This window comes from Pontibacter vulgaris, assembly GCF_022758145.1.
Lineage (GTDB): Bacteria > Bacteroidota > Bacteroidia > Cytophagales > Hymenobacteraceae > Pontibacter > Pontibacter vulgaris.
The window spans coordinates 230,687-324,177 of record NZ_JAJVDH010000006.1; the positions used below are offsets into that span (position 1 = coordinate 230,687).

Genomic DNA, 93,491 nt, shown 5'->3' on the forward strand with positions numbered 1-93,491 from the left:
CAGCTGCGTTTGGCAGGTCGAGTGAGTAGGCCAGGTTGTAATGAGCTGCTTCAGATACTTTGTTTACTAAGCTGGAAGGCGCTTCAAAAGTCGGCTCACCTGGCTTTTTCGTATCCTTAACTATTACTGTCTGTTGCTGTATGGTTTCACTTCCAGCAGCATCTGTGTAAATCCAGTTTATAGTATGAGTACCCTGTATAGTATAGGTCACCGGGTCTGTTGTTGTAGCAGAAATTACGCCATCGTTATCATCATTGGCGGTTGGTACCACTGCAACAGTAGCATTACATTCTCCCGATACAGTGGGCAGCGTAGCTATAGAAGGTATTGGCGCATCATTTACAGCAACTATTGTTACATTAACTGTCGCTATCTCTGAATCTGAAGAGCCGTTATTTACTTTATATGTGAATACATCAGTGCCATTTATGTTAGCTGTGGGCGTATAAGTAAAAGCACCGGTAGCAGCATCAGTTAAAGTAAGCGTGCCTTTTGTTGGTGCTGTAACTATAGCATAAGTAAGTGCATTACCGCTTTCGTCGCTACCTGCAAGTTTGCCTGTATAGGCTACATCTTCATTGGTAGTAATATCACCAGCCGTTGAAACTACTCGGGCAGAAGCAAGGTCCATGTTCTTAAGTGTGCCATGGTTTACGTTTGCAGTTGCGTCGTAAGCAATTGTACCTGTAGTTTCATCAAAACGCCAGTAGCCGGCAAGGCCAGCTTCGTTACCATTCAGGGTTGTAGCCCCAAGGCTTTTTATTTCCGCAACGGTTAAAGCCTTTTTCCAAAGCGATACGTTATCAATCTGGCCGTTAGCAAAACCACCATCTACGTTCATATAGGTACCAATACGAATTGGGGCACTGGATGCAGAAGATGTATAGTTTACAGTTCCGGAACCAACCAAAACACCGTTGGCATAGATTTCCATTTTGCGCTGGCCGCTCACATTGCGCCTAACAGCAGTAACATGTACCCATTCGCCTACTTTATAAGCATCCGTTGTTCCGACCCAGGTCCAGCCATAGCCATGCTTATCAATACCATAGGTGAATCTCCCATTTCCGGCTGTGAGCCAGTATTGCATATCACCTCCACCGGAAGGCCTGTTGAAAAGGCCTGCTTCAGCCATAGAATTAGCTTTAAACCACAGCGAAACTGTAAACTCAGTTTCTGAATTAAATTGGTTTGAAGCCTGAGAGGGAATTTCTACATAGTCGTTAACACCATCAAACTGGAGGCCATTACGATAGCCCGCAACAGGTAAGGGGTCGAATTCTACTTTACGGATTCGCTGATTATAAGCATCTGCAATGTAAAGACTGCCTGCCACATCAACACAAACCCCAAAAGCGCTGCTAAATTGTGCGCCGGTAGCCGCCCCCCCATCACCGCTATAACCAGAAGTTCCGTTACCTGCCACCGTGGTGATGACACCATTTGTTGAAACTTTCCTTATCCGGAAATTAGATTGATCAGCAATATAGAGATTGCCTGCCGCATCCACGGCTACATCAGTTGGGTAGCGAATTTGTGCGCTGGTAGCTGCCCCCCCATCTCCGCTATAACCAGAAGTTCCGTTACCTGCCACCGTGGTGATGATACCATTTGTTGAAACTTTCCTTATCCGGTTATCAGATTGATCAGCAATATAGAGATTGCCTGCCGCATCCACGGCTACACCTCTGGGTATAGTAAGCTTTGCGCTTGTAGCCGCCCCCCCATCACCGCTATAACCAGGAATTCCGCTACCGGCCACCGTGGTGATGATACCATTTGCTGCGACTCTTCTAACCCGGGAATTACCATAATCAGCAATGTAAAGGTTGCCTGCCGCATCCACGGCTACATCATACGGATCAATAAGCTTAGCACTTGTGGCTTGACCGCCATCCCCACTATACCCTTCCACTCCGGTACCTGCTACAGTAGTGATGGTACCATTTGCTGCTACTTTCCTGATCCGGTCATTACCATAATCAGCAATGTAAATATTACCTGCTGCATCCACAGCCACACCTGAAGGATTGCGAAGTTGAGCGCTGGTTGCAGCACCACCATCTCCGCCATAAGTTGCTACTCCCATTCCGGCAACAGTTGTGATGGTACCATCGACTGCAACTTTTCTGACCCGATGATTTAAATATTCAGCAATGTAAAGGTTGCCTGCCGCATCAGTAGCTACATTAAATGGATTATAGAGACGTGCGCTGATGGCAGCACCGCCATCCCCGCTATAACCATAAGTGCCGTTACCGGCTACAGTGGTGATGTTTTGAGCAGTAGCTGTAAAGGCCCACAAAACTGCTAATAAACTAAACAGCAGCTTAAGCCGTGAAGAAGGCAGCAATGCCCGCGGCTCTCCCCTTTCAGTCAAGGGGATAAAGACATGTTTCATAAATAGGGTGTAAAGGTTTGGCTATAAATTGAAATTTTGGTATTGATTACATCTGGGCTCCAACAATAATCTGGAGCAGTTTAATTTTCATCGATTTCGGTAGTAGCAAAGGGGACGCGTAGAAAAACAGTATAAATAACAAGCGAATATGCAAATACATACTACTTTAAACCAGCACGTTACAACAGCAAACTGATAACTAATAACAGTTCAGTTGTTATAAATAGCTCAAGTAAATTGTACTGATATGTATGTATAAAATCTTCCCGCAAGTTACAGGATGCAATAGTGACCTTCTTATAAAGAGTTGCACTGATTTGTCTTGTATTGAGAACGGAGACAAATTAAGATCATAAAACTGCTTTAAAATTGCACCCTGCAGGAATAAACAACAGCCTATAATTTACAATTTTAGTACAATCGTATTTTTCAACAACTCGATGGAGAATTAAGGGGAAACTGATCTAAGAATTGCAGCTGAAATACCCAGCATAATCAGTACTTAATGTGTTAAGCTCAATTCTATTATCTGCCAGATGATTACAATGAGAGATTAAACAGCGGCTTTGGAGGCTGCCAAGTACTCTTTGGGGCTGATGCCTTCCATCTTTTTAAATGCCTTGTAAAAACCGCTTCGGGAGGCAAAACCTGCCTGCAAGGCCAGCGCCTCCATGGTAAAGTTTTGTAAAAATTCTTCTTTTTCTAACTGGATTTTAAGGTAAGCAATGCGGTACTGATTGATAAAATCGTTGAAACTGGTTTTTGTGAACGTGCTTAGAGCTTGGGAAATTTTGTAAGCAGGTACACCCAGGTGCATAGCAATTGTATGCACCTTTAGTGTCTTCTCTTTAAAGCACTCTGTTTCCTGCACAAACTGTTCTACCTGCCGCAGCAGGGACTCTGAGTTAATGGCCTGTACATTTGTTTGCTCCTGTTTTTTAATGCGCAAAAGTGTTTCAGGCTTCATGTCCAGAAAAGATGCGATGCAGTCAAGCGGAAGCCGGTCGATAAAGCCAGGTTTGGATTTAACAAAATAATGATAGCGTTCGGTAGCATTGCCTACACGTACTATATGGGTACGCTCCTGCGCATCGCGGTAGTAATTTTCGTAAACCTGCCTGATTATATAATTCAGGTCGAAGAATTGTTTGTACCACCCCTGCAATATATCTGTGTGTACGCCCAGCACAAGTGTCGGTTCTACAGCAACTATAGCTTCGCGGGAGGGTTGTTCGCCATAGAGTCCCGACAAGGAACTGACGAATTCATTCTCGACCGAAATATAGGTGGTGATCTTTTTCTGTTTGTGAGTCGAATATGCCATTAGTGCGCCTTCACGTATAAAATACATATAGTTACACTTACCACCTTCGTAAAGCAGGTGCTGGCCTTCCTCTAACTCAATGGCGATGGCATGCTTGTAAAATTCTTCCTGCAATTCACCGCTCACCGGATACAGCATAGTCAGCAGTCCAAGAATATAGGCTATATCCTGAGGGTTTACTTGTTTGATTTGTAGAAGATTTTCACGCATTAGATGACCCGGGGCAGGATTATATTACAACTATAATATAAAAAATTAGATATGATTTTCAACCAATTACTGTAAATGCAAGATAAATAACATATTATATATGTTAATACTTTAGTCGCATTGCGAAATTAAGCTTTACAAACTAATTCCCAGCTTGTGCTTATTAACTTTTGCTTAATTTGTGTCTACCTCATGCAGCTACTTGCACAGCAGGTATAACACAGGAAAATTATGCTGAGTTAATCTTAATCAATGATTCGGTACACCTACAGAATATTAAAGAGCTTTTAAATCAGCTAAATCTCTGTCGAAAAATTTCGATAACTCCATCCTTTGGTCTACTGAAAGCCGCTCCAGGTAAAACTGGAGTGGCTTTTTTTATGTGCTTTGGAAACTAGTTAGTATTTCGATGCTTTTGATTTGGGCATTGACCAACGCAGAGATTTCCGTTGATACTGCTTTATAGAGATTTAACCGAGCCATGGTGGTAGAGTTTTTCCTCCAGTCTATCAAAACAAGTCGGTATGGCTCCTGGTAAATCATCCGCTTTAAAGGAAATCGTAATGTCTATAGCCACTTCCATTATGGCATGAATGATTTCCTTATTATAGGAGCCGTGATGGGGATTACTGCTCCATTATTAAAGGGGCTTGCTCATACGGCTGCATACTGTTCCTGATTGATAGTAGACAAAGCTTGTTCTGTTGTCACAATAGTGGCAAATTCCTTATGCAAGCTGGCCAGCGATATACGGTGAATGTCTTCAGATTTGTAATGCGAACCGTCCGGTCCGATCCTGTCGAAGGTAGCAGTGGCATCGGTCACCACAAAAGTTTCAAAACCTAAATTCCCTGCCATACGGGCCGTAGTAGAAACGCAATGATCGGTGATGAACCCCACAAGCAGCAGACTCGAAATTTCCTGCTCTCCCAGATACGCATGCAGATTAGTGCCGATGAAAGCGCTGTTAACCTGCTTCTGAAATAACGGCTCGCTCGCTTGTGGCTGTGCAATGTCCATGATGGCATTGCCCTCGTGCGTTGAGTGGAGCAAAGACGTAGCTTTAGTAGAGTTGTGCTTTACATGCATAACGGGCCATCCATTACTACGCCAGTGCTGGAGGAGCCTGGCTATGTTTTCTTCGGCTTGCGGATTGTTGCGGTTGCCGCCCCAGTAAGCCTCATCCTTAAAGGCCTGCTGCACATCGATCAACAGTAATGCTGTTAGGTTATTTTTCATAGTTTTAATTTTGTACTGTGCAAAAGTACCAGCCACCTGGGCTATCTTTGTAGTCCAGTTCTTATAAAGTAACTAGTCCAGTAAATGAACCTGCCCTATCTCCACGACATCGTTATAGACAAAGAAAAAGCCACGCCGGTTTACGTACAGCTCGCTCAAGGCCTGGCTTCGCTCATTAAGCAAGGCATTCTTAAACCTGGCCAAAAAATGCCTGGCTCACGCATACTGGCAGAGAAGCTGCACCTGAACCGCAACACGGTGGTCCTGGCTACCAATGAGTTGCAGGCAGAAGGCTGGTTAGAAGCCAGGGACAGAAAAGGCCTGTTTGTAAATAAGAATCTACCTGTTGTAAAGGGGAAGGGTAATACAGTAGCAACAGATACTTTTCCTGAAAGTACTGGCTTTCTGCTGGAGGCAAATCAGCTACTGGAAGCCCCGGAAGTGCACCACCTGCCGCTGGAGTTTAACGACGGCTCTCCCGACCCACGCCTAAGCCCATTACACGAACTAGGACGGGAATACCATCGGCTACTGAGAAAGACTAACCCCTTGCACTTGTTTAGCTATTCCCATGCCCAGGGCGATGTCTTGTTCCGGAAAATGCTGAGCCAGCAGCTCAACGAACACCGGGGCCTGAAAACATCACCTGACACTGTTTTTGTCACGCGTGGCAGTATCATGGGCATTCACCTGCTCTCACAGGTGTTAATCCAAAAAGGAGATAAGGTAGTTGTAGGAGAACTTAATTACCACACAGCTAACCTGAGTTTTGAGCAAGCCGGAGCTCAGCTGCTTAGGGTACCAGTAGATGAAAAGGGTATGGATATGCAAGCTTTGGAAAAGCTGCTTCGAAAGCATAAAGTAAGGATGCTTTACATCACATCCCACCACCATCATCCCACCACTGTCACATTAGCTCCTGAAAGAAGGTTCCACCTTTACGAACTTGCTAAACAATACCGCTTCTGTATCCTTGAGGATGACTATGATTTTGATTATCATTACGAGAATAAGCCGACGCTTCCCATTGCCAGCATGGATACGGAGGGCCTGGTAGTTTATATAGGCTCTTATTCCAAAATAATTTATCCCGGCATCCGGGTCGGGTTTATAGTGGCTCCACCAAATCTGATAGAGGAGTTAGTAAAATACCGCCGTATCACGGACAGACAGGGCGATCATTTAATTGAAAGGGCGATAGCTAACCTGATGCGCGAGGGGACCATGCAACGCTACCTGCGCAAGAGCAAGAACATCTACAAAAAGCGCAAAGAGCACTTCTGCCAGTTGCTCCGACAGGAATTCAGTTTGTACCTGGAATTCCAGGAGCCAGAAGGTGGCATGGCGGTGTGGGTCAAATTCAAGGAGGCGTATCCTTTGCCCGACGTGGCTGCCCGCTGCAAGGCAAAAGGGCTGCACCTCTCCAGCGGCCATGGTTACAATACGCCCAGTGGCAGCACAAATGCCTGCCGCATGGGTTTTGCCAGTATGAGTGAAGAAGAGATGCGTGCTACATGCGAAATACTTAGAACAGTGCTAGAGGATATGGGCCGTCGTTGAGATTCGTATCAATAAAACGACTTGTTCTAACTATTTAAATTATCCTAATCAATTCGTGTAACTCAGTTTACTCACTATGAAAGTATTTACTAAAGTACTACAGGTGCCCCAGTCCGAATCCAGGCAATTGCTATAAAGATTACTCTTTCTCAATATCAAAATAGTCACGTAAAGCTGCAAAATCAATGTGGATAAGGTTCGATAATTCCATCCTTTGGTCTACTAAAAAGCCACTTCAAGTAAAATGAAGCGGCTTTTTTGGTTCGATAATTTATCCCATTTGGTTCGTATTTTACAATATCATGCCTGATGATAGTTTAAGCTGTAACCAAAAGTATATGCACTGCAATGCAGCACTATCCATTAACTGTGCTTTTTTTCCATTGCAGAAACTTTGTGCTTCTTAAAAACTGTCGAGCCTTAATTTCTATATAATGGTAAGTATAATGAGCACTGATAATCGTTAAGCCGACAAAGCAAAACCCAAGCCTAAGTTTTACTGGAACGGATAGTGAGGTGATCTTAAATTCACTTTTAAGATAGGTCAGGGAAAACCAGAATACTAAGAACCAGAATCCGTGCATCATGTAAATGGAGTAAGATATATCTCCCAGGTAGCGCAGTGTTTTCCTCTCCAAAGCCCTTTTAACCAATCCGTTATTATAAGCAGCACAAAGTAACAGAAGTATAAACAACGTAATAAGAAGTATATCGCTCAGACCAAAATGAAAAGCCATTACAATCATCAGCGCTGAAATTAAAAAGCTGCTGTTTTTAGAAAGCCATACTTCCCCTACTTGATGCATAAAGACCTGGTAGACTATAGTCCCAAGTATAAACTCTGCCAGACATCTTACCCAGCCATAATCAAACGTTATATCTAAGTTGCCCCGAATCGAGAACATGCCGATAAGTACTGCACCTGATACAACCAGGGCTATACTTTTATAGGTAAGGTTACTCTTAAACACAAACGGAAGTATAAAACAAGCGCAAACATAAGCCCACCATTCTGCACCAATAGACCAGGAAACTATATTCCAGGAAAGGTAAACATGTTGATTCATGGCATTGATCAGAAGCAGGTTATCCAGAAGTGCTGGCCAAGCCAAAAATGTCTCCCAACTACCGTCAACAACAGCAGGAAATAAAAGAGGTACGATGATGGCGAGTGGGACTAATAACACAAGTATAAAAAGATGCAGCGGATAAATTCGGGTAAAGCGTGCCCATAAGAAGGTCTTGATCAGCTTAACTTTATCTGAAGAACTTGCAAATGTTGCACCGTACACATGGCTTATCACAAAACCACTGAGTAAGAAGAAAAAATCAACCCACAGATACCCTTTAGTAATAATGCCGGTTAGCTCATGTGGAATTAAAGGACCAAAATCCCTGTAAAAGAAAATCACATCCAGGTGAAACAGCATCACCCACAGGGCAGCTATACCACGCAAAGAGGTTAGGGATGTGATGTAGTTTTGTTGCTGCATCATCTGGTTTTGTAAAGTATAAAGTGCTGATTTTCCATACTTAATTTTTTAATTCCAACACCCACATCTGCATTGCCGGGATGGTAGCTTTTTCTGAGGTTTTTATTTTATCGTTGCTGATAATATTCACAGCTTCAGAGAAGTTGCTTGTCCTTTCAGCATACTTTTTAAAATCCAGTTCATGGGCTTTGCTATCCGTGTTCATCACGCACATTATAGTTTGATCATCGTCATAGCGGAAGTATACATATACTCCGTCAACCGGAACATAATGCATCATCTTCCCCGTCTTTATAGCCGATGAATTTTTCCTGAAATTGCCCAGCTTCTTGACCAGGTCCTGAATTTCGCGTTCATCCTTTGTTAGCCCTTTGCCGGTAAAGGCATTTTTAGCGTCGCCACTCCATCCACCCGGAAAATCTTTCCGCACCAACCCATCAAATGGGTTTGTAAAGCCTTTCATTAAAACTTCAGACCCATAGTATAACTGCGGAATGCCACGGTAGGTAAGCAGCCATTGGTAGCCTATCTTTTGTTTCTCCACATTTTCGCCAACTACAGAAAAAAACCTGGGTTCATCATGGTTATCCAGCAGCAGTACATTCTGCATCGGGTTCTTATTCAGGAAATCATTGCTGGCCGTATTGTAAAGCTTATTCACCCCGTTTGTCCAGCTGATAGGTTCTGTAAGCGCAGGTATTATACCATAATAGAGGCACTGAAAATCTACGGAAGACTGCAGGTTACTTTTATAAGGTAAGTCCAGATTATTCGCATTAAAGTATGCCTGGTTAGCTGTCCCGAATACCCTGGTTTCGCCAAACATGGTGATGTTGGGATATTCATCCATAATGGCTTTGTTGCATCGGTTGGCAAACTCCAGATCGCTGTAAGTATAAGTATCAATCCGGATACCGTCAATGCCAAACTCCTGTATGTACCAGATCATATTTTGTATGATAAAATTAGCCATGAACGGGTTGTTCTGGTTAATGTCAGGCATGCCATTATCAAACCAGCCATCACTCATCCTTTTTTTATCAGATGGAGCAGCATAGGGGTCAAACAAAGTCTGTTCCCGGTAAGTAGTCTGCGTAAAGCTAGGCCAGCGGTGCATCCAGTCGTTGGCAGGTGGGTCCAGTTCTAAAAAGTGCTGCAAACCTGTGTGGTTATATACCGCATCCATAACCAGCTTCATCCCATTTTTGTGCAGGGCATCACTTAGTTCCTTATACTTGGCAGCTCCACCAAAGCGTGGGTCTATTTTATAATGGTTGGTAATGGCATAGCCATGCTCCGTTCTGTCGGGGCGGTCGTTTTCCAAAACAGGCAGCAGCCACAAGGCCGATACACCCAGGCTTTTGAAGTAATCGATGTGATTGATGATACCCTGAAAATCGCCACCATGTCTGTAGTAAATAGAATCCCTGTTCAAAGACTGGTCGCGCATGCCGGGAATGCGGTCGTTGGAGGTATCTCCGTTACTGAACCTGTCTGTTATCAACAGGTCGATAAAATCGGATGAAGTAACTCCCTGAGCATACGCAGTACCGTTCCCCTCCCGCTTTTTATCCAGTCGCCACTTTATCTTGTGCGTTTTGCCCTTTCCCTTCAACTCTATAGTTACAACACCTGGTTTGGCTGTAGATGCAATGGAAATATCTACAGCAACATACCTGGCATTTTCGAACTGGTGCGTTTTAAGAATGGTAATGCCCGGATGAGAAATGCTTACTTTTTTACTCGCCAGTTCCTCATCTGTACTCCTGATCAGCAACTGGATCTGGTTCATCTTCATGCCTGTCCACCAGTTGGTTGGATATACTTCCGTAGCAGCCTGTGCGCTTACTGAGGATATCCCAAAAACAATTAGAAGAAGTAATAGCACTACCTTGCCATTTTTCATATAGGAATAATTTTTAGCCTTGAAAATTGAGATGAATATATTTTTGATCTTAAAAATTTAAAATCATCCTATACATAAAACAGGTTTCACGATACAAACAACATGACAGCCAGTTCATCCAACTTCTGACTAAAGTATTCTTTGTTATAAAGTGATTTAAATAAGATGAAAGTCATTATTTTGCATACACATCACGACACTCACTACCAACCTATGCCCCAGATTAAGACAGAGTTTTTTACACCTACCGGGGCCGTTAAACGCAACATGTATGTAGTCTATTGGGGAGGTTATGTAATGCTGTTCAGTTTTGTGCAGGGCTTTGCTTCAAGGGATATTCTGACAGCGTTTTATAATGAATTATTCAGCCTCCTGCCTAAAGTAATCTTTGTTCTGCTTGTAGTTGAGTGGCTGATGGATGCCATGTTCTTCAAAAACAAAATAGCAAGGTTTCTTATTATTTATACTTGTCTCCTGTTAGTTTTCGCTTTCCTTCAAAGGCTGATCGACAACCACATTATCTTAAGCTATTTCCTGACGTTTTGGGAAAAAGAACCCTTACTAAGCACTGCACCATACTTGTACAATATAATCAAACTGCAGTTTGTGGTTACTGTACCATTTTCCATTAAGCTCTTTTACAACTGGGCTAAAGAAAAGAACAAAACGCAGGCTATTCAGGCAGAAAAAATGGAGGCTGAGTTAAATTCCCTGCGTAACCAGTTTCATCCCCATTTTATGTTCAATGTGCTGAACAGTCTTTATTCCAGAATACTGGCCAAGTCGGATGATGCAGGTGATATGCTACTTCAGATTTCTTCGCTGCTGCGCTTTTCGGTGTATGAGGCAAATGACAAAACCATTTCGCTAGAAAAAGAGATTCGGTACATCAGCAATTATATTGCGTTGCAGCAGATGCGCTTCGATAACCGGCTTGAACTAAGTTTTACGGTAACAGGTGAAGTTGAAAACAGGAAGATAGAGCCTTTTCTGATGCTGCCCTTTATTGAAAACAGTTTTAAGCATTGCATGAACGATGAGCGAGAAAGCGGTTGGATCACCATCTATATTACTATAAAAGAGGATTGGCTTACCTTGAAATTAGAGAACAGTATCCCACAAAAAAAGGCTGTAGTTGATGCGCTGGAAGGACAAAGCGGATTTGGAATTATGAACGTAAAAAAACGGCTTGCCCTATTATACCCTGAAAATCATTACCTGCATGTCTCAGAACAGGAAGACAGTTATTTTATCTTTTTAAAAATAAAACTATATGCAGCCGCCTGAAGACATTAAGTGCATTATCATAGAAGATGAATTACCGGCAGCAAGCGTACTGCAAATGCACATTGCCCGGTTCCCTTTTCTTAAATTAAAAGATACTTTCAGCAGCTGTACAAAAGCTCTGTCAGTTCTAAATTCGGAAAAGGTTGACCTGATCTTTTTAGACATTAATTTACCTGGCGTGCCGGGTAACCAGTTTGCCAGTACAATCAAGGCTACCACAGGCATTATCTTCACGACCGCTTATAGCGACTATGCTGTTCAGGGATTTGAGTTAAATGCAGTAGATTATCTTCTTAAGCCTATCTCATTTGAACGATTTTCCAAAGCGATAAATCGTTACCTGACCCTGTACCAGCATAATAGCTCTGTTTTACCAGCTGTAGATAAAGTTGATGCAAGGCCATTCGTTTTCATCAAATGCGACCGTAAAATGGTGAAGATCTTCCTGGATGATATTTTATACCTGGAAGCACAACGGAACTGTTTATTGATCTATACAGAAAATGAAGTATACCGTTCTTACCAGGCCATTTCAGAAATGGAAGAAAAATTACCTGATACTTTGTTTGTACGGATGCACCGATCGTTCATCATCGCTTTAGATAAAGTAAAGGCCTACAACAACAGTTATGTAGTAATTCAGGATAAGCAAATACCTATTGGGAGAATGTATAGCGATGTTATTAATAGTACTCTGAAGGCAAATGTAAAATAAGTTGATCTCTCATCTTATGCTCAATAAACCTTTGCTGTAAAGGAGAAGTTAGTGATTTACGTATCCAGATAACTCTCCTTAAACAGCCAAATCCTTGTAGATAAGGTTCTATAATTCACTCCTTTGGACTACTGAAAAGGAAAAACCAATCATACTGATCGCTTTTCCCTTTTTCTTTTTCAGTTAAAAAAAACTGCACCAGGCTTGGAAAGGGCAAAAAAGCCGTTTACTCTTTAGGTTTGATCAACTAGTAATAGAGTTAATGTAAAAATGCCTCTCCATTTCTGGGGAGGCATTTGTTTTGATCCAGGGATAAAGCTGCCAGGCTGATGCTCTACAACTGAGTTGCGTTAAAAGTATCGCCTTGATTCACATCGCCTGTTTCGAAGCCTTTCCTGAACTAGCGGACTCTTTGGGCAGAAGTGCCGTGTGTGAAAGAGTCTGGCACTACTCTTCCGGTGGCTTGCTTTTGAAGACGGTCATCGCCGATGGCACTTGCTGCATTCAAGGCTTCCTCCAGGTCGCCGGGCTCCATAAATCCCATAGCTTTTTGGGTATGATTCGCCCATACGCCAGCATAGAAATCAGCCTGCAGCTTTATAGTTAGGCTCACTTACCACCTGCCCTGTTCACCTCATCAAGGTTCATACTTTTCTTGCCTGATTTAAACTCACTACCCTGGCTGAAGCTGTAACGAAGATTGATCTTAAAGCCCTGAGTCCCTCTATATTGGTCGGCTTTTATTTTATTCCCGTCTATGTTTATAGTTCCTGCCATTCTTTTAGTTTTGAAAATATCAGTTACACCTAAGCTTAAATCCAGTTTTCCATCCATAAAGGAGTGCTTCAGGCCAGCATCTATACCCCAATTGGCATTAATGCGGTATAAGCCGTATGCCATTGGCCCTTGGTAGCCAGCATTTACCTCTATCTTAACATCTTTTGGCATTTGAATGGAATGGTTTGACTGCAGCATGAAGGTTAATTGTTCATTTGCCTGCAACTGCCCCTCCAGTTCTTTTGTGAACTTCTGAAACAGACCTGTAGCGGTGTTGTTCATCTGCCATTTAGGAGAAACCTGCACCGGAACTATAAATGTTGCGTTAAAACTCTTCATATCCTCCACGTTCTGCTGCTGGAAATAAGTGGTTTTATCTGCTGCATTTTGCTGTGGTATTTCAGCTATAAAATCCTTCGTTACCGAATAGCCTACAACTACATTATAACGTTGGCTTATAGTTTGCGTCACATTAAAAGCGTTGGTGTATTGCGGCTTTAAGTATGGGTTGCCAACTACCCAGGAGTAAGGATCAATGTAAAATATGAAAGGGTTCAGGTCACTATATTGTGGACGGTTAACGCGGCGGCTGTAGGAATAGCTTACTTGGTAGTTATCATTTACCGAGTGCTGCACAAACAAGGTTGGGAACAGATTAAGGTAATTTTTTTCTGTTTTTTGCGCCATCGTAACGGAGTTACCTTCTGCAAACGTCTGCTCGGCACGGAGCCCTGCTTGTATACTAAGTTTACTACCAATGACAGTGGAGAAAGATGCGTAGCCTGCTAAAATGTTCTCTTTATAGATAAAGTGGTTGCTTCTCTTAGCATCCGGATGCATTTCACCATCCGTCTCTTCATAAAACTTCAGCTCATTATCAGAGATCACACGACTCGCTTTCGCACCTAGCTCCAGTTTGCCTGCCTTGCCTATAGCTTTAGAGAAGTCTGCTTTTGCCGCGTAGATGTCGTAGTTATTTGGGTTATCATACAGTAGCCTGCTAACCGATGCATCTGCAAGTTCTGCCAGGCTTTCTAAACGATTCACGAAAGTGGCATCGCTCTGGCTGTAGAGCCGCACATAGTCAAAGTCTGCAGAGAAAGTAGTACCCAGCGTATCCAGCTTGCCCAGGTAATGCAGGTTAATAGCGCTGTTTTGGTTATCAGATCTTCCATTGTTTAGCGCATTTATCAACAGATCGTTTTCCGGATTGCCGTCTGTTAGTTTTGCTAAGGTTTTGATCTGGTTTTTAGTATTGTAAACGGATATGTCGGCCAGAAAACCAATGCTGTGTTGCTGGTTAAGGTCAATGTCAGAGCCTAATCTAAGGGTGGAAACTGTTCTTGTTCCTTCCTCTCTCAGGTTTTGGTTAAGGCCACCATCCTGTTGGCCCTGGAAGGTGCGCTGCATTTTATTTATTCTTAAGGTAGCACGCTCGGCAAAATCAAAACCGGCAAAAGAATTCCATGGGCCTTTTTTATAGTTTACTTCTGCACCGGTTGTATAACCGTTTAGTTCATTGTATTGGTAACCCGCATGCAGACTGCCATTCAGTCCTATATCTTTATGCTTTTTCAGGTTAATGTTAATGATGCCTGACGCACCTTCTGCATCATACTTTGCCGACGGATTGGTGATGATCTCCAACTCTTTGATGTTGTCGCCGGACATGCTCTGCAGAAGATTCTGTAGCTCTTTTCCGTTAATCTGAACAAGTTTGTTATTGATCATAACTTTTACGCCTGCTTTGCCATTCAGCTTCAAGTCGCCATTCTGATCGATCCAGACACCCGGCGAATTTGATAATACTTCATAAGCAGAGCTTCCACCAGCAAGAGCAGTTCCTTCCACGTTTACCACCATTTTATCAGCATAAGCAACTATAGTTGGGCGCATGGCCTGTACTTCTACCACTTGCAATACCTGTGCATTCTCTTTTAAAGTCGTGCTTCCGAAGTCTTTTGTAAAGCTTTCGCCGGTAACTTCAAAAGGCTCAGAGTTTAGCTGCACGTACCCCAGAAAATTGAAACGCAGGAAGTATGTACCTTTAGCCGGCGACTTGATCTGGAACCTGCCCTCAGCATCTGCGGTAGTACCGTTAATGACCTTAGAGTTTGAAGCTTCTAAAAGCGCCACATTGGCAAAACCCACCGGCTGCCCCTGCTCGTCTTTAACAGCACCAGTTAAAAAACCGCTTACCTGTGCAATGCCCGCCTGTGGCAAAACAGTTATCAGTAACAGGATGATGATGTGTTGTAAATTTTTCATTTCATTAAGTTTTATTTGTCCCGAAATCAATTAATTGATTCAAAGATGTGGCATCAGATAAAGGATAGAAACCTGTTTCTTATGAAGCGGGATATGAGCCTAATGAAGTGGGATAATGGATAGTTGAATTGGAAAGCTTATGGGATGAAATAGTCGTTTATAGTAATGAAGTAGGCATTGCATGAACTATAGTAAGCTATCATACTAGATCACTTGCTTGTTTTTGAATTGCAAATAGATTTACTTCGATGTGAAGATTTAACCCCTCCCGCTAGCCAGATTGTGACCTTTTATAATGAGTAAGTTGCGCGTCAAGTATAAACCATTCCTGAAACAGGTTGCTATCGCTGCCCTGACGACAGTGCTTTTATACTATGCCTTAGTGTTTGTGCACCAAGGAACCATCTGGCTTTTTAATACAGGCATTCTGGTAGAACTGGTAGTTGCGTTTTTCTTTCTGCTGGCTATCTTCGTGTCGAACAGTTTTATTTCCAAAGCTTTTACTTCAGGATATTTCAGCCGTATTCCGGGTAGTTGGAAAGCGGTTTCAGAAGGTATTGCAGTAGTAGTCAGCAGCGTTACCCTTTGTTTCCTGCTTTACTATGTTCCTTACAGGCTCATCTACTATGCGGCTGATACAGAAATAGACCTGTTGCCCGAACGGGTTCGCCTGGCGTATGTTATCAGTAGTGTTGCAGCGCTTTTTTTCTACTATTTTGTAGAGCGCGAGCGTAATCTGAAGCAATTACAGGAAGAGCACTTACGCGCTGAGCAGTTGCAGAAAGAAAACTTCAGAGCACAGCTGGAGGCTTTGAAGAACCAGGTAAATCCGCACTTTCTTTTCAACAGCTTAAACGTGCTTAATTCACTTATTTATGTTGATCCGGACAAAGCTGCTACTTTTCTGAGCCAGCTGGCAGAAGTATACCGCGCACTGCTTGATAGTGGTGATAAACCGCTTGTACCGCTTGAAAAAGAAATGGAATTAGCTGACGCTTACATCTACCTTATGCAAACCCGCTTTGGCGAAAATGTGCAGTTCGAGGTAGTGATACCACCTGAATGCCTGCACCTACAATTACCCCCAACGTCGTTGCAGATGCTGCTTGAAAATGCCATCAAACACAATGGCTCTACTTCAAATAAACCATTGCACATCTCTGTGTATGTAAAAGATAATAAGCTGGTAGTTGAAAACAATCTTCAGCCACGCTTTGAGGAAGTTGCCTCTACCAAAGTAGGGCTGCAGAACATCAGCAGCAGGTATAAATATTTTACCGATGAGAAAGTGGAAGTGGAGCAAAATGAGCAGTCTTTTATGGTAGCTTTACCTTTACTTGATGTAGCCCCATATGAAAGTAGTTATAGTTGAAGATGAGCAACTGGCGGCCGATGCTTTGGCCGCTATCGTGAAAAGGCTTCGTCCGCATACAGAAGTTCTCTCCAAAATCGGATCGGTGGAAGAAGCGGTGCAATGGTTTACCCTGCACCAGGCACCGGACCTGATCTTCTGCGACATACACCTATCGGATGGCAACAGTTTTGAGATATTCAGGCAGGTAGCAATTAGCTGCCCTGTCATCTTCACGACTGCCTATAACCAATATGCCATAGAAGCATTTAAAGTAAATAGTATAGACTACCTGCTGAAACCTATTAAGGCAGAAGATGTAGCCCTTGCTCTGAAAAAGTATGAAAACCAGCAACGCCCTTTGCCGCTGCATGCAAATAATCTTCAACATCTCCTTCAATCTCAACAACAACTACAGCAGCAAGTAAAATCCAGGTTCCTGGTAAAGCAGGGTCAGGCCATAAAAACTATTCCCGTGGAAGAAGTGTCCTACTTCTGGGCAGAGGATGGAGTAGTGTTTCTTGTAACCAAACAAAATAAACGCTTTATCATTAATTATACCCTGGACCAGCTGGAAGAGCAACTTGATAGCGCTATCTTTTTCAGGGCAAACAGGCAGCTTACTGTACACATTAATGCTGTGCAGGAAGTACGCTCTTATTTCAAAGGCAGACTTTCAGTGTTGTTACACCCTTCCACTGAAAAAGATGTTATCATCAGCAGTAGCAAAGCTTCAGATTTTAAGGATTGGCTGGATATGTAGTTAATCTTATTCCTAAGGAACAGGATCACTGGAGGCAGCCGATATAACTAAAATCAGTGGATTATGACCTTTCAGTTCTTTTACAAAGCGCTTTAGTATTTCCTCACTAATAAAGCCGGCGTTCTCTTCCTACAATTCCGGACGCTTCTCTACACTATTGTTTTTTTACCACCTATAGCCAGCAGTATGCTTTTAAGTATAGGTACCCTGATTGCCTTTGTTTTCTTTTACTAGGTTTTTTTGCTCTGTTATACATCAGCTAAGGACTTTGAAACCAGATGTTTCCTAAAATACTTATACTACCTGTTGTTCCAGAGATTTGCGCTGGCCTCACACGAGTATGATTAGCAGTATGATTGTGAAGATCAATATGAAGCTAGTACTTCCTGTTTATATCACAGAAAATTTACCTCTCTTGCTCTGTAGAATTAAGCTCCCAACGTATAGCTTATATTCTGCACTAATTACACAGTCCTTAGTTTCCTGGCGTTAAGGCTTTTAAACTTTCTGGAAAAGTAAACCATAGAAAAAGCTGTTAGTAAAATACCGATTGCTGAAAGGCCTATTACACTGTTAGAAAAGAATGTTACCCAGTTTAATTGCACCTTAAATATCTCTTTGCTGAACAAAACTCCCACGCTGCCCACATACCCAAAAGAATCGGCCAGGTATATTAAAAACCCTACGTTGCCTGTATACTTAAAAGTAGAGATCAGCCGGTCGAAGAACACAGCATTAAAGGGAATATAAACCATGTATAAGCCAAGTCCTACCAACATCATCCACCAGATTGGTTCAATTGAACTTGTAGCAAAAAGCAAGGTGGAAACTCCGGCAATGATAAATCCGATCAGGATAAAAATGTGTGCGGTTTGCAGCGCTTTATAATTGTTTTTGATGAGCACCATACTGCCAATCAAAACAAGTATAATAAGGGTAATGGGAGTTTCTGTTTTCGAGAATATAGCAGGCTGATTAAAATAACCCAGCTCCTTCCACATTTCAGCACCAAAGTTATCGCGGATATCACGAAAGATGGTTGCAAAGCAGTAGATTAATACGCAAGCTGCAATACCGGCATAAAATTCTTTAACAAAACCTTTCCGATCTTCTTCGGTCATTGCTAGTCGTTCTGTTCTGAGCTGTACGTCTTCCTGACTGGGTGGCGGTATTTTCTCCATCAGAAAAACAAAAAGCAAGAGCGGCAGAGCAAAGACCAAACCGGTATAAAAAGGCACCCAAAATTCTGTTACGCTGAACTGCACCATCAGCCAGGCACCAACAGATTTTACAAAACCGGAAGCAAAGATAAAGCTCACTGCTAAGGTAGCTCCAATGAAATCGGTGCTGCGCCTGCCTTCTACGTATGAGAAAACCACTCCCCACAGCATGCCTAAAGGAAAACCGTTTATAAAAAGAAAAACAATGTTGTAAGGAGCCGGCACCAGCGCGAAAAACAACCAGCTTAACCAGGATATTCCGGTCAGGAGGAGAATCACGCTGCCCCTGCCCGTTCGTTTAAGTTCTGAGATATATTTGATGCCATAAAATTTTGCAAGTAAATAACCTAAAACCTGACTGATAACTAATAGTGTTTTATAGCTGTAACCGGCTACTTCAATTCCATCGAATGTGGCAACAGTAAAAGACTTTCTGAAGCCGAAGATCATAGTATAGGTTAGGAAAACCACAATAGCAGCATAGAGCCCAACTTTAACCTGGCTACTTTTCTTTTCAATTACTACTAACATACTTTATACCTTAATCCAAGAATTGCAAATCACTTAAGCTATTGAATATAGTTATTTGTGTATAAAGTATACTGCTTGAGTTGTGAATTATTTATGTTCTCATCGAAAAAGGCTTTCGCAGGTAACTATAGCAGCTTCACCTAAGGCTATATCACTTAGTATGTACTTCCTTAATGGCGAGCTGCTACTTAGCTTCCATCGATATTAGTTAAGCGAAAATTGCGCTTTTAACTTTTATAAGAATTAACTTCATTTGTATACACTCTAGCCTATAAACCATGAAACCAGCCATAACCAGCGTGTGCTTTACTTTCCTACTCCTACTAGCTCTAACAAAAAGCAGTTATGGACAAACAGAGAAAGCCGAGAAAGAAATTCATGCAATTATGCAGGAACATGCTGTTGTGGGGCTTTCAGTTGCTGTAGTTAAAAAAGGGGACATTATTTACAGCAAAGCTTTCGGCTTAAAAGATATAGAGACAAACAAGCCCCTTGCGCAAAATGATATTTTCAGGATTGCCTCTATATCAAAATCTTTCTCTGCAACAGCTATCATGCAGCTTGTGGAGGCGGGCAAACTATCATTGGAAGATGACTTCAGTAAGTTAGTAGGATTTAAGGTAAGAAATCCAAACTATCCAAACACGGCCATCACCTTGAAAATGGTGCTATCCCATACTTCAAGTATAAATGATAGCCAGGGATATTTCACACTTGACGCCATCAATCCTGCCAAAAACCCGGATTGGGCCAAATGCTACAATAACTACGAGCCAGGCAAGGGCTACGAGTATTGCAACCTGAATTTCAACATGGTGGGTACTATCATTGAAAAATTATCCGGAGAGCGATTCGACCAGTACATAAAACAGCACATTTTAACTCCCCTTAATCTTTACGGCGGGTATTGTGTAGATTCGTTAGACGCTGGCCGTTTCACAACTCTTTATGCTTACGATACTTTATCCGGCAAATTTATACGTTCTCCCTCCGCTTATAACCCCAGAAGAGATGAGATCAAGAGCTATGTCATGAGCTACAGTACGCCGGTTTTCTCACCTACAGGCGGTATGAAAATTTCTGCTCCCGACCTCGCAAAGTACATGACCATGCACATGCAGCACGGCAAGTATAAAAATACCAGAATTATCTCCCGTAAAAGCTCAAAGCTAATGCAAAAACCAATTGCCAAAAACGGTTATGGAATGGCCCTGACTACGGAAAAAGATTTAATTCCCGGCAAAATGTTAACCGGACACACTGGTACAGCCTATGGCCTTTACAGCGCCATGTTTTTCCACCCAAAAGAAAAGTTCGGCATTGTGGTTATTACAAACGGATGTAGCGAACCTGAGACTGATGAATTGAACAAAGTGATAGTCGCAACAATTAACAGCCTGTATCAGAACCTGGTAAAGTAATTCTGAGTGTAAATGCTGGGTGTAACATAATTCAGTGCCTATTTTATTTGCTGGTAACTTTATTTCATACTTTGATAAAACAGGATGCTGAGCAGTTACTTTTAATTAAAAAATTAATGACAGTAGAACCTTTAATTAAGCACGTTTCAGAAAATGTTCCTCTAAGTAATTGGGAAGCTGATTTGATCAGGCAATTGTTCGTCTTTACCAGGTTTCAAAAAAATACTGTTCTTGTAAAGGAAAATACTGTTACTCAGAAGCTTTATTTCTTAAATAAAGGCTTTATCAGGACATCGTGTTTAGAAAATGGGGAAGAAACTACAACACACATTGCAGGAAATAATACATTCATTACAGGTTTTAAGAGTTTTGCGACAGGTACAGTAGCAGAAGAAACTTTAAAGTGTGTAACGGATTGCGAGGTATTTTATATCACCAAAACAGATTATGACCTCCTCTACCAAAAGAGCGAGAACTGGCGAAGGTTCTGTAAAGGTGTTTATGAAAAGTATTTGATAATTACACAGCAACGCACAAAAGATATCCTCACTTTATCAGCTGAAAAGCACTATTTGAAATTAGTATCTGATCAGCCCGAACTGATACAGAATTTACCCATACAGCACATTGCTTCATACATTGGTATTAAACCTGAATCTCTCAGCAGAATCCGCAAAAAAATAAGTTCCTAACATTTATCAAGTATTTATTAAGCTGTAGCTATGAGTTTTGCATTGTAAAACTCATAGCTACTATGCAAAAAATAATACAACTAGCCGTTTACCCTTATGGAATGATAAATTGCTTTCTGATAAAGGGTGAGAAAAAGCATATTCTTGTAGATGCTGGTTTACCTGGCAGCGAAAAAACCATTCTGAAACAATTACAGAAGCTAGGTATAAAAAAGGAAGACATAGACCTTCTAATTATTACCCACGGGCACATCGACCATTTTGGTAGTGCAAAAGCTCTGAAAGATGAATTAAAAATACCTGTCCTGATGCACGAATTAGACTCCAGAGCATTAGAAACCGGCAAAAGCCTGAGAGAAACATTAAAGCCCAACAAAATATACTGGAACATCCTGAAAAGAAAATTGCTTAGAGATAAGGCCATACCCTGCACCCCTGATATTATTCTAAAAGGCGATGAAGAATTTAACTTAACAGAATGGGGAATTAACGGCAAAATAGCTCACACTCCGGGCCATACACCTGGTACACTTTCAATTGTTATGGATAGCGGAGATGCAATTATTATGGATCTGGCTTCGTCAGGTATACTTTTGGGAGGCATTGCCTTTCATTCAAGAATGAAACATCCACCATTTCACGATGATCTGGAACAGGTAAAGGCAAGTATAAACCGGGTTCTTTCCATGAATACTAACAGATTTTACCTTGGGCATGGTCATCCTGTAACAAGAGAATCATTGATTGTTTACAGAGATACTTTTTTATAGTAGATGGCAGGTATAAAGTTGAATGAATGCTGTTGCTTATTACTAGTTTTGTTTTCAGATAGTCAATTATAGTTAAAGGCAGATAGTCAATTATAGTTAAAGGATTAAGAGCTTGCTACCAACAGTATTACCCAAAACCAATTATTTCATACCATTTAATAATTCAGTTAAGCATTATCCGATACCTGAAAAATTCACTTATCCTTTTGATTATAAACCGCATCCGATCAGCCTGCTCGCCTCTGAAGAACTTAAAGGCTACCTCACAAATTACCAGGAATGGGACCACAACTTTGGCCTGACGCATGGTAAGGAAGGGAAAGTAATAGGAAAAATGTTTGGCGTCCTGGTAGTAAAAACCGAAGAAGATGAAATTGGCTACCTGGCAGCTTTTTCCGGGAAATTAGCCGGAGGCTATCACCATCCTTTCTTTGTACCGCCAGTATATGACGCACTGACAGAGGGCAGTTTTCTGAATGTAGGCATGCAGGAACTGACACGCATTAACCTTAAAATAAAAAGGTTAGAAGAATCAGGGAAAAAGGAGAATGCAGCGGAAATTGAAGATCTTCAGAAATTGCGAAAGCAAAACTCCATTGACCTGCAAGGCAAGCTATTTGACCGGTTTCATTTCCTGAATAAATCAGGCAGAGAGAAAAGTTTGCGCACCATCTTTCAGGGCAACTCCAATAGTAATCCTCCTGCAGGTGCCGGCGAATGCGCTGCGCCTAAACTTTTGCAATATGCTTTTCAAAATCAACTTAAACCTATAGCTATGGCAGAGTTCTGGTGGGGTTTATCACCTAAATCAGACTACTGGAAGCATGGCCATTTTTATCCTGCCTGTCGTGAAAAATGTGAGCCTATATTAACTTACATGCTTGAAGGTATAGAATTGGATGAAGCTGCGGGTTAGCCTGAGCTGAATAGCACTGCATATAGGTTTTAAAGATAAGGCCCTTTTGCCTTTACCCTTCCGCACTTCCTTAGTGATATTTAGGACTTTGCTTTTTAAACTATAGCCGACGAAGTTTTACAAAAAGCAACAGCCCAAGAATTATCAGAAGTATAAATTTGAATTGCCATCAAAGTATAAAAGCCGAAGCCACAGACAAGATGCTGTGGCTTCGGCTTTTATACTTTGAGGCTCCGTTTACTTAGTAAGGCATAAAATTTTTAATTGTCTGAGAGAAGAAGCAATTGCCTCCTTTCAGCGTTTGTAGCGCATCGCGTAGTTCTTCTGGTTCAGCACTTTTTAGCAAGTAACCGTGCACGCCTTCTTTCAACAGTTTTTCTACCAAAGACTCTTCGCCATACATAGATACGATCAGAATCTTTACTTCCGGGTACTTGCTTATTATGTAACGTGACGTTACAATACCGTCCATCTCAGGCATTTCCAAGTCCAGTATGATAATATCCGGCAAGGCAGATGCTTCTATTTTTTCGATCAGTTCAGCGCCATTACTGGCATCGGCAATTACAGTTATCTCCTTATACGCTTTCAATATTTCCAGCACACCTTTCCTGAAAAGTGTGTGATCATCGGCGATAGCGATTGTAAGTACCTGTAAATCCATAATATAGCTAATAAAACCGAAGTAAAGTTACAAAATTGAAACAGAAATAGCAGCTTTTGTTCCGGAATTTGGCGCCGAATAAAAGTTAAATTTTCCGTCCAATAATTCAATACGGGTTTGAAGGTTTAATAACCCTAACCCATGGTTATTGTTTACCTGCTGTAAAAGTGCCTGATAATCGAAGCCTACGCCATTATCCCTGTATTCTAATTGCAGATCAGAAACGGTAAAATCAAGGTTTACTGTTATTTCAGAGGCTTTGGCATGCTTCAGTGTATTGTTTAAGAGCTCCTGTACCACACGGTATAAAAACAACTCTATCTTAGAGTCTATCCGTTTATCGGTATCATTGCAGGTAAAGATCATCTGTACTCCCGAAGAAGACGGTATAGAACGTTTCATGGCTTCCAGCGCCAGGGGCAAGCCCATTTTCTCCAGCACCACAGGCATCAGGTCGTGCGATATATGGCGCACACTCCCGATCACCTCATTAAGTAATTCCTTCACCTGGTGGCCTGTTTCTTTATTTTCGGACTGGGCCGTAAGCTGGTGCACATTTAGTTTTACTAAGGCCAGCATGGCACCTACTTCATCATGAAGATCGCGGGCAACACGCCGGCGCTCCTCTTCCTGTGCCTGTATGGTAGCATCCAGCAACTGGCGTTGTTTGGCCTCCTGCAATACCCGCAAATGTTCCTGGTGTTGCAGCATGCGGCGCTGGTACTGAAATACAAATGCAATTATACTTACTGCCAAAACCAGCAATACAGGAGTAATAATAATAACTGGCTTCAGGATCTCTAACATGACGTTGCCCTTTTTAGGATGAGTATTAAAGCAGTATAATAAAGTATATTGAGAACCAGTGTTATAGCAATACAAATGCGCGCGGCATCATAAGAAGCAGCAAGGGCCTGGTTGAACATGGCATAAGACATAGTTGTGCCTGCTTTGAGAATCAGGAGGCTACAGCTGAGTAAAAAAACAGGGTCATGGTCCAGGTAAGTAACTGTAAGGTCGTTGGCAACTTTATAAAAGTATAGAATGCCCATTAGTATAAGCATCGCATTTCCGGAAACTTTTGTCAGGGAGTTCATCTGGGTTATACCTTCCAGCAAGAAAGCATCTATCAAACTAACGCTAATGAAAAGTATAGCAGCCAGGATAATCCCCTTCCTGAAGAGCGCTCTTTGGAAGCTAGTATAGAAGATGGCAGCTAAGATCAGGAACTCCAGTAAAGTATGAACATGAACAACCCAGATGTTATTTTTTGCACCTAAGTAAACAACCAGTTGCCCTACCCCTTCTGCCAGTACAGAAACTAACACCAACAGAAGCAGCAACCAGAACTGAATGCTTTTATGGGGTTTACGAATAAAAAAAAGTCCGGCAATAAACGGCACAAGTACCCATAGCGTTCCCATTTCTACAAGCCAGGGATAGACCTTTCTTAGAAAAAATTCCATTAACTATTCAAATCTCCTCCTGTACTGCAATCCGGCGGACAGATCTTAGAACTATCCACTACCATTTCCTCCATATCATTACCTTCAGCATTAGCACCAACTAACACTAATTGTTTCTGCCCTTTTTCGTCTCTTGCGTAATATATCCTGATGCCCATGCATCCCTCCTGGTCTAATAATTTTTGAAGTATATCGCGGCCGTAAAAATGAGCTTTTGTTAAAGTCCCGCTTTCGTCAGCAGTAGCGTAACCGCGGTAATTTTTAGTCCAGGAAGCAGCCAGCGACAGCTCAATCGGAGCGCCTTCAGTGCCATCAAATGTTGCCATCTTGATTTAGTCTTAGGTGAAATACTTTTAAATATAGTAAATTTAATATCCATTAAAAATCTTATATTGAAGTAAATTTCTGCAAATAATGAACGAGAACTACAATTTATACTTTGAGGCCAACCGTAGCCTCTGGAACAAAAAGACACCGGTGCATATTGACTCAGCCTTTTATAATATGCCTGCTTTTTTAAGCGGTAAAACGTCCCTTAATGCGATAGAATTAGAGGAAGTAGGCGATGTAAGCGGCAAAACGTTGCTCCACCTGCAATGCCATTTTGGCCAGGATTCGCTTTCGTGGGCTCGCATGGGAGCAAAAGTTACAGGCGTTGATATTTCTGATGAGGCCGTAAACCAGGCCAGGCAGCTGAACACGCAGTTAGGATTGGATGCCAGCTTTGTCAGAGCAAACATTTACGACCTCAAAGAAAACCTACAAGGGCAGTTTGATGTGATTTTTACCTCATACGGCACCATTGGCTGGCTACCAGATTTAACAAAGTGGGCCGACATTATAGCACAATTTTTAAAGCCGGGCGGCACTTTTTATATCGTAGATTTTCATCCGGTTTTATGGATGTTTGATGAAGAATTTACACACATAAAATATAGTTACCATAACACCCAGGAGCCCATTGTGTCGGAAAGCACAGGTACTTACGCAGACAGGGATGCCCCAATAAAACAAGTAGAGTATGGCTGGAACCACGGCCTCGGAGAAATTATCAGCGCCCTGACTGCTGCCGGATTAAGTATAGAATTTCTGCACGAGTACCCTTACTCTCCTTATAACTGTTTTGCCAACACTGTGCAGGGAAAAGACGGTTACTGGCGGATAAAAAACCTAGAAAATAAAATACCGATGCTTTACTCTATTAGAGCAAAAGGCTAAAATTCATACTTTATACTTGGCTTAAATATTCAGCAACGGCAATTTATTTGCTTAACCAGTAAATTATTCCGTTCTGGCATAGATAATATAATCTGTTTTTAGCATATTCATTAGTAATTTCACACCAATACAAACCAAACCATACTATGTATACAGGAATACAGCATTTTCACTCTTACATGACCTATCTGGTACTGCTGGGTCTGATTATTAGCTTAGGCAATGCCATTGCTGGTTTAGCCGGAAACAAACCCTTCACTGATAAAGATAGAAAACTTAGCCTGCTGGGCCTTATACCAGCTCACTTGCAGTGGGTACTCGGGGTAGTTTTATACTTCCTGTCACCGTTAGGAGCTGCTAATTTTTCAGGCGAAGCCATGAAAGATTCGGTGTCAAGATTGTATATTCTGGAGCACCCACTAACAATGATTATTGCTGTTGTACTGATAACGATTGGTTTCTCGCGTGCCAAGCGTTTAACAGATGATAACAAGCGTTTTAAAAGTATAGCCATTTTCTTCGGTATAGCGCTTTTGCTTATCCTTGTCCGTATTCCATGGAATGCCTGGCCAGGTAACTAAGCCGGTAATAAAAAAGGGACTCAGCTTACTGAGTCCCTTTTTTATTATTTAGAGTATAGTCAGAATCTGGTAATAAACTACTTTATTTCATTAAAATCCTTCTCTGTCGAAATCACTAATCTTGTGGTTGGCTGATATTCTGAATTTCGATTCTGAGCCAAGCTTTAAATGATTGCCGTTCTGTTTATCATAAACTATAGTGTGTTTGCTCCAGCCTTTTACATGTGATATATCTTCTACCTCGTCTTCTCCTTTGCCTCCAATTATAGATACCTTTATACTTTTATTCACCTTTCCGCTCACTTTAAACTGGTCATCATCAGCTAAACCATAAATCCTGATTTCTTTTGTGTCTTTCAAATAAAATACCCGGTGATATAAAACAGCATTATCCTTTGCTCTGTGCATAGTTATTAACATTCTTTCATCGTCTAATCGCTCAACTATAAAGTTCTCCTTCTCGTCAGAGCCCACTATAACTACCACCTTTGCAAGCAATTTATAATATTTATGGGCTACAACCGGCAAAAGGTCTCTCCTGCTTTTTATACTTTGTTCGGTTATTGCCCCAACCAGACTGTATACTTGTCCTGGGAATTTATGCACCGCATTTGCAATGACTTTATCTGTTAAGCGCTGTTGCAAATCCTTTGCAAGAGAGTCAAACTCTGCCTCGGTTATTTCGGATAGAAATTGCTGATCTATATAGGCACTCTTTAACATGAGCGCATGCAGGTTCCGGTAATCGTTGTGAAAGCCTGTAAACTTTTGATAGTTAAGTCCCCGACCAAATAAATGAGGAAGTACGCCATGTGCAAACTTATAAAAAGCCTGGTCACGGTCTTTAGGGACAGGTTTGTAAAGCGTTTGATCTTTAGCCTTAAATTCCAGCCATTCCCATTGCCCCTGGTGCCTGTCGCGGTCATTCAACAGCAAATCAAAAAGCCGTTCCTTGGCAAAAGCTATCGCATCTACCTGGTGCTTATTGTCTTTAAACCGTCGTTTCAGCAGCTTTTTAGAACTGATTATATCAGACAAACTTCCCGCTTCGTCTCTATACCAATTCCTATCATCCAGCTTTTCTTCCAGCATATACAATTTATCTCCGGCCATTAAAGTATACTTGCCAAGTATAACTGAATCTGGAGGCAGGTAAACAAGTTTCGGATTAGCATGCGGAATGCCCGCTGCTTCAGCCAGCGGAGCAACCACTAAAGCGGCATATGGGTTAAGGGCAGCGGTCTGGTCGCGCATAAAATCTGCAACAAACGTTTGCCGCAGCAACGGAGACAATGAACCCGCCGGGTCTTTATCAAGACTACGCAGCGCATAACGAAGCCCCTTGTCATTTACCAGGGTAAAACTTGTAGTCTGTAAATTTCCGCCCACTTTTTCAATCTGAAAACCCTGCTGTTGCAAGTATAAAACCTTAACACGTACAGGGGCAGCCCAAACTTCGCGGTAATGTTGGCCCAGTAAAAAATTATAAAACTTACCATGCGCATAGTGCCTGCCAGCCTGAACTGTAACACTATCTAATAATGGGGTTACATCAGATTTTATAGCGCTTGAATCCGGAGTCTTTACCAAAGGACTTTCTGAGAAGAAATTTTTTGAGGCACAACCAAAGCAAACTATACTTAATGCTACAGTAGTAAGGGCGAAAAACAAGGTGTATAATGGATGAGTTCTCATTACAAACTATAACGTAATGCCTATATTTTGTTTCAGAAATGATTGGATATGTATGAAGTAGTGCAACTTGTACTAATACTTTCATATTTTAGTACAATAATTGAAGCTAACAACGAAGAACTGTAACAACTTACGTTCTTGTATTTATACTTACCATTGCAAAGTATAAACCCAAAATTATACCTTTGCCCTAAGCCTATATGCAAACCAAAACAGCGCCTGTTAAACGCCCATACCGCAACAAAAAAAAGAAGCCTATACCCCTACGGTTTTGGATTGGCATGAGTATGTTAGGTGCAATTGGCCTTTTGTTCCTGTATGTAGAGTTCTTTGGCGAACGCCACACCTCAGTCTGGCCCAAGGGCCATGATATATATGGCATTGATGTGTCTCATTTCCAGAAAAACGTTAACTGGCAGAAAGTACAGGAAAACAACATCAGCTTTGCGTTTATTAAAGCTACGGAAGGCAATTACTTAAAAGACAAAGAATTTGAACGCCACTGGAAGGAAGCGGGCCAAGCTGGCATAATAAAAGGAGCTTACCATTTCTACAGGCCACGCCTCAGCCCTGAAAAACAAGCCAGTAATTTTATAGAAACTGTGCAGCTTTCTAATGGCGATTTGCCACCTGTGCTGGATGTGGAGCATCGTGGATTGAAGTCAGGCGCAAGATTCAGGGAGGAGCTGCAGACCTGGCTAAACCTTGTGGAGCGCGCTTACAATACCAAGCCCATACTTTACACAAATTATCAATTCTACAAAGACCACTTAGAAGGTTATTTTGACAATTACCCGCTCTGGATTGCTCATTACCAGGTACCTAAATTACGTATTTCGCCGGGCCACAACATTAAGTTAAGCTTCTGGCAGCACACCGATATTGGCACTGTAGAAGGTGTTGAGGGTAAAGTAGACTGCAATGTTTTTTATGGATCAATGCGGGATTTGCGTAAGCTTTGCATTGAAAATTAGTACACTTAAGTATAAACTGTCCAGAGATATACTTATAGTATAACAAAAAATGCTTCTTTTAACAAGTGTTTATACTTGCCAAAAGAAGCATTAAAGCTAGTTCCTGTTATCTATTTTGCAACAGCTCTTTCGATCTCGCGCAGGTTTTCCATCTTCTTGTTACGCAGGAAACCATTGATATCTTCGAAGTGCTCCCGGATGCGTTTGTTGCCAAATTCAAACACTTTAGTAGCCAGGCCATCCAGGAAGTCACGGTCGTGTGATACAAGTATAAGTGTACCATCGAATGCCCTTAAAGCATCTTTCAGAATATCCTTTGTTTTGATATCGAGGTGGTTGGTAGGTTCATCCAGGATAAGCAGGTTAACGGGCTGAAGCAAAAGCTTAATCATAGCCAGGCGCGTTTTCTCTCCGCCTGAAAGTACTTTCACCTTCTTTTCTATCGTATCGCCACTGAACATGAAAGCCCCAAGTAAGTCTTTTACTTTAGTTCTGGCATCACCAATAGCTATCTGATCAATGGTCTGAAAAACGGTTAAGTCGCCATCGAGCAAAGATGCCTGGTTCTGGGCAAAATAACCTACCATACAATTGTGCCCTAGCTGCAGTTTGCCTTCATAGTCTATTTCGCCCATAATGGCTTTTACCAGCGTAGATTTACCTTCACCGTTTTTACCTACAAATGCAATTTTCTCGCCACGCTCAATCGTCATGGATGCATCGTTAAACACAGTGTGGTCGCCGTATTTTTTTGTAATGCCATCTACAATTACCGGGTAGTTACCAGAGCGAGGTGCAGGCGGAAATTTCAAATTCAAAGCCGAAGTATCAACTTCATCTACTTCAATAATCTCAATCTTCTCCAACATCTTTACCCGCGACTGTACCTGTAAAGTTTTAGAGTAAGTGCCCTTAAAACGATCTATAAACGCCTGAATTTCGGCAATCTCTTTTTGCTGATCGTCAAACTGTTTCTGTTGCTGCTCGCGGCGCTCTTTACGCAGTTGCAGGTATTGGCTATAGTTTACTTTATAGTCATAAATGCGCCCCATCGTAACCTCTATGGTGCGATTGGTTATGTTATCTACAAAGGTTTTATCGTGTGATATTACTATTACAGCCTTGGCATTATTCACCAGGAAATCCTCCAGCCATTGTATGGATTCAATATCCATGTGGTTGGTAGGCTCATCCAGAAGTATAAGATCGGGTTTTTGTAAGAGTATTTTGGCAAGCTCGATGCGCATACGCCAGCCCCCGCTGAATTCGCTTGTAGGGCGCGTAAAATCTGGCCTTAAGAAACCAAGTCCGAGCAGTGTTTTCTCTACTTCTGCATCAAAGTTTATCTCTTCAATAGAGTAATATTTCTCGCCCAGTTCCGATACCTGTTCAATCAGTTTATAGTAATCATCAGAGTCGTAATCGGTGCGGGTTTCGAGTTGCGCATTCAGCTCATCCATCTGCGCTTTCATATCCAGCACTTTGGCAAAGGCTTTCGATGCTTCTTCAAATACGGTACAATTATCTTCGGTAAGCAAATGCTGCGGCAGGTAAGCAATTACTGCATCTTTAGGCGCTGACACTTTGCCCCGTGTTGGCTTATTTACGCCAGCAATAATTTTAAGAAGCGTAGATTTACCAGCTCCATTTTTACCCATCAACGCAATTCTGTCGTTCTCATTAATGTTAAATGCAACATTGCTAAAAAGTGCCGATCCGTTAAATTCGACTGTAACTCCGTCTACTGAAATCATAATATTTTGAATAAGGTGGCAAAGATACTATTTTCTCTCCCCCATTGCCCGAGATTTTTCCGGTAAAATGTTAGTTTATACTTTCTGTAGGTATACTATAACCAGAGCAGCATACTTGTTGTGTAATCATTATGGCAGGTATAAAGTTCGTTTGTAACAATTTATAAACTATAGAAATTCAGGATTAAGAATTGGCTGATAAAAAAACTTCCTGCCCTAAGTATACATACACTTAAAGCAGGAAGTCCTGTTATCTAATAAAATGATGGGTTGAAACGTTAATTAAGCAGCCTCATCAAATTCAAAATCATGTTCTCCTACGTAACGCGCTACCAGGATGGCACCAACAGTAACAGCACCGGCAGCAAGTATAAGTTGCGTAGTTGTCATTTTTTTAGCTGCTTTTAAAACAAGTGTTCCTACATCGTGCAATAACTCCGGTAATTTTTCGTGACGCCCCTGTAATACGTGCATCGCAGACTCTACTGTTTTTGACATATCATGCGGTTGCAGCAACTTCAATGAGCTTTCAGAGGAACTACTGCTACTCTTATTACCCTGTCCTTTCTGCTGACCGCTGCCACCGTTACCGGCAGCTTTGTTTTGCATATTTTCGTTTTCCATAGTTTTTTTAGTCCAATTGGTATATAATAATAAACTTGCTTGTTATACGGTCAAAATTGGTAAAAGCTTTATGATTTAGCTTTTCCGCCATATTCTTCAATCATTTGCGTCATGCGCTGTACCAAACTATCCGCATTCAGCATCATACTTGCCGGAAACCCAACAGAAAGATCATCAATCTCGAGCGATTCTGCCTCAGAATTATAGTTATACTTTGCAGAAACGCCTTTTTCATTAATTTTCCCTGCATCTCCTTCCAGGCTTAAGCCCATAGATTGGAGCTTACTTTTTAGTTGATTATATACTTCAGGTGTTACACCAGTATAATGTGCACTTCTGGCCATACGTATTAGGTTTAGTTGAATAAGATTAAGTATAACGCAAGAAGATATGTTTTGTTAAACTATGCAACAATCGTTTTAATGATGAAAATTATTGAACTGTAAACCAATTATTTCCGAATTAGCTACAGAAAAATTCATGTAACTCCATTGCAGAAATAAAATCACCCCTTATATTTGCATCGCAATACAGCAATTGCATGGTCCGTTCGTCTAGGGGTTAGGACTTCAGATTTTCATTCTGGCAACAGGGGTTCGATTCCCCTACGGACTACTAGAAAGCCTCTCAGTTTATTCTGAGGGGCTTTTTTTATTGTCATACGTACACATTAGCGTACAAGTCGTAACATCTGGCTAACCTCTGCCATTGCGTACGGCTCTACTTTTCTTCTACCCTGTTTCTAGTCTGGTTTTACCTCTTTTTGCCTTCTAGATGTTGTGCTAAGCAAGATCACATCAAGGAAGATTATTACCTCAGTTTTTCCATGAGCTCTTTCAGATCAATATCATCTAAATACGGCTCAAAGAGTAGGCTGCTTACAAAACCATGCACCAAGGCTATCTGACTATCTTCGGGCGAATACCAGACTTTTGCAAAGAAGCAGGGCATCTCGTAAAGTGCTAAGCTACACCCCATATGAGAGCGCAAGTCTAGAAATCGTCCTGACTGCCCCACCAGTTCTGCCCGCTTATCATTTGGAAGATAGTTGAATTGATAGTAGTCCATAATCTAAAACCTACTGTACTACTACGTTTTCACTTCCAAAACAGACAACAATTAAACCGGAGCGTAATAAGAGCACAGATTATTACCTTCCCTCCTATGCACTCCTTGCATATCATTTTCTAACAAATTAACAGGTGCTATTCCCTTCCTGCAATAACCTCTCGAGGAACCCTTGTTGATGGTATGTATAATAGCAGGTAGTTTGTTTAAACCACAAGAACCTCAAAAACAGGTAGAAAAATCTACAATAAAAAGTAATCCGAATATAATACATAGGCCAGCCAAGTATGTCTATGACCGTCGGCGCTTTATTAAGCGTCGACGTTTCTAAAGAGCAGGTGAGCAAGGACAAGTACGGCAGTCGAGAATTTATACACATTAGGGCGGCCAGAATAGCAATGCTAAGCTATTTTACTAAATTCGGTTTCAGGAATTTTATGTTCACCACATCACAAATACCTTACCATTACTTAGCAAAGCTGTATTTCCCAATAAGAATGGCTACAGAAAAATCCCAAAAATTTCAGACATTTCAGTTTCAGGTGATTGTTAGTAAAGGGCGGGAGTGGCTGAGGCAATTGAAAACAATTTGAGTTGACTGGGTGGGCATTATTTTTTAGGCTTCATTTGTAGCAGCGATTTGATGAGTAGGTCAAATGGACATCCGGAAGCGTAAAATCTGAAGAGCATGCGTTAAGTACCTACAGCCAACTAACAGAATCATTATAATCAAAATTAAAATTATTTAGAATGCTTTTTTATTCTACTTTCCAACGAATAGTTAACTGAGCTTCTATAAATATCAACTAAAGAACTATTAAATTTATTAGATAAATCATTATTAAGAGTGTTTACGGGAATCTCACTCATCCAGTGCTTTATGGAGTTGTTAAGATTTTTACCAACATTTTTACTTATAAAATTTGACCACTCTGATAAGGAGCTACCTTTGATACCGGCACGAACTGCCAATTCACCTTGATCAGAATGTGATTCTGCTTGCAATTGATTGTTCCATTCTGCTAAAGCTGCTGAAAGTATATCAATTTGGTCTTTACTTCGAACATCAATTCCAATCAAATCTACTGATTTATGCAAAATTGATGGAATAATCTTACCAAGTTCTGCTGCTAACTCTCGTAACAGGTTTGGATAGTTGGATAAGAGCTGAACGACATGTTCCTGTAATAACAAAGCTTTTGCATTCTCAATAATATTTGCGCGCTCTTTATCGTGTTCATTCCCTAATTTACGAAGCAGTCTAATGTGACAAACAAGAACTCGCAACACTTCAATAGGTTCTGTATGTTCAGTAATAGTATGTTCGGCTTCTTTTATAAATGTGAGTGCTAAATCTAATTTACCTTGTGCTTCCTGTATTAACGCAGACTGCAACAACAGTTCACGAACAAGTAATTTATTTCCTGACTTATTGACCGATAGTAGTGCCCGATTTACTAAAGTTTCCGCCTCTCTAAATAAACCCATCATACGAAGAGCCTCTAGTTCAAGGTGATAGAGTGGGCTAGTTGGACTTCGTTCTTGCCTCTCTCGCAGTACATCTAATGCACCTATAGCATTTCCAGTCTGAAGATGACGCTGTGCAGTTTTAGCAGTGATTTCTTCCCAGTATTCCAAGTCTGATCGTTTAAGTAAATTTGTATCGGGTGTTACCCCTAATTTTGAAGAGAGCCAGATACGAGCACGGTCTGGAAGTTCTTCTATTGCATACTGTAATAGTGGTTTTAATGTTGGTTGCCATAGATTATCAACTTTAGAGAATTCATCTCCACGAGAAAGCCTATGATAAATTTCTTCTGCACGTGAGAATTCATCATGTAAATCAGCATAATATTCAACTGCAAGATCGTGTATCGATTTTAAAACATCACTTGAGATTTCATTCTTTAGATCATTTATCATGATACGACGCACATCTTGCCGATGCCGCAGTGAGCTATCCAATGGATCAACTTCAACTAGTGAAACTTCCTTGGAAAGACTTTGCATTAGCAATTCAGCTTCATAATATGAATTTAGTTTTAAGTTGCACGGTTTTGCTAGCACATTGATTATGACTGACGGTGTGATACGTCGTACAACTAGACCTGGAAAAGCTAATTTCTTAACTTCTGGATCATGAATATGAGCTAAGATTCTTCCATATAACCGTGCCTGTATTACTTCATCATTTACTCTAGAAATCAGCCATCCTCGTGAGCCTACACTTCGTAACTTTTCAACACCTTGTTCTTGGAAAACTTTAACAGCAAGACGAAGACTCAGAGGATTATAACCTACAACATCTAAAATCTCCTCTACAATTTTTTTATTAATAATTATTTCCTTCTCGGACTTACTTAAACATACCTCTAGAAATTGACGAGCCTCCCTTCTATCGAACTCTTTCAAAAGAAGTTTTTGAACAGGAAAATTTCGAACCAGCGCTCTTCCAGATATGATTATTCTTAGATTAGGAGCAAGTTCTTGTATAGTCACAAATAAACTCCATAATTCCTCCACAACCTCATTACCAAGAAATTGGGCTTCCTCAAACGTGTCCACAACAAACAATACTGGAGCGTTTACAGATCTTACTAATTCTCCGAATACTCTCGCGGATGAACTAATGTGAGAATCACTATAATTACTAAGAATAATAGACTTTGATATTTCATAATTGTCCATATTGAGCAAGGCAACTTCAATAGCATCTTTAAGCCGATTAAACTCAAGCTCCAATTCTAAATACTGACTTGCCAACTGACGAGCTCCTTCTAATAGAAGAGTGCTTGGTTGTTCTAAGTTCAATATTGGTCTATCTAAATCAAGATAAACAAATGGTAATTTATCTGTGCTTGTTTTTTCAAAATGATCTAAGATAAATCGCGCTAATAAAGTAGACTTACCCATTCCACCCGGACCATATACTAATAATGGGGGCCTTTCAAACAAACTATATACAAGATTGGAAGCGAAACGCCTTACATTGCGCAGGAAGTCTTTTGTTGGCAAAACACCAACATAATCAGCTAAAATAACCAATTCTTCTTTTCTTCCAATGAATGTAGTTGAATTCAAACGACGAAGTGGTTCTAACAATTCTGCAACCGGCAAAGTTTTCTCCACCTGTTCTTTAACTGCTGTTGCTTCCACTAATATGTTATCAAACCATTGTAAAATTGATAACAATGAGAGAAGTTCTGTGCGTGTAAAGTCCTCTATACTTACTTTACCAGTTTGAAGAAATTCATTTACAAATTTTTGACCAGGAACTTGTGGTTGAATTTTACTTGCTTGTAGTACTTTTAACATTTGCTCCCTTGTACCCAAGCGCTTTAATGCAGCCCGACGTACTGAAAGATTAACTTGCCAAAAGTTACCCTCACTAGAACCTACATAAGGCTCACAATATTTAAGAAAATTTCTCCAGCCTTTATGATTCTTATGTGTTATTTGTTTTTTATATACAGGATGAATTTGTTCAGGATCAAAATAAACAAGTAAACATGCTACTTCTAGATAAGAGGCATCAAGGTCTTCTTCAGTTTCAAAAATTTGTTTATATACCAACCTGTACTGATCCTGAAATTGATCTAGTTCTTCTTTAGAAAATTCCTTCATGCTATAGAAACATTATTTGTTCGTAAAAAAGCGCGAAGCCTCTCATGAATTAGTCTCATACCTTCTTTATCTAGAGCAGGAGGAGGAACTATTAAGCCAGCGAATATTTCGCTGCACTTAGTTTCAATCTCAACGGGCGTATAATTACTCCCAGAGGATTGAGCAACTTGTACTAAGTAATTTTCTATATCTTTCTTGTCAAGTGGTATAATGTCCTCTACAAGCACCCCACCCATAGATTTAAATGCGGATGTGTTATTATGTCCAAGCACTACAATCCAAAGATTTATACTCGGATTGTCTGCAACGTATTTAACTAATTCATCGACAAAAATTTGTGAATCTGACCCAGCTTCGCTCAAATCATAATGATCAAACACAAGACACCACTTAACATCATTTCCAAGAGCATTTCTGGCCTGTTCCCTTAAGTACCCACCTAATACAGATGGAAAATTTTTTATTTGCCTAGATAATTGTGCTTCAGAATCAGGAAACCTTTCATTTGGCAGAGACATTTCATTTTTAAGCTTAAAAATCATATCCTCTAAACTGTTGTTACCCATATCAATTTGAACCGCTAGTATTTTCTCGTGTTCTGCAACATACTGAACCAACCATTTGATATGAGTACGACCACTATTTCTTGGCCCACTAGTAATTAATGCATGATAATTAAAAGTACCACCTGGTGGCTTATCGAATAGGTTTTTTAGCTTGCTTTTTAAACTTTGTCGGTCAACAACAGGTTTGTCAAATGGCGAAAGAGCATCATATGGATTCTTAGTTCGTAAACCAAGATATTCACATATAGCACTACGCAACTCAGGCCAAGGGCTTATCATCAAAAGATGGACTAAAAATCTATTTAGAGTAACATTATCCATCTCTAACTGTTGCATCAATTGAAAAACTACTGTCTCATAATTTGGACCAATAGAATATTCTTCAAGTCGCCTATTTAAAGCATAGTACACAACAGCGTTTAATTGGTCTAATGTATACCTTCTAATTTCTTTCTCTAGCCGTTCCCGCTTATTCATGGCTATTCTATCTGTTATTTCCCCAAAAAATTGGAACATTAGTCTTTTGTTCCATCTTGCTTATAACATGCCTAAGTGGTACACATTGATTATACCGTATGCCATTAGGATCACTTGCATGATGTATACCAAAAGGAGAAAGGTTGACATCGAAGCAGGGAGATCCCGAGGAACCATTTTCAGTATTTACACTGTGCCTTAATCGGTTTGCGTTCGTGTTGTAATTAAGGACTGTACCAAACGCTAATTCTAATGGCCTTCCTTGAGGATGTTGTGGTATCAGCACGACATCATTGGATTGCATAACAGTTGGATTGTTTTGAATTTGAATCCATCCTCTTTTTTTACCCTCCGGCAAGACATCTTCACCAACATCTTCATTTAACTGCACCAAAGCATAATCTAATTCTGTATTTGTTGGCTCTACATTTGATTGACCTATATCTGCAAGCGCATAAGGACTGTAATCAATCAGCCATGAGCTTGCTACCGTAGTAACCCTACTCCTAACTTGCTGAGATAAGCTTACATCAACGGAATAATCAAAACGACAAGCAATATCTCCTGGAGCAAAACCATTCAATTGTTTATGCACATCCATAATGACATGATAGGCTGTTAGAATAAGGTTTGGAGCAACTAACCAGCCTGTTCCTACGGCATTGCCTTCTGGAATCTCAATACGGCAAATCTGACAACCTATAGAACGGAGGCGCTGAGTAAAGTCAGTAAACCCTTGAAATGATGTACGTTGCTCAAGAATTTTCTCCAGCGTTCGACTAGAGGTAATCACATCAATTGGTAGTGTCTCCTGATAATCTGGAGGTATAACCTGTTGAGTTGTCAAACCTAGTTGCTGAAGTAAATTTTGCAATCTTAAGTTGCCATTCCTATAACCTCCTGCCCCTATCAACAATTTATCAAGCCATCCTCCCTTCAGTGCTTGATCTACGAGCTCATTAACAATAATAGTAAAACCTACTTGTAAGCCAACCTCATCTTCTAATCTTAATCCTAGCTTCAACATCAACATTCGCTTGAAATGATTGAGATCAAACGCGCTTTTAAGAGCACTCTCTATTTGCTCTCTCTGTTCTAGTGTAAGATTATCTATCATGGTTTGGAGTTGTGTGATTATCTAAATCTTATTTGGTTAACATTTGTCAAATATAACTCAGGAACCTCGAGTTGAGTATTAAGAGGATCCACTTCAGTTAATTCACCAAAAGATAAGCCCGTTCGTTGCTCAATAAGTGTGATAGGCACTTGGGCTGTCTTATGCTTACCAAAGATAAATTCGTCCTCACTAAGGTATTCCTTCTGTGACATAATGTATCCAGTAGCACAGAGTTCATTTGTATCATCATGTACAAAAGCTATTACTTTCCAAAAAGAAAGAGGTACTTTTACACCTTCACTATACTTTGTTATTGGATCACTATCTTCCAAAATGGGTCCAGTAAATACGGAAATTCGCATATCATCGGCGCGTGCATTGTGAAGAGCATAGTTTTCTAGTTCAAGCCAAACCCCTCCATTATGTATTTGCATTTGTGGCACAGCATTTGTAACATGCATTGAGTCAGCATTCCCTTTCATAGCCTCCTCATCACTACCCCATATCGGATCTTCTCTCCTTGTCATATGGCCACGGCTAAATTTAGGAGGAGCGCCATAACACTCTTTTATAATTTGGGTTTCCCTAGGTATCCTCGGATCTAGCTTCCAGCCAACTCGCTTCATGCCTCTTGAGCTTTTCCCATCGATGTTAACTGCACTGAACAAACAAATACGACGGGTGCGACTCATAACAACGGAAAAATGCTGATATTTAAGCTCATACTCAGCTCCGTCACTTGTGCTGAAAGTAAGTAAATCATGCTTACGTCTTGGGTCAACTACCTCAGGAAGAGACACTATATAATCTTCTCCTATAAAGTTAACATTGTAGCCTTTCCGATCTAAATAGTCTTCAGGTCTAGCTTCAATATCTAAATTGACGTCTTCACCATCAACAGCTATAGATGTATCATCATTAAGGTTATAGATTTCTTTCCCATTTAAAGACTCTCCGAAAGAGATAGTCACCTGCAGCGGTATAGTAAAAGTAGTTGAAGCAAGGGACCTCTGATTATGCTTCAGATTATCTGTTGATATAAAGCTAATTGAGTGCTTATTATTTGATGGAGTTACTTTATTTTCACTTCCTCGCTTAGTCTGGAGTGTGTCTGGAGTATAGGAAGGCCTTCGATTTTTAGTAGCAAGTTGCAAATTCTGCTTAACTATAGAGGCCGGGACTGCAAAATTTGCTTCTAGAAATCGCCCGGCAAAGTGTAAACCCAGAGCCTCACCAGATGATAAATCGAAAACTACTGAACCGGAGTTACCGCCCAAAGTAGAGCAGTCATGTAGTAAAGTTTTACCAACTGAGATAACTTGACCGGGAGCTAATCGTTTCTTGTCAAATACATCTCCAAAAATATCAATCATAAGCTGCTGATCAGGTATTCGACTATCACGGGCAGGATAACCAATAACAGCAACATCTGGGTTACCATCAATGTGTCTAGTTGAGAGAGTAATTGGACTTGGCATTTCCTTCCCATCAACTGGTTCAACTTGAAGAAAGGCTACATCTGGAGCATGACTTTCTGCAATATGTAGAATCCTTTTGAGCCTGAATGTGAAATCCCTTGGATTATCAGCCTCCTCCAAAAAATCTATAGAAGCTCTAATACTATTTCCATCGGTACCTTGTCTAAAAACAAAACCATTTCCGTTACTTCTACCAAACAATTCTGCTACATGACGATTGGTAACAACAATATCTTTTTCTACTAACCATCCTGTTCCTAGCCAAGTGTATCCTACTGGATGATTTTCTACTTCTATTCTGCCAACTGCTTGTATAGCGATATTTAATTGTTCTTGTGCAGCTATCAATTTATTTCTCCATACTTCACTTTCTGCCTCTTTAAAATTTAGAATAGTTTCACCTTCATATACAGAAAGAACTGGCCGTCCAACACGAAGTACAATAGTCTCTAGTGCTGAATTCTTGAGAGCAGGTGTTGTTTGAATTCCTTCAAGCCCTCCAGCTGATTCAGTAAACACAGATTTAAGCCTCGGTACTAGCTGTCCAGCTTGTCTTTTAAACTTTTCTGCATTTCTTATTTGTTGTAGCTCATCTGCTAACTGAGAATCACTCTTCTCAATTTTGCCAACAAATTCACGCACTTTACCATCTAAGTCATTTGCTGTTAACGTGATCATAAGTAATGGATTAAGATTATTGTTTTATAGCGATAGTTATTTTCTTTAAAAAGCATTTGAATAACTGTATACAGGTAAAGGTGCAGTTAGAGCAAATTAATACCACGCGGTCTTAAACTTTAAACATCTAATGCTTCTTTTACTTTAAAAGATTACCCTATAAGCAAGTCATTCCGTTAAACATAGGCCCAAATCATAATTTTCCCTATAAATACCATACATCCCACATTTATATGTTAATACTATACATATTTAATTTTATAATATATATTATAATTAAAAACTAAATATCAATATTTAAAACTAATTCGTATAACTATAACAATTTTCATTTTAATATTATCAACTAATTATGCAATGCTATGAAAAAGCCTAAACTGGGAAAGCAAATCTTCTTATCTGAGAATAATGAAAGACTTCATTCGTTTGAAAAGCATATGCTTGAGAGTGGAAATGGTTATTCTTCTGACAAGCCTCTATACACAGGGAGGTACTTTATGATTTATACAAATGGGTTAGAAGGTGCTGCCAGAACTGAATCTCTATTGGAATCAGCAGCGGGCTTAAAAGTAGCGAGCATAACCGATTTCTCTCCTAGAGAATTTACAGAAGATAAAGTTGAGGATGCAGATGTTTTGCTATACCCTCAGTTTGGAATCGCCTTGGTCAGCGCAGAGGAAGGCCAAATACAAATGCTTGAAGCCAGAAGTCACGGACGGGATTATATATTAGAACCAGAAAAGATAGTATATGTGCCTGACGATATTCCCTCCGCTCTTAATGTACCTACTACTTGGGGCATAAGTGCAATAAGAGCTAATTCATCTCCCTTTACTGGAAGAGATGTAAAAATAGCTGTGTTGGATACAGGCTTTGATCTTGATCATCCTGATTTCAAAGACCGTGAAATTATTTCTGAATCTTTTGTTCCTAATGAGTCAGTAAATGACAAGCATGGACATGGAACACACTGCATAGGTACAGCCTGCGGTAATATAAATTATAACGGTATTAGGTACGGGGTTGCCAGAAATAGTATTATATATGCAGGAAAGGTGTTAAGTAACAGAGGCAGTGGCGCACAGGCATGGATTTTGAATGGCATGAACTGGGCTATATCAGAAGGATGTCGTGTTATATCTATGTCTCTCGGATCTGCTGTATTCCCAGGTCAAGGTTATGATCCTGCATATGAGCGTGCAGCAAGTTTTGCTCTTTCTAAAGGCACAGTTGTAGTAGCTGCTGCCGGTAACGAGAGCCGAAGATCTCATGGAGTTGTAAATCCGATAGGTAGCCCCGCAAATTGCCCTTCTGTTTTAGCTGTTGGAGCACTCGACCGTTACTTAAATGTGGCAGACTTCTCTTGCAAATCAATAAACCCAGGACAAATGGTAGATATTGCAGCGCCTGGAGTAGACGTATACTCTTCATGGCCTATGCCAACTAGGTACAGATCTATTTCTGGCACAAGTATGGCGACGCCTCATGTTGCAGGTATATTAGGCTTACTTTTTGAGCAATATCCTGCTGAATCTCCGCAATTTGTTGTGTCACAATTATTAGAAATGGCACAGCCGCTTGAGCAGGATTTCAGAGATGTAGGACGAGGATTAGCAATATCACCTTCAAAAGTTTATCATGAAGCAGAAAGTAGTTATTACAATCAAGAACAAGTATTTAGACCAACTTCCAGAAATAGAGTCCATGCTTACTAAAGAAGGTCTAATTATAGATAAATCGTTTGAATATGGAGTAATAACAGGACAGATAGAAGAGAGTCAAATTAAGCTCCTTAGTACATTACCTGAATTTGAAGACTTTAAATTGGATCAGGTGAAAGAATATCTTCCTCCACCTGATTCTGAGGTTCAATAGATGCTCTATTTGACTACCGATGTCTACACTTTACTGTTTCATAAGAATAAAGTAAAAGGCACCTTAGATATATGTTTGCTTCTAATTAGCTAACGGCTAATGATTTCATCCATGGAATAGTTGAGGTTGATAGTTCTATATAATATTTCTGAAAATACTCTTGAGAGCCTTCATCTATCATAGTGAATATGTTTATCCATTTAGTTTGATAGATAAAATTTACAAATAACAATTACACAATTAAAGGAATAATTTATACTAAAAGTAACTTAAGTAAATTAAGCAATATGGCATATAAAGGTTATGATCTTTTATTGAATAAATCATTTACTTATATAATTTATTAATTTTTTATTACAAAAGTAACATTCATCATTTTGACAAAAAGTATTTTGTAAAGTTAAAGCTTGGACTTATTAATTCCCATTGAAGGTTGATGCATACTGAATGTTTCTTCTAACAGGTAAGATTCCATTACATTCAAATCCTTGTGGAAATAGTTCGATAATACCTTCCTTTGGTCTACTAAAAAGCCTATTAGAGCAATCTTAAAGGCTTTTCTTTCCAGGACGTAGTCAGCTACTCATCGATTAGCGCCTGTTCTACTTATTGAATACTTCTTCTTTTTGCAAAGTCCATACCTGTAAGATAATCAGTATCCTTCACCCTTTGGTAGCAGATTAAAATTTCAAATCATGCTTTAGGCAGAGATCAAAAGCTATTGCTCCATACTTACATGATCTGCAGTTGCTGCATGTAAGATGCCCCGACAGGCACAGGATTGCCTTTTATACAAACTTGGTGGCGCTCAATTTTATCGATCCGGTCTTTGGCTACAATGTAGGAACGGTGCACACGTATAAACTTACCGGGTGGCAGCAGCTCGCATACTTCGCTGATGGTCATGCGAGTCAGTAGCTTTTTATTTTCCAGCACAAACGTGACGTAGTTGCCGGCAGCCTCCAGGTATAAGATTTCGGAATAATATACTTTTACCTGCTCGTAACCTGTTTTAAGAAATAAATAATCTTTGACCGATGCAGGCGAGTTGCTACGCAGTTGCAGCAGCTCCTGTGCTTTGTTGCAGGCCTTCACAAAGCGGACCAGCGAAAAAGGCTTCAGCAGGTAATCGATGGCGTCCAGTTCAAAACTGGTAACAGCATGTTCAGAGTAGGCAGTTGTAAAAATGACCAGCGGCTTTTTCTGCAGGCTCGTCACAAACTCCAGACCCGAAATATCGGGCATTTTGATATCCAAAAACAACAGGTCTACTGACTCATTCTGCAGGTACTCCAGCGCCGTAAAAGCATCGGTAAAACAGGCAACTAGCTCTAGGTAAGGCACTTTCACCGAAAGCGAACGCACTACCTCCAGCGCCATGGGTTCATCGTCCATTGCTATTGCTCTCATACTTGTTCTAGTTTATACCTGGTCCTGAAATCTACTTCCGTTATACTTACAATTGCAGTGTCAGGTGCACAAAATATTCTTCAGGCGTTTCCCGGATAATGAGCTCGTGCTTGTTAGGGTACAGCAGGTTAAGGCGCTGTTGCACATTCTGCAGCCCTATTCCTGATGTGTTCTTCTCCGGGTCATGCTCCTGCTTGGTGTGGGTGCTGTTGTAAACATCAAAATAGAGCTTGTTCTTATCGCTATGCAGCGATACTCTGATCCAAGACTTCTTTTTAAGGCTGATGCCGTGTTTAAAGGCATTTTCTAAGAACGGGATGAGCAGCATCGGTGCGATGTACTTGTTATCAACCACCTCTTCTATTTTGGTTTCGATCGCGATATTGAGTGAGGAAGAGGTGCGCAACAGCTGCAGATCGATGTAATTGCGTACGTACTCGATCTCCCGCGACAATAGAATTTTTTGCTGATGATTCTCGTGCAACATAAAGCGCATCATGTCGCCCAGCATCTGGATACCCTGTGCCGTGCGCTCACTGTTTTCCTGCAGGGCCGTGCCATACAGCGTATTCAAGGCATTGAATAGAAAGTGCGGGTTAATCTGGGAGCGGAGAAAATCGAGGTTGGCGTTGGAGCGACCCAGCTCATTTTTCAGCACATACAGTTCTTCCTTTCCCTTCATCTGGCGTTTGAACAGCACCCAGATAAGCGGAACCGTTATAAACAACTGGAAAACGGCGTTGAACATGCTGAACCCGAAGGCAAAGTCCTCGTCCTGCGTTAGGGGCATCGATATCAAAGCAACAGGAAAATACGAGGCGGCCACTATCAGCGCACAAATCAGGGCGTAAAACCGGAACGGCTTTTTCTTGCTGAGCGCCTTTGGTATCAGGGTGTAATACGCATAGCAGTAGAGGATAATGGCACTCAACGACAAGATGGCCCAGCCTACCGTAATTTCTTCGCCAATGTTGATGATCAGGAACAGAAATACGCTCACCATCCATACCACAAAAGCCATAAGGCCGTCGCGGGTGATGATTCGGTATTTAGACTGTAGGGTGGCCGAGTCTGCCAACAGGTATATTCCGCTATACTTGATAACGATATAAAACCCGAGCATCAGCAAGAGCCAGAAAGTATAATGAAAGCTTTTCTGGAAAATGAATTCATACGTCTGATCTTCTGAACTGAACCTGTTGAAAAGATAGGCCTTAGTATAAGTGTCTGTTATGCCAAAAATTATTCCCAGCACAACAAAAGTCATGAGCGTCATGAAAATGTTTTGCCATACTTTTTCTTTCCGGATCAGCCGGGGCACGACCACAAAATTCATGAACAGGAAGGCCAGGTATAGCACCGTGAACCGTACCAGCTGCGGCCAGAAATAATGCTCGAAGTAGCGATAAACAATTCCGGCCTCTTCGAAAAACGATTGATTCGGGCTGATTTCGGTCGAAAGCGAGAACAGAGCAAACACATAAATGGTAGTGGCCGCCCAAAACTCCACTTTGTTCCGGTGGATTGGTTCAGCTATATAATTCTGGATGGTGAGATCATTTTTCATAAATCAATGATAAGAGATAGCGGTGAGGAAAAACAAAAAAAGTGATGAAAGCCTTAAAGCTTGGGACGAAATGAGTATAAATTAATGATACTCCTCCCTGCTAACAGTTGCTACTCTATCTGAGACAGCACGATAGAATCAGTTACCGACTCTATTATTCGTGGGTTAAAAGTTGACGCTACTAGTGCAGTAGCAACCGAAGCAGCAATGCTTTCCGTTATTTGTGATTTAAATGTGCAGGATGTGCCCGCCACTATATTTATACTCAATAAAAATATAATGCTAAATCTTTTCCTGCAAACCGAGTTGAGTGGTTTAAAAGCGCTCATAATAATATCATAGTTTTAGATGTTCCTAGGCTGATTATGAGCAAGGTTAAGCAGGAATTACAACAGGCTAAACTAAATGTGATGAATAACTAATAAGATGTGATGAAATGCATTTTAAACAGATAGTTTCATGCATTTTTATTTTTATAAAATTAGATATAAGTTGAAGTAACTATATACAAGGAGCGAAAAAAACTAGTTATACCTGTTGCGGGATGAAAAAAGCCGCTCCTAATGAAGAACGGCTACTCACTTTTGAACACCAGACTTTGGCATGCCCTTATTATCTGCCTTTTGTTCGGGCCTCTATCAGTTCCTTTTCCGCATAATGGTCGGCTTTATCCTTTACATTATAGAAAACAAAAAATGTTTTCCGATTATCTCCTCCACCTCAAAGCAGTTATCAACGCACTAACAAATTGCACTAAATCTATTGCTATACAACTAGATTACGGATCAAAAATATAGAAAAATATACAATTTCTATTAGCTATACTATCCATATCACTAACCCTGTTGGGCATGCGTCTAACTAACAACTATACAATTCTATAGCAAAATCCTTCTGTAAAATCGTATTTATATTCATAACACATTATTTCAGGACTCTTGCAAGAATATCCTCTTTCACGTCTGCTTGCTGAAAACATCAATAGCAAGCCCTCTCTTCTTATGTACTGCCGATCAGTCACTCCACCACATTTACCAGGTTTTCTTCCCTATATAGTTCAATTCGATAATTTATATCATTCAAAAGCAATTCCGCTATGAAAAAACAAATCAATCCAACTAAAATATTACTGTATTTATTTATCTCATTCTTAATTGTAGGAGGTCAGGCTTGTGATCATATGGATGATGAAGATGTTGTTCCGTCTCCAAACACATCACCACCAACACCAGCAATTAATCCAACAGGGAGGGTATTTGACCTTAATGTAGATCTGATTCCGGCTAATGATAGTAGCTACTATTATTTTTATACTAGCTTCGATTCGCTCAATGTTGCACTCGACTCTTTAGATGTCGTGTTGGCTTACATTGAATATGATATTGATATCGACACAGCAGGTAACATTTTAAGTATTTGGACTCTTTTGCCTCACACAAGGTATTTATCTGATAATCAGCGAGGAGTCTTTTATGAGTTCTTCTTTTCACGTTACAACTTTTTCCTGACCGCTGAATCTCCTTTCAATTTAATTGATACACCGAGTTTGATTCAAAACCAAGTTTTCAGACTCGTAGTTATACCTGGAGAAGTCCTCGCAGCTACATCGGGAGGAAGTATGCATATCGATTACTCTAACTACGATGAGGTGATCAAGCGATTTGGTATTTCAGAAAGCAATGTGAAAAGGATTGATATAAAATCTTTGGATTCAGATTTTTCAAAATCAACCATTAACAAAGGGTTATTCTGAAAAATTGGATAAGCACGTTGGCTGAATTTAATTAAACCTGCGCATAGCTTTCTAAAATGATTCTGAAGATCACCTTCAGGTATAGAGCGTTTGTTTGATTGCGTTTAAATACCAATCTTAATTTGCCTGAACAAGCAATTCCGGCTCCATCTGCTGCTCTAAATTGGTAGGTTTCAGCTGCTTGATGCCACGTGCCGGGTTGCCTACGGCTATGCAATTATCAGGTATGTCTTTCACCACCACAGAACCGGCGCCGATACGGACATTGTTACCGATCCGGACCTCGCCAATGATGCACACATTAGAGCCAAGTTCCACATTGTTGCCAATTACCGGAGAACCGGAATAGCTGCCATCCTCACGCCGGATGTTACCGAGTGTGGTGGAGTGCCGGAAGAAACAGTTTTCACCTATTACTGTACACCCGTTAACCACGAGCGCCTGACCGTGCCCCAGATAGAAATTCTTTCCGACCATAGTCCAGTGTGGCAGTTCTATACCCAGGAACCACTCGACGAGTACTTTGTAAAAGGCCAGATATGGCAGCCAGATCTCCATCAGGTGTTTCCCGAGGCGTCAAAAAGAAAATATCCGGTCTGAGCCTGAAAGTCTCCCCACTTAGGGGTTCTCCTGCCACAGTCCGCTCATAGCCCATGTTAACAAAGGAGTTTCTGGCCACTTCGCGGTTGGGTAGCACATAATGGTTGGTAATCAGCAGCTCCTCACCGATCAGCCAACCCGTACCATACCCATTGCCAGCAATATCGACCCTCTCCCACCTCCAGGTATTTACTCACAACAGCCAAATCCCTGTTAATTGGTTCGATAATTCTACCCTTCAGACTACTATTATAAAAAAGCCGCTCTATATTAAATGGAGCGGCTTTTTTGGTTCGTTAAATTTCCCCTTTGGTTAGAATTATCGAACTCAGATCTTGCCCCACAACGTTCGTCTATACCCCATCTATGAACATATTGTGTTTATTATAGATAAACGATGTTAAAACGTTATATACCAACATTATATATAGAATATTAGTATATAATTTTCTTTATTTTACTTTCAGAAAATATTTTATCCACACTTTAACCCAAACCTATGATTAAAATTTTACACAATTCTAAGAAAACGATCAGTGCTCTGGCCGGAGCATTATTGCTCCTTTCAGCAAACCCGGTGGCTGCCCAAGATGACGTTATGATGCAGGCCTTTTACTGGGATGTACCGGTAGATGCGACCAACAAGAACGGTACCTGGTGGGATAACCTTACAGCTAAATCCAATGGTATGAAAGCTGCTGGTTTTAAAGCGCTGTGGGTGCCCTCTCCGGCTAAAGGCAACTTTGGTATTTACGACATGGGTTATGGCATTTTCGACCATTACGACTTGGGCAACTATAACCAGAAAGGTACTGTAGAAACCCGCTTTGGTAGTAGAAGCGAGCTGCAATCCATGATCACTAAGATGCATTCGAATGGCATTCATGTGTATGCTGATATCGTGTTGAATCACCTGTACACAAGCGACACAGAATCGGAGACAAACCCGGCTGTAAAAAAATATGTATTTGACCAGGCCTACCGAAATGGCACCCAGTACCAGGCCTATCCTACCAATGAAATAACCTGGGTAATCCCTAACGCTACTGCCGGCGATTATTACATCCAGATCAAAGGGTATCTGTTGCAGTGGAGCGCTGCGAAAGGTGAAAGAGGCTATGATGTGTCTATCGACTGGACAGGGGCTGGCGCCAACGGTACTCCTACCTGGGAAACCGAACCAAACAACGGTGGCGGTCAGTTCAACGTGTTCCCTGGCTCGGGTAAAACAGTTCAGGCACATATCGAATCGCAATCAGATATTGACGAGTACAAAATAACTGTAACCTCTCCGCGTGACATTGTGATTAAACTGACAGCTAAAAGAGAGCAGAATCCTTTCTCTTGGGAGTGGGCATCGCAGGAGAACGGCTATTACCCTGTAAATATCTGGTACAACGGCAGTAACCTTGCAAATACCTCTCTGCAGGCTCGTACCAATACAGGAATAAAGTATGTAAACCATACCGGTACAGGAGAGCCAAACTATACCTGGAACTATACCAACTTCCACCCAGTAGATAACAGCGACTGGCTGGGTTTTGCAGGCTCTGATGAGATCATCACGAATACCAAAATGTTTGGTAACGACTTTAACACCTTCAGCACGACTGTGCAGACTAGATTTATGGACTGGGGCAAATGGCTGGTAAACGTTATTGGTTTTGATGGTTTCCGCCTTGACTTTGTAAGAGGTTTCCAGGAACCATATGTAGCAAGCTGGGTAAAAAGTCTGCCGTTGCTAAATGGTGGTCAGCGCTTTATAGTTGGTGAGTACTGGGGCTCTGATGCCAGGATAAAGAACTGGGTAAATGCAGTTGCTAGTAACGGCGCCGATGTAGACGGCTTCGACTTCCCGTTGAAGAACACACTGAAGGATATGTGCAACGGCAACCAGGGCAGCTTTGATATGAAATGGCTGAATACTGCCGGCATGGTGCGCAATTCAAGCGGTAATTCACTGCCAGGCACCTCGGTAGTAACTTTTGTAGATAACCATGACACCGGAAAGGAGCACGACAAATGGGTGACCAAAGACTTTAAGATGGCCTATGCTTACATTCTTACCCACGAAGGAAGACCGTGTGTTTTCTACTCGCACTATTATGGCGTAACTCAGGTAGATGCCCACAATTCGTCTTATACCGTACAGGCACCGTCGAGCCTGCAGGGTGATATTAATAAACTGATGTTTGCCCGCAGAACGTATATGGGCGGTTCCCTTTCTGTACTAAGCCAGACCGGTAATCCTTACCCATCAGCTGATACTTATAACACTTACGTAGCACGTCGTCAGGGCAATGGCACCAAGAACGGAGCCATAATAGTTATAAACAACCATGATTCGGCTACCAAAGGTTTGTGGATTGATAGTTCGCCTGCGGGCTATCAGAACTGGGCAAATACCAAATTAGTAAATGCCTTTGACCCTACACAAACTGCCCAGGTACAAAGTGACGGACGTGTATTCGTATCTGCTCCTGCCAGAGGCTACACAGTTTGGGTAAAGGAAAGTGAGTATGTTGCTTACTCGGCACCTGCTCATGTTAGCGCCTTGCAGGCAACTGATATTCCATCAGTATCAGATCAGGCATTTACAGTAGAACAGAACTTCCCGAACCCATTTAGCTCAAACACAACTATAAACTTTACTATTCCGGAAATGGGTAACGTGAAAGTAAGCGTGTATGATGCCATGGGCCAGTTAAAGGAGGTAGTGGTGAACAGCATGTATGAGACAGGCTCGCACGAGTTGAACTGGAGTGGGTCTGCTTTACCAAGCGGTACTTACCTGTGCACGGTAAACTATAACAATAAACTGATTACTAAACGCATGATCGTAATTAGATAAAAGTATAAAAGGCAGTAGACAATATAGAAGTCATTTATCTAAAAGAGGATAGTCATAAATACTGGCTAGAATTATTATATTAAAATTATACAAAATTAAAGAACGTCCTATTGCTCTGCTACTGCTGAAAGAGTGTGACAATTTCATTAATTGAATTACATAAAAGCCTATTAGAGCAATCTAGTAGGCTTTTCTTTTTAAGGAATTTATAATTACGTTAATAAAATAAGCTACCGAGTAAAGTTAAATAATAAGTTGTGTTCATTCCGGCATGCTATCAATTGGGTTATATAGTCGCTAAGCAGTATAAAGACATCATCATAAAAAAGAAATCAGCATAGCCTGAAGGGTATTTGAGTAAGTGGATATAAGGAGCCCCAGCACCGCCAGCAGAAAAACGACGGCAACTATATAGATAGTGATTAAGCTGCCTCCGATACAATACCATACCCTACCCAGGAAATATGGAGTCCGATTGTCAGCACAAAGAGGCCGAGAATCCATAAGGAGGAAAGTTTTCTAAGTATAAAATGGTGCTTTTAAATAGGCTTATCTATGATCCCAAAGTCTTTAAGTTTGATGATCTGTATACGGTAGCCCAGCAACATTCCAACAAGATTGCTGTCTGTCCGGTAGACGCCTCCATCTACTTTTTATAGAAACCGATGTGCATTTAACAAGCTCCTATGCACGCTTTATGTATGTTAAAGAGTTAGAGTTCTCTCACGAAATCAAAGAAATTAACAAGGCAAAGATATACCTATACTTAAACAAGGATGAAACGAGCCTTAGTGAAGATGACCGTAACCAGTTGGACCAGTCGCATAGGCAGACATTTGATAATCATGGAATAAAATACCATGAAGGACGAGTTAAGCAGGCAGTAGAGGTCATTAAAAGCCAACTGGGCATTCCATCTGAACATCTACAAAGTCTCTAAATAGTCTTTTACCACCGAAAAATCCTGGTGGAAATGGTTCGATAATTCCATCTTTTGGTCTACACAGTAAAACTTAAAAAGCCACTTATTTGATCAAATAAGCAGCTTTTTTGTTTCTAGAGTAATATATGAGTAACAGAAAAGATTTATGTATTGTTACTCTCCTATTTTGGGGTGTTTACGCCATGTTTTGATTTTGTATTTCTCCTGCCATTTAATCTAAGTGAAACTATGGCTAATTCACCAATTTAGCTAAGAGTCTACAGAGTGGCTCTTGTTTCAAGAGAATTCACACAGCTATCTAAAATGGAAGGTTTGACACTACCGGGTAAACTATAAACTAGACCTTCTTTCTCTTACTTCAACCTTCTCTCCTTTTCATTTATAGCATCAAACCAGAAGTACCTAAAATAGTATGGCTATACTTGTCCAACTCTGTGATATAAGTTCACCCATATCTGCTTTGCTTGTGAAGTAGTCAATAGGATAACGTTTGTGTTTTCGCAGTGGTGCGCTTCCGAAGCCGCGTCCTGTCCCACGAAACCAAACGTAGAACGAAGTTAAAAAACATATAGCTTACACCGCACCATTACAGAAACATTTTGCTAGCAACATGAGCCTTTCTTCTCGCAATTAGTGTCGGTCGTTACATTGTCGTCATGGAGTCGTGGAGTGGAATTAATTGTCTCGCCATCGTCATAACATGCCAATGAATGTTTTACCTTTTTTACTCTACTTTTAAAACTTTTACAGGTTCAATTTGCGCCGCTCGAATGGTTTGGGACAGGACAGTCAGTAACCCGACTATAGCAACCGAACCAAAGCCTATACTTACATTTAGAAGACTTAAATCAACATGACTGCCCATTTCTTTTCTTAATAAATCACCGCAAAACAAGCCAGCCGGAACGCCAATAAGTCCGGCAATTAGGATAAGAAAGCCAAAATTTCTGGTAACTGTCCACACCAATTCTATGTTGCTGGCTCCCATTACTTTTCTTATACCCAGTTCTTTAGTGCGAATTTCTACGGAGTAGCTTGCTATGCCTAAAATGCCCAAAGCAGCGATTATCATTACTATAAGGGCGAAGAATCCAAAAAACCCTATTCTTTCTCTACTGCCTTCTCCTGAATAATCGTCTTTAAAGTTATAGAGATTTGCTGTTTTTTCAGGAAAGTGGTTTTGCCACAAGGATTGAATGGCTTTGGTCACTTCCAATTCTGTATCTGGCTTTATCTTTATGATCAGGGTGGTTATTTCATTTGGCAAATACCGATATATTAAAGGAATTGGTTCGTCAAAAAATTGATTGGGCATGATGCCAATGACTTGTACATAGGCAGAGTCCAGTAATAGCGCTTGTCCCACTAAAGTCTCCGATTTGGATTCCAATAATTTTGCAGCAGCTTCATTCACCAACACATATTGCTCAATATTTTGGGGCATGTTTTCAGGAAAATTTTGCCCAGATTTTAAGCTGATATCTTCTGTTTCAATTGTTTTAGGGTCAATGCTTACATAGTTTATTATCAAGGTTTTATCATTTAATTGTACAGAAGATTTGCCCATTTTAAAAGCATCAAAATACCAGTTAGTCGCCAAAGTCGTTTCTACTTGACTTAACCGGCTTATTTCGTTTTGCAGGGTTTCATATTTTTCACCTTTCAAATCAAGTGTCAGGACATTAGGTGGAATGGTTAAGCTAATGATTGCATTATTTTTTCTTTCATAATCGACTAATATGACAAAAAATATCATTAGCATGGTGGTCACTGAAAATTGTAAGACAATCAAAGCCTTGTAAACAGTAACACTCTGGAACAGCTTTATATTCTTCATTTTACGCAAAACCTGTATGGGCTGAAACGCTGACAATAGCCATGATGGAAATGCCCCTGCGACTAAGCCTGTGATAACTGCGTAGGTTAACAAGCCTAAAATCAAGGTTGGATCATAAGAAAACGCCAAATCCATTTCGGGTATATAGTGCATTAAAATCTCAACACATGGCATTGTAAACAACAAAGCAAACAGGGAAACAAGGGTCGATTCCATTAAAAACTGACCAATAATTTGTCCTCTTGTTGCGCCTATCGTTTTGCGAATCCCTACTTCTCGCGCTCGGGAGAAGGCACGCGCCAATGCCAAACTGATGTAGTTGAAAGCAGATAAAAGGGTTAGGGATAGAATTAAGGATAGCTGCGTTTTTATGCCCGTCCAATCGACGCCCGCATTGTGGTCATTTTTAATGTCTTTGTTTCGAGGGGTAATATCATCTATGGGTTGTGCCAAAAATTGAAGATTGCTCTTCTCCAATTTCTGGTTATAGTTTTGGAGCGTTGTATTGAGCTGCTTTAAATTATCTTCTGATTTTAAACGTGCGTAAATTGCTACACTCTTGAAGTCTCCCCAATTTTGTGAAATATTAGGGATTGCCCCCTTTTTTTCAAGCATTTCAGCTGAATTAATAGAAAGCATTGCCTCAATGGGTAGATGTGTTTCTAAAGGTGGGTCTTGGATAATTCCCCCAACAGTATAAGAACCTAAGTTTTCAAATTGAACAGTTTGTCCTAAAGCATTGGTGCTACCAAATATCTTTTCTGCTGTTTTCTCAGTTAAAAAAAGGGTGGTGGGATTATTCGTAAGGCTTTGTGCATTACCTGACAACAGTTTAAAGCCAAAAACATCAAAAAGAGAAGGCTCTGAAAATTTTATGTCAATAGGTACATCACCTCCGTCGGTTTGCAAATTATGTTTTCCTGCCAGACGTACTTTTACCGTTTTTTCAACAAAGGAGACGCTATCCATTTGAATCGCCAATGGCAATGGAGCTGTTGCCCATTTAGTTTGTTCCACCTCATTTGTTTCCTGCGTGAGTATCCTCACTATTTGATTTAATTTTGGATGAAAATGGTCTGTATCGTGATTGGCTTTTAGGCCTGTAAAAAGAATAACACCAACCGCCATACTCAGTGACAAGCTCAGTATATTGACTAATGAAAAAAGTTTGTTTTTCCAGAGTATCCGTATAGCGATTTTTAGATTGTTCTTTATCATGACTTAAAGAGTTGACTTTAAATGAAAAAACAGGCTGAATACTGAGGGGGACCTCTCAATTCTATTGGCCAATTTTTCTCATAAAATACAATTAATTATAAATATTTTATACAGATTTTTGTTCAAAACGGTTTGATTTTGGTACTCTTGTCATATCGATTTGATACAGTCAAGTACAAAATATTTTACACCCAAATGAGACTGCGGCACTTACTTTTATATCAGTGGGTGTTTGCCGTGGAGAAGCTTATTGGTAGGATTGTCAAACGTTTCATTGTTGTCTGGGAACATTTGTCGGGTGACAATAAAGGGCATTGTTGTATATGGGTAGTTAATATAGGTGCTTAATAGAGATTATATAATGTTCTTATTAATTAATTCAACGCATGGATGGTATGAGAGTAGATGAAAAACTTTGCTGTGGTAGCTTATTAGTGCGCATAATATGGCTTCAAGCCTAACAATCTCTTAGCATAAAGCACACTCTCCTTAAGCAGCCAAATCCTTGTGGAAATGGTTCGATAATTCCATCCTTTGGTTCTACTAAAAAAGCTCATCAGTTGATTTTGAAGGGCTTTTTTATTTTAACTCTCCCCATTTAAAGCCTACAACTAGCTGCACATATCCAAATACGACCTTACCTTCCTGATTTATTTTATACCTGACAACACCATAAAGAGCTGAACGTATCAAAAGACACGATTAATAAATAAGTGTTTCTTACCAATAAGAATTTAACAGCAATCAGAATATAACTGGGATATTGCTTTAATTAGTAACTTCACAGACATATTGTACCTGCTATACCGGCAATTTCCTTACTTTCTAAAAGTATAACTTTGCAGACAAGATTCTACACACCAAATGTTTTGCTACAGGAGTTCATCAACTGTATCATGGTTGTACATGCCGAAGTAGAAACGAACTCAACTGCTGTAATTTGCCCCTACCCTCCTGCCCCCCAAAACTCTCTTTTCTTTTACATCAATGATTGTATCAGTGTACAAAAACAGGGCGATACCAAATTTACTATGCAGCCAAGGAGTGTGGTGGTAGGCCCTATGGTAACACGTGTTTTACTGGATATTAACAAAAGCCATAAAGCCGTTCGGGTCGGATTTCATCCGGGTGGTTTACATCGTTTCCTGGGGATTTCAATGGCCGAAATGATCGATGAACATTACGATGCAACAGCTGTCTTTGGACGTGATATAGAGCAAGTGAATACCAGGTTGCAGGAAGCTAAGAGCTTTGATGAGATAAAGAATGTAGTGGAGCAGTTCCTGCTCCAAAAGGTAAGTTACATCAAACCCGCTTTACCTTTCGACAGGGCCATGCTTGAACTCATGCGCGTAAACGGTAATATTCCTATTGAACAGATAGCCTCCCTTGCTTGCCTGAGCCTGCGCCAGTTTGAACGTGTGAGCAAAGAACGAATCGGGCTACCCCCTAAATTTTTTGCACGCCTCATACGTTTCTCCAAAGCCTACCGGATGCGGGAGAACTTCCCTGAGCTAAGTTGGACACACATTGCCTACGAATGCGGCTATTTCGACCAGATGCATTTCATTCGCGACTTTAAACAGTTTGCTGGTGTAGCGCCGAGTATCATAGAAAAAGAATTGGAGAAAACTCCCGTCCGCTTGCAGGCTGAATTACGCTTATAGTTGTCGTTTTTATACTATTCCATGTCGGTTTATACTTCGAAATTTGATTAAACTAAAAATCAGATTTATGAAACCGTACATTTTACTTTCCATGGTAGTTGCCTTGTTACTGGCCCAGCCAGCAGAGGCCCAGCAATACAAACAGCTCCACGCTTTAAACAACCACAAAGCACAAGTATACTATAGCGCCGGTCATGCTGATCGGGCAAATACTATAGCTACCCGGGTTGACAAGGCAATGTCTTATTACCAGCAATTACTTGGTTTTAAGCCTACGGTTACGCTGCTCATACTAAGCCCGGATGACTGGACAAAGTATACGAATGTGCCTGTAGTTTATGGCATGCCCCATTATGCTGATGACAAAACGCTGGTAATGGCTGCCGAAGACAATGCATTCTGGAAGAGTTTTATTCCTCCGCTGGACCAACTGCCACAGGATTTAAGTGACCAACTCAAATCAGCGTACCAAGACGAAAAAGGCAACCTGAGTATGCAACCCTTCTTTGACCTGCTGGCCCTGCATGAACTTGGACATGCCTTTCATTTTCAGGCGGGACTTAACATGCAACGCAAATGGCTGGGAGAGCTTTTTGCCAATACCTTGCTTCATACTTATGTAGCCGAAAAGGAACCGAAATCTTTGCCTGCCTTAACGCTTTTCCCGCAGATGGTTGTAGGCAGTGGTGCAAAGGAATATACTTATACCAGCCTGCACGACGTAGACCAACGTTACGATGAAATAGGCCAGAAACATCCCAAAAACTATGGTTGGTATCAATCCAGGTGGCACATGGCAGCCGGACAAATTTATGATGCTGGTGGCAAGTTGGTAAGCCGACAACTATGGAATGCACTTAAAAGTGAAGAAAAGAAATTAAACGATCACCAATTGTTGACAGTTTTGGAAAAGCAGGCTCATAAAAGCTATGCCGATATGGTGAAGAATTGGGACCGGGATACAAAACTATAGTAACCATAATTTCACAACTACCTATACTCATGCACATAAGTATTTTTTGCTTTTAAGTATGTTCGAATTGTAAAATATCAGCTAATAAAGTAGCCACCTGATAGGGATAATTCGATCATTTGGCTTACATCTACAATCAATAACCCGCTTATTTATCTAAATAAGCGGGTTATTGATTTCACAGCAACATAAAAAAATAAAAACACTTTTGTCCTCAAACTCTCCTTCTTCAAATCTACCACTTATAAATCTTCCCCTTTTGCTCCACAGCGTTCGCTATCGAACAGGAATTGTTCATTATCGAACAAGAACAGATTTGAAAAACCCTAAATGGGAGCTTCTAAGAACATTTTTAAAAAATGGCACACCAATTGATAAAACACAATAAAATCATACTATTATTTAATTTATTACAGCGCTTATGAAACAGACTTAAACTTGAATTCCAGATCAAAAGCTACCACACATTCTTAATCCACTTACAAAATAAAACTATTGATAATGAGAAAGTTAAAAAATTTAATTTCCAGCTTATTGCTGGGAGCCATGGTTGCTTTTACATTTAGCAGCTGCGATAAAGAAGATGCCAAGCCGTCGAATCCCACTGATCCGACTTCTCCTACAGATGATGAAGTGATAGAGACTCCTTTCACTGCTATTCCTGCGAAGTTTGTCGGTACCTGGTATATTGACCATAACCAAGGTCCTCTTTCTGCTAATTGGGAACAGGGTACTTTTCAAGGTGAGCAGGGTTTCCGCGAATTCAGGACAATTGTGATGACGGCAGATGGGAAAAATGCGGTGGAGTATACATCTGATGTAACGAATGTGGGTGATGAAGTAAAACAGTACATCTACAAAATGACAGGAACATTAGAGCACCAGGCCAATCCGAATACAATCACATTTCATGCAAAATCGGGTAAAATGCGGGTGTTTAGCAACAAATACACTGGCTACAAGGAATCTGATATTATTACCAAAGATGTAAAAGTTTATAAAACGGTTTTCATTAACCCAGAGGCCTCTACTTATACCAACTCTCCGAACTTTATGACAGCCAAACGACTAGATGGCAATATGCAGCAGTCTGTGAGGTTTAAAAAAGTGGAAGGAGGCACCAGTACCCCTACCAGCCCTGGAGGACTATACTCGCAGCCACCAGCCACAGGTACATATGTTCAAATTGGCGATAAATACTACCCGACTGTAACTATAGGTAACCTGGAGTGGATGTCGGTTAACTACGCAGGGCCTGGCGGATTAAACGATGCTGACAATCCTGAGTATGGCACTTTTCTGAAGTATGAAGATGTAACAGATATTCAGGTACCCGCAGGTTGGCGGCTACCAACGCGGCAAGACTATCTTGCACTTTTGAAGTCGCAGGGCATTGTATATAATGAAATCTGGGATAGTACTGACGGATCCGATTTACAATCGAAGCGATTGCTGGGCCAATTAATGTCTGCTACTGGCTGGCTGAAACAGGACGGGTATGCAAACAATAAGTCTGGTTTTAATGCTGTGCCTGGTAACCTGATGGTAACCTCAGGCAACCCACAAGGCAAAGGCACCAACTGCCTGCTCTGGACAGCCAACAAAGATACAGAAGACAACCCGATTGTGTTTAAAATCATCCAGTTACCAAGCGACACATATGCTTCTTTCTCAGGTCAGCCTATCGGGTATAACCCGCCGCACGTGCCCGTAAGGTTTGTTAAAAACAAATAAAGACAGTGTCTGATGGGATACTCTAGTTTTAAATTAATCCAACAGGAAATCATGATTACTGCATCAGTATAAGATAAAACAGTAGCTAACTCCATTTGGGTTAGAACTATAATCCAAACAACAGGTCTATATCAAAAAACTAAAAAGCCGCTTCATATAAATGAAGCGGCTTTTTAATTATACGGTAATTGAAATCCTTTATCTCTTTTCCAATAATTTGTACTCATAAGTAATCTTCTCCACCGACCCTTCTTCAAAAGTTTTTACTGCACTTACAGATCAAATTTCTCCAGGGCTCGAAATGACAGAATGGAGATCTTCACTTGCTAACAGGATTACTTACGCTTTCGTAGTGTATTACATGCGCAGTCATAACTACTTTGTGTATATTACCACCAACCCAACAAAAACGGTACTTTACATCGGAGTGACAAATACACTGCAGCGGCGGCTGGAGGAGCATGCACTTAACGCAGGTATTGCTGAAACTTTTGCGGGGCGTTATCACTGCCATTATCTGGTATACTATGAGCGATATTCCCAAGTACATCATGCCATAGAACGCGAAAAGGAGCTTAAGAAGTGGAACCGAAAGAAGAAAGAGGCGCTCATACAAAGTATAAACCCCAACTGGAATTTTCTGAATGAACAGGTGCAGGAAGATTAGAAAATTTCAGCGACTATTAGACCAAGCTGGAATTTACCATTCTGTCATTTCGACCAACGGGAGAAATCTGAAATAACCAAACCTGTATTATACTTCAGATCTCTCCTTTCGTCGAGATGACAGTTTAGTATTTGTCATTTCGAGCCCTGGCGAGAAATCCGGGTTAATCACCGACTGCCTCAGATTACTCCTCAAACCCCTCCCGCATACCCTTCAGATGCGCGTAGCACACCGGGCTGCTGAATCCGCTTTGCTCCTCTGTTTGAACAGGCTCAGTACCCGCATGTTCCGGAGCGCGCAGTTTATACTTTGGCACCATCTTCAGCGCTGCCTTCTGAAAACTTATGCCAAACACCAGGCGTTGCCAAAGTGGGTAATGTTGCATACGAACCTAAGTTTAAAAAATAAAGATCTCCTGTTTTATACGCAGGCACAGCAGCTGCAGCGCCATCTGCTTTACCCGGTAATCCTACTTATTGCCTTGCACCATACCACAGTATTGGGAAAGAAACAACTAGGAGTTTATACTTAATGGTGCCAATTTTAACAGCATGAAAGCAAAAGTAACCCTCCTGGGCCTGGTATTGGCGCTACTAGCCCTGCTGCCAATCAGATCCTTCGCGCAGAACGAGCGCATAAAAGACACCAATGCCAATGGCTGGTACATGTACTTCGGCGACCATAAAGTGGCCGACCGCTGGGGCATCCATGCGGAGCTACAACTCCGGCGCTACAATATTATCAAAGATCCGCAGCAAGTGCTTATCCGCACCGGCATTAATTACGACCTTGCGTCAAACGCCCTGTTTACGCTGGGCTATGGCTTCATCGAAACCTACCCATACGGCGATTATCCGGCAGCTTCGCGGTTTCCGGAGCAGCGCCTTTACCAGCAGCTACAGCTAAAAGGCAACCTGGACCGGCTGGGCCTTACGCACCGCTACCGCCTGGAGCAACGCTGGGTAAAACAACCCGACGCCAGCGATTATACTTACCTGAACCGCGCACGCTACATGCTCAAAGCCACCCTGCCGCTCGCCGGCACCAGCCTGGAGCCGAAAGAGTTTTTTGTGGCAGCCTACGATGAGGTATTTGTTGGCTTCGGCGAGAACGTAAAAAAGAATATATTCGACCAGAACAGGGCCTACGCAGCTTTTGGCTATAAACTAAGCAACGCTGCCTCGCTTGAGCTGGGCTATCTGAACCAGATCGTACAAAAAGCCAACGGAGTAGTTTTCGAACACAACCATACCCTGCAGGTGAGCTTTTTCCATACCCTCAACTTCGCCTCACAGGAATAACAGGCATTTAGTACCAGCTGAATGATTCAACATAGCAAACACTTTTTTTAACAATCATCAAAAGCAAAAAACGGTAAGCTATAAATGGCTTCACAAGTTTTCCGGGATTGCTGCCTAACGTATAAAACTTGGCATGACCTACTTCCCGTAAGTCTGCAATACCACCACACCGAGCGCACCTCCATGAACGATGTTAAAGGATTTCTACAGCTGATATGGTCTGCAGTAAAAGGCAAAGAGAATGACTATACCACGCTGGGCATAAGGACAAGTATTGTGCTGCTGGCCGTTCCCATGATCCTAGAAATGCTGATGGAATCGCTGTTTGCTGTAGTGGACATCTTTTTTGTCGGCAGGCTTGGGTCAGACGCGCTGGCAACCGTTGGCCTCACCGAATCCATACTTATGCTGATCTATGCCGTTGGTATGGGCATCAGCATTGCTGCCACAGCGATGGTATCGCGCCGCTTTGGCGAAAAGAACTACCGCAAAGCAGGCAGCATTACGTTTCAGTTACTGGTTACCGGAACCGTGCTAGCACTTTTACTTGGAGGCACTGCCTTATACTTTGCACCCGAAATACTGACTTTGATGGGTGCATCAGCCGGAGTTCTGGCAACAGGAACCGGCTATACACGCATCATATTTGCGGGTAATTTTGCCATCATCCTACTCTTCCTGATAAACGGTGCCTTCAGGGGAGCGGGTTTGCCACACCTGGCTATGCGCGCTCTCTGGATCGCGAACGCCTTCAACATCGTGCTGGACCCGATCCTGATCTTCGGAATAGGCTCTTTTACTGGCCTGGGGCTGGAAGGAGCTGCCTGGGCAACAACCTTAGGGCGCAGTATTGGGGTGGTATACCAGCTTTACCATCTGCTTAATGGCAAACATTCTTTAAAGATCCTGCGCGAAAACCTGGTGATCCGGGTTACTGTAATTCTTAAAATCCTGAAGGTTTCGTCCGGCGGCATTGGCCAGTACCTCATCGACTCTGCCAGCTGGATCTTTCTGACCCGCATAATAGCTGAATTCGGAAGTAACGCCCTGGCCGGGTATACCATTGCGTTTCGTATCATCATATTTACGCTGCTGCCGGCCTGGGGCCTTAGTTCTGCCGCAGCCACGCTGGTAGGCCAGAACCTGGGTGCCCGTAAAGCTAAAAGAGCCGAAGTGGCGGTATGGCTTACAGCACGTTACAATGTTATCTTCATGGCAGTGGTTACGCTGGTCTTCCTGCTCTTTGGCAAGCAAATGTCTGCCTTCTTTTCTCAGGATGCCGAAGTTATCAGCATTTCCTCCGAAGCGTTGAAGATCATCACGCTGGGTTATATCTTTTTCGGGCTGGGCATGGTTATGGTGCAGGCTTTTAACGGAGCCGGCGACACCAGAACGCCAGCGCTCATCAACATCGGTGTACTTTGGCTGATAGAGATACCACTAGCCTATACACTGGCACTTATACTTAAACTGGAAGCAACCGGCATTTTCATAGCCATTGCTATATGCCACTCCCTGCATGCCCTGGTAAGCTGGTGGTTTTTCAGGCAGGGCAAATGGAAGAAGACCCAGGTATAAAAATGGCTGTATGCATCATGCAAAGTATACACCATTTGCTTATTTTGCCCCAATTTATACCTTAACCTATACCAATAATGAAAAACGTATTTAACCAGGCTGACGCTGAGGAACTGATCACCCGGATTAACAACCTAAGCCCGGAAACAAAACATCTTTGGGGAAAAATGAGCGTAGCGCAGATGCTGGCTCATTGCAACGTAACCTACGAAATGGTTTATGAGCAGGACAAACATCCGAAGCCAAACACTTTTAAAAAATTCCTGATAAAGCTGCTGGTAAAAAACTATGTGGTAAGCGATAAACCCTTCAGGCAAAACGGCCATACAGCACCGCAGTTCATCATCAAAAACGACAAAGACTTTGCAGCTGAAAAAACTCGCCTGATCAACTTCATACAGAAAACACAACAGCTAGGCGAAGTTCATTTTGAAGGAAAGGATTCTCATTCATTCGGCAACCTGACCAGCAAAGAATGGAACAACATGTTTTACAAGCACCTTAACCACCACCTGAACCAGTTCGGGGTATAACTGCTAAAATACTTTGGAAATGTTGCTTTTGGAGCCAAGTTTAGGTTGGGCTGCACCCTACCCTGAGCAAATAGATTAGTGAGGTAAAATAAGACTCATTGAGATTTTTCGGCTCCTTTCAGATCAAATGTGCGTGAAATATTAAAGCCAAAATAAATATCACCATCCGACCAATAACCTGTATTTTGTGGAATAAAAAATTTCTCAACCATACCTTGAGCATTCGTAAATATCAACTGGAACACATGGCCGCCGGTTTCAATGTCAAACCCGAGTGAAAGTGCATTTCTGAAATTGTTGCGCGTGGCTTCTGAAAGCAGGTAATAATACTCGGCATTAAAGGAGGTGCGTTTGGTTAATTTAAACCTGCCACTTGTGCCAATCGCATACACATTATTTTCATCGCTGCTGGTTTCTACTAAATTGCGGTGTACCAAAGTAGGCGACAGCTGAAGGGAAAACCGTTCAGTAAACTTACGGGCAAAAAGTAACTGGTGCGTATAGGTAAGCCGGTGCTTAAAGTCAAAGCTGGTTTCCTCTGGCGGCCAGCGCAGCGATCGTATGGCAGCACTGGTAAACAGGGTAAGGGTAACCGGCATAGCCAGGCCCTGCCCGGTTTGTTGTTGCAGCAATTTATACTTCAGGAAACCATCATACGTCTTTTCCAGTGAACTTCGTCCCGCTCCAATGTTTAAATTATCAGTTATTCCGTATTCCAGGCCTAGTCGGATAGTGGCCTGATCCAGGCCAAAAAATTCATAAGCTCCACTATTCAGTGTACCAAACCGGTGAGAGATCAGAAAAAGTAGCGAACCGTTTCCGTTAGTTTCTACAGAATGGCCATTTACCAGGCGCGTTGCTTTAAATGTACCACTCACTTTTCCTGTAAAAGTGCTGTCTGCGGCTTCGGCCATTTTGAGCAGTTCGTCCTGCCCCCGTGCCGCTATAGCCAGCAGATTGAACAATACGATCAGAAGATAATTTTTGATCATAGTTAAAGGCTTTTTCCGGTAAAAGGTACATATATCATATCCACAGTTATGGCAATGGTTTTGGCTATATTATTCCGTACCAGACGGGGTATCGTGATACCAAACTCCTGGGGTGTAACCGAAAATTTAGATTTACCCAGCAGCTGCAATCCCTTCACCTCTAAAGTTCCTACAGTATCTATGGCCTTATGCTGCCCATGTATGGTAAGCACACCTTTTACATTTACTTTGTAAACAGCTTCCCTTTTAAGATCTACGTCCTGTATGTTAGTCACTTTCCCTTTAAAAGAGGCTTTGGGGTATTTATCAGATTCTACATAGTTCTCGTTAAAATGTGTTTGCATAAGCGATTTCCGGAACTGGAATTGTTTCATAGGCACCGAAAAAACCAGCTCCCCGGTTTTAAGATCCAGTATAGACACAACCTGCTGGTTATGCGCTTCAATATTTTCCAATGGGGCCTCAGAAAAAAAACCGATGTGTCCAGTTTTAGTAAAATACCGGTCCTGTGCCTGCATGGCTTCTGCTAAGCAGAGCAAACTTATCAGCAACAGTATAGTTATACTTTTCATAAGGGCAGGATTTAATTATTAAGTGCACCCGAATCAACCCATTTTTTTATCTTGGCAATATTACAATCTGATAATTTATTACCTCCTTGCGGCATAGGCGGAAACCCCGGAGCATGTGTGATCACTCCTATTAAATTCCCGCGGTCTGCCTGTTGTTTTACACCTGCATAGGTATCTAACACCACCCCACCTTGCGCAATTGCTGATGCATGGCAACTATAACAGTTTGAGGCTAAAATGGGAGCTACAGTTCCGGAAAAGGTAACAGATGTTGTATCGCACTGCTGCGGTAAGGGATCAGGCTTCGGGTCAAGGTCCTCTTCGTTGTCGCTGGAGCAGGCTGATACAAGTGAAAGTATAAAACTAAGTATAGCGAATAAGGCAAAGTAAAGTCGTGTCATAGTTTTTTAAGTTTAGAAGTATAAATAATATAGTTGCCCGGCTGCCAGTGAGCAGAGCAGCCAGGCAACAGATTTTTAACTTACTGTGTTATCTGGCCCCTTATTTCGCCCTCGCGAAATTGATCACTGTGTATATTTATATACCAGTTGCCCGCCAGTAATTCAGCTTCCTGGGCTTCTGTTATAGGTGCAGTAGTACCAACAAGAGGGCTGATAAATGGGTTAGAGCCGGAGTATGGGTCTGAGCCAGGATTGATAGGGACTATAGCCGGGCCATCTACCCCTACTGCGCCACTATGGAAGTGCATTTCAATGGGTGTAATACCCTGGAAGGTAATGGTGTACGAGATTCTGTTTGTATTCTTGTCGTAGCTGCCTTTAAATGTACCTGTGGCCTGTGTAGTTACCGGCGGTACCTCTTGTGACCCGGTAAGTGCAGCGTCCTTAAATGTAACTATGTCGGCAGTTGGGGTAGCTGGTCCATCATCGTCATCGTCGTTGTCATTGCAGCTACTTAACATAACTAACAAACTCAGCAATACGCTGCAAAGTAATCCAAAAGTGATTCGGTAAGTTTTCATGATAATAATGTTTTATTCATTTATCTAAAAAATAAAAGCATAGGGTTAGCTCCTAACACAATACAGGCTGTGTTATATCAGTGATGTAAGAAAGTAAAAGGAAGCCTTTAGGGGGTTTTATTAAAAGTATAACCAGCAGTAAAAAACACTCCTGCACTTGTAAGCTTTACATTGCCAGCCCCGATACTTGAAAGCGGTATCTTTATAAAAGGCTCGGCCCCAATCGATAATACAGGAGACAATTTGCGCGTGTACCCTACAGACAAATTCTGAATACCGAACCAGTGTCTGTTCTCATTCGAAACCTCACGGGTTTTGCTGTAAGGATCTTGTCCATAGTGATTATAAGTATAAGTATACTTCTCGTTGAGCATGATATAACTGGAAAGCCCGGCCTGCACTGTAAGTATATTTTTATCCCGCTCCAGGATCTTATACTGCAGGTTAACCGGAATATCCAGCACTTTACATTTTGCAGCAATTACATTGGGCAGTGGTTTGCCATTCCAGAAATCAGGGTAAGGTGCGTAATCCTCGGGAGCTGCATTATATAACTTGTTAGCCCATACTGCACCAGAAACCAGTCTAAAACGCCTGGTAAGCGGCACACTCACCACTATCCCGGCATTCGCACTTACGGCATCCGGGTCTTTAAACCTGACAGTAGTAATATCCGGGGCCACTACCAGAGCAATTGTTATACTTTTAAGAAATACTCCTTGCCTGGATGTTTTGTCCTGGCTGCTATCCGGAAGTATAACCGGCGCCTTCTGCCCGTCAGGTAACTTCGCAAGTGTGTCTGATCCTGCCATTTTCATACTACCGATGGCGTCGAAATCCGTAAAGTCAGCCAACGAATCGACATCAGCAATTTCTATAGTAACCTGCTTAGGCTGTAATTCAGTTATTACAGTATCAATCTGCGCTACAGCAAGCTTACTGCGCTTTACTGCCACTGGATCGTTTTTAGACGCTGCTCCTTTACTTAAAGAAGGTACTGCACCGGAACCTGCCTGCGCATAAGGGTTTTGCGCAACGCGCGCTTCAGATTCCGGTGTGGCAGCAGTCTTCTTTTTTATAGTTTTATTCAGCTGGTCGTCCTTCCCGGTAATAGCTGGCATTGCCATCTCATTGTTTGCAGGAATTTGTCGGGTTGGAACCTCTGGTCTTTCAGTAATTTGCCATATCATTACTATACTTACCAGCAATGCCAGCAACAATACAGGCAGAATGCGTTTTAAACCTGCAAATCTATGCTGTGTGCCGTCCAGTTTACGATCCATAGCCGACCATGCCTCCTCATCGAAAGGAGGATCATAATTTGCGGCTGATTTACGAAACAGCTCGTCCAGTTCTTCGTCAGACATATTGTTTGCGCTCATCTCCTACACTGCTTTTTTTTAATGCCTCACGTAAGTTCGCTCTTGCCTTGGCGAGATTAGATTTTGAAGTACCAACGGCTATACCCAGCATTTCAGCAATTTCTTCATGGGTGTAACCATCTATCACATACAAATTAAACACTGCTCTATAGGCAGGCGACAGCAGCTGAACCAACAAAATCAGGTGCTCATAATTAATCTGTTGTACCACATCAAAAGGATCTGATTCCGGCTCGGCTGCTTCGAGTCCCTGCAGGTGATAATATTTCAGGTTATGGCGGTAATTGTCTAAAGCGGTATTGATCATGATCCGCCTCACCCATCCTTTAAAAGGCTTCTGCGGATCATACTGCTTTATTTTTGTGAATACTTTCATAAACCCATCATTTAGCACCTCTTTTGCCTCTTCTGAATTTTTGGAATAGCGGACACAAATGCTCATAGCATAACCAAAGAGTTGCTTGTACAGCATTCTTTGGGCTTCGCGGTCTTCTTTCAGACATCTGCGAAGCAGCTCATCCAATTCTTTGTTTTCTGTTCCGCTCACTTTTCCAGAATTTCCGCTCCCATCACGGAGTAAGTTGCTGATTGGTTGCCTCGGGTTTTAGAAAAAATCAATTATTTATTTGAAATGTACGATATCCCTTAAGTATAAATCAAAATCAAGTATAAAATATTCAGTAGGCGCCAAATGTATAACTACCTAAACCTGAATAGCTTGAGTATGTTTTCGCCTGTTAAGTATGTTGAGATCTAATATCAGGGATTGGCGGCCCTTTAAATTGCAGAAGAGTATGGAAGCGAATATAAAAACCCAAATTCCCTAAACTGGAGCAGACCAATTTAGGGAATCAGGTGGTTATTGCGATTTTAAAGTATAAATGACGGGCCGAGCACGACTTCAGAAACCGGATTATATTTATATTACAGGTTAACCTATCTGAACCGAAGTCATAGTGAGTGAGCCGCCTACTACTTTGTCGTTAAAGAAAGTGATATCGTCCTTGTTCCCTTTTAGGCTAAGCGTATACAGCAATGGCCAGTAATGCTCAGGGGTTGGAACAGCCAGCATCGCTTCTTTTCCTAATGACTCATACCTGATCAACTTATCATGCTGCCCGTTTTGGATAAGATCTTTGAAGGTAGTATTCATTTGAACAGCCCAATCATAACCATACTCTTTCTCATTTAGCTTGTCCCAGGCTACCATCCTGAGGTTATGTACCATATTACCACTGCCCATAATAAGCACACCTTTTTTTCGGAGACAATAGAGTTCTTTCGCCAGATCATAATGGTATTGCGGCCCTTTGGTATAATCTATACTTAGTTGCAGTACTGGGATATCGGCCTGTGGATACATATGCCTGATAATAGTCCAGGCGCCGTGGTCAAGTCCCCAGTCATGATCGAGCTCTACGGCAGTAGATTTGAGTAAACCCGCTGTTTCTTTTGCTAAAGCAGGGTTACCGGGCGCTTTATACTGTACATCAAAAAGGGCCTGCGGAAAGCCGCCGAAATCATGTATCGTTTCCGGGAAATCCATGGCCGTGATGCGTGTACCTTTGCTAAGCCAATGCGCAGATATTACCAGTACCGCTTTAGGGGTAGGAATTTCAGTGGCTAGCTTCTTCCACTTCTGACTGAACTCGTTGTCTTCTATGCCATTCATTGGCGAGCCATGGCCCATAAAAAGAACTGGCATCAGTTGTTCCTGCTCTCCTAAGCCATCGGTAAACCTGTTAAAAGCTGATAAAGTTGTCATGCCTGCTACTCCTGTAATTATTGTTTTAAGGAACTGTTTTCTTTCCATTTCCGCAGTTCTTTTAAATCTAACTATATTACTGGCAGCCTCTTAGTATAAAGTATACCTGCCAGCTATTTATGCAAAGTTAGCCTGCGCTGTAACAGAAATGAATGACATTTGATAGGAAATACGCTTGACATTTATCAAGCCCTTATTTGGCAGATTGCTTTCGGATGCGGCTTAAGGTTTCGGGCGTAACACCCAGGTAGGAGGCAATAAGATTTAGCGGCACCTGCTGCACGATGTAAGGATATTGCTCCAGCAAGCGATTATACTTTGCTTCGGCAGTTAAGCCTACTGTACTCTCCACGCGCCGCTGCAAAGCTATGTAAGCATTCTGATACAACAACCGGATATAGGTTTCATACTTCGGAACTTCTGCCAGTAAATGCTGGTGCTGTTCGCGGTCAATTAACAGGAGTTCACAATCTTCAAGCGCCTCTATGTTTAGGTTTGATGGCTCCAGTGTAAAAAAGCTATAAAGATCTGCTATCCACCATCCTTCAAATGCAAACTGAATAACATGCTGGCCACCTTTTGAATCCGTAGAATAAGAGTATAAAGCGCCTTTCTCAACAAAAGCCAGCCGGTTGCATACATCGCCTTCCTGCAACAGGAATTGCCTCTTTTTAAGCTTTTTAGGTGTGAAATAACTTCTGCATACCTGCAGCTCCTGCCCCGTTGCAGACACCTTTTCTTGAATGGATTTTAAAAGCAATTCAGGCATACTAAATTATACTTGGAGTAAGTCTTTGACCTGGCGTGATATGCCTCTATTTATTGCTCCGTACTTTTATCTTCTGCCGGCTCCACATGTATCAAAACCTGGCCGATTTCCGGAATTTCTTCAACCAGTCTGTCCTGTACTTTATGGGCTATGTCGTGCCCCTGTCTGACAGTAATATCTGCATCTACCAGCACATGCAGGTCTACGAGGTATTTCATACCGGCTTTTCGGATAAAGCATTTCTCGGTGCCTGCTACGCCCTCTACATTTTCCGACACCTGCCTCACTATAAGTATAAGGTCATCATGTAAATGTTCATCCATAATTTCGCCGAGTGCGGGCCTGAATATTTGATAGCAGTTGTAAAGTATAAACCCGGAGGCAAAAAGAGCTGCCCAGTCATCGGCTGCTTCGTAACCTTTGCCAAGGTATAAGGCTAATGATATACCTATAAATGCCGCAACAGAGGTAATGGCATCGCTCCTATGGTGCCATGCATCTGCTCTAAGTGAGGAGCTGTTGGTTTCTTTGCTTCTTTTAATTACAATTCTATAAGAAATCTCTTTCCAGATTATAATTCCTCCGAGCACAACTAAGGTAAAGGGCTTTGGCAAAGCATGCGGTGTTCGTATATTCTGGATGCTTTCGTAGGCAATAACTGTGGCTGACGTAATTAAAAACCCAACAACTATAAAAGTAACCAGAGGCTCGATGCGGCCGTGCCCGTAAGGGTGGTTTTCATCAGCTGGCCGGCTGGAATATTTAAGTCCGAATAAAACCAGAAGCGACGAAAAAATATCCGCTGTAGATTCGATCGCATCAGCTATTAAGGCATAGGAGTTTCCGAAAAAGCCTGCCAGCCATTTAATAATAGCTAAACTCGCATTACCTATTATACTAAAATAGGTTGCTTTTATGGCTGTCTGCTCTTTCGTCATCTCTCGGAGTATGTATAAATCATTAGACCATAAAGGTACATCTTTTACTATTTTAATTCTTTAACCGTTTTACCCAGAAAAAATTAATTAAAAGACCTTATAAGATGTTAGCGAAATTACTTTGTAGCTTTTAGAATGAACACAGCTTACTTTAGAAAACAAAAAGCCGCTTTACGTAAATAAAAGCGGCTTTTTGTTTTCTGTAAATATTTAAAAATCGCCATTAGGCGATCTGGGTTTATGGATTGGTAGAGAAGATACTGGCTTCTTTCACAAATACCCTTCTGTTCAATTTTAGCTGCGCAATGATGAGTTCTGCAAAATCTTCCGGGTGCATAACACGTTCCGGATCTCCGGTTATCAGGTTGGCACTTTGAGCAAGCTCTGTTACAATAGTGCTCGGCGCCAGCGCAGTTACCCGTATGTTATGCTTGCGTACTTCCTGCATCAAACTTTCTGACAAACCAAAAACAGCAAATTTTGAGGCGCTGTAAGCACTGGTTACCGGGCTACCAGACTTACCTGCCGTAGAAGAAATATTAATGATATCGCCGGTTTGTCGCTCGATCATTTGCGGCAATACAGCACGGGTAGTATAATATACTCCGAATACATTTACTCTTACCTGCTGCTCCCATACTTCAGGCTCCAGTTCCAGAAATTTACCAAAAGTAGCTGTGCCGGCATTGTTGATCAGGATGTCAATTGGCCCCAGCTCTGCTTGTACTTTTGCAACAGCAGCTTCAACCTCTGCCCTGTTACTCACATCAGCAGTTGCAAATGCAGCTTTTACGCCCAAAGCAGCTACTTCATCTGCCACGGCTTTAACATCTTTTTCAGTACGGGCTACCAAACCAACATGCACACCTTCCTGGGCAAGGGCAATTGCCACTGCTTTACCAATTCCTTTGCCTGCGCCGGTTACCAACGCCACTTTATCTTTTAATGATTGCATCTTTATCTATTCTTAAAAATTATAGTTCACAAAAGTAGGTATGTACATCGATTTCATACGCATTACCCGGCTGGTAATATTGGGTTCAAGTATAAAACACACTGTTTGAGAAAGCAAAAATAACTAAGAAAGTGCTTGCGGTGCTGGCCCACCAGCTGGTTTCGTTTTGTCTGCAGGAAGCGGCATATACTCTTGGTTATCTGTAGGTGGCAGCAGTATTCTGCCCTCTTTCCAGTCTGACTTAGCCTGCTCTATTCTTTCTTTTCTGGAAGAAACAAAGTTCCACCAGATAAAGCGTTCCCCAAGCGGCTCACCTCCCAGCAACATTAGTGTGGTTTGTTCTTTTGCAAGTATAAGCGGGTCATTTCCTTTGTTAAATACGAGCATCTGACCTACTGTATAAGTATGGCCTGCTACTTCTATACTTCCTTTAGCTACATACAAGCCCCGTTCAGTATGCTCCTTTGGCAGCCCGAATCGTGCTCCCTTATTAAGTACAACATGCAGGTAAAATAAAGGCGAATGTGTTTTAACATCGTTTCTTAACCCGTAAGCATCCCCTGCAATCAATCTCATCCATACACCAGTTTCTGTAAATATGGGCAAATGCTCTGGCTTATAATTGTTAAATGCCGGAGCGGCCTCTTCATCTTTCTCGGGCAGGGCTACCCAGGTCTGTATCATTTCCAGGTTACCACCGGCAAGGGCTGCCGGGTCTTCGAAGCGCTCTGAATGCGCAATTCCGCGGCCGGCAGTCATCCAGTTCACCTCTCCCGGACGAATTACCTGCTCTACCCCCAGGCTGTCGCGGTGCGTTACCTGCCCGCCAAACAAGTAACTTACTGTAGACAAACCTATATGCGGATGCGGGAGAACATCCATAGAATGTACTAAGTCTGGTTGCACCTCTACCGGGCCGGCATGATCCATAAAAATAAACGGGCCTACCATCCTGCGCAACCGAAAAGGAAGTATACGGCGCACATCCATTCCGGGAGCAAGAGAGGCCTTACGCGCTTCAATTACTATATCCAGCATATATTACTTTTAATTTCTTCTGCTTTAAAACGAAAATAAGAGCTTATCGGGCTATAGTTTTATGGGATATGTAAAGTATAAATCAGATTACTGCAATTTGAAATGAGAAAGAATTACTGCTGTAAAGTTATACTTCTGAGATAAAAAAATAGATAATACGTTGGCTTGTCAGGCTTTAAAGTATACTTTAAACTCTGTTCCTTCGTCTTGTTTAGAATTTACTTCAATGTATGCGCCGGCATTATCAATAATTCTTTTAATGATGTATAACCCGATTCCGGAACCTTCAACATGATCGTGAAAGCGTTTGAACATCGTAAAAAGCTGTTCCTGGTTTCGTTGGCTCATACCTAAGCCGTTATCTTTAACCACAAGCACAACCCATTCTTTTTCCCTGAATGTTTTCACCTCAATTTTGCAATCACAGTTCATAGACCTATACTTGATCGCGTTGCTTAGCAGGTTATATAAAATGCTGCGAAAGTTTTTGCGGGAAAATTTAAGGGATTTAACCTCGAAATCTATTACCACCTCGCAGGGTAATTTAAACTGATCGAATAAGAAGTCCACATCAGCCTTTATATCTTCAAAAACAGCCACAACATCTACTGTCTCTTCATTGTTTTCCTCTTCTAAACTTCGTTGCAGGCGGCTAATGGTTGTTAAATCCTCTATCGTAGTTTTAAAACGCTGCACCGAATTTAGAATATGACCGACAAGTTCCTCAAGTTCAGAATCGTTGATAGCTTTTTTATCAAATAAGTGTGAAAGACGTTGGATCAGACCTTCGATATTAAGAATAGGCGCTTTCAGATCATGCGAAGCAGTATAAATAAAATTATCAAGGTCTTTGTTGGTTGAGGTTAACTCCTCATTTTTTTTTGAGATAGTTTCCTCTATAATCTTCTTATCTGTCAGGTCTTTGGTAACTTTCGTAAACCCGATCAGCTCGCCTTTATCATTGTATATAGCAGTTAGCGCCACACCGGCCCAGAATAGTGAACCGTCTTTTTTTCGGCGCAACCCTTCATGTTCAAAATGTCCTTCTCTTTTTGTGGCTTCTAATTGTTCCTGTGGCTTTCCCAGTTGCTGGTCTTCTTCGGTGAAAAGCATACCGTAATATTTGCCAATTACATCCTGTTTGGTAAAACCCTTCATCCGCTCTGCTCCCTCATTCCAGGATACAATTTTGCCATCTACATCTATGGCAAAAATGGCATATTCTTTCACCTGCTTAATGAAATTGGATGCTATCTTATCTTTAATAAAGTTTGAATTCATGATGTAGCCTTAGTAAATGTATACTTTAGCGAAATGCTCCCCGCTATATTAAAAACCTGAAAAGTTAAATCCGGTTAATCGTTAAAATTGAGTTGCCAGAAATTGCACTTTTGAAGCTAACGCAAAACGATTACAGAAGTTAGTAATATCCTATTTGTTAACGCATGCGGACCCAAGGGGTATTATACGGCATTTCCGGGTATTGAATAAGTATTAACGCAATGCGAGCTATTTTTAAACCTACTCTCAGAAAGCAACGTTACTAGCAGCACTAAAAACTACATTTATTGATGGCTAATAAGTTAAAAGAGGTTTTAATAATAGACGATGACATGACAGCTAATTATCTGAACGAACGTATCGTAACCGAACTGCAAATTGCTGATCATGTCAAGATCCTGACAAATGGTAAAGATGGGCTGGACTATATTTTAGAAAAATGTGCAGATAATAAAGAAACCTGTCCGGAGCTTATTATACTTGATCATTTTATGCCTTTAATGGACGGATTAGAATTAATGGAAACACTGCATAAATCCGGAAAATTAGAAAATATGCGAGCGGTTTTCCTTCTGCTAGCCATCCATACAAATATAAAAGACCTGAAAAGATTTAAAATGCTGGGAGTTCAGGAATTCACAAATAAGCCATTATCAAGAGAAAAATTACTTGAGTCTTACCAAAAGTATTGGGCTGACGATACTGTTAAAGATCATACTTTACCTGAACCAAACTTTTAATCAGCATTTAATTTTTAAGGAATATTAAGGCACTTACCTATTCTATTGAACAGTGCTATGTAATGCTATTCATGCATCGCCATACTCTGATTAACAGGCAAGTATAAATATTAGAAGCTCTGCTAAATAACCAGCCTAACGCCACCCAATTCCTGTAAGCCATATGGGAAGCGATTGCCGGGCGAGCCAATAAACATGAAATTTTTCGGGATGCCCCACTTATAGGAGAGCCGCTGAATCAGCTCTGGCCCGAAATGTCCTCTGATAATAATAAAATCGACCACCAATTCCGGGTAAGCCAGATCCAATACTTCTACCTCGTGCATTAATCTTTTAGGAGGCTCCTCTCCCTCCTGCAACACGTTTACAATTTTGAGCCGGTTAGTATGCTCATTGTCTACTATGTAGCGCATTACCTTATTTATGTTGGCGATGTTATCACCCTTGGTAAAAAACACAAACTCCTGCGACCTGATAGTTTGGATAAGACGCAATGTGGCGTAGGATTTAAAAGGCAGAATTTTCTTAAGGGGCCGCTCTACCTGCTGCAGAACATAAGCAAGTACACTGAGCAACTCAATCCGGTATAGCATGATAAAAACCACTGAAACCGTAGGTATAAAATACTTAAGAAAAACCCAGACATAAGCCGGGTTAAGAAGGGCGTTACCTAATAAAGCAGCCAGAACAGCAGATATAGCTATGAAGAGGACCATGCCGGAAGCTCTTACCGGACGAGGAAGGCGGTTTCTGCGCAACTTAAGTAAGATATTACCAAAACCGAATAAGGCCATAACCGACAGAAAAGATATAGTATAAACGCCGGCCAAAGCACCAATGTCACCCTTGGTAATAAGCAGAATAGAAACACATAACAGAAAAAAACTTATCATGATCAGGTAAGCAGATCCTCTTTTATTTGTAGCCAGCAGGAACTGAGGAAGGCATCGGTCCAGTGTCATGCGTTGTACTAAGCCCGTTACACCAACATAGGAGGTTAAAACTGCCCCGCTTAGCACCATGGCTGCATTAACAGAAACAAGTACAGCTAACCAGTTGCCCCCGGCTACTTCGCCCATATAAGCAAGTAAAGCAGTCTGGTTCTCGGCCACAGCGGCCATAGGTATGATGGCAATAGCCAGAAAAGCTGTTAATGGGTTAAAAATTGTAACAGCCAGCCACATATTGCGCAGTGTTTTCGGAAATACGCCGGGCGCCTGCTCTTCTACAAAGTTTGCAGAGCTCTCAAAACCAGAAATACCCAGCATAGCGGCTGCAAATCCAAAAAACAGGGCCTTCCAGATACTACCTTCCAAGGGCTGGTTATAATTGAGTGTAAGTGTGTCAAACCCATGGTTGAACAAAAAGAAAAACCCCACAATTACCAAAAGCGATAGCGTGGAAATATGTGTTATGAAAATAATAATCGCGACAATGGAGGACTCACCAATACCCATAATTGTTAATCCCATAAAAAAAGCCAGCAACCCGATTGTGGCATATAAAATGGGTAACCCTTCCCATAGATGATGCACATAGTGCATGGCCTCGCTGGCCGAGATAACGGCTGTGGCCATGTAAGAAAGCAAAGTCAGGCAGGCAGCTAAAGACGCCGTGGTTTTGCTGGTTGTATTGAGCAGCGCATTATAAGCTCCCCCATTTAGTGGCAGTGCTCCCACCACTTCTCCGTAAATGCTCCGGAACAGAAACAGAACTCCCCCTACCATTAAAAGTGCCACCCAGGCATACTGGCCAGAATAGATAATAGCAAGTGCAGACACATACAAACAGGAAGAGGTAATATCGTTCCCGCATATAGCAGTGGCTGCCAGTTCTTTCAGTTTAGGATGATGCGTTGGCGAAACGGAATTGGAAGTATCCTGCTGCATATATCTGTTTTAGAAATGTTAAGCAGTATACGCACTAGTATAATGGTGTTGTTGTATAAGTATGACCAGTTAAAAAGTAAAATGACCAACTATATCCATAGAACAATAACGGGGACGAGGGCTTACTTCCACATGGTTCCCCTTGCTATACTTTAACCCAACCACATAAGCTATTATTTTACTAGAGTAGTATAAGTATGGAGAATGCCTATTTCCTGGAGCTTATTATTTTTTTAATTTTTTTTACTGAATACGTAACCTTACTGTTAACGGCACCGTAAAAGAACATGGCTAAAAGTTGAAAAGTTTTTTATAAAACTGATCATAAACAAGAAAAGGCTCCCAGACGGGGAGCCTTTTCTTGTTTATACCTATAAGCAAAGTTTAGTTTACAGAAGTATGTTGATCTTTGCTGTGGGTTTCAGTAGCAGCCATGTTCTCAGGCTGAGCCGGGTAGAGAAAATTCTGAACATCCTTTAAATGCCTCAGGCTACCATTAGGCAGATTGCTTAAAACAATCAGGGCGCTATGGTCTTTAGGATTTCGCAGCAAGTAGGTAGTATAACCGTGCCATAAACCTGCATGGTACACAACAGTATCGCCGCTCTCCAGCTGTTTAATACGCCAACCAAAACCATAATCTTCTTTTCTATTCTTATCGGTGCGGGAGCCGGTAAATGCTTCTTTCAGAGTTTCGTGTTTAACTAATTTGTCTGTATACAGCGCTTGGTCCCATTTATATAAATCTTCTACAGTAGAAAAAACGCCTTTATCACCTAATACTGTATCTAAATAATCAGAGGTCCGCATTTGCCTGCCTCCGGTGTGGCCGGTAGCAATTGGCCCTGTTAATGCCGCCATATTCTTACTGAAAGTGAAGGTGTGCTTCATTTGTAAAGGCCTAAAGATATTGGCTTGCATAAAATTGGCAAATGGCATACCCGAAACTTTTTCTACAATAGAAGCCAGTAAAAAGTAGCCCGTATTGCTGTAATTAAAACGTGCATTTGGCTGTAAATAAGTTTTAGGCTTGTGTACCGCCATAAGATTCAGGACATCATTGTTGGTGATATCAATGTTACGGTTTGGCCAGAGCTCATCGCTGAAGTAAGTATAATTAGGCAAACCGGACCGATGGGTAAGCAACTGTCGAATGGTAATGCCTTTGTAAGGGAAATCGGGGAAAAACTGCTGCACACTATCGTCGTATTGAAGCTTCCCTCTTTCCTGCAGCATCATAATTGCCATAGCCGTAAATTGTTTCGATACGGAGGCTAACTGAAAAGCTGTCTCTGTAGTTAGCGTATCTTTCCGGTAAAAATCGGCATAGCCAAAAGCACCTTTGTAAATTACCTTATCATACTTGGTAACCAGCACCGTTCCGTTGAAACCCTTACGCTTATGTAAGTGATAGAAAATAGAATCAAGCTGGCTTCCCAGCTTTTTGGCGCTCGCAGCTGTAAACGAAGCAGGAACAGCAACGCGCTGCCTGTTTTCCTTTTTGGTAAATAACTTTTTTATTTGATCATGCTTTTCTGTTCCAGGGCAAGCTGTAAGGAACAGACAAAAAACAGATGCTATTACACATCTAAGAGATATATAGTGTATTCTAAGAAAGGCCATACCAAAAACTACCAACACAATTCCAGCTCTAAATATACTTTATCTACTGAAGCATACTTTAGCAAAATGAAAAAATACTTTTTACAAAGACAAACCATACCCGTAACCAAAAGGGTTCATACTCATTTAAATTATTGGTATAACGTAAATTTATACTAGCCCAGGGGCAGACATAGTAGAGCATGCTACTGTTTGTTCCAATAAAACCTACATAGGCTCAAATAAGTTAAAGCAGCAAATCCTTAACGGTCTTCCTATGATGTTTATTTGAATCTGATTACGGCTACCACTGGTAAATGGTCTGAGGCGTATCTTTCTGGTATTACTTTATGTAAAACTACTTTATAAGGCAATTCTTTCTTAAAGGCAATAAAATCAATGATTTTATTGGGAATATCCTGCGGAAAACTGGCTTCACAATTACGGAGGCAGGTGCGTGTAAATGCCTTATCTAATTCGTCAATTGCGTAGCTTTCAGGTTCAGCGTTAAAATCGCCGGCAACAATAAACGGCACAGTTTCTTTAGCTGCAATCGCATTAATCATACTTACTTGCTGTACCCGGTTGTCGGCGCTAAGCACATCCAAGTGGGTACTGCCGAAGCAGATTACCTCACCACCAGGTAAAGTAATTCTGGCTTTTGTAAGCACGCGATCCTCAGCTTCCGGGTTATCTTCTTCAGGCAAAGGTATAACTGCGGTTTCCGTAAGCGGATATTTCGACAGAATAGCCACACCATATTGTCCGCCATCATAATCAATTGCTCTGCCAAAGAAAACGTGCATATCAAGCTTCTCAGCAATAACTTCAGCCTGGTTAACTTTACCGGAACGTGCCAGATTTACATCTACCTCCTGCAGGGCAACCAGATCAGGATTCTCATTTCTGATAACTTTCACTATTGCATCAATATCTACGGCACCGTTTCTTCCGTGGCTTGGCGGATTAGCGTGCCGTATATTGTAGGTCATTACCTTAACCTGTTTTAACTTTCTGGTGGTTGCAACGGAGGCCGTTCTGCCTGAAGAAAGCTTATCAGAGCAGGCTGACAAAAGCGTTAAAAGCATTAGTATAGTTAAACTGCTAGAAATTGTTCTTTTCATGGTAGGAGAATTATGAACAAAAAGATGAAGCGATAATGTACTTAAAAAAAATTATACAGCTACTATAGCGCTTTAAGGGTTCTTTATATTTTGTATAAAAGCTAAAAACGGATTAACTGCTTTTCGTGAACAGGATTTGCTATATTTAAAACATCCTTTATTGCAAAGGCAATTACTTGCCGCCATTAAGTATAGCTAAAGCATTCCGCCCTATATGATTGCCTTAAATAAAATACATCATGTTGCCATTATCTGCTCCGATTATGAAAAGTCGAAGTCATTTTACACAAATGTATTGGGGCTTAGCATCATCAGGGAAGTATACAGGCCAGAAAGGCAGTCATATAAACTCGACTTGGCGCTTAATGGGCAGTATGTGCTGGAGCTTTTCTCTTTTCCGGATCCTCCTAAGCGCCCCTCCAGACCCGAAGCCACTGGCTTGAGGCACCTAGCTTTTGAAGTTGATAATATCGAGGAGATTGTAGCAGCACTAGAGGCAAAAAGTATAGTTGCCGAGCCTGTCCGTACAGACGAATATACCGGCAAACGCTTTACATTTATCAGTGACCCGGATTTGTTACCCATTGAGTTTTATGAAAGTTAATCCCCTGAATTTATACTTTAACAGAACATTTATACTTGCCTGATGAAGAAACTTTTACGACCACTCTATTTTATACTTCCTGCATTTATACTTGCCTTTGCACCCAACACACAGGCACAAAAAAACAAGCCACGCTTTGAGCCTGAAGAACTGGCAAACCCACTGATGGGCAACGATTCAAAAGTGAGTTTATCTAATGGGAACACCTACCCTGCTGTGGCGGTGCCCTGGGGCATGAACCTATGGACTGCCCAAACCGGCAAAATGGGAAACGGTTGGGCTTATACATACGATGATGACAAGATCCGGGGCTTTAAGCAAACGCACCAGCCATCGCCGTGGATGAATGATTACGGTCAGTTCGTGGTCATGCCGGTTACCGGTAAACTCAGGTTCAGGGAAGATGACCGCGCCAGCTGGTTCTCTCATAAATCAGAGATTGCTAAACCGTACTATTATAGCGTATACCTGGCTGACCACGACGTAACAACTGAATTTACGCCAACAGAACGCGCTGCCCAGTTCCGGTTCACTTATCCAAAATCCGACAGTTCTTTTATAGTTATCGATGCACTTGATAAGGGTTCTTATATCAAAGTCATCCCATCTGAAAACAAGATTATTGGATATACTACCCGAGCTGCCCGCAGTAACCCAAAGGACTTTAAGAACTACTTTGTAATTTATACTGACAAGCCCTTTACAGTAGCTTATACCTGGCACGACACCACTCTTGTAAAAAGTAAACTGGAACAAACAGCCAACCATGCCGGGGCTATAGTCGGGTTTAAGACCGCGAAAGGCGAAAAGGTGAATCTGCGCGTGGCTTCCTCATTTATAAGTATGGAGCAAGCCGAACGTAACCTGAAACGCGAACTGGCCAACGACGATTTTGACGCTACTAAACTAAAAGCGAAAGCCCTCTGGAATAAAGCGATGAGCCGCATAACCGTGGAGGGTGGTACCGATGAGCAGATGCGTACATTTTATAGTTGCCTGTACCGCACGCTGTTTTTCCCGCATAAAATGTATGAGTTGGATGCAAATAACCAGCCTGTTCATTACAGCCCTTATGATGGTAAAACCTACCCGGGCTACCGCTTTGCCGGCACCGGTTTCTGGGATACCTTCCGCGCTCTTTACCCCTTCCTGAACCTGGCTTACCCAAGTATAAACAAAGAAATGCAGGCTGGTCTGGTTAACGATTACAAAGAAGGTGGCTGGTTGCCCGAGTGGTCGAGCCCGGGTTATGCCAACATTATGATCGGGAACAACTCTGCTTCGGTAGTAGCTGATGCTTATGTTAAAGGACTTCGGGATTACGACATTAACACTTTGTATGAAGCCTTGCTGCACGGAGCTAACAACGAAGGCCCGATAACAGCCATTGGTCGTGCCGGTGTAGCTTACTATAATAAACTGGGTTATGTACCTTACGATGTTAAGATAAACGAGAATGCAGCCCGAACGTTAGAGTATGCTTACGACGATTTTGCCATTTACCAGCTAGCCAAAGCCTTAAAACGGCCGCAGTCCGAGATAGACCTTTACGCCAAACGCAGCCAGAACTTTAGAAACTTGTTTGACCCCGCTACTGGCCTGATGCGCGGCAAAAACCAGGACGGCACTTTCCAATCACCCTTCAACCCGTTTAAATGGGGCGACGCGTTTACCGAAGGCAACAGCTGGCATTACAGTTGGTCCGTTTTCCATGATGTGCAGGGGCTTATTGATCTGATGGGTGGAAAACAGAACTTTACGGCGAAGCTGGATTCGGTATTTACCCTTCCTCCAAAGTATGACGAAAGCTATTATGGTGGTGTGATACATGAGATTCGTGAAATGCAGATTGCCAACATGGGACAGTATGCGCACGGCAACCAGCCTATACAGCACATGATATACTTGTATAATTATGCCGGCGAACCTTGGAAAGCGCAATATTGGGCACGCGAAACTATGAACCGTATGTACCAGTCAGCACCGGATGGTTACTGTGGCGATGAAGATAACGGACAAACATCAGCCTGGTACATTTTCTCAGCCTTAGGCTTTTACCCGGTTACGCCAGCTGTAAACCAGTATGTAATGGGTGCGCCATTGTTTAAGAAAGCAACTATACACTTAGAGAACGGGAAAAAGTTTGTAATAGAAGCCCCTGACAACAGCTCAGAAAACAGATACATCCAGTCAGCTACGCTTAACGGCAGAAAGTTTGAGAAGAACTGGATAGCCCATGAAGACCTGATGAAAGGTGGCAAGATGAAAATTAAGATGGGAGCTGCACCTAATAAGAACCGAGGAACAAAAGATGAAGCTGCACCCTATTCGTTTTCGAAAGATGAGAAACAGCTACAGGAATAAAACAACCTATACCTTAAAGTATAAACTGAAGCAATCCAGCTGTCATTTCGAGTGTAACGAGAGATCTGAATCATTACCCAGATTTCTCGCGAAGCTCGAAATGACAGGTAAAGTATAAAACAAAAGGCCCGCATTTCTGCGGGCCTTTTGTTTTATACTTACATCACTTATTGAGGAGCAACAGTCATCAGCTTTTTATTAGCCTTGCTACCCATGTAAAAGGTGATCTTTCCACCGTTCATGATCTCAGCGTGTGTGAGGTAAGTCCGGTTAATTGGCTGGCCGTTCAGCTCCATTTTCTGGATGTACACATTTTTGTCTTTCTGGTTCTTCGCCTCTATGGTAAAGGTCTTGCCGTTCTCCAGGTTTATACTTGCTGATTTCACGGCCGGGCTGGTAATCGCATAATGGTCAGAGCCGGGTGCTACAGGGTAGAACCCTAAAGCTGAAAAAATATACCAGGCACTCATCTGCCCAAAATCATCATTACCGCCAAGGCCGTCTATAGTTGGTTTATACATTGCTTTCAGCACCATACGGGTGCGTTCCTGCGTTTTCCAGGGTTGGTCGGTCCAGTTATACAAATAAGCTACGTGGTGCGAGGGCTCGTTGCCATGTACGTAATTTCCGATAATGCCGTCGCGGGAAATGTCTTCTGTATTCTCAAAATACTTATCCGGCAACTCCATTGTAAAGAGCGAATCTAGGTGCTGCGCAAAGCGGGCCTGCCCTCCCATCATTGAGATCATCTGAGCAGGATCGTGCGGCACGTACAAACTATAGTTCCAGGAATTGCCCTCTATGAAGCCTTGCCCGTGTGTATCCAGCGGGTCGAATTCTTTTTTCCAGGTTCCATCGCTCAACTTAGGGCGCATGTAACCAGACTTGGCATCGTACACATTCTTATAGTTTAGCGCACGCTTGCTGAACTCTTCGTAAATATCCTGTCGGTTCAGTTTCTTAGCCATTTGGGCAATACACCAGTCATCGTAAGCATATTCCAGGGTTTTAGATACCGAAGAGCCATTCTTGTCTTCAGGTACATAACCCATATCCATGTAGTAGCCCAAGCCATCATAGTAACGGGTGCGGGCAGTTTGTACACAGGCATCTAAGGCACGGTTTGCGTCGAAGTTACCGTTGCCTTTCATCACAGCATCGGCAATCACTGGCACCGAGTGGTACCCGATCATACACCAGTTCTCGTTGGCGTAGTGCGACCAAACCGGCAGCATTTTGTGCACGCTCTGGTCGTAATGCGCCAGCATGGATTTGATCATATCGTTGTTGCGGGCAGGTTGCAGAATGTTGAAAAGCGGGTGCAGCGCACGATACGTATCCCAAAGCGAAAAGCTGGTATAGTTTGTAAAGTCCTTCGCCTGGTGCACGTTCATGTCCAGGCCTCTATACTTGCCATCCACATCCATGTAGGTAGTCGGGCCCAGGAAAGAATGGTACATGGCCGTATAGAAATTCACCAAGTCATCCTTGCCGGCGTCAACCACTACTTTGTTTAGTTCTTTGTTCCAGGCAGCTTGCCCTTCGCGTTTTACTTTTTCAAAATCCCAGTGCGGTATTTCGGCGCGCATGTTGGCCAAGGCTCCTTCCGTACTCACTGGCGACAACGCAAACTTTATCTTGATCTTCTCTCCTTCTGTCGTTTTAAAATCGAAATAAGCTTTTAGTTTTTTGCCGGCGAACTCCGGAAAATTCTTAGTCTGATCGAACTTGCGCCAGAAGCCTTTGTATACCTGTGCCTCCGAATAATCTTTGTTACCATACTGCTGAAACGGCTTATTGAAAGCCATGGCAAAGTATACCGTGCGGGTACGGGCCCAGCCGTTGGTTTGCCGGTAACCAGTGATCAGAGTATCGTTCTCCACGCGCACAAAGGTCCAGGTGGTTTTACCGTCATAGTTGTAAATACCCGACATCAGGTCAAGTATAATGTGGGCTTCATCCGACTTCGGGAAAGTATACTGGTGCATGCCCACACGATTGCTGGCCGTAAGCTCTGCCAGGATGTTGTGGTCGTCGAGCTTTACTTTGTAGTAGGCGGGTTCTGCCACCTCGTTGGCATGCGAAAAGGCCGAGCGGTAGCCGCTTTCGGGTTTATCTTCGGTGCCGGGGTTCAGCTGCAGTTTGCCGGTGGTTGGCGCGATCAGGAAATCACCCAGATCAGAATGACCTGTTCCGCTAAAGTGTGTGTGACTGAAACCAACAATCGTTTTATCATCGTGCTGGTAGCCGGCGCAGTACTTGTACACGTCCTTGTTATACTTGCCGTTCACCTCATAAGGTATCGTATCGGTATCAGGGCTGAGCTGTACCATACCAAAAGGCACCGTTGCACCCGGGTAAGTATGGCCCATTTTGGCCGTTCCGATCATCGGGTTTACATACTTGATCAGGTTAGGTGCAGCCTTAGTTTGTGCCTGCATCACAAAAGGTATGAGCAGCAAAACAGGCAGTAGAAATTTCTTCATTAGGTTAACAGTTTTGGCGAACAATTAATTTTTTAAAAATAGAGCCAATATCTTTAAGAAATTTGCCGCGCCCAGAAATGCAAAATCCTAACCAGGCACGGCAATAGCCTTATTTTAGTGAAATAATTAGCTATTGTTTCACACTTACTTTCTCTCCGGGGTGATACGTGGCTTGAGCACGTTTCTCTACATCTTCCCGGTAATAGGCTACATCTTTAAACTTAACATCAGCATAGCGTTGGGCCTGGTCATCAAAATGCGGGGAATCCGGATTTCCGCTCTGACCACCAGCCAACAGGCTTTTGGCCTTCACCTTCTCACCAAATTCCACTACCGCCACAAAGCTATTTCCGGAAGTGCCATATAACCTTTTAGTATTGTATGAATTTGCTCCAAAAGATGCTAAAGCGCCCCAGTTTCCGGAAGCCATACCAATAGGCAAGCTTGGCAAATTATCATTAAAGGGCTGCTTTATTTCTCCATTAATCCGCTGGTATCGGTTTATTTCGCCCCAAGGCGTGTTCCATTTACCAAAATCCTTTTCAAGTTGAGCCAACGTTTGGCTGAAAATTTCCAGACGTTCCTTCTCGGGCGCAGTATTAGTATAGTAATCAAACCGCTCTATCAAGTTCAGACTTTTTGGGGCGCTACCATTCTTAGTTAAATTGGTGGCATAAAAATGAGCCAGCGACATAGCTACTGATTCCTTAGAAACTGCATAATTCCAATTGCGCAGAACTTCAATGGCATCTAAAAGCTTCTGATCTTTAGGTTTCTGTTTATCATAAGCTTTAATAAGCCCAGGTATAAGCATCTCGAAACCCGGAAGGTATGGATCATATGCCAGCTTAATGAGTTTATCCAGTGTCAGATTCTCGGCTTTCTTTAATAATCTGATAGCATGTATACCACGGAAATTTTCAGGCGAGGGCGCCATGTAAACCGGATATTTTTCCCTTTTCGGGCTATACTCTCCTGCACTGGTAAAAGGCGTGGAATTGCAATTCTGTATCCATCCATTTGCAGGGTTAATTACTCTGATCGTTTCTTCTAATGGATGTATCCCGTTCCAGTCAGTTTTTGGATTACTACCGTCCACCGGTTTTGAATAATCGAAGGCAGTATCACGAATCGGGAAAAAATTGCCATGATAGTAAGCGATATTACCAGCTACATCCGCATACACGGTACCATTAGAAGAGTTGGTACGCAGTTTCATCATCTCATTAAACTCTGCCATGTTGCTCTTCTTGGTTCTAGTATAAGATTGGATCAGGGCTTCAGATGGCTTCCACATTAAAGCTGTAGCTACCCATTTATCGCCGTTCTGGTGCGTAATCGGTCCGTGGTGGGTGCGATACGTTGTAAAGGTTTTCTGCTTGATTTCATTTCCTTCTTTATAAGATAAGGTAACTTCGGATGTAGTTACAGGCCGGTTTTCTTTGCCATACTTGTAGAACAGTTTACCATCTTGCTTCACAATCGTTTCTTCAAATTCATCAATCACATCAGTATAAGCGGATGTATGCATCCAGCCCATCTTTTCATTAAATCCCTGGTAAATAAAGAATTGCCCCCAGGTTACGGCGCCATAAGCATTTAGTCCTTCCTCGCTTACAGCATGCACTTCGCCACGGAAAAAGAATGAAGTATGCGGATTGATCAGCAGCATGGCATTTCCTGAAGCCGTATGTTTTCCGGCTATCGCAAAACCGTTAGAGCCTTTTGGTTCGTCAAGTATAGCCGGGTGCACCAGGCCATCTCCTGTACTACCATATCCCAGCGATCTATTACTTTCATAAAAAGCTTTGATCCTATCTGTAGAAACACTTTCTATATCTCCGCCAATAGAACCTTCCGTAAAATACATCGGCATCCATGGTTCAAAACGTGTCAAGAGCTTTGGTTTAACCTCCGGATGGGTATGCAGGTAATAGTTTATTCCATCTGCATAAGCCTGGCAAAGTACCTTCAGCCATTCCGGGCTTTTCTCATATTGCCTAACTGCCTCTTCTTTGCTCATATACAACCGCGCACGAAGATCACTATACAACATTTCTTTCCCTTCAACTTCTGCCAACCGCCCGATAGCCCATAAATAGTTGCGCTCTACTCTATTAAAATCATCCTCACATTGCGCATACAAAAGCCCGAACACCGCATCAGCATCAGATTTTCCATATACATGAGGCACGCCAAAATCATCACGTATAATTGTAACTCGGGCAGCCTGTTCCTGCCATTTTTTTACCTCAGTAGATGAAACTGCTTTTTCATTAACAGAGCAGGAAAACAGAAAGACAATGAAAAGAAGTATAGGACCTGCACTCTTCAAGGGGTTTTTCATAGGTGATTAAAAAATGTATTAACGATCAACCAATTTAGACAGATATTATCAGAATATATAAAAGTGTAAGTTATTATTCATCAGTACCTCTATGCTGCACGTATTCAGTTTGTTAATTTTGAATTTATAGTTAAACTTAGAAGTATAAATCAAGTTTTTATGAAACGACACTTCACGCTTTGCCTTTTAATAGTTACTGTTTTATCTGCATATGCACAGCAAACACAAAAACCTGTTTTGCATGGCAAGAACTGGATGGCTATAACAGGTAAACCGTTGGCTGCTACAGCCGGGGCTATGACCTTTCAAAAAGGAGGAAATGCGGTTGACGCAGCTTGTGCCATGCTGGCTGCAACCTGTACTATGTGGGATGTTCTGAGCTGGGGAGGAGAAACACAGGCGCTGATCTATAATCCTAAAACCAAGAAAGTAATAGCCATTAATGCACTAGGCGTAGCACCAACTGGCGCCACACCTAAATTTTTCAAAAACAAAGGATATAATTTTCCTCCTGAAAACGGGCCGCTGGCTGCCACTACGCCCGGCACTCCCGGCGGACTTTTATACATGCTGGCAAACTATGGCACATTAAGCCTGGAGCAGGTACTGGCACCCGCTATGGAAATGGCAGCAGGTTACCCAATAGAAGCCCAGACAGCCAATAGCATCGAAAAAAACAAAGACCTGATAAAACAATGGCCTTATAGCAAAAAGGTATTTCTGACTCATCCCGGCGAAAAAAGAGAAGCTCCAGAGGCAGGTGAGATATTTGTACAAAAAGATTTACTTCAGACACTTACAAAGCTGGTAGAAGCAGAAAGAACTGCTCTCAAGAATGGTAAGAGTCGCAAAGATGCCATCATGGCCGCTTATGATCGTTTTTATACAGGCGATATCGCAAAAGAAATTGTAAGGGGCAACAGAGAACAGGGTGGTTTATTTACGATGCAGGATCTGGCAAAATGGAAGCCCATTGAAGAAGAACCACTTATGGTAAACTATAAAGGCATAGATGTCTATAAATTACAGCAATGGACACAAGGACCGGTTATGTTGCAAGCCCTGAATGTTTTAGAAAATTTTGACCTTAAAAGTATGGGCTATAACAGCACTAAGTATATTCATACGCTATATCAGACTATGAATTTAACCTTTGCCGATCGGGATTTTTATTATGGCGATTCATACTTTGCTCCGGAGGAGCCTATGAAAGGTTTGTTAAGTAAAGAGTATGCCAAACAACGGGCCAGCCTAATCCGGTATGATAAAAACAATCCAAACATCGGCCCTGGCGACCCCTACCCTTTCGAAGGAAAAAAGAATCCATACTTAAAACTATTGAAAAAAAGAGGCTTCGAGCTGGATACTACAAAACGCAATTTTGCCCCCACCCACGACATCAGAAACGGTTCTTCAATGAATGAGTACCAGGAAAGATTATGGTTAGGCACTACTACCGTTGAAGCAGCAGATAAAGAAGGTTGGGTGGTTTCTATTACTCCAAGTGGCGGATGGTTACCGGCTTGTATAGCAGGTAATACCGGCGTAGGTATGAGCCAGCGCATGCAGAGCTTTGTGTTAGATGCTAATTTAAACCCATTTAATGTAGTAGCACCGGGCAAGAGACCAAGAGTAACGTTAACACCATCTATGGCTTTAAAAGATGGCAAGCCTTTCTTATCTTTTGCAGTGCAGGGCGGCGATACACAGGATCAGAACCTGCTGCAGTTTTTCCTGAACGTTGTTGAGTTTGGGATGAACGTGCAACAGGCATCCGAAGCAGCTAATATTAATACCAACCAACTATGGCTCTCTTTAGGTGGCACTAAAACCGATGACCGTAAGCCTAAACCCGGTCACATTTTATTACACGATAGTACACCGGAAACTGTAAGAAATGAGCTCAAAAAAATGGGTTATACGTTAAGCTTTGATGACCGTACCAGTGGCCCTATAAATGCCATATACTTTGACTGGAAACACGGAAGCTTCTGGGGAGGATCCAGCAATCATGGCGAAGACTATGGTATAGGCTGGTAAAACATTTACTGGTAAATTTCCAGCGCTCATTCACCATGTAATAACTTCATTAAAAATATCTGTTGAAATAGTAAAGGCTTAGACTTCTGTTTAAGCCTTTTCTATTTTAAAGCCTTTGCGTTTCTACAATTCCTGATTAGAACTACATTATATTTCTCCTTAGCAAGTATGTTTCTCTTTAGCAGGTATGATTCAGCAGTCCACTAAGTTTAGCATCATCCTGAAGTTCATTTTAAAATTACTAACGTACAATTAGTTACAATCTATTATATTTCTGTAGAAGTATAACTCTTAAAATTTGCTCCTGCCCTAAGCTATTTAACTCTCAGCAAACTGGCTTTTAAAACTATAACAATGTTGAGCTTATGAGTACATATTCAATAAGTAGGCTTAATGGTTCTACCATTGAGCTGGCAGAAGAAGAGGTTAACGAATTTTCAAAAAGTATACGTGGCGAAATGCTTACTCCGGGATCTCCTGAGTACGACAAAGTACGGGCAATTTGGAATGGCATGATAGACCGTAAACCTGGACTTATAGTCCGCTGCATCGGGGCAATAGACGTAATTCATGCAGTTAATTTTGCACGTACGCATAATTTACGTGTTTCTGTGCGCGGATGTGGACATAATATTGCAGGCAGCGCAGTAAATGATGGAGGACTTATGATCGACCTCAAACTTATGCGTTCAGTCCGGATTGATCCTGCAAAACAAACAGCCCGTGTTGAACCAGGCTGCTCCCTGGCAGACTTTGACCATGAAACGCAGTTTTTCGGACTTGCTACACCGGTCGGAATCAACTCAACTACCGGTATTGCTGGATTAACTCTGGGAGGAGGCTTCGGTTGGCTTAGCCGTAAGTATGGTATGACCATAGATAATCTAATTTCGGCTGATGTAGTTACAGCAGATGGACAACTTGTTCAGGCAAGCAAAGAACAGAACTCAGATCTTTTCTGGGCTATACGAGGTGGCGGGGGCAACTTTGGAATAGTTACTTCTTTCGAATTTAAATTGCATCCTGTCGGTCCTGAAATCTTGTCCGGACTGATTGTCCATCCATTCGAGGATGCTAAAAAAGTATTAGAATTCTACCGGGAATTTGCCACCAAATTACCGGATGAAACAGCTGTATGGGTTGTACTTAGGTTAGCCCCCCCTTTGCCATTTATTCCGGAAAAATGGCATGGCAAACCAGTTGTAGTATTTGCAGCATTTCATGCAGGTGATATGGAGGAAGGCAAACGCATTTTGGCGCCTTTGCGAAAATTGGGCAATCCAATTGCAGACGTGATTGGCCCGCACTCTTATGCAGGTTGGCAACAGGCATTTGATCCACTTCTTACAGCTGGGGCACGCAATTATTGGAAATCACACAATTTTACGGAATTACAGGACGAAGCAATTGATACAATGATTGATTACATATCCCAGTTACCTTCGGCTCAAACTGAAATATTTATTGGTCAAGTTGGTGGGCAGATGAAGCGTATTGATGATTCAGAAACTGCTTACCCTCATAGAAGTGCTAACTATGTAATGAATGTACATGCAAGATGGGAAAAAGCTACTGAAGACAAAAAGTGCATTACCTGGGCACGTAGCTTTTTCCAGGAATCAGCAAAATATGCTACGGGTGGTGTATATGTAAACTTTCTGACAGAAGATGAAACTGATAGAATACATGCTGCCTACGGCCCAAATTATGATCGACTGGTTGCAATAAAAGAAAGGTACGACCCTGATAACATTTTCAGAGCTAACCAAAACATCAGTCCTAGTAGAGTAGCTATATCCTAAAACTTTATAAGAAACTTGGGTTTGTAGTGTTAGTCACTAATCTACTAAGTATAAAAACTCTAGCCACTGCTTGGTTAGAGATAAAATCATAATTCTATAAATAGTAAACAATAGTATAAATTTAAACAAGGGTGTAACCATTGCCCTATACCTACAAAGAATATATTTTGTAGGTATTCCATAGTTTAAAAATTAAAAAGGGATGCTTAGTAACATATAGGCATCCCTTTTTAAGTATAAACTCTTTAGTATCACCAATTAGTTAAACATAAACTAGAATCTACTAACTACCATTTCTACTACCCGTACTTTAGCAAAGTATATAAAGTTTATACTTTATACCTCATAAAAATAGTATTCAAAATATTAGAAATTTATACTTTAGCTATATACTAAAAATAGTGAGGTCAGTTTTAAAAGGTTTTTTATGTCGCAAAGAATATTCAAGCTCATCAGAACTACTCAAAATATATTTCATTTTCTATTGATAGCAACCAGCATACTATCATGTCAAACTAAATCTAAAGAAATGACCTACGACCTACTTATAACAAACGCTTCAGTAATTGATGGAACAGGAAAACCAGCCTATAAGGCTAATATTTTAATTAAAGATGACACAATAGCACTTGTAGAAAGAGATACTACAATTTCTTATTCTGCAACAAAAACAATCGATGCACATGGTTTAGTGCTTACCCCGGGTTTTATTGATGCTCATGCTCACGGTGATCCAATGGAAACACCTGAGTTCAGAAATTTCCTATCGATGGGTATTACGACAATATGCTTGGGTCAGGATGGTTTTAGTCCGGAACATAAAAATGTTCGAAATTGGATGGACAGCGTTGATGCTGTAAAACCGGCTGTTAATATCGTGTTATTTGCTGGCCACAATACAATAAGAATGTTGTCAGGAACAAAGTATAAACCTATACCTACTGAGAAAGATTTTTCCGAAATGGAAGAATTACTGACGGATGCTATGGATGCTGGCTGCTATGGCATGACGACTGGCTTGGAATATAACCCTGGGTATTATTCTAAAAGTGCTGAACTTGAAAGACTCGCAAAAATTGTTGGATCTAAGAAAGGGCTTATAATGAGCCACATGAGAAATGAAAATAACGAAACTATAGAATCAGCTATAGACGAATTACTGGCTCAGGGACAATATTGCCCTGTTCATGTATCTCATATAAAAGTAGTTTACGGCAAAGGTAAAGAGCGTGCTGAAGAACTTCTGGAAAGATTAAATATTGCCAGAAAAAAAGGAATCAAAGTAACTGCAGATTTTTATCCTTATACAGCTAGTTATACTTCAATAGAAATACTTTTTCCGGATTGGGCAAAAAAGCCTCACAACTATGATGAAATCGTAAAAAGTCGTGGCGAAGAACTCAGAAACTTTTTAAAACAAAAAATCATACATAGAAACGGTCCGGAGGCTACACTAATTGGTACTGGACCCTATCGCGGTAAAACACTTGCACAAATTGCTACAGAGTTAAAAAAGCCTTTTGAAGAGGTTTTAATGAATGATATAGGACCATATGGTGCTTATGGAGCCTACTTCATAATGGATGAGGAGCTACAGGAAGCATTATTAAAAGACCCATACGTAATGCTTTGCACCGACGGTAGCCCTAGTATGAACCACCCAAGAAGTTTTGGTTCATTTGCTAAAATGATAGAAACATTCGTATTAAAAAAGCAAATTATGACCTTAGAAGAAGCAGTTAGAAAAATGACAGGACTAACAGCTGAAACAATAGGGTTACAAGACCGAGGTAAAATACAGACAGGCTTAAAAGCTGACATTTTAGTATTTAATCCATCAGAGGTGAAGGAACATACTACTTATGAGAACCCTCAACAACTTTCAACAGGATTCAATTATATAATAATAAATGGAAAACTTGTGAAGGAAAACAATCAGTTTTATAATAAAAGAGAAGGCAAAATGCTTAGAAAGACAGTAAATTGATAAAGATCTTATAGAGTTTTAAGATAGTAATCAATTTACTAAAGCCTAGAGTAATCATAAACAGAAAGTATGTAGTTTTAACTATTCTATAATAGAGATTGAGAACCTGATCAGCCCGAAGTTCATCAATCAGTAAGGATCACTTTCATTTTTGATACAGTAAAGGAGCAGTTAAAGTAACTGCTCCTTTGCTTTTAGTAAGTACAGTCCGCAAAGCCTTTGTAGCTGGCTCTCAGTCAGCAAGCGGCCTAGGAAAAGGCTTAACCTTTAAATTTCTTTCTACTCGTCTTCTATAAAACAAGTAGGCGCTCTTCAACCATCACGGCCTTGCGTGCAGGCTCAGCTTGTTCTACGTATGTCAGGCTTTAGCTTACGCCAGCTCGAATCAGCAGGGGTGTATAAACGAGCAACACCCCTTGCTCAAGCAGAACAAGGGGTGTTGGTTGATGGGTTGGCGGCTACCTACTCTCCCGGATGTGACTCCAGTACCATCGGCG

The 93,491-nt window shown here is 41.5% G+C and carries 70 protein-coding genes, 1 tRNA gene and 1 pseudogene (1 of these 72 cut by a window edge); 29 read left to right on the forward strand and 43 right to left on the reverse strand.

Annotated elements, in window-relative coordinates:
* From LWP20_RS15405 to LWP20_RS15415, 3 genes are all read right to left on the reverse strand, one after another.
* Positions 1-2,401 carry the beginning of an NHL domain-containing protein gene (locus tag LWP20_RS15405; RefSeq protein ID WP_242929066.1) on the reverse strand. The gene continues 5,573 nt to the left of window position 1, outside the view, so the window shows 2,401 of its 7,974 coding nt (coding positions 1-2,401); its start codon is at positions 2,399-2,401; its stop codon lies off the left edge, out of view.
* A gap of 553 nt (positions 2,402-2,954) precedes the next feature.
* Positions 2,955-3,863 carry a helix-turn-helix domain-containing protein gene (locus tag LWP20_RS15410; protein ID WP_242929067.1) on the reverse strand — a complete coding sequence of 303 codons (909 nt, stop codon included), beginning with the start codon at positions 3,861-3,863 and terminating at the stop codon, positions 2,955-2,957.
* Positions 3,864-4,589: 726 nt separating this feature from the next.
* Positions 4,590-5,174 (reverse strand): cysteine hydrolase family protein, encoded by a 585-nt coding sequence (locus LWP20_RS15415; protein ID WP_242929068.1) that lies wholly within the window; start codon positions 5,172-5,174, stop codon positions 4,590-4,592.
* Between the two features lie 84 nt (positions 5,175-5,258).
* Between LWP20_RS15415 and LWP20_RS15420 the strand changes: the two genes are divergently transcribed.
* Positions 5,259-6,734 carry an aminotransferase-like domain-containing protein gene (locus tag LWP20_RS15420; RefSeq protein ID WP_242929069.1) on the forward strand — a complete coding sequence of 492 codons (1,476 nt, stop codon included), beginning with the start codon at positions 5,259-5,261 and terminating at the stop codon, positions 6,732-6,734.
* A gap of 356 nt (positions 6,735-7,090) precedes the next feature.
* Here the strand turns inward: LWP20_RS15420 and LWP20_RS15425 are convergent, their stop codons facing one another.
* Positions 7,091-8,230 carry an acyltransferase family protein gene (locus LWP20_RS15425; RefSeq protein ID WP_242929070.1) on the reverse strand — a complete coding sequence of 380 codons (1,140 nt, stop codon included), beginning with the start codon at positions 8,228-8,230 and terminating at the stop codon, positions 7,091-7,093.
* 37 nt (positions 8,231-8,267) lie between these two features.
* Positions 8,268-10,133 (reverse strand): alpha-amylase family glycosyl hydrolase, encoded by a 1,866-nt coding sequence (locus LWP20_RS15430; protein ID WP_242929071.1) that lies wholly within the window; start codon positions 10,131-10,133, stop codon positions 8,268-8,270.
* A gap of 213 nt (positions 10,134-10,346) precedes the next feature.
* Between LWP20_RS15430 and LWP20_RS15435 the strand changes: the two genes are divergently transcribed.
* Positions 10,347-11,420: a sensor histidine kinase gene (locus tag LWP20_RS15435; RefSeq protein WP_242929072.1), complete on the forward strand. Its 1,074-nt coding sequence runs from the start codon at positions 10,347-10,349 to the stop codon at positions 11,418-11,420.
* A complete protein-coding gene (locus LWP20_RS15440; RefSeq protein WP_242929073.1) occupies positions 11,407-12,135 on the forward strand; it encodes a LytR/AlgR family response regulator transcription factor in 729 nt (242 codons plus the stop codon). The genes LWP20_RS15435 and LWP20_RS15440 overlap by 14 nt, the downstream gene beginning before the upstream one ends.
* A 334-nt stretch (positions 12,136-12,469) precedes the next feature.
* On the opposite strand, the pseudogene LWP20_RS15445 reads toward LWP20_RS15440, so the two are convergent.
* Positions 12,470-12,745 (reverse strand): annotated as a pseudogene (locus LWP20_RS15445) (neutral zinc metallopeptidase); the annotation flags it as partial.
* Positions 12,745-15,180, reverse strand: a complete 2,436-nt coding sequence (locus LWP20_RS15450) for a TonB-dependent receptor (protein WP_242929074.1) — start codon at positions 15,178-15,180, stop codon at positions 12,745-12,747. The gene LWP20_RS15450 and the pseudogene LWP20_RS15445, both read right to left, overlap by 1 nt.
* Before the next feature lie 295 nt (positions 15,181-15,475).
* Here LWP20_RS15450 and LWP20_RS15455 point away from each other — a divergent pair, with 295 nt between their 5' ends.
* On the forward strand, positions 15,476-16,552 hold the full coding sequence (locus LWP20_RS15455; RefSeq protein ID WP_242929075.1) for a sensor histidine kinase: 1,077 nt from the start codon (positions 15,476-15,478) through the stop codon (positions 16,550-16,552).
* Positions 16,533-17,294 carry a LytR/AlgR family response regulator transcription factor gene (locus tag LWP20_RS15460; protein WP_242929076.1) on the forward strand — a complete coding sequence of 254 codons (762 nt, stop codon included), beginning with the start codon at positions 16,533-16,535 and terminating at the stop codon, positions 17,292-17,294. Before LWP20_RS15455 ends, LWP20_RS15460 begins: the two co-directional genes overlap by 20 nt.
* A gap of 464 nt (positions 17,295-17,758) precedes the next feature.
* On the opposite strand, the gene LWP20_RS15465 is transcribed toward LWP20_RS15460, so the two are convergent.
* Positions 17,759-19,045: a DUF5690 family protein gene (locus LWP20_RS15465; RefSeq protein ID WP_242929077.1), complete on the reverse strand. Its 1,287-nt coding sequence runs from the start codon at positions 19,043-19,045 to the stop codon at positions 17,759-17,761.
* A gap of 278 nt (positions 19,046-19,323) precedes the next feature.
* Between LWP20_RS15465 and LWP20_RS15470 the strand changes: the two genes are divergently transcribed.
* The 4 genes from LWP20_RS15470 (at position 19,324) to LWP20_RS15485 (ending at position 22,844) form a co-directional block, all read left to right on the forward strand.
* On the forward strand, positions 19,324-20,466 hold the full coding sequence (locus LWP20_RS15470; protein ID WP_242929078.1) for a serine hydrolase domain-containing protein: 1,143 nt from the start codon (positions 19,324-19,326) through the stop codon (positions 20,464-20,466).
* Between the two features lie 71 nt (positions 20,467-20,537).
* Complete coding sequence (locus LWP20_RS15475) at positions 20,538-21,158, forward strand: Crp/Fnr family transcriptional regulator (RefSeq protein WP_242929079.1); 621 nt, start codon at positions 20,538-20,540, stop codon at positions 21,156-21,158.
* A 62-nt stretch (positions 21,159-21,220) separates the two neighbouring features.
* Positions 21,221-21,928, forward strand: coding sequence for an MBL fold metallo-hydrolase (locus LWP20_RS15480; protein WP_242929080.1), 708 nt, complete (start codon positions 21,221-21,223; stop codon positions 21,926-21,928).
* Between the two features lie 112 nt (positions 21,929-22,040).
* Positions 22,041-22,844, forward strand: coding sequence for a pseudouridylate synthase (locus LWP20_RS15485; RefSeq protein ID WP_242929081.1), 804 nt, complete (start codon positions 22,041-22,043; stop codon positions 22,842-22,844).
* A gap of 241 nt (positions 22,845-23,085) precedes the next feature.
* Here LWP20_RS15485 and LWP20_RS15490 read toward each other — a convergent pair whose 3' ends face one another.
* From LWP20_RS15490 to LWP20_RS15505, 4 genes are read right to left on the reverse strand one after another with little or no spacing between them, the layout of a single operon-like run.
* Complete coding sequence (locus LWP20_RS15490; protein WP_242929082.1) at positions 23,086-23,508, reverse strand: response regulator; 423 nt, start codon at positions 23,506-23,508, stop codon at positions 23,086-23,088.
* 27 nt (positions 23,509-23,535) lie between these two features.
* Positions 23,536-24,315, reverse strand: coding sequence for a sensor histidine kinase (locus LWP20_RS15495; protein WP_242929083.1), 780 nt, complete (start codon positions 24,313-24,315; stop codon positions 23,536-23,538).
* Entirely contained in the window at positions 24,309-24,932 is a 624-nt protein-coding gene (locus tag LWP20_RS15500; protein ID WP_242929084.1) for a hypothetical protein, read from the reverse strand. The genes LWP20_RS15495 and LWP20_RS15500 overlap by 7 nt, the downstream gene beginning before the upstream one ends.
* 41 nt (positions 24,933-24,973) lie before the next feature.
* The gene (locus tag LWP20_RS15505; RefSeq protein ID WP_242929085.1) at positions 24,974-25,300 is read right to left on the reverse strand and encodes a hypothetical protein; all 327 of its coding nucleotides are present in this window, start codon (positions 25,298-25,300) and stop codon (positions 24,974-24,976) included.
* Between the two features lie 88 nt (positions 25,301-25,388).
* Between LWP20_RS15505 and LWP20_RS15510 the strand changes: the two genes are divergently transcribed.
* Together LWP20_RS15510 and LWP20_RS15515 are read left to right on the forward strand one after the other, a co-directional pair.
* Positions 25,389-26,192 (forward strand): class I SAM-dependent methyltransferase, encoded by an 804-nt coding sequence (locus LWP20_RS15510; protein WP_242929086.1) that lies wholly within the window; start codon positions 25,389-25,391, stop codon positions 26,190-26,192.
* Between the two features lie 146 nt (positions 26,193-26,338).
* The gene (locus LWP20_RS15515; RefSeq protein ID WP_242929087.1) at positions 26,339-26,773 is read left to right on the forward strand and encodes a hypothetical protein; all 435 of its coding nucleotides are present in this window, start codon (positions 26,339-26,341) and stop codon (positions 26,771-26,773) included.
* Between the two features lie 90 nt (positions 26,774-26,863).
* On the opposite strand, the gene LWP20_RS15520 is transcribed toward LWP20_RS15515, so the two are convergent.
* On the reverse strand, positions 26,864-28,468 hold the full coding sequence (locus LWP20_RS15520; RefSeq protein WP_242929088.1) for a hypothetical protein: 1,605 nt from the start codon (positions 28,466-28,468) through the stop codon (positions 26,864-26,866).
* Positions 28,469-28,668: 200 nt separating this feature from the next.
* Here LWP20_RS15520 and LWP20_RS15525 point away from each other — a divergent pair, with 200 nt between their 5' ends.
* Positions 28,669-29,442: a glycoside hydrolase family 25 protein gene (locus LWP20_RS15525; RefSeq protein ID WP_242929089.1), complete on the forward strand. Its 774-nt coding sequence runs from the start codon at positions 28,669-28,671 to the stop codon at positions 29,440-29,442.
* 110 nt (positions 29,443-29,552) lie between these two features.
* Here LWP20_RS15525 and LWP20_RS15530 read toward each other — a convergent pair whose 3' ends face one another.
* From LWP20_RS15530 to LWP20_RS15540, 3 genes are all read right to left on the reverse strand, one after another.
* Positions 29,553-31,196, reverse strand: coding sequence for an ABC-F family ATP-binding cassette domain-containing protein (locus LWP20_RS15530; RefSeq protein WP_242929090.1), 1,644 nt, complete (start codon positions 31,194-31,196; stop codon positions 29,553-29,555).
* A gap of 282 nt (positions 31,197-31,478) precedes the next feature.
* On the reverse strand, positions 31,479-31,820 hold the full coding sequence (locus LWP20_RS15535; RefSeq protein ID WP_242929091.1) for a hypothetical protein: 342 nt from the start codon (positions 31,818-31,820) through the stop codon (positions 31,479-31,481).
* A gap of 68 nt (positions 31,821-31,888) precedes the next feature.
* Positions 31,889-32,164 (reverse strand): hypothetical protein, encoded by a 276-nt coding sequence (locus LWP20_RS15540; protein WP_242929092.1) that lies wholly within the window; start codon positions 32,162-32,164, stop codon positions 31,889-31,891.
* A gap of 199 nt (positions 32,165-32,363) precedes the next feature.
* Here LWP20_RS15540 and LWP20_RS15545 point away from each other — a divergent pair.
* A tRNA-Glu gene (locus tag LWP20_RS15545) sits at positions 32,364-32,435 on the forward strand.
* A gap of 195 nt (positions 32,436-32,630) precedes the next feature.
* Here the strand turns inward: LWP20_RS15545 and LWP20_RS15550 are convergent.
* The 5 genes from LWP20_RS15550 to LWP20_RS15570 form a co-directional block, all read right to left on the reverse strand.
* Positions 32,631-32,888 (reverse strand): hypothetical protein, encoded by a 258-nt coding sequence (locus LWP20_RS15550; RefSeq protein ID WP_242929093.1) that lies wholly within the window; start codon positions 32,886-32,888, stop codon positions 32,631-32,633.
* Positions 32,889-33,629: 741 nt separating this feature from the next.
* A complete protein-coding gene (locus tag LWP20_RS15555) occupies positions 33,630-36,512 on the reverse strand; it encodes an ATP-binding protein (protein WP_242929094.1) in 2,883 nt (960 codons plus the stop codon).
* On the reverse strand, positions 36,509-37,555 hold the full coding sequence (locus tag LWP20_RS15560) for a hypothetical protein (protein WP_242929095.1): 1,047 nt from the start codon (positions 37,553-37,555) through the stop codon (positions 36,509-36,511). Before LWP20_RS15560 ends, LWP20_RS15555 begins: the two co-directional genes overlap by 4 nt.
* 7 nt (positions 37,556-37,562) lie before the next feature.
* Entirely contained in the window at positions 37,563-38,672 is a 1,110-nt protein-coding gene (locus tag LWP20_RS15565) for a trypsin-like serine peptidase (protein ID WP_242929096.1), read from the reverse strand.
* Between the two features lie 17 nt (positions 38,673-38,689).
* Positions 38,690-40,828: a DNA/RNA non-specific endonuclease gene (locus tag LWP20_RS15570; protein WP_242929097.1), complete on the reverse strand. Its 2,139-nt coding sequence runs from the start codon at positions 40,826-40,828 to the stop codon at positions 38,690-38,692.
* Positions 40,829-41,190: 362 nt separating this feature from the next.
* Between LWP20_RS15570 and LWP20_RS15575 the strand changes: the two genes are divergently transcribed.
* The gene (locus LWP20_RS15575; protein ID WP_242929098.1) at positions 41,191-42,543 is read left to right on the forward strand and encodes a S8 family peptidase; all 1,353 of its coding nucleotides are present in this window, start codon (positions 41,191-41,193) and stop codon (positions 42,541-42,543) included.
* Positions 42,544-43,435: 892 nt separating this feature from the next.
* Here the strand turns inward: LWP20_RS15575 and LWP20_RS15580 are convergent.
* Positions 43,436-44,113, reverse strand: a complete 678-nt coding sequence (locus tag LWP20_RS15580; RefSeq protein ID WP_242929099.1) for a LytR/AlgR family response regulator transcription factor — start codon at positions 44,111-44,113, stop codon at positions 43,436-43,438.
* 46 nt (positions 44,114-44,159) lie between these two features.
* Complete coding sequence (locus tag LWP20_RS15585; protein WP_242929100.1) at positions 44,160-45,680, reverse strand: sensor histidine kinase; 1,521 nt, start codon at positions 45,678-45,680, stop codon at positions 44,160-44,162.
* Between the two features lie 1,096 nt (positions 45,681-46,776).
* Between LWP20_RS15585 and LWP20_RS15590 the strand changes: the two genes are divergently transcribed.
* Complete coding sequence (locus tag LWP20_RS15590) at positions 46,777-47,433, forward strand: hypothetical protein (RefSeq protein WP_242929101.1); 657 nt, start codon at positions 46,777-46,779, stop codon at positions 47,431-47,433.
* Between the two features lie 117 nt (positions 47,434-47,550).
* On the opposite strand, the gene LWP20_RS18305 is transcribed toward LWP20_RS15590, so the two are convergent.
* Complete coding sequence (locus tag LWP20_RS18305) at positions 47,551-47,991, reverse strand: serine acetyltransferase (RefSeq protein ID WP_302467599.1); 441 nt, start codon at positions 47,989-47,991, stop codon at positions 47,551-47,553.
* Positions 47,992-48,532: 541 nt separating this feature from the next.
* Here LWP20_RS18305 and LWP20_RS15600 point away from each other — a divergent pair.
* On the forward strand, positions 48,533-50,884 hold the full coding sequence (locus tag LWP20_RS15600; RefSeq protein ID WP_242929102.1) for an alpha-amylase family protein: 2,352 nt from the start codon (positions 48,533-48,535) through the stop codon (positions 50,882-50,884).
* 1,667 nt (positions 50,885-52,551) lie between these two features.
* Here the strand turns inward: LWP20_RS15600 and LWP20_RS15605 are convergent.
* Entirely contained in the window at positions 52,552-54,882 is a 2,331-nt protein-coding gene (locus LWP20_RS15605) for an ABC transporter permease (protein WP_242929103.1), read from the reverse strand.
* 839 nt (positions 54,883-55,721) lie between these two features.
* Between LWP20_RS15605 and LWP20_RS15610 the strand changes: the two genes are divergently transcribed.
* The 4 genes from LWP20_RS15610 (at position 55,722) to LWP20_RS15625 (ending at position 59,923) form a co-directional block, all read left to right on the forward strand.
* Entirely contained in the window at positions 55,722-56,549 is an 828-nt protein-coding gene (locus LWP20_RS15610) for a helix-turn-helix domain-containing protein (RefSeq protein ID WP_242929104.1), read from the forward strand.
* Between the two features lie 67 nt (positions 56,550-56,616).
* Positions 56,617-57,522 carry a hypothetical protein gene (locus LWP20_RS15615; protein WP_242929105.1) on the forward strand — a complete coding sequence of 302 codons (906 nt, stop codon included), beginning with the start codon at positions 56,617-56,619 and terminating at the stop codon, positions 57,520-57,522.
* Between the two features lie 501 nt (positions 57,523-58,023).
* Complete coding sequence (locus tag LWP20_RS15620; RefSeq protein WP_242929106.1) at positions 58,024-59,256, forward strand: FISUMP domain-containing protein; 1,233 nt, start codon at positions 58,024-58,026, stop codon at positions 59,254-59,256.
* A 361-nt stretch (positions 59,257-59,617) separates the two neighbouring features.
* A complete protein-coding gene (locus LWP20_RS15625) occupies positions 59,618-59,923 on the forward strand; it encodes a GIY-YIG nuclease family protein (RefSeq protein WP_242929107.1) in 306 nt (101 codons plus the stop codon).
* A gap of 184 nt (positions 59,924-60,107) precedes the next feature.
* Here the strand turns inward: LWP20_RS15625 and LWP20_RS15630 are convergent, their stop codons facing one another.
* Positions 60,108-60,308, reverse strand: a complete 201-nt coding sequence (locus LWP20_RS15630) for a hypothetical protein (RefSeq protein WP_242929108.1) — start codon at positions 60,306-60,308, stop codon at positions 60,108-60,110.
* Positions 60,309-60,474: 166 nt separating this feature from the next.
* Here LWP20_RS15630 and LWP20_RS15635 point away from each other — a divergent pair, with 166 nt between their 5' ends.
* From LWP20_RS15635 to LWP20_RS15645, 3 genes are all read left to right on the forward strand, one after another.
* Entirely contained in the window at positions 60,475-61,224 is a 750-nt protein-coding gene (locus LWP20_RS15635) for a DUF2490 domain-containing protein (protein ID WP_242929109.1), read from the forward strand.
* Between the two features lie 183 nt (positions 61,225-61,407).
* Positions 61,408-62,802 (forward strand): MATE family efflux transporter, encoded by a 1,395-nt coding sequence (locus LWP20_RS15640; protein WP_242929133.1) that lies wholly within the window; start codon positions 61,408-61,410, stop codon positions 62,800-62,802.
* A 77-nt stretch (positions 62,803-62,879) separates the two neighbouring features.
* Positions 62,880-63,335, forward strand: coding sequence for a DUF1569 domain-containing protein (locus tag LWP20_RS15645; protein ID WP_242929110.1), 456 nt, complete (start codon positions 62,880-62,882; stop codon positions 63,333-63,335).
* A 95-nt stretch (positions 63,336-63,430) separates the two neighbouring features.
* On the opposite strand, the gene LWP20_RS15650 is transcribed toward LWP20_RS15645, so the two are convergent.
* The 12 genes from LWP20_RS15650 to LWP20_RS15705 all read right to left on the reverse strand — a co-directional run bounded on the left by LWP20_RS15650 (position 63,431) and on the right by LWP20_RS15705 (position 74,009).
* Complete coding sequence (locus LWP20_RS15650; protein ID WP_242929111.1) at positions 63,431-64,327, reverse strand: DUF5777 family beta-barrel protein; 897 nt, start codon at positions 64,325-64,327, stop codon at positions 63,431-63,433.
* Positions 64,328-64,329: 2 nt separating this feature from the next.
* The gene (locus tag LWP20_RS15655) at positions 64,330-64,899 is read right to left on the reverse strand and encodes a YceI family protein (RefSeq protein ID WP_242929112.1); all 570 of its coding nucleotides are present in this window, start codon (positions 64,897-64,899) and stop codon (positions 64,330-64,332) included.
* Positions 64,900-64,910: 11 nt separating this feature from the next.
* The gene (locus LWP20_RS15660) at positions 64,911-65,300 is read right to left on the reverse strand and encodes a hypothetical protein (protein ID WP_242929113.1); all 390 of its coding nucleotides are present in this window, start codon (positions 65,298-65,300) and stop codon (positions 64,911-64,913) included.
* Positions 65,301-65,380: 80 nt separating this feature from the next.
* On the reverse strand, positions 65,381-65,881 hold the full coding sequence (locus LWP20_RS15665; protein ID WP_242929114.1) for a CHRD domain-containing protein: 501 nt from the start codon (positions 65,879-65,881) through the stop codon (positions 65,381-65,383).
* A 107-nt stretch (positions 65,882-65,988) separates the two neighbouring features.
* Positions 65,989-67,263 carry a hypothetical protein gene (locus LWP20_RS15670; protein ID WP_242929115.1) on the reverse strand — a complete coding sequence of 425 codons (1,275 nt, stop codon included), beginning with the start codon at positions 67,261-67,263 and terminating at the stop codon, positions 65,989-65,991.
* The gene (locus tag LWP20_RS15675; RefSeq protein WP_242929116.1) at positions 67,241-67,810 is read right to left on the reverse strand and encodes an RNA polymerase sigma factor; all 570 of its coding nucleotides are present in this window, start codon (positions 67,808-67,810) and stop codon (positions 67,241-67,243) included. Before LWP20_RS15675 ends, LWP20_RS15670 begins: the two co-directional genes overlap by 23 nt.
* A 384-nt stretch (positions 67,811-68,194) precedes the next feature.
* Entirely contained in the window at positions 68,195-69,028 is an 834-nt protein-coding gene (ygiD, locus tag LWP20_RS15680; protein WP_242929134.1) for a 4,5-DOPA-extradiol-dioxygenase, read from the reverse strand.
* 193 nt (positions 69,029-69,221) lie between these two features.
* Positions 69,222-69,797: a Crp/Fnr family transcriptional regulator gene (locus tag LWP20_RS15685; protein WP_242929117.1), complete on the reverse strand. Its 576-nt coding sequence runs from the start codon at positions 69,795-69,797 to the stop codon at positions 69,222-69,224.
* Between the two features lie 50 nt (positions 69,798-69,847).
* Positions 69,848-70,735, reverse strand: a complete 888-nt coding sequence (locus tag LWP20_RS15690; protein WP_242929118.1) for a cation diffusion facilitator family transporter — start codon at positions 70,733-70,735, stop codon at positions 69,848-69,850.
* A 238-nt stretch (positions 70,736-70,973) separates the two neighbouring features.
* Positions 70,974-71,690 (reverse strand): 3-ketoacyl-ACP reductase, encoded by a 717-nt coding sequence (locus LWP20_RS15695; protein WP_242929119.1) that lies wholly within the window; start codon positions 71,688-71,690, stop codon positions 70,974-70,976.
* Between the two features lie 123 nt (positions 71,691-71,813).
* Positions 71,814-72,728, reverse strand: coding sequence for a pirin family protein (locus LWP20_RS15700; RefSeq protein ID WP_242929120.1), 915 nt, complete (start codon positions 72,726-72,728; stop codon positions 71,814-71,816).
* A gap of 168 nt (positions 72,729-72,896) precedes the next feature.
* Positions 72,897-74,009 (reverse strand): sensor histidine kinase, encoded by a 1,113-nt coding sequence (locus LWP20_RS15705; RefSeq protein ID WP_242929121.1) that lies wholly within the window; start codon positions 74,007-74,009, stop codon positions 72,897-72,899.
* A 290-nt stretch (positions 74,010-74,299) separates the two neighbouring features.
* On the opposite strand from LWP20_RS15705, the gene LWP20_RS15710 reads away from it, so the two are divergent.
* A complete protein-coding gene (locus LWP20_RS15710; RefSeq protein WP_242929122.1) occupies positions 74,300-74,749 on the forward strand; it encodes a response regulator in 450 nt (149 codons plus the stop codon).
* 122 nt (positions 74,750-74,871) lie between these two features.
* Here the strand turns inward: LWP20_RS15710 and LWP20_RS15715 are convergent, their stop codons facing one another.
* The 3 genes from LWP20_RS15715 to LWP20_RS15725 all read right to left on the reverse strand — a co-directional run bounded on the left by LWP20_RS15715 (position 74,872) and on the right by LWP20_RS15725 (position 79,364).
* A complete protein-coding gene (locus LWP20_RS15715) occupies positions 74,872-76,638 on the reverse strand; it encodes an APC family permease (protein ID WP_242929123.1) in 1,767 nt (588 codons plus the stop codon).
* Between the two features lie 384 nt (positions 76,639-77,022).
* A complete protein-coding gene (locus LWP20_RS15720; RefSeq protein ID WP_437179410.1) occupies positions 77,023-78,261 on the reverse strand; it encodes a serine hydrolase domain-containing protein in 1,239 nt (412 codons plus the stop codon).
* Positions 78,262-78,524: 263 nt separating this feature from the next.
* On the reverse strand, positions 78,525-79,364 hold the full coding sequence (locus LWP20_RS15725; protein ID WP_242929125.1) for an endonuclease/exonuclease/phosphatase family protein: 840 nt from the start codon (positions 79,362-79,364) through the stop codon (positions 78,525-78,527).
* 214 nt (positions 79,365-79,578) lie between these two features.
* On the opposite strand from LWP20_RS15725, the gene gloA2 reads away from it, so the two are divergent.
* Entirely contained in the window at positions 79,579-79,968 is a 390-nt protein-coding gene (gene gloA2 / locus LWP20_RS15730; RefSeq protein ID WP_242929126.1) for an SMU1112c/YaeR family gloxylase I-like metalloprotein, read from the forward strand.
* 42 nt (positions 79,969-80,010) lie between these two features.
* A complete protein-coding gene (locus LWP20_RS15735) occupies positions 80,011-82,332 on the forward strand; it encodes a GH92 family glycosyl hydrolase (RefSeq protein ID WP_242929127.1) in 2,322 nt (773 codons plus the stop codon).
* A gap of 167 nt (positions 82,333-82,499) precedes the next feature.
* Here LWP20_RS15735 and LWP20_RS15740 read toward each other — a convergent pair whose 3' ends face one another.
* Both LWP20_RS15740 and LWP20_RS15745 read right to left on the reverse strand, forming a co-directional pair.
* Positions 82,500-84,818, reverse strand: coding sequence for a GH92 family glycosyl hydrolase (locus LWP20_RS15740; RefSeq protein ID WP_262914616.1), 2,319 nt, complete (start codon positions 84,816-84,818; stop codon positions 82,500-82,502).
* Positions 84,819-84,948: 130 nt separating this feature from the next.
* Positions 84,949-87,165 (reverse strand): acylase, encoded by a 2,217-nt coding sequence (locus tag LWP20_RS15745; protein WP_242929128.1) that lies wholly within the window; start codon positions 87,163-87,165, stop codon positions 84,949-84,951.
* Positions 87,166-87,324: 159 nt separating this feature from the next.
* Between LWP20_RS15745 and LWP20_RS15750 the strand changes: the two genes are divergently transcribed.
* The 3 genes from LWP20_RS15750 to LWP20_RS15760 all read left to right on the forward strand — a co-directional run bounded on the left by LWP20_RS15750 (position 87,325) and on the right by LWP20_RS15760 (position 92,994).
* Positions 87,325-89,205, forward strand: a complete 1,881-nt coding sequence (locus LWP20_RS15750) for a gamma-glutamyltransferase family protein (RefSeq protein ID WP_242929129.1) — start codon at positions 87,325-87,327, stop codon at positions 89,203-89,205.
* 365 nt (positions 89,206-89,570) lie between these two features.
* Complete coding sequence (locus LWP20_RS15755) at positions 89,571-91,007, forward strand: FAD-binding oxidoreductase (RefSeq protein ID WP_242929130.1); 1,437 nt, start codon at positions 89,571-89,573, stop codon at positions 91,005-91,007.
* A gap of 529 nt (positions 91,008-91,536) precedes the next feature.
* Positions 91,537-92,994, forward strand: coding sequence for an N-acyl-D-amino-acid deacylase family protein (locus LWP20_RS15760; protein ID WP_242929131.1), 1,458 nt, complete (start codon positions 91,537-91,539; stop codon positions 92,992-92,994).
* The last annotated feature ends 497 nt before the right edge of the window (positions 92,995-93,491 follow it).

Bases quoted from the DNA above. Each gene is read 5' to 3' on its own strand.
- LWP20_RS15410 (WP_242929067.1), bottom strand. From the start codon at position 3,863: ATGCTGTATCCGGTGAGCGGTGAATTGCAGGAAGAATTTTACAAGCAT.
- LWP20_RS15415 (WP_242929068.1), bottom strand. From the start codon at position 5,174: ATGAAAAATAACCTAACAGCATTACTGTTGATCGATGTGCAGCAGGCC.
- LWP20_RS15420 (WP_242929069.1), top strand. From the start codon at position 5,259: ATGAACCTGCCCTATCTCCACGACATCGTTATAGACAAAGAAAAAGCC.
- LWP20_RS15425 (WP_242929070.1), bottom strand. From the start codon at position 8,230: ATGATGCAGCAACAAAACTACATCACATCCCTAACCTCTTTGCGTGGT.
- LWP20_RS15430 (WP_242929071.1), bottom strand. From the start codon at position 10,133: ATGAAAAATGGCAAGGTAGTGCTATTACTTCTTCTAATTGTTTTTGGG.
- LWP20_RS15435 (WP_242929072.1), top strand. From the start codon at position 10,347: ATGCCCCAGATTAAGACAGAGTTTTTTACACCTACCGGGGCCGTTAAA.
- LWP20_RS15440 (WP_242929073.1), top strand. From the start codon at position 11,407: ATGCAGCCGCCTGAAGACATTAAGTGCATTATCATAGAAGATGAATTA.
- LWP20_RS15450 (WP_242929074.1), bottom strand. From the start codon at position 15,180: ATGAAAAATTTACAACACATCATCATCCTGTTACTGATAACTGTTTTG.
- LWP20_RS15455 (WP_242929075.1), top strand. From the start codon at position 15,476: ATGAGTAAGTTGCGCGTCAAGTATAAACCATTCCTGAAACAGGTTGCT.
- LWP20_RS15460 (WP_242929076.1), top strand. From the start codon at position 16,533: ATGAAAGTAGTTATAGTTGAAGATGAGCAACTGGCGGCCGATGCTTTG.
- LWP20_RS15465 (WP_242929077.1), bottom strand. From the start codon at position 19,045: ATGTTAGTAGTAATTGAAAAGAAAAGTAGCCAGGTTAAAGTTGGGCTC.
- LWP20_RS15470 (WP_242929078.1), top strand. From the start codon at position 19,324: ATGAAACCAGCCATAACCAGCGTGTGCTTTACTTTCCTACTCCTACTA.
- LWP20_RS15480 (WP_242929080.1), top strand. From the start codon at position 21,221: ATGCAAAAAATAATACAACTAGCCGTTTACCCTTATGGAATGATAAAT.
- LWP20_RS15490 (WP_242929082.1), bottom strand. From the start codon at position 23,508: ATGGATTTACAGGTACTTACAATCGCTATCGCCGATGATCACACACTT.
- LWP20_RS15495 (WP_242929083.1), bottom strand. From the start codon at position 24,315: ATGTTAGAGATCCTGAAGCCAGTTATTATTATTACTCCTGTATTGCTG.
- LWP20_RS15500 (WP_242929084.1), bottom strand. From the start codon at position 24,932: ATGGGAACGCTATGGGTACTTGTGCCGTTTATTGCCGGACTTTTTTTT.
- LWP20_RS15505 (WP_242929085.1), bottom strand. From the start codon at position 25,300: ATGGCAACATTTGATGGCACTGAAGGCGCTCCGATTGAGCTGTCGCTG.
- LWP20_RS15510 (WP_242929086.1), top strand. From the start codon at position 25,389: ATGAACGAGAACTACAATTTATACTTTGAGGCCAACCGTAGCCTCTGG.
- LWP20_RS15515 (WP_242929087.1), top strand. From the start codon at position 26,339: ATGTATACAGGAATACAGCATTTTCACTCTTACATGACCTATCTGGTA.
- LWP20_RS15520 (WP_242929088.1), bottom strand. From the start codon at position 28,468: ATGAGAACTCATCCATTATACACCTTGTTTTTCGCCCTTACTACTGTA.
- LWP20_RS15525 (WP_242929089.1), top strand. From the start codon at position 28,669: ATGCAAACCAAAACAGCGCCTGTTAAACGCCCATACCGCAACAAAAAA.
- LWP20_RS15530 (WP_242929090.1), bottom strand. From the start codon at position 31,196: ATGATTTCAGTAGACGGAGTTACAGTCGAATTTAACGGATCGGCACTT.
- LWP20_RS15535 (WP_242929091.1), bottom strand. From the start codon at position 31,820: ATGGAAAACGAAAATATGCAAAACAAAGCTGCCGGTAACGGTGGCAGC.
- LWP20_RS15540 (WP_242929092.1), bottom strand. From the start codon at position 32,164: ATGGCCAGAAGTGCACATTATACTGGTGTAACACCTGAAGTATATAAT.
- LWP20_RS15550 (WP_242929093.1), bottom strand. From the start codon at position 32,888: ATGGACTACTATCAATTCAACTATCTTCCAAATGATAAGCGGGCAGAA.
- LWP20_RS15555 (WP_242929094.1), bottom strand. From the start codon at position 36,512: ATGAAGGAATTTTCTAAAGAAGAACTAGATCAATTTCAGGATCAGTAC.
- LWP20_RS15560 (WP_242929095.1), bottom strand. From the start codon at position 37,555: ATGAATAAGCGGGAACGGCTAGAGAAAGAAATTAGAAGGTATACATTA.
- LWP20_RS15565 (WP_242929096.1), bottom strand. From the start codon at position 38,672: ATGATAGATAATCTTACACTAGAACAGAGAGAGCAAATAGAGAGTGCT.
- LWP20_RS15570 (WP_242929097.1), bottom strand. From the start codon at position 40,828: ATGATCACGTTAACAGCAAATGACTTAGATGGTAAAGTGCGTGAATTT.
- LWP20_RS15575 (WP_242929098.1), top strand. From the start codon at position 41,191: ATGAAAAAGCCTAAACTGGGAAAGCAAATCTTCTTATCTGAGAATAAT.
- LWP20_RS15580 (WP_242929099.1), bottom strand. From the start codon at position 44,113: ATGAGAGCAATAGCAATGGACGATGAACCCATGGCGCTGGAGGTAGTG.
- LWP20_RS15585 (WP_242929100.1), bottom strand. From the start codon at position 45,680: ATGAAAAATGATCTCACCATCCAGAATTATATAGCTGAACCAATCCAC.
- LWP20_RS15590 (WP_242929101.1), top strand. From the start codon at position 46,777: ATGAAAAAACAAATCAATCCAACTAAAATATTACTGTATTTATTTATC.
- LWP20_RS18305 (WP_302467599.1), bottom strand. From the start codon at position 47,991: ATGGAGATCTGGCTGCCATATCTGGCCTTTTACAAAGTACTCGTCGAG.
- LWP20_RS15600 (WP_242929102.1), top strand. From the start codon at position 48,533: ATGATTAAAATTTTACACAATTCTAAGAAAACGATCAGTGCTCTGGCC.
- LWP20_RS15605 (WP_242929103.1), bottom strand. From the start codon at position 54,882: ATGATAAAGAACAATCTAAAAATCGCTATACGGATACTCTGGAAAAAC.
- LWP20_RS15615 (WP_242929105.1), top strand. From the start codon at position 56,617: ATGAAACCGTACATTTTACTTTCCATGGTAGTTGCCTTGTTACTGGCC.
- LWP20_RS15620 (WP_242929106.1), top strand. From the start codon at position 58,024: ATGAGAAAGTTAAAAAATTTAATTTCCAGCTTATTGCTGGGAGCCATG.
- LWP20_RS15625 (WP_242929107.1), top strand. From the start codon at position 59,618: ATGCGCAGTCATAACTACTTTGTGTATATTACCACCAACCCAACAAAA.
- LWP20_RS15630 (WP_242929108.1), bottom strand. From the start codon at position 60,308: ATGCAACATTACCCACTTTGGCAACGCCTGGTGTTTGGCATAAGTTTT.
- LWP20_RS15635 (WP_242929109.1), top strand. From the start codon at position 60,475: ATGAAAGCAAAAGTAACCCTCCTGGGCCTGGTATTGGCGCTACTAGCC.
- LWP20_RS15640 (WP_242929133.1), top strand. From the start codon at position 61,408: ATGAACGATGTTAAAGGATTTCTACAGCTGATATGGTCTGCAGTAAAA.
- LWP20_RS15645 (WP_242929110.1), top strand. From the start codon at position 62,880: ATGAAAAACGTATTTAACCAGGCTGACGCTGAGGAACTGATCACCCGG.
- LWP20_RS15650 (WP_242929111.1), bottom strand. From the start codon at position 64,327: ATGATCAAAAATTATCTTCTGATCGTATTGTTCAATCTGCTGGCTATA.
- LWP20_RS15655 (WP_242929112.1), bottom strand. From the start codon at position 64,899: ATGAAAAGTATAACTATACTGTTGCTGATAAGTTTGCTCTGCTTAGCA.
- LWP20_RS15660 (WP_242929113.1), bottom strand. From the start codon at position 65,300: ATGACACGACTTTACTTTGCCTTATTCGCTATACTTAGTTTTATACTT.
- LWP20_RS15665 (WP_242929114.1), bottom strand. From the start codon at position 65,881: ATGAAAACTTACCGAATCACTTTTGGATTACTTTGCAGCGTATTGCTG.
- LWP20_RS15670 (WP_242929115.1), bottom strand. From the start codon at position 67,263: ATGAGCGCAAACAATATGTCTGACGAAGAACTGGACGAGCTGTTTCGT.
- ygiD (WP_242929134.1), bottom strand. From the start codon at position 69,028: ATGACAACTTTATCAGCTTTTAACAGGTTTACCGATGGCTTAGGAGAG.
- LWP20_RS15685 (WP_242929117.1), bottom strand. From the start codon at position 69,797: ATGCCTGAATTGCTTTTAAAATCCATTCAAGAAAAGGTGTCTGCAACG.
- LWP20_RS15690 (WP_242929118.1), bottom strand. From the start codon at position 70,735: ATGACGAAAGAGCAGACAGCCATAAAAGCAACCTATTTTAGTATAATA.
- LWP20_RS15695 (WP_242929119.1), bottom strand. From the start codon at position 71,690: ATGCAATCATTAAAAGATAAAGTGGCGTTGGTAACCGGCGCAGGCAAA.
- LWP20_RS15700 (WP_242929120.1), bottom strand. From the start codon at position 72,728: ATGCTGGATATAGTAATTGAAGCGCGTAAGGCCTCTCTTGCTCCCGGA.
- LWP20_RS15705 (WP_242929121.1), bottom strand. From the start codon at position 74,009: ATGAATTCAAACTTTATTAAAGATAAGATAGCATCCAATTTCATTAAG.
- LWP20_RS15710 (WP_242929122.1), top strand. From the start codon at position 74,300: ATGGCTAATAAGTTAAAAGAGGTTTTAATAATAGACGATGACATGACA.
- LWP20_RS15715 (WP_242929123.1), bottom strand. From the start codon at position 76,638: ATGCAGCAGGATACTTCCAATTCCGTTTCGCCAACGCATCATCCTAAA.
- LWP20_RS15720 (WP_437179410.1), bottom strand. From the start codon at position 78,261: ATGGCCTTTCTTAGAATACACTATATATCTCTTAGATGTGTAATAGCA.
- LWP20_RS15725 (WP_242929125.1), bottom strand. From the start codon at position 79,364: ATGAAAAGAACAATTTCTAGCAGTTTAACTATACTAATGCTTTTAACG.
- gloA2 (WP_242929126.1), top strand. From the start codon at position 79,579: ATGATTGCCTTAAATAAAATACATCATGTTGCCATTATCTGCTCCGAT.
- LWP20_RS15735 (WP_242929127.1), top strand. From the start codon at position 80,011: ATGAAGAAACTTTTACGACCACTCTATTTTATACTTCCTGCATTTATA.
- LWP20_RS15740 (WP_262914616.1), bottom strand. From the start codon at position 84,818: ATGAAGAAATTTCTACTGCCTGTTTTGCTGCTCATACCTTTTGTGATG.
- LWP20_RS15745 (WP_242929128.1), bottom strand. From the start codon at position 87,165: ATGAAAAACCCCTTGAAGAGTGCAGGTCCTATACTTCTTTTCATTGTC.
- LWP20_RS15750 (WP_242929129.1), top strand. From the start codon at position 87,325: ATGAAACGACACTTCACGCTTTGCCTTTTAATAGTTACTGTTTTATCT.
- LWP20_RS15755 (WP_242929130.1), top strand. From the start codon at position 89,571: ATGAGTACATATTCAATAAGTAGGCTTAATGGTTCTACCATTGAGCTG.
- LWP20_RS15760 (WP_242929131.1), top strand. From the start codon at position 91,537: ATGACCTACGACCTACTTATAACAAACGCTTCAGTAATTGATGGAACA.